This is a genomic window from Nitratireductor indicus C115 (genome assembly GCF_000300515.1).
GTDB lineage: Bacteria > Pseudomonadota > Alphaproteobacteria > Rhizobiales > Rhizobiaceae > Nitratireductor > Nitratireductor indicus.
Map to the genome: position 1 here is coordinate 56,520 of NZ_AMSI01000009.1, position 111,001 is coordinate 167,520.

The window sequence follows — 111,001 nt, forward strand, 5'->3', positions numbered from 1 at the left end:
AGAACCTGTATCGGCACGCGCAACGGCATCGACGATATCGCGCCGGCGCTGCTCCATATCGTCTTCCGCGCCGATCGAGACCGTTTCCATGTTCTCCTGATGGCCAACAACGTGTTCGACCGCATGTCGGAATTCTTCGGCCAGCTGACCATGCGTGACGAGAACGAGCCCGATCATCGGCACATCATCCAGCCGATGAACCTGGTTTCGACAACTGCGCTCGAGGCTGTCACAATTTCACTCCATCCGATTGGCTCGCGTGCGGGCCGATTATCAGGTCATTTATTGTCCAGGCCCGGCTTTGCAAGCGTCTCCGCACGATACGCCATCGACCCGAATTGGTTCTTCGGGCCGAAAAGCCTTGCCCATGACTGCCTCACGACAAGAGCGCTATCTTGTCAACGCCCGAGCCGTTGACAAGTCCAAACTGCGGCGATTCGCCTAAAATGTGTTCAGTGAGAGGCTTCTTCCGCACGAAAAGGCGGCAAATGAAGCCGGGCCGCCACTGCATGAACGGCATGACGCGCCTGACGCCGCGGAAGAGAAACCAGGGGCAGCGTCACCCCTTCGACTGCAGCCATGGCATCTTCGGCGACACGTGGCGCTTCGTTTTCCGGTACCAGCCGAATCACCAGATCGATGAGGGTGGCCGGCAGGAACGGGATTGGTGCAGGGCCATGGCCGCGCGCTTCCACAAGGCCGGCGATGGGGCGCGGAGCATGGGCAATCAAACGATCGTTGAGCACGGCGAGCATGACCTGATCATCCGACACAAGCCGCGCAAAGATGCCGCGGGCATTGGCGGCGGCGATCAACTCGAGGGCCAGCATGGTCTTTCCGCTGCCCGAGGGGCCCTCGATCAGAAGGCCGCGATCCCCCACCACGAGAGCGGTTGCGTGGCGGTTCCGCATTGGTTCAACCTTCCGCAGGGAGCGCGACGATGAAACGCGCGCCCTTTATATCGCCGGGCTTGGTGCCCGTGATGTTTTCTGCTGTCAAAGTGCCGCCATGTGCCTCGACAATCTGGCGGCTGATCGACAGGCCGAGACCGGAATTCTGGCCGAAAGCCTCGCCGGCGGGACGGTCCGTATAAAAACGCTCGAAGATGCGGTCGATATTCTCCGCGCGGATGCCCGGCCCGTTGTCTTCCACCGTGACGATGACGCGACCGCTTGCGCGCGACAGGTTCACCGCAATGTGCCCGGTCTTCTCCGGAACGAACGAGCGCGCATTCTCGATGAGATTGGTGATCACCTGACCGAGCCGCAGATCATGCCCGACGATGACATAGCCGCGATTGCCGCCCGCGGTCTTCTGGACATTGAAGGTGATCTCGACCGGTTTCTTGCGCGAGGCCCCCGCCTCCCGCGTGGCACTGACAAGATCGCCCGCGAATTTTTCCAGGTCGATGCGTTCAGAATCCTCGCGCGAAAGCTCGGCATCGAGACGCGACGCGTCGGAAATGTCGCTGATCAGGCGGTCCAGGCGGCGCACATCGTGCTGAATGATCTCCAGCAGCCTGTCACGCGACCGCTGATCCTTGGCCAGCGGCAGCGTCTCGACAGCGCTGCCGAGTGAGGTCAGCGGGTTTTTCAACTCATGCGCCACATCGGCGGCGAAGCTTTCGATGGCGTCGATACGCGCATAAAGCGCATTCGTCATGTCGCGCAGCGCCGCCGACAGATTGCCGATTTCATCCTGGCGGTGCGAGAAATCGGGTATCTCCTCGCGGCTGCGGGCCCCGCGCCGCACACGCACGGCGGCTGCCGCAAGACGGCGCAACGGGTTGGCGATGGTCGAAGCCAGAAGCAGCGAGAGACTTGCCGTGACAAGAGCCGCCACCGCAAAGACGCGAAGGATCGCCTTGCGCTCGGCGGCGACGATCTTGTCGATATCGCCACCCTGCGTGGAAAGCTGAAGCACGCCCAATACCGCACGGAAACGCTGGACGGGAACCGCGACGGAAACGATCTGTTCGCCCTGCTCGCTGATCCGCACAACCTTTGCGGTGGTGCCTGTCAGGGCCGACATCACTTCCGGATAGGCAACGCCGTTGCCGCCCGGCTGTTCGCGATAAACCGGCAGGTCGCGCCTGCGGAAAAACTGACGCACCCACTGCCAGCCCCGCTCGAAGACATTTTCCTCGCTCTGGTCCACCGGGGGCAGATCGTAACGCAGGACCTGGCCGAGATATTGGGAATCGAGCAGCAGGTTGCCATCCGGGTCGTAGATACGTGCGCGGGTGCGGGTCTGCGGGATCAAACGCCTCAGAAGCGGGGCGACCCGTTCCGGGTTGATCGGGAATTCCAGGCTTTCAAGCTGATCGGAACGCGGCGGCAGGCTCTGGCCCGCCTGAAGCTCCAGCAGCTTGTCGGGATCGACAAGGATCGAATCCGTTTCCACCTCGGCGGAGCTCGCGATTGCGCCCGCGATGATTTCGCCCTGCGTGGTCAGGCTTTCCACGCGCGCGCTGATCAACTCCTCGCGGAACTCGTTCAGATAAAGAACGCCGACAACCAGAACGCCAAGACCGGCAAGGTTGAGAAACAGGATGCGTCGGGTGAGGCTCGAAAAGACATAGTGGCCGAAAAGACGGCGCAACGGCACGGCAAGGCGACCGAGGAACGCCTGCCCCGCCGGGCGCGCGGACCGCTGGGGCCGCGCCGCCATCTTTTCCGTTTCTGAGTTCATCGCCACTGTCTTGCTTCGCCCGCCTGCCGCACCGGCCCGGCGGCATCAGATCTCGCGGAAGCGATAGCCAACGCCGTAGAGCGTTTCAATCATGTCGAAGTCCGTATCGACCGCTTTGAACTTCTTGCGCAGGCGCTTGATATGGCTATCGATGGTGCGATCGTCCACATAGACCTGCTCGTCATAGGCAGAATCCATCAATGCATCGCGGCTCTTGACCACGCCGGGGCGCTGCGCCAGCGAGTGCAGAATGAGAAACTCGGTAACCGTGAGCGTGACCGGCTGTCCCTTCCAGGTGCAGGTGTGACGCTCCTGGTCCATGACCAGCTGACCGCGCTCGAGCGATTGCGACTGCTTGCCCGGCACCTTGGCACCCGGCTCCCGCGTGCTGGCGCGGCGCAGCACGGCACGCACGCGTTCAACGAGAAGGCGTTGCGAGAACGGTTTGCGCACGAAATCGTCAGCGCCCATCTTGAGACCGAAAAGCTCGTCGATCTCATCGTCCTTGGAAGTGAGGAAGATGACGGGAATATCGCTCTTCTGCCGCAGCCGGCGCAGAAGCTCCATGCCGTCCATGCGAGGCATCTTGATGTCGAGGATAGCAAGGTTGGGCGGCCTGGCGCCAAGCCCCTCCAGCGCGGAAGCACCGTCGGTATAGGTCTCGACCCGATATCCCTCGGCTTCCAGTGCTATCGAGACGGAAGTCAGAATGTTGCGGTCGTCATCGACAAGCGCGATCGTTGCCATGTCTAGCGGCTCCCTCATGGGCAATATCGTCCCTCTTTGCATCAGGTGGGCGTGCAGATGCAGGACAAATTAGGTACAAAATGTGGCACAGAACGCGATCCATGTCACACCGTGCCAGCACTGTCGCGTTTAGGTTGCCGATCAAACATCGCGTTTCCCCAGATTTCACGTCAGAATTTAAACGATTTAAACGATTTTAAAATCTTTAAATCGATTAATGGTTTGAATTCTCAGACCTTTTTATGCTTTCAGCTCTGACCGCCTGCGAAGACGGGCATCTCAGGGAAATTTGGTGGTCAGGATGAACGAAACCGGCATGCGAAATCCGGATTGCGGGATCGAGAGCATTGGTCTGAAAACGACGGGCCTCGTCCATTACAATCTGCAGTCAGCCGCCCTGTCTGAAGAGGCGATCCGCCGCGGCGAAGCAAAGCTTTCCGCCCATGGTGCGCTTGTCGCGCGCACCGGACAGCACACCGGCCGTTCGGCCAAGGACAAGTTCGTCGTGCGCGACACCAACACCGAAGACGTGGTGTGGTGGGACAACAACAAGCCGATGTCGCCAGAGCATTTCGATGTGCTCCACGCCGATTTCCTCAAGCATGCCGCAGACCGCGATCTTTTCGTGCAGGACCTGGTCGGTGGCGCCGACGCCGAAAACTGCCTGCCGGTGCGCGTCGTTACAGAATATGCCTGGCATTCCCAGTTCATCCGCAACCTTCTGCTGCGCCCTGAGACTGCCGATCTGGCGTCGTTCCTGCCGCAGATGACGATCATCGATCTGCCGTCCTTCCGCGCCGATCCGCAGCGCCATGGCTGCCGCACGGAAACGGTGATCGCGGTCGATCTCACGCGCAACATCGTTCTGATCGGCGGCACTTCCTACGCTGGCGAGATGAAGAAATCCGTGTTCACGGCGCTGAACTACATTCTGCCTGCCAAGGGCGTGATGCCGATGCACTGCTCGGCGAATTTCGGCCCCGACGGCGATGCCGCCGTGTTCTTCGGCCTTTCGGGCACGGGCAAGACCACCCTTTCGGCGGACCCGGCACGCACGCTCATCGGCGACGACGAGCACGGCTGGGGCGAGACCGGGCTCTTCAACTTCGAAGGCGGCTGCTATGCCAAGACGATTCGCCTTTCGGAAGAAGCCGAGCCTGAAATCTTCTCGACCACGCGCCGCTTTGGTACGGTTCTGGAAAATGTCGTGCTCGATGAGCATGGCCATCCGGATTTCGACGATGGCAGCCTGACTGAGAACACACGCTGCGCCTACCCGCTGCATTTCATTCCCAATGCCAGCGAAACCGGGCAAAGCGGCCATCCCAAGAACATCATCATGCTGACGGCCGATGCCTTCGGCGTGCTGCCGCCCATTGCCAAGCTGACGCCGGCGCAGGCGATGTATCACTTCCTTTCCGGCTATACCGCCAAGGTGGCCGGTACCGAAAAGGGCGTGACCGAGCCGGAGGCAACCTTCTCCACCTGTTTCGGCGCTCCGTTCATGCCGCGCCACCCTTCCGAATATGGCAATCTCCTGCGTGACCTGATCGCGCGCCACGGCGTTGATTGCTGGCTCGTCAACACCGGCTGGACGGGCGGCGCCTACGGCACGGGCAACCGCATGCCGATCAAGGTGACGCGCGGGCTGCTCAATGCGGCACTGAGGGGCGAACTCAATGAGGTCGAGTTCCGCACCGATCCGCATTTCGGTTTTGCTGTTCCGGTTGCGGTTCCGGGCATCGATTCGAGCCTGCTCGACCCGCGCTCGACCTGGGCTGACAAGGCTGCCTATGACGCACAGGCCCGTCGCCTGGTCGGCATGTTCATCGACAATTTCGAGAAGTTCGAAACCCATGTCGATGCATCCGTTCGCGATGCTGCTCCTCGCACTGCGGAAGCAGCCGAGTAGGAAGCCGATAAACAGACGATTGGGGCGACTTGCATCGTACCGCGTCTATGCGCATTTTCAGGGCCCGGCAGCAATGCCGGGCCTTTTCATTGAGCGGATGACGAAAGAACGGTTTTGGCCGAGGGCGATCTTCATATTCGAAACGGCGTGGTCGTTCATGCGGATGAGCTGCAAGAGCAGTTCATCCGCGCCTCGGGTCCCGGCGGCCAGAACGTCAATAAGGTGGCGACCGCGGTGCAGTTGCGCTTCAACGCCGCGCTGGCGCGCGGTTTGCCCGAACGGGTGCGCGAACAAGCGCTGAAGCTGGCCGGAAGCCGCGCGACGAAGGACGGAGAGATCGTCATCGAGGCAGGCCGTTTCCGCACACAGGAACAGAACCGCGCGGATGCCCGCGACCGTCTGGCGGAACTCCTGACGCGCGCCTCAGAACCGCCACCCAAACCACGCAAGAAAACCAGGCCGACGCGTTCTTCGATCGAACGGCGCCTCAAGGCGAAGGCCGGGCGCTCGACCGTCAAGAAGATGCGCGGCAAGGTCGATTCGGACTGACTTGCGCCATAGCCGCTTGCTTCCCTGGATGGGAATGTATCCACGCGGAACTGTTTTACAGTTGAAATCATCGTGGGTTACACGTCAAATGACGCGGATTTTAAAACTGGAGATGTTTCGATGGGTATTTTCGATTTTGTCAAATCGGTCGGTAAGAAGCTTGGTGTCGTCGATGATGAGACACCACCGGAGGCGGAGAACCTGAAGAAGGAGCTCGATTCCCACAAGCTCGGCACTGACAAGGTCGATGTGGTGGTGGACGGCGACAAGGTCATCCTGAAAGGTGAAGTGGCCGATCAGTCCGCATTCGAAAAAGCAGTCATTGCAGTGGGCAATACACTCGGCGTTTCCAAAGTCGAGGCGGGCGAGCTGAAAGTCGCGGAGACCGACGCCAAGGACCCCGTGTTCTACACGGTCAAGAAGGGCGACAATCTCTGGAAGATCGCCGAAGCTCATTACGGCAAAGGCAAGGGCGCCAAGCACACCGTGATCTTCGAGGCCAACAAGCCGATGCTGACGCATCCGGACAAGATTTATCCCGGCCAGGTGCTGCGCATTCCCGAGCTCGACGCGTAACGAAGGCGCAGACCTTCGAAGTGACAAACGGCGGCTTTCGGGTCGCCGTTTTCGTTTCCGCCGCTATATGCTGCGGCAAAGAAGCTTCATGGAATCTGCCAAATGCCGAGCTTGAGCGAGGGCGTTCGTTATCTGCCGGGCTTTCTGGACCGCACCGCACAGGAAGCGCTGGTCGAGGAAATTCGCGCCATCGTGCGCGAAGCGCCACTCTTTGTGCCCGCCATGCCGCGCACCGGCAAGGAAATGAGCGTACGCATGACCAATTGCGGTACGCTTGGCTGGGTGACTGACAAGGAGAACGGCTATCGCTATCAATCCCGACACCCTGCAACGGGAAATGCCTGGCCACCAATCCCCGACCGGCTGCTCGATCTCTGGGAACAGGTTGCAGGCAGCGCGCTTCAGCCGGAAGCGTGTCTCGTCAACTTCTACTCCGAAAATGCAAAGATGGGTCTGCATCAGGACCGCGACGAGCAGGAATTTTCCGCTCCCGTGGTTTCGATCTCACTGGGCGACACCTGTCTTTTCCGGGTCGGCGGGACAACAAGGAGCGCGCGTACGGCATCCGTGAAACTGCAAAGCGGCGATGTGGTGGTGCTGGGCGGAGCTGGACGGCTCGCCTTTCACGGCGTGGACCGCATCTATCCCGGCACTTCGACACTTCTGAAGAATCCCGGACGCATCAACCTTACGCTGCGACGAGTAACGAAGCCTGTCTGAGCGTTCTATAACTTGCGCAGCGCCACTTCCCGGGTGAGGTGATCGGCGCCCTTCCGCAAAATCAGATCGGCACGGGGCCGCGTCGGCAGGATGTTGTTGCGCAGGTTTATCAGGTTCGTGTTCGCCCACAATCCCTCGGCAATGGCCAGTGCTTCATCCGGCGCCAGTGCGGCATAGCGGTGGAAGAAGGATTCGGGATTCTGGAAGGCCGTTTCACGCAGCCGCATGAAGCGATCAACGTACCATTTATGGATCATCTCTTCGTCGGCATCGATATAGATCGAGAAATCGAAGAAGTCGGACACGACGGGAACCGCTGCGCCGTCCTGTGGCAGGTCCCCAGTCTGTAAAACGTTGATGCCTTCGAAAATGAGAATGTCGGGCCTGTCGATGGTCGCGAATTCACCGGGCAGAATATCGTAGGTCAGGTGCGAATAGAGCGGTGCGCGAACATTGGGCATGCCGGCCTTGATGCTCGACAGGAAACGCAGGATGGCGCCGATATCGTAGCTTTCGGGAAAGCCCTTGCGCTCCATCATATTCTCGCGCAGCAGCACCTCGTTTGGAAACAGGAAACCATCGGTGGTGATGAGATCCACCTTCGGGCTGGAAGGCCAACGGGCCAGGAGCTCCTTCAGGACGCGCGCCGTGGTGGATTTGCCCACCGCCACGGAACCCGCAATGCCGATAATGAAGGGCGACTTCACCATATCGTCGGAATCGAAGAAAACCTGCCTCTGCCTAAACAGCAGCTGGCTTGCCTCCACATGCGCCGACAAAAGCCGCGACATGGACAGATAGATGCGGCGAACTTCCTCCAGATCGACCGGGTCGTTCAAGGAACGCAAACGGCGAACCTCGTCCTCGGTGAGGGTCATGGGCGTATCGGCGCGAAACTGCGCCCATTTCTCCGCCGAAAAGATGCGATAGGGAGAATATTTCTCGCCCGAAACAAGCTGGTCCATGCCTTTTGCGGCCCCCTTCCTTGCCGCCACGGTCCTATTCCTTCCGCGCAGCCTTCTCCGCGATACCGGAGCGGCCCGTGCGGCTTTCAAGTTCCGCCATGACCTCATCGAGTGAAACGCCCTCCAGCGCCAGCACGACAAGCCAGTGATAAAGAAGATCCGCACTTTCGGAGATGAGTTCCTGTCGGTCGTGCGAAACCGCGGCGATCACCGTTTCGACCGCCTCTTCCCCCAGCTTCTGGGCCGCCTTGCCGGTGCCCCTGGAAAAGAGTTTCGCCGTCCAGGAATTGGCGTCGCCCGAGCGGGCGCGCTCGGCGACGATTTTTTCCAGCGTGGCGAGATCGAATTGACTCATGCCTGCTCCGTGAGATCGTTCACCCTTCTTATAGAAAAGGCGACACGCTCCATCTATTTGTTTTTGCCGTTCGCAAACCGCAAAACGCTCACAAATCCGCCGGGTCCAGACGCATCGGGATGCCGGCTGCCGCCATATAGCGCTTGGCCTCGGCAATCGTATAGGTGCCGAAATGGAAAATCGAGGCAGCAAGCACGGCCGTTGCATGCCCCTCACGAATGCCGGCAACCATATGATCGAGCGTGCCGACCCCGCCCGAGGCAATGACCGGCGCCCGCACCGCATCGGCAACCGCGCGTGTGAGCGCGATGTCATAGCCAGCCTTGGTGCCGTCACGGTCCATCGAGGTGAGCAGGATTTCGCCGGCGCCCAGACCGACCACCTTGCGGGCAAAATCCACCGCATCGATGCCGGTCGGCTTGCGGCCGCCATGGGTAAAGATTTCCCAGCGATCCGCCTCGCCCTCGCCCGACACCTTCTTGGCGTCAATCGCAACGACAATGCACTGGTTGCCGAATTTGTCGGCGGCGCGCGCCACGAAATCAGGATCGTTCACGGCGGCGGTGTTGATCGACACCTTGTCGGCGCCCGACAGGAGAAGCTTGCGGATATCAGCAACCTCACGCACGCCACCGCCGACGGTCAGCGGCATGAAGCATTGCTCGGCGGTGCGGGCCACGACATCGAAGATCGTTTCGCGATTGTCGCTTGAGGCGGTGATATCGAGGAAACACAGTTCGTCCGCACCGGCCGCATCATAGGCCTTGGCGGCTTCCACAGGATCGCCGGCATCGATCAGGTCGACGAAATTGACGCCCTTGACGACACGGCCGTCCTTCACGTCCAGGCAGGGGATGACGCGGGCTTTCAGGGTCATGCTTTATGGCCTTCTCGGTTCAGGCAGCGTCGCGCAGAATCGCCAGCGCCTCGTCCGGGTCAACCCGGCCATCATAAAGGGCGCGGCCGGAGATAGCGCCTTCCAGCTTCCTCGCGTCCGGCATGGTCATGCGCACGATATCCGCGATGGAGGCCAGTCCGCCCGATGCAATGACAGGAATGGAAACGGCTTCGGCCATGTCGATGGTTGCATCCCAGTTGATGCCGGTCAGCACGCCGTCGCGGTCGATATCCGTATAGATGATCGCCGAAACGCCCGCTCCCTCGAAACGGCGCGCCAGTTCGACCGCCGCGAGATCGGAGGTTTCAGCCCAGCCCTCAACGGCCACCTTGCCGCCGCGCGCATCGATGCCGACGGCGATCTTGCCGGGGAACGCCTTGCAGGCCTGCCTGACCAGGTCAGGATCGCGCACGGCGATGGTGCCGAGAATCACGCGGGCAAGACCCTTTTCCAGCCAGCTTTCGATATGAGCCAGCGTGCGAATGCCGCCACCCAGCTGCACCGGATTCTTCGTTGCCTTGAGGATCGCCTCGACGGCAGCACCGTTGACGCTCTCACCCGCGAATGCGCCATTCAGGTCCACCACATGCAGCCAATCGAATCCCTGATTCTCGAACGCCTTTGCCTGGGCTGCGGGATCGGGATTATAGACCGTGGCCTCCCCCATATCGCCCAGCTTAAGCCGCACGCACTGGCCGTCTTTCAAGTCGATGGCGGGAAAAAGGATCATGCGTCAGACGCCCTCGATAATTGTGAACTTGGCGGTTGAATTGGCGAGCCGGAACTTGAGCGCTTCCTGATATTCCGGTGAGTGGTAACAGGCGAGCGCCTGCTCATAGGAGCTGAATTCGACAATCACCTGCCGGTCGCCCGCAGGCCCTTCCGGATCGGTGTGCTGCCCGCCCCGTGCGAGGAACCTCGCCCCATATTTCTCGAATGCTTTCGCATTCGTCTCGATATATTGCCTGTATCCTTCGGGATCGGCGATATCGACCATCGCGATCCAATAGCCCTTCCTGTCCGCCATGTCCTTTAGGGCCTCCATTTAAGAAAGTTTGCGATCAGAGCCAGGCCAAGGGTCTGGCTCTTTTCGGGATGGAACTGGGTGCCGGCGAGATTATCGCGCGCAACCGCAGCGGTGATCTCGCCGCCATAGTCGGCGGTCGCCAGGATTTCGTCCGGATTCTGCGCGGCGAGATGGTAGGAATGTACAAAATAGGCGTGCAGCCCGTCCGCACCGGTGGGGATTCCGGCGAAGAGCGGGTGCGAATGTTTCACGTGAATCGTGTTCCACCCGATCTGCGGAATCTTTAAATCCGGGTCGGTCGGGGTCATTTCCACCACATCGCCGGCGATCCAGCCGAGCCCCTTGGTGACGGTCTTTTCAAGACCGCGCCCGCTCATCAGCTGCATGCCGACACAGATGCCGAGAAAGGGCCTGCCTTTTTCAATCGCGACTTCTGTGATCGCCTCGGTCATGCCCGGAACGGCGTCGAGCCCCTGCCGGCAATCCGCATAGGCACCGACACCGGGCAGCACAATGCGGTCCGCAGCGCGCACGGCATCGGCATCCGCCGTCACCGAGATTTCAGCGCCCGTTCCCGATTCCCGCGCAGCGCGCTCGAAAGCCTTGGCTGCCGAGCGCAGATTGCCCGAGCCGTAATCGATAATGGCCACTTTCATGTTCGCTGGCATGTCAGCGGGCTCCCGGATAGGTGAAAAGACCAAGGGCGGGACCGGTATCCCCCCGCACGGAGGATGCGCCTGACATCGCCCTGCGATCGGGGGCTATCGGCATTTCATCAATAGGCGCAGCATTTCCTGCCGAGAAGTCCGACAGAAAACGCAGTTCAGCGTCGGCCATGTTGTCGGCCTCAACGACGCCCCTCTCCCGCCAGCCGCGCCGGCGCAACATGGCAACGCGCAGATTGCGCGCCTCCAGTCCGATCAAAACGGACAGGCAGAGCGACATCACGCTGGAGGCCGTCTGCCAACCTTCGAGCGTACCGAGCGCGCCCAGAAGCAGCGCAGCTGCAAAAGCCAGTGCGGCCTCAATCCACATCCGGTGCCAGAGGAACCAGAGAAAAGGGATCACGAATGCCAGAAAAGCGAAACCGTCGCGCACCAGAGCCGCGTTTTCCGGTCCCTCGCGCGGTGGCTCCATCACCACATAACTGGCCATGGCCTATCCTTTCAGACTGCCCTTGGTGGACGGCACCGCATCGCGCTGGCGCGGATCCGGCTCGCAGGCCGCGCGCAGAACCCGGGCAACGGCCTTGAAGCAGGTTTCGGCGATATGGTGGCTGTTGGCGCCATAGTGATTGGTCACATGCAGGGTGACACCCGCATTCTGGGCAAATGCCTGGAAGAATTCGCGCACCAGTTCCGTATCGAACGTGCCGATCTTCTGGGTGGGAAACACCACGTCCCAGACGAGAAAAGGCCGGCCGGAAACATCGATCGCGGCGCGTGTCAGGCATTCGTCCATGGCAAGGTCGAGCGAGGCGTAGCGCATGATGCCGCGGCGTTCGCCCAGTGCCTCGGAAATGGCCTTGCCGATGGCGATGCCCGTATCTTCCACCGTGTGGTGATCGTCGATATGCAGATCGCCCTTGGCCTTTGCCGTGATGTCGACCAGGGAATGGCGCGAAAGCTGCTCCAGCATATGGTCGAAGAAGCCCACTCCGGTCGCTACGTCATAGCGGCCCGCCCCATCGAGATCGACGCTTACGGAAATCGCGGTCTCGTTGGTCTTGCGGCTGATCTCGGCCGTGCGCGTCTTGCTGGAAGCCATGCCAGTTTCCCTCATATTCCAGAAGGCCAGCCTTCTAGCAGGATGTTATGGCGAATGCCAGAACCGAGAGAGGCTGCGCGGGGCGGCGGTTTGCATTCCTTCGATGCCAACTTACATAATCGCTCTGACGGCGTCGTGCCTCAATCGGGCGGCGCGAAAAGGAGTGTGCGATGAGTGAAGACAAATCCATGCACGCCACCACAATCGTCACCGTGCGCAAGAACGGCAAGGTGGTGATTGCGGGAGACGGGCAGGTTAGCCTCGGAAATACCGTCATGAAGGGCAATGCGCGCAAGGTGCGGCGCATCGGCAAGGGCAATGTGATTGCCGGTTTCGCCGGAGCGACGGCTGATGCTTTCACCCTTCTGGAGCGGCTCGAGGCCAAGCTGGAGCAATATCCCGATCAGCTCATGCGGGCCTGCGTCGAACTGGCCAAGGACTGGCGCACCGACCGCTATCTGCGGCGGCTTGAAGCCATGATGCTGGTGGCCGACAAGAACATCACGCTGGCACTGACTGGTAATGGCGACGTGCTGGAACCCGAACAGGGCATCATGGCCATCGGCTCCGGCGGCAATTATGCGCTGGCCGCCGCCCGCGCCTTGTCCGACACCGACAAGGATGCCGAGGAAATCGCCCGCAAGGCGATGGAAATCGCCGCCTCCATCTGCATCTACACCAATGACAATGTCGTGGTGGAAACGCTCGATGCCGAATGAGGCGGGCCAGATAGGATTTACCCCGGTCACGGCCGGGCATTATCCGCTTCTCCTCGACTGGCTGCACCGCCCGCATGTGCGCGACTGGTGGGGCGAGCCGGAAACGGAGCTTGGCCATATCCGCGCCATGGTCGAGGGTCGCGACACAACGCGTCCCTTCATCATTGAACTGGACGGACGTCCCATCGGCTACATCCAGTACTGGTTCCTCGCCGACAACAAGGACCCGGAACTGGTCGAAGCCAGCCCGTGGCTTGCCGAGCTTCCCGACGATGCCGTGGGCGTGGACCTGACCATCGGCGAGGCAGGGCTGCTTTCCAGGGGTATCGGCAGCCGGGCGGTAAGCCAGATGGTGCGCCGCCTTCTCGAACAAGGCCACGCAACCATCCTGATAGACCCGGATATCGAAAACCACCGCGCCGTGCAGGCCTACCGGAAAGCCGGATTCCAGCCCGTTCCCCATCTGGAGGGGCGCACGAAAGGCGTTCTCATCATGCAATACGACAAGAAAAACGAGACGAACACATGACCACTTTTTCCCCCCGCGAGATCGTCTCCGAACTCGACCGCTACATCATCGGCCAGAAGGACGCCAAGCGCGCCGTGGCCATCGCCCTGCGCAACCGCTGGCGGCGCCAGCAGCTTGAGCCCAAGCTGCGCGAGGAGGTGATGCCCAAGAACATTTTGATGATCGGCCCGACCGGCGTCGGCAAGACGGAGATTTCCCGCCGCCTCGCCCGGCTCGCCGGTGCCCCCTTCATCAAGGTGGAGGCCACCAAGTTCACCGAGGTTGGCTATGTCGGTCGCGATGTAGAGCAGATCGTGCGCGATCTGGTGGAAGTCGCGATCGCGCTGACCCGCGAAAAGATGCGCGAAAACGTCAAGGCGCGCGCCCATCTCAACGCCGAAGAACGCGTGCTTGAAGCGCTTGTCGGCAAGACCGCGAGCCCGGCCACTCGCGACAGCTTCCGCCAGAAGCTGCGCAATGGCGAGCTCGACGACAAGGAGATCGAGGTGGAGGTGAGCGATTCGGGCGGTGGCGGCATGCCCGGTTTCGAGCTTCCCGGGATGCCGGGCGCCAATATCGGCGTGCTCAACATTAACGATATGCTGCAAAAAGCCATGGGCGGACGGCAGACCAAGAAGCGCAAGACCACGGTCAAGGAATCCTACGAGCTGCTCATCGCCGATGAATCCGACAAGCTGCTCGACCAGGACGAGGTTGTGCAACGGGCCCTGGATTCGGCGCAGAATGACGGCATCGTCTTCCTCGATGAGATCGACAAGATCGCAGCGCGTGAAGGCGGCGTTGGCGCCGGCGTATCGCGCGAGGGCGTACAGCGCGACCTGCTGCCGCTCGTCGAAGGCACCACCGTGGCCACAAAATACGGGCCGGTGAAGACGGACCACATCCTCTTCATCGCTTCGGGCGCGTTCCACGTCTCCAAGCCCTCCGACCTTCTGCCGGAGCTTCAGGGCCGCCTGCCGATCCGCGTGGAGCTACGCGCTCTTGAAAAGGACGATTTCCGCCGCATCCTGACGGAAACCGAAGCAAGCCTGATCAAGCAGTATGTGGCGCTGATGGAAACCGAAGGCGTAGAACTGGAATTCACCGACGACGCCATCGACCGGCTTGCCGCCATCGCCGTTGATCTGAACTCCACCGTCGAGAACATCGGTGCGCGCCGCCTGCAGACGGTGATGGAGCGCGTGCTCGACGACATTTCCTTCGACGCGCCGGACCGCTCCGGTTCGACGCTCAAGATCGACGCCGCCTATGTCGACAAGAATGTGGGTGACCTGGCCAAGAACGCCGATCTCTCGCGTTTCATCCTGTAGGCCAAAGCCGCCGTTTCCGCCCAGACTGACCGGGGCGGAAGCGGTTCGCCAGTGTGGCATCATTGCCGCGCTGCAAAACCACTGCGACGGCAGGTCATAAAATCTCTCGACTTGGTTGTGCGGTTTGCCTACCTTGCGCTCCATTCAGAACAGTCATATTCGGGGGCGCAAGCTGCGGCGCGACATGGCATCACGTGCATTTCTTGTCATTGGGGTTTGCCTGGGACTTCTCGGCACGGCGGGAGCGCCTGCTCTGGCGGCGAAGCTCGTTCCGGCTGGAAACCGCAATGCCGAGCAACCAGCCGTGCCAGGCGTTTCCGCCAAGCGAACCAAATCGGCCAAGACCACGTTCGATGCCAAATATGTGAAGGTCTACCAGCTCTTCAAAACCGACGATGTGCTGGTCTCCAAAATCCGAAGCATTGCCGCCCGCTACCAGATCGAGCCTATTCACATGGTGGGCGCCATTGTGGGCGAACACACCTATAATGTGGATGCCTATGACCGGCTGCAGACCTATTACGTCAAGGCCGTGTCCTATCTGAAAAGCGAGTTCTCGTTCCGCCATAATGGCGAAGTCGTCTCGGAATTCATCAAGCGGCCGGAATTCGAGAAGTGCAACGCCGAGGATGGAAGCTACGACCAGTGGACCTGCCGGGAAACGGTCTGGGACAAGAGTTTCCGTGGCAAGACGGTTGGCGGCAAATCATGGCCGAACGACCGTTTCGGCGCAGTCTTCTTCCAGCCCTTCTATGCAGGGCAGACATTCGGCATCGGCCAGCTCAACCCGCTGACGGCGCTCAAGCTCTCCGACATGGTGCACAAGGTTTCCGGGTTCCGCGAACTGGAGGCAGACGACCCGCAGGAGGTCTATCGGACGATCATGGATCCGGACAAGTCGCTTGCCTATGTCGCGGCGACCATCAAGACCTCGATCTCGGCCTATCGCCGAATTGCCGATTTCGACATCTCCAAGAATCCGGGTATCACCGCCACGCTCTACAATCTGGGCAACCCGGAAGAGCGCGCGGCGCGATTGGCTGCTGAAAACCGCATTCGCCGCACCAAGGGCCAGGCGCCAAAATGGCCGGAAGAGAATTATTACGGCTGGCTGGTGAACGACAAGCTCGACGAGCTGGAAGCGCTTTTCTGAAAACCGCAGACCGCATATTTCGCGGATCAGGAGCCTTCATTGTCAGTCATGCTCCGCAACCGGCCGAGCAGATCGCCGATTTCGTCCTCTGTCAGGCTTGCAATGTGAACCGCAACGAGATTCGCAAACTCTGTCGCACGCGGTGAAAGCCGTGCGGTGTCGACGGTGATGCGCGGATGGGAGAGCTCGGCGATGCGCTGGAACTCATCCGCCTCGTCCCAGATAACGTTAAAATAGCCGATGATCTTCTGAACCATTGCCCAATTGGGCGGGCTGGCCGTGCCATGCTCAAGGGAGGACAGATACGCAGCGCTGACGCCGATGGCAGCGGCCATCTCCTTCTGGCTCACGCCACGGTCGCGCCTGAGCTGGCGGATCTTTTCCCCGAGCGGCGTCACGCAAGGCTCCTGTGGCGGCGAATGCGAATATAAAATGCGCCACCGCCGCCATGCTTGCGGCTCGCTTCATCTATGCCGCTGACAAAGCCCGACATGGGCGGTGTCGCCAGCCATTGCGGCAGCACCTTGCGCAAAACGCCCTCGCTGCCGAGCGAGGCGCCCTTGCCTGTGATGACGAGCACGTGGCGCAGGCCCTCCGCATGGGCCCGGCTCAGAAACGACATCAACAGTCCGTGCGCTTCGGATTGCGTAAGGCCGTGCAGATCGACCCGGCCCTCGATGGCAAGTCGCCCGCGCGCAAGCTTGGAGTGGGTCGGCTTGTCGATCCGCCGCGTCGGGTGCGCCTTGGGAGCAACCGCAGGCTTTTGTCCGGGAAGCGTTGGAGCCGTTTCCGGGGAGCGCGGCGCGACAAGCCGTTTCAACTCGTCCATCGTGTCATCATCGGGAAGCGCAAGGTCATCGAGCGACTTACCCTTCAGGGGTTCGGCCGTGCGGGCCACCTTGTTCCAGAGGATGCGATCCTCAAGACTGAGCGGCTTGGACGCAGAGCGGCTCATGGCGCTTCCACCAAACCGCACGGCACGAGAGCGTAGAAATCGGCATGGTTTCGAATAACCCCGGCGATTTCGCCGGCCTCGAAACCCGTGCCGATGAAAAGATCGCCGCGTGCGGGACCGGTGATGGCGGATCCCGTGTCCTGAGCGATCATCAATCTTCGAAAAGGCGCATCTCCGACCGCCCGAAGCGTGGGCGCATCGATGAAAAACGGCGTGCCGAAAGTGTGCAGGAGCCGGTCCACGGCAATCGAACGGCCCGGTTCGAGCTGGACCTTGGCGGCTGCAACCGGCCCCAGGGCCGGATTGCCGATCTCGGTTTCGCGGAAAAAGATATAGGAGCGATTGTGCCAGAGGATTTCCTCGACACGTTGCGGATTATCGCGAAACCAAGCGCGGATGGTCTGCATTGTCACTGTTTCAGGCGCAAGCTCGCCCATGTCGATCAACACACGCCCCGCTCCGGTGAAGCGGTGGCCGCTCTTGGCGGCATAGGTGATCCGCATATGTGTGCCATCGGTGAGCCGAAGGCGCGCCGCACCCTGCACATGGATGAAATAGGCATCCATCTTGTTCTCGAGCCACACAAGTTCGAGCCCCTGCCCTTCCAGCGCGCCTCGATCGATCGCTCCCCGGTCGGGATGTTCGACAAGACCGGTGGCCGTGTTGCGAGCGAAGGCGAAATAAGGATCGAAGCCTGCGGGGCGATTGGCGTCGTCCACATCGGCGAGATCGGCCGGTCGCCGATATAGCGGCACGCAAAACCGTTTCGTGCGCTCGCGCGACGCTTCCGCTTCCGGTTCGTAATAACCAGTCACGAATCCGTGCCCGTCATCAGCCGGCCTTATGCGGCATGGCGTGAAATGTGTCTCGAAAAACGCACGGGCCGAGGCTTCGTCAGGTGCTGCCATTGACCGGGCAGCCTCATGTGCATCGGCAAACGCCGACAGGGCTATGCCGAGACTTCCTGAACGGTAGGGCTTTTCCAGAACCTGAAAGGCCGACCTGCGAAAAGCGAGGAAAGCGCATAGAAGCGAATCCTCCCGCCAGCCTGGCATATGCCCGAAGGACACCGGCGTGAAAAAAGGCGCGAGCGCCGCAGCGATGTGCGGAGCCCCGCCCTGCAAGGATCAATCCTCGGCTTCGGTGGCGACCAGCTTCCAGTTTGGGTCGCGCGCGCGCGTGTCGCGAGCGAAGGTCCAGACGTCCTTGACCTCGGCAACCGTCTCGGGATCGCCGTCGATCACCTGACCGGCGCTATCGCGCGTTGCCGAAATCAGTTCGGAGACAATGCGCAGCGTGACATGCGCTTCACTGCCCTTCATTTCCGCACCGATGATTTCCATACGGTCGATGCCGACAAAGGAGGATTCGATCTTTTCGTTGCGCTTCTCGCGCTCATCTATCGCGGCCACGAAACCTTCATAGACTTCGCGCGACAGAAGATTCTTCAAGGTGCGGCGATCGCCATCAGCAAAGGCCATCACGATCATCTCGTAGGCCATCTTCGCGCCTTCGGTGAAGCTTTTCGGCTCGAAGGATGCATCGGCATCGCGGATGGCGCGCATGCCCTTGTTCAGCTCGGAGCCAGGTTTGGCGGCCTTGTCGATCTCCGCATAGTTGTTTTCCGCCTCGCCTGCGGACTTGCGGCGCGGCAGCGACACGACATTCTCACGGTCGCCAGCATCTTCCTTGCGTGACGCCTTGCGGTTCGCCGTATAGGGATCGAAGGGTGGACGCTCATTGCCCGTGCGGCGACCCAGCACATTACGCAGCTGAAAAAAGATCACTGCAGCGGCGATCAGAAAGAAAATTGTGCCGAAATCGAAAAATTCCATGACATCCAGCCAAACGAGCCACTTTGTTGAGGAACGCCTGCCGGCTCAAGACAGACGTCTGGGCGATGGCAACCTGTTCCTACCGGAAATCATATAGAACGCAGGCACCCGTCATTCAAACTTCCAGCCAGAATACCTATGTTTTTGCTACAAACCAGCATGCCGCAGTCGGAATTCCGCTCATAAGAGTACAAGAGGACTAACAATTTCGTGCGATTCTCAATAATCCCCTTCCTCCTTCTCGCCATTCCGCTCGCAGAAATCGCCACTTTCGTGGCGGTGGGAAGCCAGATTGGTGTTTTTCCGACACTTGCCCTCGTATTGATTACGGCGGTGACCGGCTCGATTCTGCTGCGTGTACAGGGGTTTGGCGTGGTTCGGCGCATTCAGGAAACGATGAATACGGGCGGTGTTCCAGGCCGCGATCTGGTTCACGGCGTGATGATCCTCGTTGCCGGCCTTCTGTTGCTGACGCCGGGTTTCATAACGGATACTCTGGGTTTCCTGCTCTTCATTCCCGCACTTCGGGAGGCAGGATGGCAATTTCTGCGCAAGCGTGTGGTCGTCGTCGGTGGCATGCCCGGTGCGGCGAATCCTCATCATGAGGCCTATCGGCGCGACACCGGGCCGCAGACAATCGACCTCTCGGAAGATGACTATAAGGATACCGGAAACGAAGATTCACCCTGGCGCGACCCGGATCGCCAGTGACCGTAACGGCAACCCGCATACCCGCCTTTGCCTTGTCATGCGGCAATGCCCATGCTAGCGAGCAGGCAATTACAAGGGGAGCCGCGCGGCTGCCAAACCACGCTTGAGGACGAATACGAATGGCCAAGAAACCGGAAGAAAAGACCGAAGCTGCGAATGAAGCGGCAAATGGCGGCAACGGCGCCCAGCCTTCCCTGAACGTGCTTACCCAGTACATCAAGGATCTTTCCTTCGAAAATCCGGGCGCGCCCCAATCCCTGCGCGGCCGTTCGCAGCCCCCGGCAATCAACATCAACGTCAACGTCAACGCCAATCCGCTCGGTGAGAGCGATTATGATGTCGTGCTGACGCTGAACGCTAAGGCGGAAGCCGACAATCAGGTGCTTTTCAATGTGGAACTGGTTTACGGTGGCGTGTTCCGCGTGGCCGGCTTCCCCCAGGAGCACATGCTGCCGATCCTCTTCATCGAGTGCCCGCGGCTTCTCTTCCCGTTTGCCCGCCAGGTCATCGCCGATGCGACGCGGGGCGGCGGCTTCCCGCCGCTGATGATCGACCCCATAGATTTCACGCGCATGTTCCAGCAGCGCATTGCCGAGGAACAGGCAAAGGCGCAGGTTCAGGTTTCCTGAAAGCATTGATTTCTTCGGGCGCGGAATGGGTCGGTTGACCCGCTTCGCGCCCGAATTGCATTTGGCGAACGTCAAACCGCCGGCGAAACAAAAGCCTGTGCGTCGGTCAGGCGCGCAGATTATGCCAAAGGGCTTTTTCGCCCAGCTTTTCAACCAGAGCATCATGGGCAGCACGCTCGGCCTCACTCAACCGCGAGGGAAGCGGAGAGGGGCGCTGTGCGATGGCGACCACGGTATCGGTGTTGGTGTCCGACACTTCATTTGCCGAACCTGAAATCTCCAGACCGAGCGCGGCCTGCTTGCCGCCGATCAGCTCGATATAAACTTCCGCCAGAAGCTCGGAATCGAGAAGGGCCCCGTGCTTCGTGCGGCGGCTGTTGTCGATGCCGTAACGACGGCAAAGCGCATCAAGCGAATTGGGACCCATCGGGTGCTTGCGGCGCGCGATTGCAAGCGTATCGATCACAAGGCCCGGGTCGACCGGGGGATGGTTCAGGCGCGCAAACTCGGCATTGATGAAGTTCATGTCGAAATTTGCGTTGTGGGCGACAAGCTTCGCGCCGTCGATGAACTCCAGAAATTCCTGGAAGATGTCGCCGAAAACCGGCTTTCCCTCGAGATCGGCATCGCTGATGCCATGAACGGCAAGCGCTTCGGGATGAACGGAGCGTCCCTGCGCATTGATGTATTTGTGGAAGGTGCGGCCGGTGGGAAAGCGATTGTCGAGCTCGACGCCGCCGATTTCGATCACCCGGTCATCGGCAAAGTCGAGGCCTGTGGTTTCCGTGTCGAAGACGATCTCGCGCATCAAATATCCTCAATTCCTGTAGGGCCACAGCCTGTACGGCACCATGCGCGCCATGGCCATGCGAGGCAAGGCGCGGCTTAGCCCAACTGTGCTTCGCCTGGGGAAAGCGCCTTGATGATGTTCCGCACGGCCTCGCGCGCCGGTTCCATGCCATTGCCGGTATCGATGATAAAATCGGCGCGGCGGCGTTTTTCCGCATCGGGAACCTGCCGGGCGAGGATCGCCTCGAACTTTTCCTCGGTCATGCCGGGCCGCGACAAGACACGGCGACGCTGCTCTTCAGCTGAAGCCGTGACAACGGCTATGCGGTCGACGCGATCCATGCCTCCGGTCTCGAAAAGGAGCGGAATATCGAGAACGACGAGGGGTCGGCCCTCGGCACGATTTCTTTCCACGAAATCATCCGCATCCTTGCGCACCAGCGGGTGCACGATGGCTTCGAGCGCCTTCATGGCCTGAGGATTGCTCAAAACGGCAGCCGCGAGGCGTGTTCGATCCACCACGCCATCGGAAACCGTTCCGGGAAATCGCGCCTCGATAAGCGGCGCAGCAGCCCCCGCATAGAGCCGATGAACCGCGGCATCGGAATCATGTACCGGCACGCCCTCATCGACAAACATGCCGGCGGTCGTGGATTTGCCCATGCCTATGGAGCCGGTGAGGCCGAGAACGATCATGATTTGTGCCCCAGATCCGCCAGAACAGCGGCGCGCAGGTCCGGGGTGACCTCAGGGCGAACACCGAACCAGCGTTCGAAACCCGGTACTGCCTGATGCAGAAGCATGCCCAGCCCGTCGACACCGATCAGTCCGCGTGCTTCCGCGGATGCCAGAAGATCGGTCTTTAGCGGTGCATAGACGATATCGCTGACGATGGCGTGATCGGGCAGCGGGTCGAGAGAGATTTCCAGCGGGGGCTTGCCCGTCATGCCAAGCGCGCTGCTGTTGACGAGGAAATCGGCATCCGAAAGCAGAACGGGAAGTTCGTCCCATCCATGGGCGCTGGCACCGCCTGCAAAGATATCCACCAGCTCGTGCGCGCGCTCAACGGTGCGATTGACGATGCGGACATTCTTATAGCCGGCTTTTTGAAGCGCATGAATGATGGCCCGCGCCGCGCCTCCGGCTCCCAGAACCACCGCCGTCTCACCCTCGCGCCAACGCGGTGCAAGCGCATCATGATGGGCCGCATAGCCATAAGCATCCGTATTGCCGCCGCAGAGCTCGCCATCCTCGAACCACAGGGTGTTGACGGCGCCGATCATCTGCGCAGCCTCATCACGTCGCGAGACCAGGCGGAAAGCCGTCTCCTTGTGCGGCAGGGTGACATTGCCGCCGGCAAATCCGCGCGCGGCCAGGTTTTCGAGGAAAGCCGGGAAATCCGCCGGCGCCACATCGATGCGCTCATAGAAGCCTTCGATGCCATGTTTTGCCAACCAATAACCGTGGATGATCGGCGACCGGGAATGCGCGATGGGGTGTCCGCAGACAAAGGCGTGAATTTCAGCCATCGATCACTCCCAATACGCGCAGTTCCTGAAGAAGCGGCAACAGAGGCAAGCCGACAATAGTGAAGGTGTCGCCCTCGATCTTCTCGAAAAGCTGGATCCCCTCGCCCTCGATCTGGTAGGCGCCGACGCTGGAGAGTGCCTTTTCTCCCACACTGGCGAGGTGACGGCCGATGAAAGCCGGATCCAGTGCACGCATGCTGAGACGCGCGACCCCGACATGCCTCCAGATGACCTCGCCGGCGCGTGCAAGGACCACCGCGCTGTTCAATTGATGGGTTCTGCCGGACAGTTTCAGAAGATGATGCCGCGCGCCCTCCATATCGGCAGGTTTGTGGAAGACCTCGTCTCCCAGAGACAGCGTCTGATCCGCACCGATGACGAGCGCATCGGGAAAGCGCTCGGACACTTCCACCGCCTTTGCCTCCGCCAGAACCTCGGCAACGGTTTCAGGATCGGCATTGCTGCCTTCCAGCGTTTTTTCCACCGCGCGTTCGTCGATGGTGGAACGCTCGACGCGGAAACTCAGTCCGGCGTTTTCGAGCAATTGCCGCCGAAAGGGACTTCCCGAGGCGAGCAGGAGTTCGGGTTTTTGCGTCATGTCAGCCTTCCCTGCTTTCACGAGATTTCGCATAGAGAGCGAGCACGGCCGCAGCAGTCTCTTCAATCGAGCGTCGCGACACATCGATCACCGGCCAGCCATGACGTGCACAGATCTGACGGGCATAGGCAATTTCCCGGGCAATGGTGGCGCGGTCGGTATAGGGGTTGAAACTGTCCTCGCTCAATGCGCCGAGTATGCGGTTCTGACGAATCTGCGAGATGCGCTCCGCCGAAGCGACCAGACCGACGATCAGAGGGCGTTTGGCGCGCGACAGTTCCTCCGGCAATGGAATGTCGAGCACGATGGGGACATTGCAGGCCTTAACGCCGCGATTCGCCAGATAAATGCTCGTCGGTGTCTTGGACGTGCGCGAGATACCCACAAGGATGACGTCGGCCTCCTCGACGTCGAGCGGAAGCTGGCCGTCGTCGTGATCCATGGTGAAGTTGAGCGCTTCGATGCGACGGAAATAATGCGCGTCGAGAACATGCTGGGCGCCCATGCGCCGCCCGGCGGGGGTGCCAAGAAACGACTGGAAAACCATCAGGACAGGCTCCAGCACGGAAACACAAGGCAAGCCGAGAGCCGCGCAGCTTTCATCGATGCCACGCGCCAGTTTCTGGTCGACCACCGTATAGAGAACGATGCCCGGCTCGCTTTCGATCTCGTCGAGAACGCGGGCAAGCTGTTTCTCATTTCGAATCAGCGGATAGATGTGCTCGATCGCCCGCGCATCCTTGTATTGCGCGGCTGCGGCGCGCCCCGCGGCCAGCAGCGTCTCGCCGGTCGCATCAGAAATCATGTGAAGATGGAAGAAGCGCTGCGGTTGTTGCACGATTTTTTGCCCCGCCATGTGGATGCATGTTGATAACGTCAGAGGTCAGGAATGGCGAGAGTCCCGCCTTTGAAAAACTCGCCGTTTCTTCCACAGGCAGAGGGATTGTGTACTCGATCCGGCAAATGTGGAGAACAAGCGACAATTCAATGTCTGTTCGCGATACTCCACACAAACGGTTCCAGTACGATTTATTCAGCCAATTGAATCTATTAAATGAATCCGGATGATCCCCAATCTTCCCCAGAGTGGACAAGGGACGGGGCGCGTCAATTCGACCGGCTGGTTGAAGAGGGTTTCCGTGGACAGGATTGAATCCACATTACAAACAGAGTCATAGAATCAAAAGAATCCTCAAATCAGCCTTATCTTTTGAATCCAGACTGTGGAGCGAGGCGAATGAGCCATCGAAAAACACTCGACGTGCTGAAAGGCGAAACGGTCTTTCCGCCTCCCATATGGATGATGCGCCAGGCAGGCCGTTATCTGCCGGAATACAAGGCAACGAGAAAAGAGGCCGGAAGTTTCCTCGACCTTTGCTACAATCCCGATCTGGCCGTGGAAGTGACGCTTCAGCCAATTCGCCGTTTCGGGTTTGACGCCTCGATCCTGTTTTCCGATATTCTGGTCGTGCCCCATGCGCTTGGCCGCGACCTGCGCTTTGAAGAAGGACGCGGTCCGCTCCTGACACCAATCGATGCCAGCGGTATTGCCAAGCTGGACGATGGCGGATTTCACGATCATCTGGCGGCGGTCTATGAAACCGTGAAACGGCTGCGCAAGGAACTTCCCGACGAAACGACGTTGCTCGGTTTTTGCGGAGCGCCCTGGACCGTGGCGACATATATGATCGCGGGGCATGGAACCCCGGATCAGGCACCAGCACGACTTTTCGCGCTCAGAGAGCCGGAGGCGTTTGCGGCGCTGATCGATATGCTTGCCGATGTTTCGGCAGATTATCTTGTCAGGCAGATCGACGCGGGTGCCGATGCGGTGCAGATTTTCGATTCATGGGCCGGCGTGCTGGACGAGCTCTCCTTCGACCGCTGGTGCGTCAAACCCGTGGCGCGGATGGTGGAGCGCGTGCGCGCGGTACACCCTGAAACACCCATTATCGGCTTTCCGAAGGGGGCCGGCGCGCATTATGCGGGCTACAGACGCCTCACGGGGGTCACCGCGCTTGGCCTCGACTGGACGGTACCATTGGGAACCGCCCGGCGATTGCAGGCAGAGGGTGCGGTGCAGGGAAATCTCGATCCGCTGCGGCTTATTGCCGGTGGGGATGCGCTCGATGAAGGCGTCGATGCCATCGTGGAGGCCTTGAGGCACGGCCCATTTGTCTTCAATCTCGGCCATGGCATCACGCCGGACACACCGATAGAACATGTGGAAGCGATGCTGAAACGGGTCAGGGAGACGGTCTGATGGGCACGGAGCAGGATATGGGCGGCAAAAAGGCTGCCGTGCGGGCAATGGTGGCGATCATCATCTTTATCGCTCTCACGGCCCTGCTTTTTCTGGCAAACCCTGAAGGTTTCTATCCCTGGGCCAAGGCCATCCACGTCATCGCGGTGATCTCCTGGATGGCAGGCATGCTCTATCTGCCGCGCCTTTTCGTCTATCACTCGCAGGCAAAGCCGGGATCGGCCGAATCCGAAACCTTCAAGGTAATGGAGCAGCGTCTTTTACGGCTCATCATCAATCCCGCGATGATCGTGACCTGGGTTTTCGGCCTCTGGCTCGCCTGGGACGGGTTCGGCTTCCATGGGGGGTGGCTGCATGCAAAGATCGCGCTGGTGGTGCTCATGTCTGGCGCTCATGGTTATCTTTCAGCTGCGGTGCGCAGGTTCGCCGCCGATGCGAACACAAAGCCGGCGCGTCATTGGCGTATAATGAATGAAGTGCCAACCTTGCTGATGATAGCAATTGTCATCCTTGTTATCGTCAAACCCTTCTGATACGGATTTAAATAGCCTTCGCATTCGGAGCCGCAGAAGCCATCTTGCCCTTTTGATAGGACAGCGATAAGAGTCGGCTCCTTCCCTTTTGTCCGGTTGCACGAATCTCTTCCCTTTCGAGTGGAACCGGCCGGCATCGAATTCCGCCATTTTTCCATCGTTCGTCTGCCTATCCAGAGTCCGCCACATGCAGGAAATGAAACTCCAAGAGCTGAAAAGCAAATCGCCGACCGATCTCATTGCGTTCGCTGAATCGCTCGAGGTCGAGAACGCCAGCATCATGCGTAAGCAAGAGCTGATGTTCGCGATCCTGAAGAAGCTCTCCACACAGGATATCGAGATCATCGGCGAGGGTGTCGTCGAAGTTCTCCAGGACGGTTTCGGCTTCCTGCGCTCGGCAACGGCGAACTATCTGCCAGGTCCGGACGATATCTACATCTCTCCTTCGCAGATTCGCCGTTTCTCTCTGAAAACCGGAGATACCGTCGAAGGGCCGATTCGCAGTCCGAAGGAAGGCGAGCGCTATTTTGCGCTGCTGAAGGTCAACACGATCAACTTCGAGGACCCGGAGAAGATCCGGCACAAGATCCATTTCGACAATCTGACGCCTCTCTATCCGGATGAGCGTCTGAACATGGAGCTCGAAAATCCGACGACCAAGGATCTTTCGGCCCGTGTGATCGATCTGGTGGCGCCGTTGGGCAAGGGACAGCGCGGTCTGATCGTCGCGCCGCCGCGGACGGGTAAGACGGTTCTTCTGCAGAATATCGCGCATTCCATCACCTCGAATCACCCGGAATGCTTTCTGATCGTTCTCCTGATCGATGAACGTCCCGAAGAAGTGACCGATATGCAGCGTTCGGTGAAGGGTGAGGTTATTTCCTCGACCTTCGACGAGCCGGCTTCGCGCCACGTGCAGGTGGCCGAGATGGTGATCGAAAAGGCAAAACGCCTGGTGGAGCATGGCCGCGACGTGGTGATCCTGCTCGATTCGATCACGCGCCTCGGCCGCGCCTACAACACGGTCGTTCCCTCCTCCGGCAAGGTTCTCACCGGTGGTGTCGATGCAAATGCTCTACAGCGGCCCAAACGCTTTTTCGGCGCAGCCCGCAACATCGAGGAAGGCGGTTCGCTGACCATCATCGCGACGGCGCTGATCGACACCGGCAGCCGCATGGATGAAGTCATCTTCGAAGAGTTCAAGGGCACGGGCAATTCGGAAATCGTGCTGGACCGCAAGGTCGCAGACAAGCGCATTTTCCCGGCCATCGACATTCTCAAGTCGGGTACCCGCAAGGAAGACCTCCTCATTCCGCGGCAGGATCTGCAGAAGATTTTCGTTCTCCGCCGCATTCTGGCGCCGATGGGCACCACGGACGCCATCGAGTTCCTGAACGACAAGCTGAAGCAGACCAAGTCGAATGGCGAGTTCTTCGATTCCATGAACACCTGAGTTCGTCAGGTGCTCATCGTTTGTGGTGAGACATTCTTAACCATAAATCATCAGACACCATGTTCCTTCAGAACCCGCTGCAACACAGCGGGTTCTTTTATGGCAGGCAGGCAAGTCCGACCCATGCACAGATAGGCGGCGGGTGCCTCTGTCGGGACACTGACCCCACCGGGCAAATGAATGGGGGGTTCTCCAACATGGAAGGCCTCGTCCCAACGGCGGGGATCCAATATTCGATTCGCTACCGGAACGAATAGGTCTTCCTCCTCGGCTTCAACCATCGCGAGTTTCATCGGTGAAGCAGCCAGGACGGCGGAGAAAATGATGCCGGCTTGTCCATAAGCCTGGCTGCGGGTACGGCCGAGCGCGCGTTCCGTAATGATCGACAGATATTCTTCCACCTTGTCATCGCCGCTTAGCGCTGCAAGACCGCACATCGCTTCGATGATCAGTGCAGTCGCAGAAGGCATGGCCTCATCCACGTCCCCGCGAATACGCAAAGGGACATCGGATGCGTCGGATGAGGTCAGATAAAAACCTGCATTCTCCTCGTCGGCGTTCCAGCTTTTCAGGGTTTCAAACCATTCACTGGCCTGATCGAGGAAACCCCTCTTCCTTGTGGCTTGATAGAGTGCAGTGGCTGCAGAGATCATCGCGGCATAATCGCTCGACAGGGCAGGAAACAACCGCTTTCCGAGCCGGATGCTGTGCGGAAGACGTCTACTCTCCATCGATTCGCATACGAAATGAAAAGCCGCTTTGGCTGCATCGAGCCAATCCTGGCGCTGAAACTGCCGTGCGCAATTGGCAATCGCGGCAATGGCGAGGCCGTTCCAGTCCACCAGAACCTTGTCGTCGCGGCCAGGTTGAATGCGCCCCGCACGGGTTGAGAGAAGCGCGTTCAAGTCGTTTCGCAGCGCATTCTCAGTATCTGTGCCTTGGAATTCTGGATGTGCCAGACGGTGAAGAACCGGGTCGCCGTGCCAATCATCCGGCTTTGTCAGCTCGAACGTGGAAAGAAATGCTTCCGTTCGGCTACCAAGGACGGCCTCTATCTGAAGTCTGGACCACAGATAGGCTTTCCCCTCCGCGCCCTCGCTGTCTGCATCAAGACTGGATGCAAATGCACCGCCGTTGACCCGCATGTCACGCAAGAGGAAATTGATCACCTCTTCGATTCGGATACGGAATAATTCATCTTCCGTTTCCCCAAAAACCCAACTGAGCAACCGCAAGAGCTGGGCATTATCGTAGAGCATCTTTTCGAAATGCGGCACCAACCAGTTGGCGTCGGTTGAATAGCGCGCCAGCCCACCACCCACATGGTCATAAATACCACCGGACAACATCCTCTTCAGGCTGGTGATTACCGAATCGCGGTGCGATTGGTTGCCCGTCTGCAGCCAGCTCAGCCAGAGAATTTGTATGAAAGGCATATTGGGAAATTTGGGTGCGCCGCGTAGACCGCCCATATCCTGATCGATCATGCCATGGATACGTTCCGCCAGATCCGTCACTGCGGATTGGGGGTCGAAACCTTCGGCGGAAGGTGGTGAGAGACGTGCTTTAACGTGATCGTGAAGGCGTTCAGCGCTGCCGGAGAGGTCCCTATTCTTCTCAAGCCAGGCGGTATGAACTGCGTTGAGAACTTCGATAAAACCGGGGCGACCGTAGCGCTGCTGCGGTGGAAAATAGGTTCCGCCCCAGAACGGTTTTCCGTCGGGGCTGAGAAACATGGTTAGTGGCCAACCACCCTGCTCGCCCGTTGCGGACAAAGCGGCCATGTAGATCTGATCGATCTCAGGTCTCTCTTCCCGATCAACCTTGATATTCACAAAAAGTCGGTTCATGACATCAGCGACCTGATCGTTCTCGAACGATTCATGTGCCATGACGTGGCACCAGTGACAGGCGGCATAGCCAACGGAAAGTAGTATCGGTCGATTCAGCTCTCGAGCCTCATCGAGCGCTGCCTTTGACCAGGGTCGCCAATGGACGGGATTGTCCTTGTGCTGGAGAAGATAGGGGCTTGTCTCTTCGCCAAGCAGGTTTTTCTCAGGTAGCACGGGCAAACTCTCTTTCAATGCGGTCGCAATCGGTCGTTACGGTAGGACGCATTTCAAGGCAGGGCAAACGAATGCGAGAGACCATATTCGCTCTTTCCAGTGGTGGGCTTCCCTCCGGCGTCGCGGTGATCAGGCTCTCCGGGCCAGATGTGCGCACGGCATTGAATGATCTGGTTGGGTTTGTACCGGAGCCTCGCAAAGCCGTTCTTAGGACGATGAAGGCTGAAGACGGCACTGTGCTGGACCGCGGGCTGATCCTGTTTTTCGAAGGGCCTTACAGTTTCACTGGTGAAGATTGCGCCGAACTCCAGCTTCATGGGGGCGTTGCAGTGGTGAAATCCGTTCTGGAAGCTCTTGGAGGGCGTGAGAATTTCCGGGCTGCCGATGCGGGAGAGTTTACAAAGCGTGGCTTTCTTAACGGGAAGTTCGATCTTACAGGCGCTGAAGCTCTTGCCGACCTGATATCTGCAGAGACCGAGGCGCAAAGACGCTTTGCCCTGGCAAATGGGGACGAGAGGCACCGCCAGCTTTATGCCGGATGGAGGCGGTCGCTGATCCATGCCCAGGCAATGATCGCCGCAGAGCTCGACTTTTCGGACGAAGAGGATGTTCCGGGATCGGTTGCCGATGCAATCTGGCAGGAATTGAGTGCTCTTCAAAGCGAGATTGAGGAGCATGCCGGCGGGTATCGCGATGCAGAGATTGTCCGGGATGGATTCCGGGTTGTCATCCTTGGGGCACCGAACGCCGGAAAGTCCAGTCTGATGAACGCCCTCGCGAAGCGTGATATCGCGATCGTCACGGAAGAGGCGGGAACAACCCGCGATATCCTCGAAACGGCGCTTGATATCGGTGGAGTTAAAGTCATCCTGACGGACACGGCAGGCATTCGAGAGAACCCCGGGCGCATTGAGGCTATAGGCATTGATCGTGCCATCGCTCGCGCCGGCGATGCCGATCTTATTTTGCTCCTGGAGGACGTGACAGAACCCCGTTCTGTACCGCACCCTCAAGGTGTTCGCTTGCTGAGGATTGCCAACAAGATCGATCTCCTTGATGAGCGCCTTGTTGCAGAAGCGTATGATCTGGCGATATCTACTGTATCCGGCGAGGGAATAAATGAGCTGTTGGTGCGCATCGGTGATCTAACAGAGGGAAGCAAAAAGCGTGCGCTGGACATCCTTCCGTTCAGGGAGCGGCATGTGGGCCTGCTGATGGAAGCATCCAGACATATCGATCGCGCTTTTGGACAAGGTGCCGTTGGGCTCGAACTTCAGGCGGAGGAGTTGCGGCTCGCAGCTATTGCTCTGGGACGTATCGCCGGGGAAATTGATGTTGAGGACTTGCTCGACACGATTTTCTCGCAGTTCTGTATCGGCAAGTGACTCACGTGAAACATTGAGCAGCAATACCGCGCGACTCACGTGAAACATTTGACGACCCGGCAAGGATGACTCACGTGAAACACGACATCCCTGGCGCAATATTGTTTCACGTGAAACGACGCAGACTCGCCCCCGCTTCATGCTCATCATAGCAATTGACTTCGATGCCTTGACGTAGCCTTCAGAACAAGACATTTGATGCCACATCCCATATTCACGTGAAGAAGGCACTTCCGCCCGTGGCGGTAGTAGCTTTCGGGCAGGATCGCATGAGCGAAGATTTCGACGTTGTTGTTATTGGTGGCGGACACGCCGGCTGCGAAGCTGCATCCGCATCCGCGCGCTCCGGTGCAAAGACGGCGCTGGTGACGCTTAAGTTCGATACGATCGGGACCATGTCATGCAATCCGGCAATCGGCGGGCTTGGCAAGGGACATCTGGTTCGCGAAGTCGATGCCCTTGACGGTATCATGGCGCGCGCCGCGGATGCTGCGGGCATTCAGTTTCGCCTTCTGAACCGAAGAAAAGGCCCTGCGGTTCGCGGTCCGCGGACGCAGGCCGACCGCAAGCTTTATCGCGTAGCCGTTCAGGCGATGATATCCGAGCAGCCGAATCTGAGTGTTATTGAAGGTGAAGCGCTCGCGCTGCAGATCGAAGATGGGCAAGTCACCGGTTTGACCATTTCCGGTGAACGTGTCTTGAATTGCAGAGCGATTGTGCTGACGACAGGTACATTCCTGCGCGGGCTTATTCATATCGGTGAAACGCGGTTTCCGGCGGGCCGGATGAATGAGCAGGCCGCCGAGCGCCTCTCTACTTCCATGGAGGCTGCAGGATTTAAGCTCGGACGGTTGAAAACCGGGACACCGCCGAGGCTTGATGGGAAAACCATCGACTGGTCAGGTCTGGACATGCAGCCTGCCGATGACCAGCCAACACCCTTTTCGCTGCTCACCGAGAAAATCAGAAATCCACAAATCGAATGCGGCATTACCCGCACAACTCCTGAAACTCACAGGGTAATCCGCGAGAATTTGCACCGTTCGGCTATGTATTCCGGGGCTATTGACGGTATTGGACCCCGCTATTGCCCCTCGATCGAGGACAAGATCGTCAAATTTGGGGATCGGGACGGACATCAGATATTTCTCGAGCCTGAGGGATTGGACGATGACACGGTTTATCCGAACGGTATCTCCACCTCGCTTCCCCGCGATGCGCAGGAAGCGCTTTTGAAAACCATCCCCGGCCTTGAGCACGTTCGGGTTTTGCAACCTGGTTATGCAATTGAGTATGATCACGTGGATCCGCGCGAGCTGGAGCCAACCCTTGAATCGCGCCGCGTTTCCGGCCTTTTTCTTGCTGGCCAGATCAACGGAACGACGGGCTATGAGGAAGCTGCTGCGCAAGGCGTCATGGCGGGTATCAACGCCGCGCGGCGCGCCTCCGGAGCCGATGGCTTCGTGTTGGGCCGGGCAGATGCCTATATCGGAGTTCTCATCGATGACCTGATCACGAGGGGCGTGAGTGAGCCCTATCGCATGTTCACTTCACGTGCGGAGTATCGTTTGTCTCTACGTGCAGACAATGCGGATGTTCGGTTGACACCGGCCGCTATCCGACTGGGGATCGCTTCATTCGAGCGGCGGGAGCGATTCGAGACGATGGAGCAGACACTGGCATCTGCACGCGAATTGATACAAACGCGCTCCCTCAGCCCGAACGAGGCAGTGCGTTTCGGGATATCGTTGAATCGCGACGGGGTTCGGCGCAGCGGATATGACCTTCTCTCCTATCCAGACGTCGGGTTTGAACATTTGCAGCAGATATGGCCTGAACTGACGGATATTCCGGCGGACCTTGCGGAGAAGCTCGAGACGGAGGCGCGCTACGCCGTTTACCTCGAGCGCCAATCGAGCGACGCCGAGGCATTGCGCCGGGAGGAAGCGCGAGCCATACCGGAAACCCTTGATTTTCAAAGCGTTCCTGGGCTCTCCAATGAGTTGAAGCAAAAGCTGGCGCTTCGCCGGCCTCGAAGCATCGCCGAGGCACAGAAGATCGATGGAATGACACCTGCTGCCCTTGCGCTCGTGATTGCCATGATCCGTCAGGGCGATGCGCAATTGGGTGCAGCGTGAACATGCCCCGCTATGCAGAGTTGCAATCCTTGGCGGGGCCAGTTTCACGTGAAACATTTGAGCGCCTGAAAGCTTTCGAGCGGGTTTTCCTACGCTGGTCGAAAAGTATCAACCTGGCGGCTCCATCGACCCTGAATACGCTTTGGGAGCGGCATATTCTGGATAGTGCGCAGCTCTTGCGGCTGGCACCCGATGCGCGACAGTGGCTCGATCTTGGATCCGGCGGCGGCTTTCCGGGGGCTGTTATCGCTATCCTGATGTCTGAGCACGCGGATGCCGAAGTCAATCTCGTCGAAAGCAATCGAAAAAAAGCGGCGTTCCTTGTCGCTGCATTGAATGAAGTCGGAGTTGCCCCACGTGTGCATGCCCGGCGAATCGAGGATTGCTACGGGCTGATTCCGGCTCCGGACGTGGTGACGGCCAGGGCGCTGGCGGGACTTTCGCTGTTGTTGGAGCTGTCCCATCCATGGTTGCAAGCAGGTGCGCGCGCATTCTTCCATAAAGGCCGGGATTACCGGAGGGAACTGGAAGAAAGCGGTAACGCGTGGCGCTTCGATCTGGTAGAACATAAAGATAAGGTTGATGCGGAGGCAGTTATCCTCGAAATCAGCAACCCTATGAGGATTTCTTCAGCCGGGGCCGCATAATATCTTCAACGACTTACGGGTTATCAGGGTAGCAGCAGCGATGAAAAGCGGCACGCGTATCATCACAGTCGCAAACCAGAAGGGCGGTGTCGGGAAAACGACGACGGCCATCAATCTGGCCACGGCACTTGCCGCGATTGGCGAGAATGTCCTGGTTGTCGACCTGGATCCGCAGGGCAATGCCAGTACTGGCCTGGGCATCGACCGGCAGGCGCGGCATATCTCTTCCTATGATGTTCTCACGGGCCGGGCCAGCCTCTGTGAGGCAGCGATGGAAACAGCTGTTCCTGGGCTTTCCGTCGTTGCTTCCACGCTTGATCTGCTCGGTATCGAGATGGAAATCTCTAATGCGCCGGATCGTGTGTTGAAATTGCGCAATTCTTTGCGTGATGAGTCGGTACCTTATTCCTACGTTTTGGTGGATTGCCCGCCCTCGCTCAATCTTCTCACGCTGAACGCGATGGCAGCTGCCGATTCGATCCTCGTTCCGTTGCAGTGCGAGTTCTTTGCGCTCGAGGGTCTGAGCCAGCTCTTGCAGACGGTCGAGCAAGTGCGCGGTTCCATCAATCCCGACCTGGGAATTCAGGGGATTGTTCTGACGATGTTCGATCGTCGAAACAACCTCGCAAACCAGGTGGTGGAAGATGTGCGTGCCCATATGGGCGAGACGGTCTATGAAACGATCATTCCGCGTAATGTGCGCGTGTCGGAGGCCCCCTCTTATGGGAAACCGGCAATCCTGTATGATCTGAAGTGTTCCGGCAGCCAGGCTTATCTTCAGCTGGCATCGGAGGTAATTCGCCGTGAAAGGCGTCTGCGCGCCGCCTGATGTGGTTGCGCGCGGTGATGTTTGTCAGTTTCGTGCTTGATGGTGTTTTGAGATGAACGAAGATCCTTCGCGCAAGCGTCTTGGCCGCGGTCTTGCCGCTTTGATCGGTGAGATGGACAAGCCGGAAACGGCTCGGCACGAATCCGTTCGTGCGGATCGTTCGGTGCCCATCGAGTTCATTTCTCCCAATCCGCGCAACCCACGCCGGCAGTTCGCCGAAGCCGAGCTGGGCGATCTTGCGCAGTCGATCCGCGAACATGGCATTGTGCAGCCCGTAGTCGTGCGTTCGGGCGAGGCGCCGGGCCGGTTCGAGATCATTGCCGGCGAACGTCGTTGGCGCGCGGCGCAGCGCGCGGGGCTGACCGATATTCCAGTTATTCTGCGCGAAGTGGATGACAAGGCGGCTCTGGAACTCGCGATTATCGAGAACGTGCAGCGGGCGGATCTCAATCCGCTTGAGGAGGCGCGCGGCTATCAGCAGCTTATCGATGAGCACAACTATACGCAGGCCGATCTGGGGCAGGTGATCGGCAAGAGCCGCAGCCATGTCGCCAACACGCTTCGCCTCTTGAAGTTGCCGGATGCGATCTGCGATTTGATCATCGACGGGTCGCTTTCTGCCGGACATGCGCGAACGCTCGTGACGGCTGCGGACCCTATCGGGCTTGCCCGGCGTATCATCGAGGACGGGCTCTCCGTTCGACAGGCAGAAGCTCTCGCTGCGGCGCCGGCGAAGGAAGAGGGCGAGGCAAACGCTGCTCCGCGCAAGGAAAAAGATGCCGATACGCTGGCGTTGGAAAAGTTGTTGAGCGATCAGATCGGCTTGAAAGTGGCTATCAACCACAAGCAGCGCGGTGGAGAGTTGCGGATTGCCTACCGCTCCCTCGAGCAGTTGGACGAGCTTTGCCGCTTGCTCAAGCAGTAGATAACGGAACGAGCGTTATGGCCGGGATTTGAAGAAATCCAAATTCGCGTGCGTTTCCTCGCACGCTTATCTCTTTGCTTTTTAAAAGATATTCGCTGCAATGCCGCAACGGCTTCAGAAACAGATTTATCGTTAGCCAAAGGTAAATCTTTGCGAACCGGCTTTGTCCCGGAGCACAGCGACGGCTGAGAGACCGTTTCCAAAAATGAGGGCGTTCAGCGCCTTCCTCGCGAACCTTCCACCGCAAGGGCGATCAATGCCTGGCGCGCTATTGGCTCGGCCAATGCGGGCTTTTGGCGTGTGCGCAGGATTGCAGCCTGCAACCGGTCGGCCGCATTTTGCAGAGATGTGGCGTTCCACCGGGTCAATGCCGTTTCGACGATTTTCCGGCGCGAAAAAAAGACGGGTGGCCTTGCTGAGGCAACCGCAGAACTGGCGGGCTGGCCATTGGCATCCATTGCCCGCCGCATGATCTGGAGCGCGTGGATCTGGCGCAGTGTTGCCGACAGGATCAGGAAAGGAGGGTTTCCGGCGGAAAGGAAACGCTTGAATGTGCTATCGAAATCGCGGAATTGCCCGGTAATGACTGCGTCCACGGCCTCGTCCGTGCTGAGACCGGCGACGTCGCCGATCAGGAGCCGGACATCCTCTGCTGAAATTTCGGACTGACCGGTGCAATAGAGGGCGAGCTTTTCCAGTTCACCGCGTGTGGCGAGCCGGTCGCCGCCCAGATTAGCCTTGAGAGCCTGTCGCGCATCGAGGGCGATCCGCAACCCGGCCTTTTCCAGCGCTTCATCAATCATCGCGTCGATACCGCGTCCGTCATCCGCATAGCAGGGCAACGCCATGGCGTTCTTGCCGCCTTCCACGGTAGAGCGCAAACCCGCTCCTTTGCGCAGGTCGCCACCCTCGATCAGCACAATACAGTCCGTAGGTGGCTCCTTGATGAGTGCTGCGACGTCCGCAACCAATGCCTTTTGATTGGCCGCGCTCTTCACCCAGATAAGGCGGCGGTCGGAGAACATGGGAACGGTGCGAACTTCGTCGGAGAGCCTCCCGGGCTGCTGCTCAACCTCTCCTGCCTCCAGGCGTACGACGGTGAAGGGATCGTCCAGGGGCAGGCCGGTGCCCTGCGCGAAGCGCCGCGAACGCTCGCTCACAAGTCCCCTGTCGGGTCCGTAAATCAGAACGATGGGATATTCCGGTTCCGGTCGGGCAAGCCAACGGTCGACTTCATGTGCTTTCTTTTGCGCCATGTTCGCTCAATAGCATATGGCAAGCGTGCTGGCATCCGTTTGTCCGTGAAGTTCCCCGCCTAAGGTGCGGTGAGAGCAGCTCGACCTAGTATATAATTATCCAATTGAAATAAAAGGCTTTTATTCGGAAGGCCAGGGACTTTTGGAAGGTGCTGCCATGGCGATGCTCGAGGGGCGATTAAAAGGAGGCACTCTGCCCATGCAACCGCAGCAAATCGCTCTTTCTAATTAGAACTCATGGCCTTGCCCAAGCGGCCATACCTGATATTAGTCAGCCGAATTCAGGGACCCTGGGCAGTTCGGGGTTCTTCCGGGCGGGTTTTTGCAACCCGCCGGCTTTTCGAAGACCGGACGGGATCATGACTAAACATAAAGACGTCAAGAAAGTGGTGCTCGCCTATTCGGGCGGCCTCGATACTTCGATCATCCTCAAATGGCTGCAGACGGAACTGGGCGCCGAGGTGGTGACCTTCACCGCAGATCTCGGTCAAGGCGATGAACTTGAGCCCGCACGCCGCAAGGCCGAAATGCTTGGCATCAAGGAAATCTATATCGAAGACCTGCGCGAGGAGTTCGTGCGCGACTTCGTATTTCCCATGTTCCGCGCAAATGCGCTTTATGAAGGGACCTATCTTCTGGGCACCTCCATTGCGCGCCCGCTCATTTCCAAGCGCCTTGTGGAAATCGCCCGCGAGACGGGAGCCGATGCGGTGGCGCATGGCGCGACGGGCAAGGGCAACGATCAGGTGCGGTTCGAGCTTTCCGCTTATGCACTGAACCCGGATATCAAGGTCATCGCACCCTGGCGCGATTGGACGTTCAAATCGCGTACCGATCTCTTGAAATTCGCCGAGGAACACCAGATCCCGGTGCCGAAGGACAAGCAGGGCGAAGCGCCCTTCTCCGTCGACGCCAATCTTCTGCATTCGTCCTCCGAGGGGAAAGTGCTGGAAGATCCATGGATCGAGCCACCGGAATATGTGCATCAGCGTTCAGTTTCTCCGATGGACGCGCCGGACGAGCCCACTGAGATCACCATTTCCTTCAAGGCGGGCGATGCGGTCGCTCTGAATGGCAAGCCCATGTCGCCGGCGACGCTGTTGCAGGCGCTGAACGATCTCGGCCGCGACAATGGCATCGGTCGGATCGATCTGGTTGAAAACCGGTTCGTGGGCATGAAATCGCGTGGCGTATACGAAACCCCGGGCGGCACTATCCTGTTGGCCGCGCACCGCGCCATGGAATCGATCACGCTCGACCGGGGCGCCGGACACCTGAAAGACGAGCTGATGCCGCGCTATGCGGAGCTCATCTACAATGGCTTCTGGTTCTCGCCCGAGCGGGAGATGCTGCAGGCAGCCATCGACAAGAGCCAGGAAGATGTGGAAGGCGATGTGCGCCTGAAGCTCTACAAGGGCAATGTCATCGTCACTGGTCGCCGTTCCGACAAGTCGCTTTATTCCGATACGCTTGTCACTTTCGAGGACGATCAGGGCGCTTATGACCAGAAGGATGCCGCTGGCTTCATCAAGCTGAATGCGCTCCGGTTGCGCACGCTTGCGGCAAGGAAGCGCGGTCGTTAGCGCATTTTGCAGTCGGGTGAGATCCCTGACGTCTGCATAAATGCGGGAAAACACTGAACCGATCTGGCCTCGCGAAAATAAAAAAGCCGGCAATTTTGCCGGCTTTTTCTTGTCGAAGATAAGAAACTCTATTCGTCGATCTGCTTGCCCATGATTGCAATGGCCTGCTGATAGACGCTTGCGGCGTTCCAGCCCTGGATGGCCCGGAAATTGGGCTGGCCGGGCTGATAGCCCGCACCGGCGCGCCAACCGTGCGCCCGCAGGAAATTCGCGGTGGAGGCAAGAGCGTCGGCCGATGAGCGGATCATGTCGACGCTGCCATTGCCGTCGCCGTCTACAGCATATTTCAGCGCATTGCCGGGCAGGAACTGGGTCTGGCCGATTTCACCATGGGCGGCACCCTTGGCCGAGGTGCTCAGCATGCCGCGATCGACCATCTGCAATGCGGCATAGAGGTGGCCAGTAAAGAACTCCGAACGCCGGCAGTCATAGGCGAGCGTGGTCACGGCTGACAGGATGTTCTGGTTTCCCGTGAAGCCGCCGAAGCCGGTTTCCATGCCCCAGATGGCGATCAGCGGGCCCGCCGGAACGCCATACCGACGCTCCAGATTGTCGAACAAGCGCGCGTATTTCTTCTTCATGCCCTTGCCACGCGATACGATGGCATTGGCGCCGCGCTTCTGCATGAAGGCGTTGAGAGACAGTTTGAAGCTCTTCTGGCCACGGTCGGCGGCTATGGTCTTGGTGGCGTAGCTCGTTCCCGCCAATGCGCTCAGGCCGCGCTTGCCGATGCCTCGAGAGGCAGCCTGTCGGGAAAAATCGGCCTTCCAGGCTTCGAACCCGGCCGCAGTCTTTCCGCATTGGGCGGCGGACGCGGTGCCAGCCGCAAGAAGTGATGCACAAACAGTTGCGGCCAAAAGAACCGCCCTGCCCCCGAAAGCCATGTTGCTCTCCTTAAGATAAGAATGGCTAAGAAACGTGATACTGTCAGCGATTGCATGCCCTGTCATTGGCCGCAACCCCTTTCGGGCCTTAGCATAGCGGTCATTACCGATCCCTTTCAGCGTTTATTTTCCGTTTCCCCACGCAACCGTGCCGGGAAACATCCCGGGAACCTTTTCGCGTGCTCCTCCGTTTGCTGCTCCAGTCTAAGAGAGACGGGAGAAGAAAATGAAAAACATCATCCTCAAGACGACAGCAGCTGCGGCTGCCCTCATGGCACTCACCGGCATTGCAGCAGCGGATGTCACGGCGGTTGCCGTGACCGATCTGAACATCCGTTCCGGTCCCGGACCGCAATATCCCATCGTTGGCGCGATTGGCGCAAATCAGGAAGCTGTTATCGGCGGTTGTCAGGAAGGCAGCAAATGGTGCGTCGTTTCCTACAATGGCGTCGACGGCTGGGCGTATTCGGATTATCTGACGGCTCCTTTCGGCGGCGAGCGTGTGGTTCTCACCGAGCGCCCTTCCGAGGCTTTGCCGCCGGTTTCCTATGAAGCAACGTCAAGTGTGCGTACCGAGGTTGTTCATGGCGAACTCATCGGTCGCAAGACCGCACTTGGAACGATCGAGCCGATCCCGGCTCCGCCCGCTGAAATCCGCACCTATGTGGAAGCCCATTCGGCTGAGCCTGTCTATCTTGACGGTGAAGTTGTGGTCGGCGCAGCTTTGCCGGACACGGTCGAAGTGCGTGAGATCCCCGATTACCAGTACCGTTATGTTTATGTGAACCAGCAGCCGGTATTGGTGGAACCGGAGACGCGTCGCATCGTGTACGTGTTGCGCTGACCAGGAATTGGGCCATCCCTGCCCCCGATTGGAACGCCGCCCGGCCTTGTGCCTGGGCGGCGTTCTCTTGACTCTTGCGCTGTTTTCCTGTCTACAGGCCCCGAATTTCCGCGAAGAGTGTCAACTCCGAGCAGCCGACCAGGGCGATTTGCATCAAAAGCAGGGATCCTGGAGGTCAACATCCGGCAGCGCGAGGCGCCCCCGGGTGCATTTTGGCTTTGCGCGCTGTTTGAAGCCTGCTCGCGGATGCATTACGTCTCGGATCATCATGATGCGAGAAATGAGGAACGCGGATGTTTGAATCGCTTCAGGAACGCCTTGGTTCCATCCTGAACGGCCTGACCGGTCGCGGTTCGCTGTCGGAGGCGGATGTCGCGGCGGCACTGCGCGAGGTGCGCAGGGCGCTCATCGAGGCTGACGTCGCGCTGGATGTGGTGCGTTCCTTCACCGACCGTGTGCGCGAGAAGGCGGTTGGCGCCGAAGTCCTGAAGTCGATCAAGCCCGGCCAGATGGTCGTCAAGATCGTTCATGACGAACTGGTCGAGATGCTCGGCGCGGAAGGCGCGACCATCGATCTCAACGCGCCGGCGCCGGTCGTGGTGATGATGGTCGGCCTGCAGGGTTCGGGCAAGACCACGACCACGGGCAAGATCGCCAAGCGCATGACTGAGCGTCAGGGCAAGAAGGTCCTGATGGCTTCGCTCGACACGCGCCGTCCCGCCGCCCAGGAACAGCTCAAGCAGATCGGCGAGCAGACGGGGGTTGCAACGCTGCCTGTCGTTCCGGACCAGTCGCCGGTCGATATTGCCAAGCGCTCGGTGCAGGCCGCGAAGCTCGGCGGCTATGATGTGGTGATCCTCGATACCGCCGGTCGCACACATATCGACGAGCCGCTCATGGTCGAGATGGCCGACATCAAACGTGTCGCCAATCCGCATGAAATCCTGCTGGTCGCCGATTCTCTGACCGGTCAGGATGCCGTCAATCTCGCCAATAATTTCAACGATCGCGTCGGCATAACCGGCCTGGTGCTTACCCGCATGGATGGCGACGGGCGCGGCGGTGCCGCCCTTTCCATGCGTGCGGTCACCGGCAAACCGATCAAGCTGATCGGCGTTGGCGAAAAGATGGATGCGCTGGAGGAATTCCATCCCAAGCGCATCGCCGACCGTATTCTCGGCATGGGCGATATCGTTTCGCTGGTCGAGAAGGCTGCCGAAACCATCGACGCGGAAAAGGCCGCAGCGATGGCGAAGAAGATGCAGGAAGGCAAGTTCGACCTGAACGATCTCGCCGACCAGCTTCGCCAGATGCAGAAGATGGGTGGTATGGGCGGCATCATGGGCCTCATGCCGGGCATGGGCAAGATGAAGGACCAGATGGCTGCCGCCGGCCTCGATGACAAGATGTTTGGCCGCCAGATCGCCATCATCCAGTCGATGACGGCCAAGGAACGTTCCAATCCCGATCTTTTGAAGCACAGCCGCAAGAAGCGCATCGCAGCCGGTTCGGGTACCGATGCCGCGCAGATCAACAAGCTTTTGAAGATGCACCGCCAGATGGCCGACATGATGAAGGCCATGGGCGGCAAGGGAAAGAAGGGCGGCATGATGCGGGGCCTGATGGGCGGAATGGCCCAGAAGATGGGCCTTGGAGGCCTGGGGGGAGGCATGGGGGGAGGCATGCCGGACCTGTCGAATATGGATCCGAAGCAGCTCGAAGCGCTCCAGAAACAGGCGGAAGCCGCCGGTCTCGGTGGCGGGTTGCCCAAGGGGGGGCTTCCCGGCCTTGCCGGCGGTGGATTGCCAGGGCTTCCCGGTTTGCCGGGTGGTCTCCCGGGGCTTCCGAAGAAGAAATGAGGAACACTGTATGAGCGGTGACATCAACGCAGCGAAGGAAAAGCTGCTCGAGCTGCGCGCCTCGATCGACAATATCGATGCGGCGCTCGTGCATATGCTGGCAGAGCGTTTTCGCTGCACGAAGGCAGTGGGACATCTGAAGGCGACCAACGATCTTCCCCCGGCCGATCTTGAGCGCGAGGCGCGGCAGATCGCCCGCTTGCGGCGCCTGGCCGAAGAAGCGCATCTCGATCCCGATTTCGCGGAGAAGTTCCTGAATTTCATCATTCGCGAGGTCATTCGTCATCACGAGGCCATCGCGGTGGAACACGGCACGAGTGCGGAAGGACCGTCTGCCTGATGGTTCCCGTTCTCGAAAGCGAGCGCCTGATCCTGCGCGGCTGGAAGCGGGAAGATTTTCCCGCTTATGCAGCCTTTTGCGCTGATCCGGAGCGCACCCGCCACATCGGCGGGCCGAAGAGCGCTTTCGAGGCATGGACGCAGTTTGCCGCCATGCCGGGCGCCTGGGCGCTGAACGGCTACGGCATGTTCGCCGTGGTGCCGAAAGGGGGCGATGCGGTTGCGGGATATGCCGGTTTGTGGCACCCGCCACTGATCGACGAGCCGGAACTGGCCTGGAGCCTCTATGCGGGCTTCGAGGGCAGGGGCTATGCGGTGGAGGCTGCGCGGCGTGTCCAGACCTGGGCCGCTGAGGAACTGCGGTTGCCACCGCTGATGAGTTTCGTCCATCCGGACAATCTGGCCTCACAGGCCGTTGCAAGAAGGCTGGGTGCCGAGCCCATGCCGCCTACTGAACTGCGCGGCGAGCCGCGCTTGAGATTCCGGCACAGCGTGCCGGCCTGAATGCCATTATCGAAAGGAATACATCATGGCACTGAAGATCCGTCTGGCCCGCGCGGGCTCCAAGAAGCGTCCTTACTATCATGTCGTCGTCGCCGACGTGCGTTCGCCGCGTGACGGCCGCTTCATCGAGAAGATCGGTTCCTGGAATCCGATGCTTCCGAAGGACGGCGACCGCATCGTTCTGAACGAAGAGCGCATCAAGCATTGGCTGGCCAATGGCGCCCTGCCGACCGACCGCGTTCTGCGTTTCCTCGACCAGGCTGGCCTCGCCAAGCGCCCGGCGCGCAACAACCCGGCCAAGGCTCTCCCAGGCAAGAAGGCCCAGGAGCGTCTCGATGCTGCCAAGCAGGCTGAGGAAGAAGCGAAGGCTGCCGCCGCAGAGGCCGCCGCTGCTGCTGCCGAGCCGGCTGAAGCTCCGGCCGAGGAAGCTGCAGGCGAATAAGCTGCAGGCAGATGCGAATGAAAGAGGCGGGCTTCTGGCCCGCCTTTTTGTTTGGTGCGAGGAGCAGGCGCCAACCCGATAAGAGCACTGCAATAAAAAACGGGCCCGAAGGCCCGTCTTTCCTAGTTCAATCGTGGGCCCTGAAAAATCTTCAGGCAGCCTGCTTCTTCGGCTGTATGAGGCCGCGGGCGATAAGCAGTTCGGCGATCTGGATCGTGTTCAAAGCTGCGCCCTTGCGCAGATTGTCGGAGACGACCCACATGGCCAGGCCATTGTCGATGGTCGGGTCCTCACGCAGACGGCTGATATAGGTGGCGTCTTCGCCGGCGCTTTCGTAAGGCGTGACGTAGCCGCCGTCCTCGCGCTTGTCGATCACCTGGCAACCGGGCGCTTCGCGCAGAATCTCACGCGCTTCGTCAGCCGTGATCGGCTTTTCGAATTCCATGTTCACGGCCTCGGAATGGCCGATGAAGACGGGGACGCGAACGCAAGTGGCCGTCAGCTTGATCTTGGGATCGAGCATCTTCTTCGTTTCCGCGACCATCTTCCACTCTTCCTTCGTGAAGCCGTCTTCCATGAAGACGTCGATGTGCGGAATGACGTTGAAGGCGATGCGCTTGGTGAACTTCTTGGTCGAAATCGGATCGGCGACGAAGACGGCGCGGGTCTGTTCGAAGAGTTCGTCCATCCCTTCCTTGCCGGCGCCGGAAACCGACTGGTAGGTGGAGACCACCACGCGCTTGAGGGTTGCCGCATCGTGCAGCGGCTTCAGCGCGACAACCAGCTGCGCCGTGGAGCAATTCGGATTGGCGATGATGTTCTTCTTTGTGAAGCCGTCGACATCGTCGGGGTTCACTTCGGGAACGATCAGCGGAACGTCCGGATCGTAACGCCAGGCCGAAGAGTTGTCGATGACAACACAGCCCTGCTTTCCGATCTTGGGGGAATATTCCTTGGAGACCGAACCGCCGGCAGACATCAGGCAGATGTCGGTGTCGGAGAAATCGTAGGATTCGAGCGCCTTCACCTTCAGCGTCTTGTCGCCGTAGGAAACTTCCGTACCGACGGAGCGGCGCGAGGCAAGCGGCACGATCTCATCTGCCGGGAAGCCGCGCTCCTCGAGGATGTTCAGCATTTCGCGGCCCACATTACCGGTGGCGCCCGCAACAGCTACCTTGAAACCCATATGGCTAAAACTCCTGTTCCTCTCCGCTTGGCTTTTTTGAAGTCCCGCCGGCCATGAGCGGGCTCTTCCTCCCCGACATGCCCGGGGAGAGAACGAGCAGCCAGGAGGGTCAGACCGTTTTCGTGGTCGTTTTGGCCGTCGTTTTGGTAAAGCGGACACCGTCGCTTTCGTTCCCGAAAGCGCTCAAAAGGCTTTGAGCATGATGCGCAGGCATAAAGGCGCGCATGGCGAGGTGGTCTCCGTTTCCGCGCGCTGTTTTACGCTTTATCGGCGTGAAGTCAACGTGGCTGTGGCCACGCAAGTCAACATGGCTGCGCGCTTTTCTTTCAGGGGATGGGCTGCGGCCGGCAGGGCCGGCCGCAAATCGGTTATGCGAGCACCTTGTATTTGGCGACGACGGCGTCGCCCATCTGGCTGGTGCTGACCTCGGTGCCGCCGTCGGACAGGATGTCCTTCGTGCGCAAGCCGTCGTCGAGCACGCCGGCAATTGCCTTCTCGAGCCGGTCGGCTTCCTCGACCATGTTGAAGGAATAGCGCAGACACATGGCGAAGGAGGCAATCATGGCGATCGGGTTCGCAATGCCCTTGCCGGCGATGTCCGGGGCGGAGCCGTGAACCGGTTCGTAGAGCGCCTTGCGGCTGCCGGTCTTCGGGTCGGGCGCGCCGAGCGAGGCCGAAGGCAGCATCCCGAGTGAGCCGGTCAACATGGCGGCGACGTCCGAAAGCATGTCGCCGAACAGATTGTCGGTGACGATCACGTCGAATTGCTTGGGCCAGCGCACCAGTTGCATGCCGCCGGCATCGGCCAGCATGTGGGTGAGTTCGACGTCGGAATATTTCGCCTTGTGGGTCTGGGCGACCACTTCCTTCCACAGAACGCCGGACTTCATGACGTTGTGCTTTTCCATGGAGCAGACCTTGTTGCTCCGTGTGCGCGCCAGCTCGAAGGCGACGCCCGAAATGCGCTCGATCTCGAAAGTGTCGTAGACCTGCGTGTCGATGCCGCGCTTCTGGCCGTTGCCGAGATCGATGATCTCCTTGGGTTCGCCGAAATAGACGCCGCCGGTCAGTTCGCGAACGATCAGGATATCGAGGCCTTCGACCACGTCAGGCTTCAGCGAGGAAGACGCGGCGAGCGCCGGGTAGCAGATTGCCGGGCGCAGATTGGCGAAGAGTTCCATGTCCTTGCGCAGACGCAGGAGGCCGGCTTCCGGACGAACCTCATAGGGCACGCCGTCCCATTTGGGGCCGCCGACGGCACCGAAAAGAACGGCGTCGGCTGCCATGGCCTTTTCCATATCCGCATCGGAAATGGCCTGGCCATGCGCATCATAGGCACTGCCGCCCACGAGACCTTCCTCTGTCTGGAAGCCGGTATTGAAGTCGGCATTCATCATCTCGATGAGTTTCTTGACCTCAGCCATGGCTTCGGGGCCGATACCGTCACCGGGGAGCAGAAGAAGTTTGCGCGTTGCCATTTGTGCCTCTTGGGGGTGCTTCTCGAATGGAATTCGAGGCACTTGCTAATCCGCTATGCGGTTTTGCGCAAGGCTGCCGGTATATGAACCGGTACGGTTACGCCGGAGCGCGGTCACCTCGATCTCGATTTTCATCTCCGGCTCGTTCAGCTGGCAGACAATCATCGTAGCGGCGGGGCGGATGTCGCCGAAAGCTTCGCCGAGGATGGGAAAAACACGCGAAACGTAAGACTGGCTGGTCACGTAGTAATGCGCGCGGACCACATCGGCGAGTTCGAAGCTGCCTTCCAGCAGAGCGGCTCGAATGGTGGAGAGGCAGTTTCGCGTCTGCTCTTCCACGCTTTCGGGCATGGTCATGGTTGCATAGTCATAGCCTGTGGTGCCCGAAACGAAGCACCAGTCACCATCGATCACGGCACGGCTATAACCGGCGGTCTTCTCGAAGGGAGAGCCGGTGGAAATGAGGCGGCGCTTGCCGCCTCCGTTGCCGGAGCCTAGGCCCACGGATGGCTTTCGGTGTATTTATGCTCGAACGTGTCGATTGCCGGCGCCTTCTCCATGGTCAGGCCGATATCGTCGAGGCCGTTCAGAAGGCAATGGCGCTTGAAGGCGTCGATCTCGAACTTGACGACACCGCCATCGGGGCCACGGATTTCCTGCTCTTCAAGATCGACCGAGAGCGTGGCGTTGGAGCCGCGCTGCGCATCGTCCATCAGCATGTCCAGTTCTTCCTGGCTCACCTTGATGGGCAGGATGCCGTTCTTGAAGCAGTTGTTGTAGAAGATGTCGGCAAAGCTGGTGGAGATCACGCAGCGGATGCCGAAATCGAGAAGCGCCCAAGGCGCGTGCTCGCGGCTCGAACCGCAGCCGAAATTGTCGCCGGCCACGAGAATGTTGGCCTTGCGATAGGCGGGTTTGTTGAGAACGAAATCCGGGTTCTCCGTGCCATCCTCGTTATAACGCATCTCTGCGAAAAGGCCGGTGCCGAGGCCGGTGCGCTTGATCGTCTTCAGATAGTCCTTCGGGATGATCATGTCGGTATCGACATTGACGATCGGCAAAGGGGCGGCGACGCCCGTCAGCTTGGTGAACTTATCCATGAAACCGGTCCGTTTTCTGTGCGGCCGTCGTCTGCCCGGCCATTCAATCTGTCGCTTCTCCTTACACAAGGAGGGCGGCAAAGCAAAGTCTCTTGAAACCGTCTCTTGCGCCCGGGGCGCGGCTGCGCCATGAAACACGCATGCAGGAAAAGCCCCACCTTCGCCGCTCTGTCCTCTATGTGCCCGCCAGCAATGAGAAGGCGATGCGCAAATGTGCCTCGCTTGCCTGTGATGCGGTGATCTTCGATCTGGAGGATGCGGTCGCGCCCGAGGAGAAGCCCGCTGCACGCGAGCGGCTGCGCGCTTTTCTTGCGAGCGAGGAGCGTCCGCGCATGGAGGTGGCGGTGCGCATCAACGCGCTTTCCAGCGAATGGGGAACGGAAGATCTGCTGGCGGCGCGCGCCATGCGACCCGATGCGATCCTGTTGCCGAAAGTGGATGGACCCAAGGACGTGTTGGAAGCAGATGCCGCTCTCGACGAGACGGATGCGCCGCGTTCGCTGGCACTTTGGGCGATGATCGAAACGCCGCGCTCCATTCTCAATCTCGGAGCCATCGCCGAACTCGGGCGCGATCCGGCAGCGCGCTTGTCCTGTCTCGTGGCGGGCACCAACGACCTTGCAAAGGATACGGGCATCGCTTTGACGCCTGACCGGCGCTATCTGGCCCCCTTTCTCCTGCAGATGGTGATGGCGGCGCGAGCGGGAGACCTTTGCGCCATCGACGGCGTTTCGAACGATTTTCGCGACCTGGAGGCCTTCGAGCGTTCATGTGCGGAAGCGCGTGCCATGGGGTTCGACGGCAAGACGCTCATTCATCCTGCGCAGATCGGTCCCGCCAATGCGGTCTTTGCTCCTTCCGCGGAAGCGCTGGCTCAGGCCGAGGCGGTTGTCGAGGCCTTCGACCGACCCGAAAACCGGGGGCGCGGAGTGATTTCGCTCGATGGGCGCATGGTCGAACGCCTGCATCTGGAAATGGCTAGGCGCATCATCGCGCGCGCTCACACTATCAGGGAGAAAGACCAGTGAAGCTTTACAGATTTCTGACGGGCCCGGACGATTCCAGCTTCTGCCACAAGGTCACGACCGCCCTCAACAAGGGATGGCACCTGCATGGTTCCCCGACTTATGCCTATGACGCGGAGGCCAAGACCATGCGCTGCGGACAGGCGGTCTGCAAGGAAGTCGACGGGCTGGACTACACGCCTGACATGAAATTGGGCGAATATTAGAAAGATTGCAATTATAGGTTGATGTCGGTGTGAAACTTCTGCTTGAATGCCTTAGGCATCAGGGGGAGTGCGTTCGATGAACACCGTTCATGTCATCAACAATGTCGGCTCGGCTACCGCATCCGACAATGCAGTCAGGCTTCGTTGCGAATATTCGATCATGGAAGCCATCGGTTACCTCGTCATATGGGCGATCATATCGGTCCTGACGCTCGGTATCGGTGCATTCTTTGCGATCTACTATTTTTACAAGGCGATCATCAACAAGACTTACCTGATCAACCGGGAAGGTCATCAGATCGCGAAACTGGAATGCGATCTCAACCTCGCGGAAGTGATCGGGCATGTGATCTTGTGGATCATCATCACGATCGTCACCTTTGGCATCGGCCTGCTGTTTTATCTGTTCCGCACGCTAAGGCTTTGCATGAACAAGACGCGGATGGTTCGTCTCTAAAGCGTGTCGCGATCTTTCAGGTTCGCTCCTTACGCCTTAAGACCCTGATCTTACGCATGTCTTTATCCAGGAACTGGCTCCCACTTCCGGGAGACATGCGTAAGAGCGCCTTGCCGCGGCAGGTTTCAGACGACGGTGTCCTCGATGCGGGCCATATCGTCGTCGGACAGGCCGAAATGATGGCCTACCTCGTGGATGAGCACGTGGGTGATGATATCGCCCAGTGTTTCCTCGTTTTCGGCCCAGTAGTCGAGGATCGCGCGGCGATAGAGCGTGATCCGATTGGGGCCTTCGCCGGTCGCGGGATTCCAGCGTTCGGCGATCCCCCTGCCCTCGAAAAGACCGAGCAGATCGAACGGGGTCTCCAAAGCCAGGTCATCCATGATCTCCTCGGTGGGAAATTCCGAAATCTGGATGATGATCTCGCCCGTGAGCTCGCGAAAATCCTGGGGCAGCCGTGCATAGGCTTCGAGCGCCAGCAACTCCATTTCCGTGAGTGCGGGCGATAACTGGTCTTCCCAGGAACGTGTCTGATAAATCCGTGCCATTCGAAATCCTTTGAGGCGCCATATAGCGGGTTAAGCGCCTGCTTTCGAGGGGCAAAGGCATTGTAGCCCGAAGCTTGCGGGCAAAAAAATCAAAATTTGGCCGAAGTCTCCGGCCCTGATAAAGAGCAAATCGGGGTAAAAGCACCCTGTCATGATATTTGCGAAAGCGAGATTGCAATGTTTTTGCGAACGGTTCTGGGCAGCGTTCTGGCGTTGCCTCTTCTTATGGCCGGTCCGGCAATGGCCTTCGATTTCGGAGGGTCGCTCGGATCGGTGGCGGTAAAGGCGCAACCCGCCTTGCTGCAACAAAAGGGCGGAGAACGGATCATTCTCGCCCAGTCGGGCGATCCGCGCGTTTCTGGCCTCGAAGAACAGCTTCGCCAGCTCAATGGGCGTGTCGAGGAACTGAATTTCCAGATCCTGCAAATGCAGGACCAGCTGCGCCGCATGCAGGAAGACAATGAGTTCCGCTTCCAGGAGCTTGAAAAGAAGGGCGGAGCGGCAGGTGGAGCCTCTGCGCCGAAACAGCGCTCGGAGGCAATGCCGCCTCCGGCCGGAAACGATATCGCAGGTGCCGGAACCATCGGCACCGGCACCACTCCAGGCGGAACGGGCGCAGCGCCAACGCTTGGAGAGCCGCCCCGCACGCTCGGCAGCATCCGCTTCGATGCCAATGGCAATGTGATTGGCGGCGAGGCTGGCGCGCCGGTGGATCTCGTTCAGCCCGGTCAGGGTGATGCGGGCCAGGGCGATGTGGGACAGGGCGGCGGCAGCGACGTTGCGGCGCTCCCCACGGCCGACAATCCGGAAGAACTTTACCGCAATTCCTATGAGTTCATTCTTTCCGGCGACTACAAGACCGCTGAAGCCGGTTTTCGCCAGCATATCGAGCGTTTTCCAAGCGATGCGCGGGCACCGGATGCGCATTTCTGGCTTGGCGAGGCCCTTTTGGGGCAGGACCGCTATCGTGACGCTGCCGAGGTTTTCCTGCGCGCCAGCCGCGATTACCCGGATGCCAAGAAGGCTCCCGACATGCTCCTCAAGCTCGGCATTTCCCTTGCCGCGATGAACCAGCGCGACGTGGCCTGCGCGACGTACAAGGAAATCGGCCAGAAATATCCCGGCACCTCGGGCGCGCTGACCGAGCGCATCAAGCAGGAACAGGCGCTCGCGGGTTGCTGACCCGGCGATGCCATCCCCTCTTTCGCAAAATTTTGCGCAGTTTTTTCCCGCTTTTCGCCCCGGAGCTGGCTTAGGTGACCGTCGTCATGTGATCGCTGCCGTTTCGGGCGGGGGCGATTCCCTTGCGCTTCTCCTTCTTCTTCACGAATTCCTTGCCGCCAGCGCCGATGCTCCGGCATTAACCGCTGTGACAGTCGACCATGGCCTGCGCCCTGAGGCAGCGGCCGAGGCCCAGGTGGTGGCCGAGCTCTGCCTGAAAAACGGCATTTCCCATCGAACGCTCGTCTGGTCCACGCCGCGCACGGGCTCCGGTGTGCAGGCAGCGGCACGCGATGCCCGTCTCGCCATGATCGCCGAGATGGCGCGCGAGTTGGGCGCAGATATGGTTTTCACCGGTCATACGCAGGATGATCTGGCTGAGACGGTTTGCATGCGCAATGCGCGCGGCGAAGGTCGCGGCAGCGCCGGAATTGCGCCAGCGGCGCTTTACGAGGGCGATATCTGGTTTGTCCGTCCTCTGCTTGGTGTGCGGCGCGCGGCTTTGCGAGCGTTCCTTCGGGAAAAGCGCGTCGGATGGGTCGACGATCCCAGCAACGAGAACATGGCATTCGAGCGCGTAAGGACGCGGTATGATCTCACGGATGAGGCAGTTACGCATCTGGCTGGCGAGGCGGAGAAGGCAGCGAAAGCCCGTGTCGATCTCGGGCGAAGGGCCGCCATCCTGATCGCCGAGAACCTCTCCATCGTGGCGCCCGGCCTTTATCGCCTGAAAGCCGGGCTCATGGGAAGTGAGGACGAAAAAGCCGCGCTCTACGCCTTTCGCATCATCGCAGCGATGGTGGGCGGAGGAGCGCATCTCGCCGGCGCTGCCGTGAGCGAAAAAGCCTTCAATGCCGTAGGTTCAGGGCTTTGCGCCACATTGTCGCGGGCCGTAGTGGATGTGCGCCGTGCGGGAATTCATCTGTATCGCGAGCGACGAAATCTTCCGGTCGTACAGGCAACGGGCCTGGTCCTTTGGGACGGGCGCTACTGGCTGGGCGCCAACTTGCAGCAGGAAATAGCGCCCTTTGGCGACGGAGCTCGCGCTGCCATGCGCGAAGGTGCGGCCGGTTGCCCGCAGGACCTTCTTTTTGCTGCACAATCCGGCGAACCGGCGCTTCGGCAGGAGAACATGCTGCCAAGCCCTGCCCGAGCGACCGCCGCGAACGCTGGCATCCGTGTCCCGGCGCCCTGGGCTCGGCTCCTGCCCTCCTTCGACCTGGCACCCGCCAATGCGCTTGCCGAAGTGTTCGGGGCAAAAACGATTATCTCTTGCCATGACGACACCACATTCGACGCAGAGGCTTAACCTAACGTCGAGTTCGGGCGCCCCGTCGGCTTGGCAAGAATGCGGCGGCTCCCTATGTTAATCTCGACTTCGAAAAACGGACGATCGCCGGGTTCGGCGAGTATGCGGGACTTACATGAATCCGAATTATAGAAACTTTGCGCTTTGGGCGATCATCGCCGTCCTGCTGATAGCGCTCTTCAATCTGTTCCAGGCGCCTCAGCAGCGTGGAGCGACGCGAGAGATCGCCTATTCGCAGTTCCTGCAGGAGGTCTCCTCCGGCGGCATCGAATCCGTCACCATTACCGGCAATCGCATTACCGGCACCTATACCGGCAACCGTACGCCGTTCCAGACCTATTCGCCGGGCGATCCTTCGCTTGTGCAGCGTCTTGAGGAACGTGGCGTCACGATTAATGCCCGGCCGGAAACCGATGGTTCCAACTCCTTCTTCGGCTATCTGATCTCATGGCTGCCGATGATCCTGATCCTCGGCGTGTGGATTTTCTTCATGCGTCAGATGCAGTCGGGTTCGGGGCGGGCCATGGGTTTTGGCAAGTCCAAGGCGAAGCTCCTGACCGAGGCGCATGGCCGCGTGACCTTCCAGGATGTGGCAGGTGTCGACGAGGCCAAGGAAGATCTTGAGGAGATCGTCGAGTTCCTGCGCGATCCGCAGAAATTCCAGCGGCTTGGCGGCAAGATTCCGCGTGGTGTGCTGCTCGTCGGCCCTCCCGGAACCGGCAAGACGCTCCTCGCGCGCTCGGTTGCGGGTGAGGCGAATGTGCCCTTCTTCACCATATCCGGTTCGGACTTCGTCGAAATGTTCGTCGGTGTTGGCGCATCCCGCGTGCGCGACATGTTCGAGCAGGCGAAGAAGAATGCACCCTGCATCATCTTCATCGACGAGATCGACGCCGTCGGTCGCCATCGCGGCGCCGGGCTTGGCGGCGGCAATGACGAGCGCGAGCAGACGCTGAACCAGCTTCTGGTCGAGATGGATGGCTTCGAGGCCAATGAAGGCATCATCCTGATTGCGGCGACCAACCGTCCCGATGTGCTCGATCCCGCGCTTCTGCGTCCGGGCCGCTTCGACCGGCAGGTCGTGGTCCCGAATCCGGACGTGGCCGGCCGTGAGAAGATCCTCAAGGTGCATGTGCGCAATGTGCCGCTGGCGCCGAACGTCGATCTCAAGGTCATGGCGCGCGGAACGCCGGGCTTCTCGGGTGCCGATCTTGCAAACCTGGTCAACGAAGCAGCCCTGATGGCGGCGCGGCGCAATAAGCGGCTCGTCACCATGCAGGAATTCGAGGACGCCAAAGACAAGGTCATGATGGGTGCTGAGCGCCGCTCGAACGCCATGACGCAGGAAGAAAAGGAGCTGACCGCCTATCACGAGGCTGGTCACGCCATTGTTGCCCTGCAGGTGCCGAAGGCCGATCCGGTTCACAAGGCGACGATCATCCCGCGCGGCCGCGCATTGGGCATGGTCATGCAGCTGCCCGAGGGCGACCGCTATTCCATGAGCTACAAGTGGATGATTTCGCGGCTTGCTATCATGATGGGCGGACGTGTCGCCGAGGAACTGAAGTTCGGCAAGGAGAACATTACCTCCGGCGCTTCCTCCGATATCGAACAGGCAACCAAGCTTGCCCGCGCCATGGTCACGCAATGGGGCTTTTCCGACGAACTCGGGCAGGTCGCCTATGGTGAGAACCAGGAAGAGGTTTTCCTGGGCCATTCCGTGGCGCGCCAGCAGAACATGTCGCAGGAGACTCAGCAGAAGATCGACAGCGAAGTGCGCCGTCTGATCGATGAGGCCTATTCGACCGCGCGGTCCATCCTGACAAAGCACAAGAAGGGCTGGATCGCCATCGCCGAAGGACTTCTGGAATATGAAACGCTTTCGGGCGATGAAATCCAGGCGCTGCTGCGTGGCGACAAGCCTTCGCGCGACATGGGCGATGATACGCCGCCTTCGCGTGGCTCCGCCGTGCCGAAGGCCGGCGCTCGCAAGCAGGGCAAGAAAAAGGACGGCGAAGAGCCGGAAGGCGGAATGGAGCCTCAACCGCAGGGGTGATGCGTCTTCCATCTCCATCTCAGAAAAACAAATCGCCGTGACATCAGTTCACGGCGATTTTCTTTTGATCACTATCGTTTTTGTTGGAAACCAGTTCCATTCGTGTGTCATCAGCTGTCTGTTAGTTGATTATTAACTATAATTGGCAATTACCGATTCATATCGAGAGCGTTACACTGTCTCACAGAATTTGATGCGCTTCGTCACTGCTCCTGTGGCAGATAGTGGGTTGAGGGAAAGCCGCTTTGACACGTAAGGCAGACAAAGTGCGCCCCAGGGGCAGGACTAAGGATAAAATGGCAAAGAAGTATTTTGGTACGGACGGTATCCGCGGCCGCGCGAACCGTTTTCCCATGACGGCCGAGATCGCCATGAAAGTCGGAATGGCGGCTGGCCTGTCGTTCCAGAATGGCAGCCACCGTCACCGTGTCGTTCTCGGCAAGGACACGCGCCTGTCCGGATACATGATCGAAAACGCGCTGGTTTCCGGTTTTTGCGCCGCCGGCATGGACGTTTTCTTACTGGGGCCCATTCCGACGCCGGCGGTCGCCATGCTGGTGCGCTCGCTGCGCGCCGATATCGGCGTGATGATTTCCGCGTCGCACAACCCCTATTACGATAATGGCATCAAGCTGTTCGGACCCGACGGCTACAAGCTTTCCGACAAGATCGAAGGTCGCATCGAAGCGATGCTCGACAAGGAAGTCGAGCTGGCGCTCGCCGACAATGGTGCGCTCGGCCGGGCCAAGCGCGTCGACGGTGTGCATGATCGCTATATCGAATTTGCGAAGCGCACCCTGCCCCGCTCCATGTCGCTTTCAGGGCTTCGTATCGTAGTCGATTGCGCCAATGGCGCTGCCTATAAGGTCGCGCCCGCGGTTCTCTGGGAACTCGGCGCCGAAGTGGTTGCCATCCATGACGAGCCGAACGGCGTCAACATCAATGAGGATTGCGGGTCCACGCATCCGTTGAGCCTTGCCCGCAAGGTGCATGAGGTTCGCGCTGATGTGGGCATTGCACTCGACGGAGATGCCGATCGTGTCGTGATGGTGGACGAAAAGGGCACGGTGATCGATGGCGACCAGATCATGGCGCTGATTGCCGAGTCCTGGCATCAGACCGGTCGCCTGTCGGGCGGCGGTGTCGTGGCCACGATCATGTCCAATCTCGGCCTCGAGCGCTTTCTCAACGATCTCAAGCTCGATCTGCACCGGGTGAAGGTAGGTGACCGCTACGTGGTGGAACGCATGCGTGCCAATGGCCTGAATGTCGGCGGCGAGCAGTCCGGTCACGTGGTGCTTTCCGATTTCTCCACCACCGGAGACGGGTTGGTTGCTGCGCTTCAGGTTCTTGCCTGCATCAAGCGGCAGAACAAGCCGGCGAGCGAGGTCTGCAAGAAATTCGAGCCGGTTCCCCAGCTTCTCAAGAATGTTCGGGTGAGCGGAGGCGCGCCCCTGGAAACGGCGCCCGTCAAGGCGGCAATCGCCGAAGGTGAGGCGCGTCTGGGTACCGGTGGGCGCCTTGTCATCAGGCCTTCAGGCACCGAGCCGCTGATCCGCGTCATGGCGGAAGCGGATGATTCCGCGCTGGTCGAAAGCGTGGTGGATGATATCGTGATGGCCATTTCGAATTCGAAAAACGCCGCTTGATCATGACATCCCTTGTGCATCCGAAGTGGTGCACGAGGAATTTTCTATTCTCTTGTATTCGCATAATGCGCTGAAGCGGTTCGGTGAGTGGGAATTCACCGGGCCGTTTTGCATTGCAGCTCCACTCATTTCGCGCAGAGCGTGCATTGTGAACGTGGTTAAGTCTTAAGGTTAAGCCGTACTTAACTTTTTTATTCAAATATCCCGTCAACCAGCAATCAGCCATGTGCCCAAGGGGGGCCGCGGCGACGCCAAGGATGGGAAGTCATGTTGAAACACCTGAAGGTTTTCGGGGCGGCCTTTATGCTTTTCGCCCCGACTCTCGGCAATGCGGCCGATCTTTACGAGCCGCCGATCGTCGAGGCCCCGCCGCCGCCTCCATTCATCGAGCCTGCGCCTGCCTCCTTTGGCGGCTGGTATCTGCGCGGCGACCTGGATTACCACTGGTCGAGCCTGCGCGGGACCGAATACATCACCTATGGCGGCAGCGGCGGTACGGATCGTTTCGACACCACCAAGCTCAAGGGCGCCTTCTCGCTCGGTGCTGGCGTGGGTTATCAGATCAACCGTCATCTGCGTGCGGATCTGACTGGCGATTACTGGTTCAAGTCTGATTTCGAGGGCAGCACTTCGGGCACCTGCGGTGGCGGTTCTCCGTGCGTGTCCACGGACAAGTCGGCTTACAGCGCTCTGCTTCTGCTCGCCAATGCGTATGTGGACCTGGGTACCTATCATGGCATCACGCCTTATGTCGGTGCGGGTATCGGTGGCGCCTACGTGATGTGGGACGATCTGGAAAATGCCATCTCCGGCGGCTCCACGGTCGTGCACAAGGGGTCGAAGAACTGGCGTTTTGCCTATGCGCTGATGGCCGGTGCTTCCTACTGCCTCACGCAGAACCTCAATCTCGATGTCGGTTACCGCTTCACGCACATCAATGGCGGCCGCATGTTCGAATACGCCTCGGGCGTTGCACCGGGCTTCGACAAGGGCATCAACGTTCACGAGGCGCGTGCCGGTCTGCGTTATCAGTTCGGCCCGGGCAATCCCAATTGCGCCCCCGCGCCGCAGGTGGTCAGCTATGAGCCGCCGGCTTTCGAGCCTCCGGTCTACAAATAAATACGGCACTCCAGCTTAGTTCGAACCGCCCGGTCCCTGCCCGGGCGGTTTTGTTTTGCGCGCAGTTTCCCAAGGCGCGGGCTTCACGAATAAAAGCGCTAACCCTCCGTTAGCCTTAACCGCCGCTTAACCGCCATGGTTAACAATGGCGAGAACAGCGGCGGGGGCAACGTTAATCCGTCGCATCTTGCGGAGTTCGGATTATGTTCAAAGTTACCCGTCTGCTTGTCTCGTCGGCCATCCTGGCCGCAGCACCTGTCGGCTTTGCCAAGGCTGCCGATTACGACCCCCCAATCGTCATCGAAGAAGCGCCGGACCTTGTGCCGGTCGAAATCGGTTCGGGTTGGTATCTGCGCGGCGATATCGGTTATTCGCTCAAGACGGAAGGCAAGGATCCCTTCGTCTACCGCACCTTCGACGGTGCGTCCTATGGTTCCAGCCAGTTCAATTCGGCGTCGCTCTCCAAGGATTTCAGCTTCGGCGTAGGCTTCGGCTATTCCTTCACGGACTGGTTGCGCGCCGACGTCACGGTGGATCGCTTTAGCGGCAGCTTCAGCGGAACTACATCGAGCGCAAGTCCCTGCCCCACTGCCCCTGCGGGCACAACCTGCCGCTCGGAGGATTCGTCTGAGTTCACCGCCTACTCGGCAATGATCAACGGCTATGTCGATCTCGGTACATTTGTCGGTTTCACGCCCTATGTGGGCGCCGGCGTGGGCTACACCTATGTGAAGTGGGACGACCTCAACAACAGCTCCTACTGTGTGGGTGCGACCTGCCCGAGCCCGGCACTCGTGGGAACCACGGCCCATGGCGGCGCATCCGACTGGCGCTTCACCTATGCCCTCATGGCGGGCGTTGCCTATGATGTGACCGACAACATGAAGATCGATGTCGGATATCGGTATCGCAGCATCGCAGGCGGTGACATGTTCAACTGGGATGCGGCCACCGCGACCGCCGGTGCCACCGGAATCCAGGCGAATGACCCCGGCTTCAACAGCCATGAGGTCCGTGTCGGTCTGCGCTACGAACTCTGGTGAGTTTCGTTCTCAATCATGAGAAAGCCCCGCCTCGATGGCGGGGTTTTTTGTTGAGTTGAGTTCAGGGATACGGCGTTAGAATGTTTTGGTGGACTTCAGATTCTGTCGTTCGATACGCCTTCAGCCCCTGCTTTCCGCCGTCACGCGAAGTTCGGGCGCCGCAAAATGCCCTAGATCGGTTGGCTGTTTCAGGGAAACCCTGGACCGACCTATCTCTTTGTTTTTCCGCATTTATGCAGACGTCAGGTGGTTCCACCTGACTGTAAAACGCCCTAATGCGCCTCGTCCCAATTGTCAGCGGCGCGGGCTTCCACCTGTAGGGGAACGGAGAGCGCGCGAGCCGGCAATGCCGCGTTTTCCATGATGTCGCAAATCACGGGAATGACCTTTTCGACGGCTTCTTCGGGTGCTTCGAAAACCAGTTCGTCATGCACCTGAAGGAGCATCTGCACTTCGCCCAGCCCGGCATTCTCAAGCGCGGCGTCCATGCGGGCCATGGCGCGGCGAATGATATCGGCTGCCGAACCCTGGATCGGAGCGTTGATGGCGGCACGCTCGTTGAAAGCGCGCAGCTGAGGGTTGGACGAGCGGATTTCAGGGTAATGGGCCCTACGTCCGAAGATCGTCTCGACATATCCCGTGGCGCGGGCCTGCGCCTTGGTGTTGTCCATATAGTCCTTGATGCCGGGGAAACGCTCGAAATAGCGCTTGATGTATGCGCCTGCTTCCTCGCGCGGAATGCCGAGCTGATTGGCCAGACCAAAAGCCGAAATGCCGTAGATGATGCCGAAATTGATCGCCTTGGCGCGGCGGCGCACCTCGGGGGGCATGCCTTCGACCGGTACGTCGAACATCTCCGATGCCGTCATAGCATGAATGTCCAGCCCGTCGGCGAAGGCCTTCTTGAGCTCGGGAATGTCGGCGACATGGGCCAGAACCCGCAATTCGATCTGGCTGTAATCGGCGGAGATGAGCTTGCGGCCCCTGGGCGCGATGAACGCCGCGCGAATCTTGCGGCCCTCCGCCGTGCGGACGGGGATGTTCTGCAAATTCGGTTCGGAGGAGGAAAGCCGCCCCGTCGTGGTGGATGCAAGCGCGTAGGAGGTGTGGACGCGGCCAGTCTCTGCGTTAATATAGCCGGGCAGGGCATCCGTATAAGTGGATTTGAGCTTGGTCACCTGGCGCCAGTCGACGATCTTGCGCGGCAGCGGGTGGCCCGCCGTCGCCAGGTCCTCGAGAACCTGCGCGGATGTCGACCACTGGCCGGTTTTCGTCTTGCTGCCGCCGGGAAGCCCCATCTTTCCGAAGAGAATGTCGCCGAGCTGCTTGGGGGAGCCGATGGTGAAGCGCTCGCCTGCCAGTTCGTAGATTTCGTCTTCCATGGCCGCCGCAGTCTGGGCGAAGTCGCCGGACAGGCGCGACAGTATTTGTCGATCCACTTCGATGCCGCGGTGTTCCATGCGGCCTATCACCGGAATCATGGGGCGCTCGAGCCGTTCATAGACGGAAACGAGACCACGAGCGGCGAGACGCGGTTTCAGCACCTGCCAGAGGCGCAGCGTGATGTCGGCATCCTCCGCCGCGTAGGCGGTGGCGCGCTCGATATCGACCATGTCGAAGGTGATCTGGTTGCGGCCGCTGCCCGTCAGCTCCTTGTATGGAATGGGCACATGCCCGAGCCAGCGCTCGGAAAGAGCGTCCATGCCGTGACCCACGGTGCCGTGGCTGCCGGTGCCGGCATCGAGCACATAGGAAATCAGCATCGTATCATCGCAATTCACGATCTCGACGCCGAGCCGATACATCAAAAGCCAGTCATATTTCAGGTTCTGGCCGATCTTGAGCACCGCCGGATCGGCCATCAGGCCGCGAATGGCATCAAGCGCTTCCTTTTCGGGTATCTGCCCCTCGATCAGACCGCCGCCCAGAAGATCGCCTGTGCCGTTCTTGTGGGACAGAGGCACGTAGGCAGCCTTGCCGGGTCGGCTCGCCAGCGAAAAGCCGCACAGCTCTGCCTGCATGGGGTCGAGGGAGGTGGTTTCGGTGTCGAAGGCCACCAGACCTGCCTCGTAGGCATCGGCGATCCATTCCCGCAGCGTGTCGAGATCGCGGATACAGACATAGGCAGTCCGGTCTATCGTCTGCGCGGGCGCTGCTTCAGCCAGGGCGTCGGCCAGTTTCTGCGGGGTATCGACACCGTCTGCGACGCTGGATGCAGCACTTGCTGTTCCCGTGGCGTCCTTTCCGGAAGCCGCATCGGAGCCCATATCGGGGCCATGTGCCTCATCGCCGGCTTCCACTTCCACATGCGTGGCATCGATCTCGCCCGCATCGGCGCCCGTTGCCTCGGCTACACGGCGGGTAAGCGTGGAGAATTCCATCGCCTTCAGGAAGCCGATCAGCTTTGGCCCGTCAGGGGGGCTAAGCTCGAATGTGTCCACGCCCTCTTCCACGGGGGCATCGATGCGCAGGCGCACCAGTTCACGTGAAACACGGGCCTTCTCGGCATGCTCGATCAGATTTTCACGGCGCTTGTTCTGCTTGATTTCGCCGGCCCGCTCCAGAAGCGTGTCGAGGTCGCCATATTCCTCCAGAAGCTGGGCGGCGGTCTTAGGCCCGATGCCGGGCACGCCTGGCACATTGTCGACCGAATCGCCGGTCAGCGCCTGCAGATCGATCATCTTTTCAGGCGGCACGCCCCATTTCTCGATCACTTCCGGAATGCGGATTTCGCGATCCTTCATGGGGTCGTACATGGACACCTGGTCAGTGACGAGCTGCATCAAATCCTTGTCGGAGGAAATAATGGTCGTCTCAGCCCCGGCTTCCGAAGCCAGGCGGGCATAGGTGGCTATAAGATCGTCGGCCTCGAAACCCTGCAATTCGACGCAGGGAAGGTCGAAAGCGCGGGTCGCCTCGCGGATCAAGCCGAATTGCGGCACCAGATCCTCCGGCGGCTCGGAGCGATTGGCCTTGTATTCGGGATAGAGGTCATTTCGGAAAGTTTTCGAAGAGTGGTCGAAAATAACCGCGAAATGCGTGGGGGTGACACCCACTTCCGTATCGCGCGCATTCTGCAACAGCTTCCAGAGCATGTTGCAGAAGCCGGCGACGGCGCCCACCGGCAGGCCGTCGGATTTGCGGGTCAGCGGGGGCAGCGCGTGGTAGGCGCGAAAAATATAGCCCGAGCCGTCAACGAGGAAGAGGTGATCGCCTTTTTTCATGGCTGTAACGGGTAGCGCGGCGGTCGGCACGTGTCCATGGCAAAGGGGGCATCGGGGCCGCGTAATGCCCATCGTACTGACATGCGCGAACACGTGTTTTGGCCGGGGCGGAGCTCGTATCACGTGTTTGTTACGAATATGTAATGCTCGTGCCCTTGAATAGCCACGTTCAAACACAAAATAAACGACAGCGGCATTTTTCGCCGTGGTCCGGTCAAGGCCCGTCCCCCGCCTTTCCCGGGCAATATAGCGGCAGCCTCATCCCCCCTCTCCGGGCTGCCGCGGTGTTTCAAGCATGGCCGCCGTGGTTACCCCCTCCACCACGGCGGCACTTGCTTTTTAAGGGGCTTTTTAAGGGCGGAAAATCATCCGGCAAAACAGCATTGCGAGACCGGTTCAGCCTTTCCGGCGCTTGCGGCAATACAATTCGAGCCGATGGTGCATGATGTCGTATCCCAGCTCGCGCGCAATTTCTTCCTGCAAGGCTTCGATCTTGGTCGAGTGGAATTCGATCACGTCGCCCGTGTCGATGTCGATCAGGTGATCGTGGTGCTCGCCGCTTGCCTGCTCGAAGCGTGCGCGCCCACCATCAAAGGCATGCCGGTGGATTGCACCCATGCCTTCCAGAAGTTTCATCGTGCGGTAGACGGTAGAGAGCGAAATGCTTGAATCGATTGCCGAGGCGCGTTGGAAAATCTCCATTGCGTCGGGGTGATCGTCCGTGTCGCCCAGAATCTGCAGGATGATCTTGCGCGGCCGGGTAATTCTCACCCCTGCCCGGCGCATTTCCCTTTCATAATCCGGCTTTTGGTTCGCATGCTGATTCATGGGGCAATTATGCGCCAGATGACAATCAGTTGCAAAGATTTGCGGCGGGTCGCTCGTGCAAAACCACCTTCGGCTCCTCTTCCACTGACGGGATCATGTCCATTTCAACCTGGTGTGAGATGACCTGGTGAGAAAAATATTTTCTTAATGCAAACGATTTGCAATTGCATTGACGAGGAAAGCTATTGCGGCTAGTTTCCAAAAAATCGAAGGTCTTTCAGGTTTCAGGAGATAATCATGGGTTTTTCCGGAACGGGCATGTCCGGACGGGTCGCCATCGTTCTTGCAGCGGTTCTTTTCTCTTCCTCTGCCATTGCCGCAGAGACGCGCTTCAAGGCGATCACCACCTTTACCGTTATCGCCGATATGGCGCGAAACGTGGCGGGCGATACGGCAATCGTGGAATCCATCACCAAGCCCAATGCGGAGATCCATAATTACCAGCCGACACCGGGAGATATATTACGGGCGCAGGATGCCGATCTGATCCTCTGGAACGGGCTCAACCTCGAACTCTGGTTCGAGCGCTTCTTCCGCAATCTCAAGGATGTTCCCAGCGTGATCGTTTCGAAGGGCGTTGAGCCTCTGGGGATTGCCGAGGGGCCTTACACGGGCAAACCCAACCCGCATGCCTGGATGTCACCAACCGACGCTCTCACCTATATCGACAATATCCGCGATGCCTTTTCCCAATACGATCCGGAAAACGCCGCAGCCTATGCCGCCAATGCGCAAGCCTATAAGGCAAAGATCGAGGCAACGGTGGAGCCGTTGCGGGAGCGGCTTGCCAAAATTCCCGAAGCGCATCGCGTTCTGGTGACGAGCGAAGGCGCCTTCAGCTATCTCGCCCGCGATTTTGGGCTCAAGGAACTTTATATCTGGCCGATCAATGCCGATCAGCAGGGAACGCCGCAGCAGGTGCGCCATGTAATCGACCGAATTCGGGAGATGAACGCCCGCGCCGTCTTTTCCGAAAGCACGGTTTCACCCCGGCCTGCGCAGCAGGTGGCCCGGGAGACGGGTACCGCCTATGGTGGCGTGCTTTATGTCGATTCACTAAGCGATGCGGATGGCGCCGTGCCGACCTATCTCGATCTTCTGCGTGTGACCACCGAGACCATCGCCAAGGGGCTCGATACTCAATGAACGCACCCGTTCTGCCTGTCGCCACAGGAATTGACGTCCGCGACGTCACGGTGACCTATCGCAACGGCCATACCGCATTGCGCGATGCCAGCTTCTCCATCCCGACCGGTTCCATAACCGCCCTGGTCGGGGTGAATGGCAGCGGCAAGTCCACGCTTTTCAAGGCGATCATGGGTTTCGTTCCCCTGGCCAAGGGCAGTGTTTCCATTCTCGGTGAACCGGCGGGCCGCGCGCTCAAGCGCAATGTCGTTTCCTATGTTCCGCAGGCCGAGGAAGTGGACTGGAACTTTCCGGTGCTGGTGGAGGATGTGGTGATGATGGGCCGTTACGGCCACATGAACTTCCTGCGCTGGCCCCGCCGGGTGGACCACGACAAGGTGGCGGCGGCGCTTGCGCGCGTCGGCATGGCCGACTACCGCAAGCGCCAGATCGGCGAACTTTCCGGCGGGCAGAAAAAGCGGGTTTTTCTCGCGCGCGCTTTGGCGCAGGAAGGCCGTGTCATCCTGCTGGATGAGCCGTTTACGGGCGTGGATGTGCGCACGGAGGAATCCATCATCGCGTTGCTTGGGGCTTTGCGGGAAGAGGGGCATGTGATGCTCGTTTCCACGCACAATCTGGGCAGCGTTCCTCGTTTTTGCGACCGAACGGTTCTCATCAATCGCACGGTGCTCGCCTCCGGGCCGACGGAGGAGGTCTTTACCCGCTCCAATCTGGAACAGGCTTTTGGCGGCGTGCTGCGGCAATTCACGCTCGGTGGCGAGGAGCTGCATGAGGATGCGGAGAAGGATACGCGGCAGGTGACCGTGCTTACCGACGACGAGCGGCCTTTCGTGATCTATGGCGACGAGGCGACCCCGGACGACGGGGAGACGCGGAAATGAGCGCGTTGCTTCTGGAGCCTTTCTCCTATGGCTATATGGTCAACGCCATGTGGGTCAGTGCGCTGGTGGGTGGGGTCTGCGCCTTCCTGTCGGCCTATCTCATGCTCAAGGGCTGGTCTCTGATCGGCGACGCGCTCTCGCATTCCATCGTGCCCGGCGTGGCCGGTGCCTATATGCTCGGACTTCCCTTCTCGATCGGGGCGTTCTTCGCGGGCGGGCTGGCGGCGGGGGCGATGTTCTTCCTCAATCAGCGCACGAGATTGCGCGAAGACGCCATTATCGGCCTGATCTTCACCTCCTTCTTCGCGCTTGGCCTGTTCATGATCTCGCTGTCACCAGCCTCGGTAAACATCCAGACCATCGTGCTCGGCAACATTCTCGCCATAACGCCGGAAGATACGCTGCAACTGGTGATCATCGCCGCGGTGACGCTCGCCGTTCTCGCAGTGAAGTGGAAAGACCTGATGGTCGCCTTCTTCGATGAAAACCATGCGCGCTCCATCGGTCTCAATCCCGGATTTCTGCGCCTAGTCTTCTTCACGCTTCTGAGCGCCTGCACGGTAGCCGCCATGCAAACGGTCGGCGCCTTCCTCGTCATCGCCATGGTGGTGACGCCGGGTGCTACAGCTTATCTTCTGACCGACCGCTTTCCGCGCCTTGTCCTCCTGGCCGTTCTGATCGGCAGCGTGTCGAGTTTCGCCGGCGCCTATTTCAGCTATTTTCTCGACGGCGCGACGGGCGGCATCATCGTGGTGCTGCAGACGCTCGCATTTCTCACCGCCTTCGTCTTTGCCCCGAAGCATGGCCTTTTGGCAGCGCGACGCAGGGCCAGGCTCGCCTTGCAGGAAGGGGCATGACAATGGCCGATACGCTTTTGTTGCCCTTCGCCTTCCCCTTCATGCAGCAGGCTTTTGTGATCTCACTGCTGATCGCGGCGCCGATGGCTTTGCTTTCCTGTTTCCTCATCCTGAAAGGCTGGTCGCTGATGGGCGATGCGGTCAGCCATGCGGTTCTGCCCGGTGTGGTGATCGCCTATATGGCGGGCCTGCCCTTTGCCATCGGAGCCTTTGTGGCGGGCATGGTGTGCGTGACGGGGATCGGGTTCCTGAAGGAGAACAGCCGGGTCAAGGAAGACACCGTGATGGGCGTGGTGTTTTCCGGAATGTTCGGCCTTGGCCTGCTGCTCTACACCCGCATCCAGACGGATGTGCATCTCGATCACATCCTGTTCGGCGACATGCTCGGCGTTACCTGGAACGACATTGCGCAGACTGGTGGCATTGGGCTCGCAATCTGCGTCTGCATCCTGCTCTTTCGCCGCGATCTCCTGCTCGCCGCATTCGATGCGCAGCATGCGCGGGCCATCGGCTTGCCCGTGCGCGTTTTGCACTATGGGCTTCTGTCGCTGTTGTCGCTCGCAATCGTGGCCGCGCTATCATCCGTGGGCATCATCCTGTCCATCGCCATGCTTATCGGGCCCGGTGCGGTAGCGTTCCTGATCGTGCGGCGTTTCGAACACATGTTGCTGGTCAGCCTTGCAGTGGCACTGTTCTCGTCCTTTTTCGGGGTTTATCTCAGCTTCTTCATCGATAGCGCGCCGGCGCCGACCATCGTGCTTTTGATGACCGGGGTTTTCATCATCGCCTTCGTTGCAACCTTGTTTCGCGATGCCGGCAAGCCGTCGGCACCGCCGGCGTAATCGCTTCAAACCCCGAGGAAGCGTTCCTGGGTCGCTGTGTCCAATGCGGCAGGGGTGCCGGTCCACACGGTTTTGCCCTTCTCCAGAATGACACAGTGATCGGCCACCGGCAGAAGTTCGCTCAAGGTCTTGTCGACCATCAGGATCGATTGTCCGTCGGCACGGATCGTGCGGATGGCGTGCCAGATGTCCTGCCGGATGACAGGGGCGAGGCCCTCGGTGGCCTCGTCGAGGATCAGAAGGCGCGGGTTGGTCATCAGCGCCCGGCCGATGGCCAGCATCTGCTGCTCGCCACCCGACAGGGTGCGGGCAGGCTGGGTGCGCCGCTCAGCAAGGCGGGGGAACAGGGCATTGATGCCCTGTAGTGTCCATTTGCCGGGGCGCGCTGCGGCAAGGAGGTTTTCCTCAACCGTCAGATTGGGAAAGCAGCGCCGGCCCTCGGGAACGAGGCCGATGCCGAGCCGGGCCACCTTGTGGGGCGCGAGGTCGGATATTTCTTTGCCGGCAAAATTTATCCTGCCCCGCCTCGCGGGTGTCAGGTGGCAGATGGAGCGGATCGTTGTGGTCTTGCCCATGCCGTTGCGGCCCATCAGCGCCACGGCTTCGCCCTCGGCGACGGTGAATTCGACCCCGAAGAGCGCCTGCGACTTTCCGTAGAAGGTTTCGAGCCCATCGACTGCAAGAAGCGTCATGCGCCTTCTCCCAGATAGGCTTCGCGCACGGCGGGATCGTTTCGGATTTCCTCCACCGTTCCGGTTGCCACAATGCGCCCATAGACGAGGACGGATATGCGGTCAGCGAGGGCGAAGACAGCATCCATATCGTGCTCGATGAGGAGAACCGGGGCTTGCGCGCGCAGCGTGTCGAGAAAGCGCGTCAGGGCCTGTGAGCCCTCGGGGCCCATGCCGGCCATGGGTTCGTCGAGCAGGAAGGCGCGGGCTCCCTGGGCGAGTGCTATGGCGATTTCAAGCTGGCGGCGCTCGCCATGGGACAGTTCGGCGGCGGGAACGCTTGCTCGATCCGACAGGCCCACTCGGGAAAGAGCCTCGCGCGCCGGTTCGATCAGGCTCGCGTCGCGCATCACCGGGCGGAAGAAGCGGAAACTCGAGCCTGCGCTAGCCTGAACGGCCAGCATAACGTTGCGCAGCGCCGAGAATTCGCCTGCCAGGGATGAGATCTGGAAGGTTCTGCCCATGCCCAGACGGGCGCGTGCCGCCATGTCGAGCCCGCTCACGTCGCGACCTTGGAACAGGATCGTTCCGCTGTCGGGCTTCAGCGAGCCGGCGATCTGTTGCACAAGGGTTGATTTGCCGGCTCCATTGGGGCCGATCAGGGCATGTATCTCACCGGATCGCAGATCGAGGCTCACATCGTCGGTTGCTTTGAGAGCGCCGAAGCTCTTCTCCAGATTTCGGATTTCGAGGACCGGTTCAGCCATGGCGGGCCCTTCCGGCAAGAAGCCCGACAACACCGCCCCGCGCAAAAAGCACGACGCAAAGCAGAACAAGGCCGAGGAAGAGCTGCCAATGCTCGGTCACGCCACCCAGCGCGAATTCGAAGAGAACGTAGACAATGGCACCGGCAAGTGGCCCCGCCAGTCGCCCCACGCCGCCGAGAATGATGAGCACGATCAGTTCGCCGGACATGTGCCAGGAAAGCATGGACGGGCTCACGAAGCGGTTGAGATCGGCAAAGAGCGCACCCGCGACGCCCGTCATCATCGCGGAAAGGACGAAGGCGACAAGGCGAATGCGGAAGGGGGCGATGCCGACGGCCGCCAGGCGGATCTCGTTCTGCCGGCCTGCTTGAAGGGCCGCTCCGAAACGCGAATTGCGCAACAGGGCGAAAAAGGCGAGGCCCGCCAGAAGAAGTCCGGCAGCGATGAGGAAGAAGCTCATTGGCCGCATCGTGTTGGTGCCGGGGAAAGCATTGCGCACATAGATTGAAAGCCCGTCCTCGCCGCCATAGGCGGGCCAGGAGATGGCGAAGTAATAGATCATCTGCGCGAAGGCGAGGGTGATCATGATGAAATAGACGCCGGAGGTGCGCAGCGATATCAGGCCGATCAGGAGCGCTGCCATGCCGGCGGCAGCAACTGCTGCGAGCCAGATCGACACCATCTGGTTGGTGCCCGGCAGACCGAAAAGCAGGGGCTCCGCATTGAAGGCATGCGTTGCGAGAATGCCCGCCGCATACCCGCCGATACCGAAGAAGGCGGCGTGGCCGAAGGAGACGAGCCCGCCAAGCCCGAGCGCGATGTTGAGCCCGGTCGCAGCCAGGGCAAGGATGGCGATGCGGGTCGCCAGGGTCACATAGAACGGCTCGCCCATCGCATCGGCGGCGAAGGGAGCGGCCAGAAGCCCGAGGATCAGAAGGGCGTTGACGAGGGTCTCACGGTTCATCGCGTCGCCTCACGTGCTCGCGGCAAAGAGGCCGCGCGGCCTGAAGGCGAGGATCAGGGCCATGAGAATATAGATCAGCATCGAGGCAAGCGCCGCCCCCATGCCCGCGGCTTCGGAGGCGGGAAGGATCAGGGCGAAGAGATGCGGCAGGAGAAAGCGGCCGAGCGTCTCCGTCAGACCCACGAGGATAGAACCCAGAAGCGCACCCTTGATGGAGCCGATGCCGCCGATCACGATGACCACGAAGGCAAGGATGAGCACGGGTTCACCCATGCCCACCTGCACGGATTGCAATGCACCTACCATGGCACCGGCAAGCCCTGCCAATGCTGCACCAAGTGCAAAGACGAGCGTGTAGAGCGTGCCGATATCGACGCCGAGCGCGCCGATCATCTCGCGATCGGATTCACCGGCGCGGATGCGCATGCCGAGCCTCGTTCGGCCTATCAGCACATAAAGGCCGAGCGCCACGGCGATGCCGACCGCGATGACGGCGAGGCGATAGACCGGATATTGCCCGCCGCCCGGCAATGACGCGGCCCCCGTCAGAAGAGGCGGAATATCGAGATAGAGCGGAAAGGAACCGAACACCCAGCGCGTTCCCTCGGAAAAGATCAGGATCAGCGCGAAGGTCGCCAGCACCTGGTCGAGATGATCGCGCTCATAAAGCCTTCGAATGACGAGGATTTCGATTACTGCGCCGGCCATCGCCGCCGCCGCGAGGCTTGCCGCAAGACCAAGCCAGAAGGAACCGGTTGCCGCTGCCACCGCCGCACAGGCAAACGCGCCCACCATGAACAACGAGCCATGCGCCAGATTGATCAGTCCCATCACGCCGAAGATCAGGGTTAACCCCGCAGCCATCAGGAACAGCATCACGCCGAACTGCAGACCGTTCAGGATTTGCTCGATGAAGAGGGGAAGGGACACGGGCCGGCTGTTGGTTTGGTTGAACTGGAAATCTTCACGAGCGCCTCACCTTCGCGGTTCGACATGCTCGGCATTAAGGGAGAGGCAAGCCCAGAATAAGGGCTGGTTCGGCGACCTCCGTCGCATCTGGCTTGCCGCAATCTCGTTCTGATCGCACGGAGTCCCGCCCTCATGGTGAGCATGTCGAGCCATGAGGGCGAGGTCGTGTCGTCGCCGGCTACATCTTGCAGTCGGCCGCGTAGGCATCCTTGTGGTCGGTGAAGGCGGTGCCGACGATCTTGTTGGTCAGCGTGTCGCCGTCCTTCACCACCTCGCGGACATAGAAGTCCTGGATGGGATGGTTGTTGGTATTGAAGGAGAACTTGCCGCGCACCGACTTGAAGTCGGCAGCCTTGAGGGCGGCGCGGAAGGCGTCCTTGTCCTTCACGCTTGCCTTGGCGGATGCCGCCAGGATCAGGTTGGCGGTGTCGAAAGCCTGTGCCGCGTAGACGGAGGGCAGGCGACCATATTCGGCCTTGAAGCTCTCCACGAAGGCCTTGCTGGTCTCATTGTCGAGGTCCGGCGACCAGGATGCCGTGTTCTTGACGCCGAGCGCGGCATCACCGATTGCCGGCAGCACGTCCTGGCTAAAGGAGAAGGCAGGGCCGAGCAGGGGCAGGTCCACGCCCGACTGGGCATATTGCTTGGTGAAGGCGATGCCCATGCCGCCTGGCAGGAAGAAGAACACGGAATCGGCACCGGAAGCGCGAATCTGCGCAATCTCGGCTGCGTAATCGGTCTGGCCGAGCTTGGTATAGACCTCGCCGGCCAGCTCGCCCTTGTAGTAGCGCTTGAAGCCGGTCAGCGAATCCTTGCCCGCCGGATAGTTGGGCGCCATGACGAAGGTCTTCTTGTAGTCCTTGTTGGCGGCCTCGCCCATGGCTTCGTGGAAATTGTCGTTCTGGTAGGCAACGTTGAAGTAGTTCGGGCTGCAGCCAGCCCCCGCAAGCGCGGAGGGACCCGCATTGACCGACAGGTAGATGATGTCCTGGGCCGTCACGGAGGGAACCACGGCCATGGCCAGGTTCGACCAGATGATACCGGTCAGCAGATCGACCTTGTCGCTCTGCACCATCTTATCGGCGATCTGCACGGCGAGTTCGGGCTTCTGGGCGTCGTCCTCGGTGACGACTTCCACATCCTTGTTGCCCGATTGCTTGATCGCCAGCATGAAGCCGTCGCGGGCGTCAATGCCCAGGCCAGCGCCACCGCCGGAAAGGGTGGTGATCATGCCGATCTTGACCGGCTCGGCAAAAGCCTGGCCGGCAAGGCCGGCCGAAAGCGCCAGAATGCTGGCGGCAAGCAGATTTTTCATGAAATCAAGTCTCCCCTGGTGTTCCCATATGCTGTGCCGCTAAGGGCGATAATCCCTGCCGAGCAATCAGATGCGGTTCTCACGCGTCTGCCCAAACCCGAATAGTTTCATATCCAGCATCTGACGCAAATAGGAAACACCCCAATTGGCCGAAACGGTATGATTGGAAGAACAAATCTGCGGCGCGGGGCTCTTTCGGAGAGGATGGAGCGGCTCAGGCGTGGCCTTCCCAACTGTTTTCGAATGCATTGAGCGTGGAAACGAGCCCTCTGACATCTTCATCCGGAAGGTCGCCCAGAAGCTCGTCGATCCAGTTTCTGTGAGCTTCCACCATTCTGGCGACGAGGGATTGCCCCGTCTCGGTCAGGCGTATCACGGAGGTTCGCCGGTCGCCTTCGCGCCTTGTCCTGTCGGCAAGTCCCTCGCCGACAAGGCGCTCAACAATTCCGGTGATGTTGCCGTTGGAGACGAGAAGAGCACGGGAGATGTCACTCATCGTCATGCCGTCAGAGGTTCGCGCGAGAGCCGCCAGAACCTCGAAGCGAGGAAGCGTGGTGTCGAAACGGGTCTTCAGTCTTTCACGCAGCACGGCTTCAATCAGCCGGGAAGCACGCATGAGCCTGATCCACATCCGTAATCGTTCATGCGCGGCAGAGCCATGATCACCGGAAATAAGCGAAGCGCTTCCCATATTCGTCTCCTCACAAAAGAGATGCCAGCTGTCCGTGAAGTTCCTTTCAAATTGAAAACCCGTGTGATCAAGGATGACACCAGCCGCTTCCGGTTTCAAGCTTGCGCGGCGCGACAGGTTTTTATGAAATGCCAATATATGCGGAAGCGGTCTTTTTGCTTCAGTTTGGAAGGCAGGTTATGCGGGCGCAAAAGAATCGCCTGGCGCTTTCGTTGTTCTTATCGTTCCCGCATGACGAGGGTCGATTCCACTCGCTCGGAAAATGCTCTATGCCAAAATCTTGCAGGGCTTCGATCGAGGAGGGGAAATGCTCTACCGCACCATAACGGACTGGGACGATGCTTACGCCAACGGACCCAATATTCCAGGTGGCGAGACATGGCCGCACAGCTGGGTGGAGCCGGCGCGCGCCTATCGCGATGCGATGAGCGGGGCGGGGCGCGCGGAGCTCGATCTTGTCTATGGCGAGGGGGAGCGCAACCGTTTCGACCTTTTCCTGCCGGATGAAGCACCTGCGGGACTCGTGGTGTTCATCCATGGCGGCTATTGGTTGCGCTTCGACAAAAGCCTGTGGTCGCACCTGGCGGCAGGCGCGGTCGACAGCGGATATGCGGTGGCTATGCCATCCTACACGCTGTGTCCGCAAAGCTCGATTTCCGGCATTACTTCTGAAATCGGCCAGGCGGTCGCGGCGGCGGCATCGCGCATCGAGGGACCGCTTTATCTGACCGGCCATTCGGCAGGCGGTCATCTTGCCTCACGCATGGCCTGCGTCGGCGGGCCGCTTTCTGAACCGTTGCGCGCGCGGCTGCGCCATGTGCTCTCGATTTCGGGCGTTCACGACCTTCGTCCATTGCTCAGGATCGGTCTCAATCAGACGATCAAGCTTTCGCCGGAAGAGGCTGTTGCGGAGAGCCCGGCGCTGCTTTCGCCCTTGCCGGGGACCAGGCTGACCTGCTGGGTGGGAGCAGGAGAGCGGGCGGAGTTCATTCGCCAGAATGCGCTGTTGGCAAATCTGTGGACAGGGCTTGGCGCGACGACGGCAACGGTCGAGGAAGAAGACCGTCATCACTTCAATGTCATTGACGGGCTCGCCGACAAGGACCATCAGATGGTGCGCTGTCTGTTGACACCCTGATACGAACCGCCAAATCTGGTATTACCTTCATTGCAATTCCGCTCCATGGAGCCGTCATGAGACCTGTTTTCGTTCAATTGCGCTGCGAGCCCGGCAAGACCTATGAGGTTGCCGAAGAACTTTATCGCCGCGAGATCGCCTCCGAGCTTTATTCAACAAGCGGTGATTACGATCTCCTGATGAAGGTCTATGTGGACGACGGGATCGATATCGGAAAATTCGTCAACGAGAACATCGCCAATGTGGCCGGCATCCGCCGTTCTCTGACGACGCTCACCTTCAAGGCATTCTGAGATAAAGCGGCAAGACAAGGCGTTTTTTACGCTTCCACCGGTGTGCCGAGCATGACGATTGCCAGCCCTAACAGGGCGAGCGCGGCGAAAGCGGCTGCCTTGAGGGGAGATTTTTCCTTTCGCCAGGCGATGCTGGCGGCCAGCATCGCCTGAAGAGCGTAGTAGAATGCGAAGGCACGCGAAGCGTAGCTGATGATCTGGAACACATTTGCAGACCATGTCAGCGTGATGCCGACAGCAGCCAGAAGCGCATAGGCCTTCCTGGGGGTAAGGCGGTTTCGTGTGAGTTCGGCAAACAGACCGCCGGAACCGCTGGTATCTGCTACGGCTGCGCTGAACTGCGCGGCCAGGGCGGCCCCAACCAGAAGCACCGAAAGTATTGGGGCGACAATCGCCATCATATCGACAATCGCCGTTTCGGTGAGCTTCATGCCGTGGAGATCGAACACGTAGGCGATCAAGAGGATGTAGGCCATGTAGATGGCGCTGGACACCCATTGGGCAAGCCGCATGGAGCGGATCAGTGTGGGCGTGTCGTAATCCCGGCCAAGATAGCGGGAGGTCTCGAAGCCTTGCACGGTTACGATGAGGCCGAAGGCCAGGGTGACGGCCGACCAGCCCCTCTGCTCCGGCGGATTGAAGATCAGCCCGCCGTCAGCCACGCGTCCGTAGAAATAGACGCCAAGCCCCAGGAGAAGACCCGCGATGATGGCGAGCTTGGCGGTGACGGAAGCATATTCCATGGCCTCCAACGCCTTGAAGCCGCGTGTCCAGCCAACGAAGACGATGATCATGTAGACGGCCGTAGTCACGAGGCGGGCGTGATCTGTGTCGTTCACCGCGGTGAGGCTGACGCCGAAGGCGCCGAACAGGTTCAGATAATAGGCGACTGAAATGATGTAGGCGAAGCCGAGACTGGCGGCGGCGGCGTGTTCGACCAGCCTGTCAAAGCGGGTCTCGTGCTCGCCATCGGCATTTTCCAGCGCGCGCATGTTATAGCGGATCGCGGCACCAAACAGATACGCGCCGGCGCACAGCGCAAGCATTACCAGCGGTGCGTGGATGCCATAGGAAAAATCCAGTACCGGGCCGAGAACGAGAAAGCCGCTGCCGATGATCGAGGCAAGGGGTGTCGTCATTGCCCGCCACACCTTCGTGGCGTAAAGCCGGGGTGACCAAAGCACCAGGGCAACAACCAAAACCACAACAAGAATTGCGACGTTCAGAAACATCTGTTGCTCCGGCGGAAGACGAGAGGCGGGCGGGGTTTGGGAGCGAAAGTACTCGGTTTGCCGGTGATGCATGCGCGCTGCAAGCAGCATGCGCAAGAGCGAAGCGCTGAAAACGCCTTGGCGACGGCCTGCGCTTGGGCTACGAACCGACGATCCAGAGGGTGATAACGACCAGGGAGGCAGGATGAAGCGCTCAAGGGTCAACGAGATCTTGCGGGAGGGCGAGGCCTTTATCCGTTCGTTCGGATATGCCTTGCCGCCCTTTGCGGACTGGACACCGGATGAGATGAAGCGCCGTCGCGGCGACATTGACGGTATTGTCGATGCGCGCCTAGGCTGGGACATTACGGATTATGGCGCAGGTGATTTTGTCAGGCGCGGCCTCTTTCTCTTCACCGTGCGCAATGGCGATCCCGCTGATCTCGCAAGCGGCCGGGGCATGCTCTACGCAGAAAAGATCATGATATCCCGCCGGGAGCAGGTGGCCCCGATGCACAAGCATGCTGTCAAGGCGGAAGACATCATCAATCGCGGCGGAGGCACGCTCTGCATCGAACTGTTCGCCTCCGCGCCCGACGGCGGCATTGATCGTGAAGCGCCCCTCGTCGTTCCGACGGACGGGGTGATGAGGCGTGTCGATGCGGGAGGCATTCTTCGTCTTGCACCCGGGGAGAGCGTCACGCTTCTGCCGGGCGTCTGGCATGCCTTCTGGGGAGAAGGGAAAGATGTGCTGATCGGCGAAGTCTCTACCGTGAACGATGATCTGAGCGATAATATATTCGCAGATCCTATCGCGCGTTTTTCGCAGATCGAGGAAGATGAAATGCCCCATCGCCTGCTGGTGTCCGATTATCCGGCTTGGCTTTGAGGGAACCGTGCGGCCCGGCGGCCGTTCTCGGGTGGGAATGCATATTCGCACGAATGCACAGGATGGACTTATGATTTTTTCTCCCGGACGCCGGTTTTTGCGGCCGGAACTCGATTTCCAATGGGTTTCGGCGCTTGCGCTTGCCTCGGCACTCGCCCTGCAGACACCGCTGCTTGCACAGGGGCTCAAGCGGGAAGAGGCCATTGAGGCGATCATCGGTTCGGACGTGGAAACGGAAGAGGCCGATGCGCAGGCCGCTACCGACCGCATTGTGGCGGCCATAGGAAATGCGGCTGCCAATGCTGAATCCGTGCGCAAGACGTTTTCGCTCGACAAGCTCGACATCACTTTCGTGCCTGATCTGGATGAGAGCCAAGGGCCGGTTGCAGAAGCAATCGCGCAGCACAAGCGCGACATCGTGCTTCTTCGTGAGGCGATCGAAGGCAGCGCGCTTTTCTACCACGCGGTCGATTCCCGATCGATCCTGTTGCGCGATGTCGTGGCTTTGGAATATGCCGACAATGGCGCCGTTACGATTTTCGTGAAGGGCAAGCCGAACGGGACCGGATCGGCCGGGCAATAAGCGTTGCGGCAGAGGCGATTATCCTCTCTACGCACTTGCCGCCAGAGCTGGTTTGGTTTCTTATGTTCGGCGATTTTATATGGCTGAGTGCGGGTCTCCGGCCTTGTGGCATCCTGCCAGCGCGTTGTGGACCGAGGAGAGACTTTGATGAATGCTGAGAGCCACGTGGCAGACGACGTCGGACAGAAGATCTTGGAGAAGATCAAGACCCACGCCCCTGAAGATGCGTCGAACATCACGTTGGACACGCCTCTGGCGGATCTCGGCATTCACTCGCTTGAGCTGACAGAGATCATCTTTGATGTCGAGGACGAGTTCGACATCGAGGTGGAGATGAACACCGCCGAAGCGTGGGAAAACCTCTCGACGGTCAATGACATCGTTGCCGCCGTACGTGAACTGGTGGAAGCCAAAAGCTAAATGACGGCACCACGGATCGTTATAACCGGGCTCGGCGGCATCTGTGCCCTCGGCACGAACACGCCGGCCATCTGGGAGGGTATGCGCGAGGGCCGTTCGGCTATCGGCCCCATCGACAATCCCGATCTGCACGATGTGAAAGTGCGTGTCGGCGCTCAGATCGATCAGCTTCCCGATCATGGAATAGACCATCGCCGTCTTGTGACGATGGATCGCTTCAGCCTGCTTGCCGTGATCGCGGCAAAGGAAGCGCTGGCCCAGTCGGGCTATGCGGTCTCTCAGGAGAATACCGGACGCATCGGTGCGGTGGTCGGCGTAGGCGTGTGCGGATGGGAAGCCATCGAGCACAGCTACCGTTCCATCCTGCTGGAAGGCAAGCCGCGCGCGAACATCTTCTCCGTGCCGCGCGCCATGCCGGGTGCGGCGGCGGGGCAGGTCAGCATGAATCTTGGCCTGCGCGGCCCCGTTTTCGGTGCGACCTCAGCCTGCTCCTCCTCGAATCACGCCATTCTGGCGGCTGCGGACCAGATTCGGCTCGGCCGGGCCGACATGATGCTGGCGGGCGGAACAGACGCGCCGCTGATTTACGGCATTCTCAAGGGGTGGGAAGCATTGCGCGTTCTCGCCTCGGAAACCTGCCGGCCCTTCTCTGCGGATCGCCAGGGCCTTGTGCTCGGCGAAGGGGCGGGGATGGTGGTGCTCGAAACGTTCGAACATGCGCAGGCCCGGGGCGCGACCATTCTGGCGGAGCTCGCAGGCGGCGGCATGACGGCGGATGCCTCGGATATTGTTGCGCCGACCGTCGAGGGGCCGACCGCCGCCATGCAGGCCTGTCTGGCCGAAGCGGGTCTTTCGCCCGAGGACGTGGATTACATCAACGCCCACGGCACAGGCACCAAGGCAAATGACAAGATCGAGACGGAGGCGATCCGCCGGGTCTTCGGCAAGGCCGCCGACAAGCTTTCGGTGTCCTCCACCAAATCGGTGCACGCTCATTGTCTCGGCGCGTCCGGTGCGCTGGAAATGATCGCGTGCGTGATGGCGATCCGGGAGGGGATCGTGCCCCCCACCGCCGGATATCGGCAGGCCGATCCCGATTGCGATCTGGACATCACGCCCAATGTGGCGCGCAGGCGGCCGGTTCGTGTGGCGCTCAGCAACGGCTTTGCGTTCGGCGGAACCAATGCTGTCCTCGCGGTGAAGGCTGTCGAAAAAGGTTGAGGCGGCGCAGGCCGCCTTACCCTTGCCTTATTAAACCTGATCTTTTAAATCCACTATTTAGCGGCACGGCAGCTTGCGTGCCGGATAGACCGGGTTTGATCCCAGGATGCATCTGTATCGGGGATTGCAGGAGAGGGGATTTCTCATGAAACGCATTTTATTTGTCACTGCCGCACTAATGGCGGGAACGGCGATGCCGGCTTTCGCTGCTGCTGCGCCTGAGGCCATCGTCTCCAATTATGCGGACATCGCGCTGGCGACCTATGAGGACAGCCTGACGACCGCGCAGGCGTTGCGCGAGGCCATTGACAAGCTCGTGGCCGAACCTTCCGAGCAAACGCTCGTTGCCGCGCGTACAGCCTGGCTGGCGGCGCGCGTGCCCTATCAGCAAAGTGAGGCTTTCCGGTTCGGCAATCCGATTGTCGATGATTGGGAGGGCCGCGTGAATGCCTGGCCGCTGGATGAGGGCCTGATCGATTATGTGGATGCAGGCTACGGCACGGAATCGGACACCAACCAGTTCTACGTGGCCAATATCATCGCCAATGACAAGGTCAGCGCCGGCGGAACCGAGATCGACGCCGCGACGATCACTCCGGAAGTGCTGGAATCGCTTCACGAGGTGGGCGGTATCGAGGCGAATGTCGCCACGGGTTATCATGCCATCGAGTTTCTTCTCTGGGGTCAGGACCTGAACGGAACCGATGCGGGTGCGGGCAACCGTCCCTATACGGATTTCGATCCGGCGAACTGCACTGGCGGCCATTGCGATCGCCGTATCCAGTATCTGACCGCGGCGGCCGATCTTCTGATTTCCGACCTTGAGGAAATGGTCGCCAACTGGCAGACGGATGGCGAGGCGCGCGCCGAGGTCTCGAATGACCCGACGGCCGGGCTGACGGCTATCCTCACGGGGCTCGGCTCTCTGTCCTATGGCGAGCTTGCGGGCGAGCGCATGAAGCTCGGCCTGCTTCTCAACGATCCCGAGGAGGAGCATGATTGCTTCTCCGACAACACGCATAACAGCCATTATTACGATCTGGTGGGCATTCGGAACGTCTATTTCGGTGCGTATGAGCGTGTCGACGGTTCCAAGGTCGAGGGCGCGAGCCTTGCAGAACTGGTCTCCGAAAAGGACCCGGCCCTTGCCGAGGAAATGAAGGCGAAGCTCGATGCGACGCTCGCTGCCATGACGGCGCTGAAGGAACGTGCCGAGGGCGGCGAGGCCTATGATCAGATGATCGGGCAGGGCAATGAAGAGGGCAATGCGGTGGTGCAGGCAGCCATCGACGGCCTCGTCGACCAGACCCGCTCGCTGGAACGCGTCATTACCGCTCTCGACCTTGGTGGGATCGAGCTCGAAGGATCCGACAGCCTCGACAATCCGAACGCCGTTTTCGAGTAAGGCAAAGTTTTGCCGGGCCGCTTGCCGGCCCGGCCCTTGCAAGTGTAAATCCCCACCATGAAAAGACCTGTCCTGGCCGCGACGGCCGTCGGCCTCTTTGCCTGCCTGTTCCTGCCAGCTTCGTATGCGGATGACGCGACGGCGCGCGACGATCTTACGGCGGAGCAGCGGACAAGGGTGGAAGAGGTGACGCGGCCGACCGCCGCCTTTGACAAGCCGGAGCGCTTCGAGCGCATGTCGGCGGGGTCGGCCACCTTCACCAAGCGCATCAACGCCAATGTCTTTTCGCATGCCTCCAGCAATCTGGAATTCGCGGAATTGCAGCGGTTTCTTCTGGGCAACGGATTGTTCCGCAAGGACTGGGTGTCGTCACCCTCTTCCACGCTGGCTTCCGATGGGCTGGGGCCGCTCTTCAATGCCCGCGCTTGCCAGTCCTGCCATATCAAGGACGGACGGGGGCATGCGCCTGCCCGGATAGGCGATCCGGCGATCTCGCTTCTGGTGAGGCTCTCGGTGCCGCCGAGCGAAGAACAGGCAAAGGCCATCGCTGACGGTCGGCTGGCTGCGGCGCCGGATCCCGTCTACGGGCTTCAGCTTCAGGATGCTGCCGTTGCGGGCCTTAGTCCGGAAGGGCGGGTCGAGATCGCCTATGAAGATGTACCGGTCGCCCTATCCGGCGGCGAAACGGTGACATTGCGCAAGCCGACGCTCGCGATCCGGGACCCCGGCTTCGGTCCGCTCGATCCGGACGTCATGATGTCTGCCCGGGTTGCGCCGCCGATGATCGGGCTCGGACTGCTCGAAAGCGTGGCGGAAAGCGATATCCTCGCCTGGGCCGATCCCGAAGACAGGAATGGCGACGGCATTTCGGGGCGCCCCGCGCGGGTTCGCGACGCCAGCGGCGCCTGGAAGCTGGGGCGCTTCGGCTGGAAGGGCATCGCTCCGTCGATCATCGAGCAATCCGCAGGTGCCTTTTCCGGAGATATGGGACTTTCCACCCCCATTGCGCCGGATCATTGGGGCGATTGCACCGTTGCGCAGGAAGCCTGCCGTGCGCTGCCGCATGGCGCGCAGGAACGCTTCGGTGCCGAGGAGGTGCCGGGCGACCTGCTCGATCTGGTTTCCTTCTACTCGCATCATCTGGCTGTTCCGGCGCGCCGCAAGGTCAACGACAAGGCGGTCCTGGCGGGAAAGAAGGTCTTCTACGAGGCGGGTTGCGCCTCATGCCATCGGCCCAAATATGTTACGCGCAACGATGTGGCGGACCCCGCGCTGCGCTTCCAGCTGATCTGGCCCTATACGGATATGCTTCTGCACGACATGGGCGAGGATCTGGCCGACCATCGCAGCGAGGGCAGCGCGGATGGCTATGAATGGCGAACCCCGCCATTGTGGGGCATCGGCCTCAGCAAGGTGGTGAACGATGAAGCCGCTTTCCTCCATGACGGGCGGGCGCGGACCCTCCTGGAGGCGGTGCTGTGGCATGGTGGCGAGGCGCAGGCCGCACGCGACCGCGTCGTCGAAATGGACAAGCAGGACCGGGATAATCTGATCCGTTTCCTGGAATCGCTTTGAAGCGGTTATCGAGTCCCAAAATATAATACCAATCTCAACCGGACTTTAGGCGCGCGGTCAGGCTGTGATGCAGCCTGATAGAGATTTCTTGCCTCCATGACACAGAAATGCGATGAATCCGGTGCATTCTACAGCAGTGCCTCGTGATTTCGGGACGATAGCGCCGGAAATTTGAAGAGACTACATAGGAATTTTGGTATTTAATTGGTCTCTTATATGGACCCTGAACGCCGCCAGAAGCCGGCCTCGGAAGATCATGATGACCGAAGCGCCCTCGCTTATGTTTCAGGAAACCGCTGAAGCGGCCGATGCCGTGGAACGGTTGTTCGAGCGTGAGGCAGAAACCTTTGCCGAGCTTGGACGGGTGATTGCTGACCGCCAGCCGGCGGTCGTCAGCACCTCGGCGCGGGGGTCCTCCGATCACGCGGCGAGCTTCTTCAAATATCTGTTCGAGATTCATGCCGGTATTCCGGTTGCATCCATCGGACCTTCGGTGGCCTCCGTCTACGATGCATCGCTCAAGCTCGAGCGGGCGTTGCACATCACCATTTCGCAGTCGGGGGCAAGTCCGGATATCGTTGCCGCGCAAAGTTCCGCCAAAAAGGGTGGGGCGGTGACCGTGGCGGTTGTCAATGTGCCCGACAGCCCGCTCGGGCGTGCCGCCGATATCGTTCTGCCGATCCATGCCGGCCCGGAGCGCAGTGTCGCGGCGACCAAGAGTTTCGTGGCCTCGGCGTCGGCGCTGGCCGGGATCGCTCAGGCCGCATCCGGTGACGCAGCGCTTGGCGATGCGCTTAAACGCCTGCCGCAAGCCTTGCGGCAGGCCTGTTCGGTGGATTGGGAGCCGCTTTTGCCGCTGCTGCGCGATGCGGCGTCGCTCTATACCGCGGGCAGGGGCCCCGCTTTCGCCATTTCGCTGGAGGCGGCGCTCAAGGCCAAGGAGACAGCGCAGCTGCATGCGGAAGCCTTTTCACTGGCCGAGCTGATGCACGGGCCGATGCAACTGGTCGATAAAGGCTTTCCCGTGATCGCCTTCGTGCCGGAGGATGCGGCACTCGAATCCAGTTCGCAGGCTCTTGTGAAATTGCGCGGTCTCGGGGCTGAAGTCGCTGCTTTCTCCTCGCGCGATCTTGGGCCTCTCACCGTGGAAACGCCGTCCACGGGGCATGGCCATCTCGATCCGCTGGTGGCGCTGGTCGGCTATTACCGGCTGATCGAGCGCGTCGCACGGGCGCGGGGGCTCAATCCCGATACGCCGGACAAACTGAAGAAAGTCACCGAAACGATCTGATGGCGAGAGCCAAGCGGATGTTGCGACCGCGCAGGCGGATAGCAGAGGATGAGAGGCCAATCTCTTTTCCGCATTTATACGGGCGTCAGGTAATTCCACCCGACAGCGAAATGCGTTAGCTTCCGCCGTCGCACTCCTTTTCCGGGCACAGCCATGGATTTCATTCCGGACACTGCCATCATCCTTCAGTTCGCGATTGCCACCTTCGTGCTGGCGATCACGCCGGGGCCCGACATGACGCTTTTCGTCGGGAGGGCGCTCAGCGAAGGCCGCGCGGCAGGCTTTGCCTGCATGTTCGGCGCCATGACCGGCATTCTCATTCACACCGCGCTGGTGGCGCTCGGATTGTCGGCGCTGATAGTCGCCTCTCCCGAAGCGTTTCTCGTGCTCAAGGTGTTCGGTGCGGGCTACCTGATCTGGCTTGCCGTGCAGGCGATTCGCAAAGGCTCGGCCTTTTCGCCAGAGAAGCGTGCCGTGCGCAGCCGCTCCCTGTTCCGCAACTGGGCGACCGGGCTTGGCATCAACCTGCTCAACCCGAAGATCATCCTGTTCTTCATGACCTTCCTGCCGCAGTTCGTTTCAACGAGCGATCCTCACGCGCCGGGGAAGCTGTTCTTTCTCGGGTTGATGTTCATTCCGCTGTCGTTTCCAGTGACGGCGCCGATGGTGATCGCGGCTGACGGGTTTTCAAAGCTCCTGAACAAGAGCCCGCGCGTGACACGGATGATCGATTATCTGTTTGCAGGCGTGTTCTCAGCCTTCGCGCTCAAGATCATCACCGCGCAGGCCCGCTGAGGGGCCGACAGCAGCCCCTCCCCCGAAGAAAACGCTCTTACTCGCCGTGGCCGGCGATCATCATGGCCTCAAGCGCCAGCCGCTCGGTTTTCTTCATGCGCTCGGATGCGGATTTGAGCTGGCCGCAGGCGGCCAGGATATCGCGGCCGCGCGGGGTACGGATAGGTGAAGCATAGCCGGCACGGTTGACCACGTCGGCGAACTCCTCGATCTGTTCCCAATCCGAGCATTCATAAGCGCTGCCCGGCCAGGGATTGAACGGGATCAGGTTGATCTTGGCGGGAATGCCTTTCAGAAGCCGCACGAGCTCGCGGGCATCTTCCAGCGAATCGTTGACGCCCTTCAGCATCACATATTCGAAGGTGATACGGCGGGCGTTGGAAAGGCCGGGATAGGCGCGGCAGGCGTCGAGAAGCTCCTTCAGCGGATACTTCTTGTTGATCGGAACGAGCTCATTGCGCAGGTCGTCGCGCACTGCATGCAGAGAAATCGCCAGCATGACGCCGATTTCCTCGCCGGTGCGGTAGATCTCCGGAACGACGCCGGACGTGGAAAGGGTGATGCGGCGCTTGGAGAGCGACAAACCATCGCCATCTGAGGCGACGAGCAGCGCCTTCTTCACATTCTCGAAATTATAGAGGGGCTCGCCCATGCCCATCATCACGATGTTGGTGACCTTGCGGCCTTCCGCGGGCACGATTGCGCCGTCCGGCGTGTCGGCATCGGGAAAATCGCCGAGCCGGTCGCGGGCCACGAGAAGCTGGTCGAGGATTTCTCCCGAAGTCAGGTTGCGCACCATCTTCTGCGTGCCAGTGTGGCAGAAGGAGCAGGTGAGCGTGCAGCCGACCTGGCTTGAAATGCACAGCGTGCCGCGCCCCTCCTCGGGGATGTAGACGGTTTCCACCTCGACGGGACGGCCAGCGCCGCGCGGAGGAAAGCGCATCAGCCATTTGCGGGTGCCGTCCTCGGAAATCTGCTCCTCGACAATCTCGGGCCGTGCGATGGTGAAAGTCTCATCGAGAGCGGCGCGCAAATCCTTCGAGATATTGAACATCTGCGTGAAGTCCGAAACGCCGCGCACATAAAGCCAGTGCCACAGCTGGCGCACGCGCATGCGGGCCTGCCGTTCCGGCACGCCGACGGTGAGCAGCGCCTCGGCGAGCTCTTCGCGGGTCAGGCCGATAAGCGGCTTCTTTTCCGGTACGGCCGCAGGGCTCAATGCTGCGCGGCTCTCGGGCGTCGATAGGTCGAGTGTCAGTGCCATGGCGTTCTTGAAACAGCTACGGGCGGATCATGCCGCAAAGTGCGGGGCCACCCTTCATTTGGCGCGCTCATAGCACGCTCCGCCGCCCGCGTCACCTGCGGCGTCGGAGGCTGACGGCGTGGCTGTCAGCCTGTTGTCCCATCGGGCATGCTTGCGAAGGCCGGGTGTCCGGCCTTCGATCGTTCGGACGAAGCGTCCTATTTGCAGTTACGTGTCGCGTCGATTGCGGCGCTGACGCCGCTCAGCGAGAAAACGTAGCCTGTATCGTTGCCACGACCGGATTTGGCCGCGATCTTCATGTCGGAGCCTCCGCGCATGGCAGCGATCAGCTGGGGTTCCTGAGCCGCGTTCTCTAACCAGGCCGATTTGCCCTGGGTGAACATGGTGAAGCTCTTGTCGCCCACCGTCACGATGACCTTGGAACCCTGCTGGAAATTGTAGGCAGCAATGAACTGCGGCTCGGAAGCCACGTTCTGTCCGGGTTTCTGACTCACGAAGAAGAAGATATCCCCGTGGTCAAGGCTTGCCGGCTGCTTCTGCTTCGGCACGCTCATGGCGTAGCAAACCTTGCTGTTTCCTGATTGGTAGCTGTAAACGCCCCAGTCCTTGTGCTGGCCGACCGCAGTGGCCTGCGCCATGGCTGGCCCAGCTACCGCCAGCCCGCAAATGAACATGAGTGTCGAAATCAGTACGCGCATCGTCATGACCGTCTTTTTTTGCCAGTGTTTTGAAGCCGATCAGCCACAGCCTCGATCACTTCATTTTTACTTAATCTGGGTTACCAAAGCGTGAAGCGAATCAAGAGATCTTCATGCGCTGAACCCCGAATTTCGCCTTGGCCGAAAGCGGGCCAATAACGAATACCCCTTCATATCTGTTTGAAACGAACGAAAAAGGCGAGATTTTGACTGTTCAGAGGTCGATTTCGGCTTCTGCAAGCGCCCTGCGCGCGGCCAGACGGTGAGCCGGAGTGATGTTGTTGCGTACTGCATTGAGCGCCGCAGCGATTACGGCCATGTCGTCGGTGAAGCCGAATCCGAGCAGGAAATCCGGAACGAGATCGATAGGCAAAACGAAATAAGCAAGCGCGGCCAACAGGATACCACGCACGCGGGACGGCGTGTTGCTGTCGAGAGCGCAGTAATATCCTGCGACGAGTTCTTCGATGAACGGGACCTGTCGCGCGGCCTTTTTCAGGGTGCGCCAGAACTTTTCGCGCACGCGCTCCTCGCGTCGCCTGTTTTCTCCGGCTCCAACCGGTTCGAGGATTTCGCCGATTTTCACGTCGTCCATCGCAATCTCCAGTTCAGCGAAAATGTGGGAGGTGGATGGACCGAATGCAAGAATTCGCGGCGGAATCGTTATTCCAGAAATCCATTCATCGCTTCCGCCAGCTTGAAATCGAGCTCGGTCAGGCCGTCGGCATCGTGGGTGGAAAGGGTGACGTCGACGGTCTTGTAGACATTCGACCAGTCGGGATGATGGTTCAGTTTCTCGGCGGCCAGTGCCGAGCGGGTCATGAAGGCGAAAGCTTCGGAGAAATCGCGGAACACGAAACGGCGGCGAATGGAGCCGCCATCATCGGATAGTTTCCAGCCTTCAAGACCGGAGAGTGCCTTCATCGCAGTTTCGGGGTCGAGCTTTTGTCTTGCCATCGTGCCTCTCCATGATACGCCTCAAGGGCCGGAGCAAAAATCCAGCTTTACCGTGAAAGATAACGCCCTGATCATGAACGCAAAGCCCGAAACTGCCATTCTTTTCGTCTGTCTCGGCAATATCTGCCGGTCCCCGCTGGCTGAGGGTGTGTTTCGCAGCGTTGTCGCCGACCATGGGCACGCAGCGTCATTTCAGGTGGATTCAGCCGGTACGGGGGCCTGGCATGTGGGTGAGGCCCCCGATCCCCGCTCAGTTTCCATTGCAAAGCGCCACGGCGTGGACATTTCGGCCCAGCGGGCACGGCAGGTGGCGGCTGGCGATTTCGGCCGCTTCGACCTGATCCTCGGTATGGATCGGAACAATGTGGAGACCTTGCGCATGCGTGCGCCGGAAGCCGCACAGGGCAAGATCCACCTTTTTCTCGATTATGCGGGTGGCGGGGCGCTCGACATACCGGATCCTTACTATGGTGGAGAGGACGGTTTCGCTTCAGTCTACCACATGATCCGTGAGGCTTCGGAAGCGCTATTGGCAAAGCTCGACTGACGGTCGCTTTCGCCGCCGACCAGCGGCCAGGCCTCCTCGACGATATAGGGACCGCCGCCCACCGAGGCACGGGACGACAGAAGTACGAAACGGCCGACGGTGAAGGGCACGGAGGCGAAATTGCCGCGTGCGGACAGATAGGTCGCTACATCGTGCGGATTGGCGTTCTTCAAGCGCGCCAGCGTTACATGCGGGGTGAACTTGCGGGGATCGGGGGGCAGCCGCAAGCGTCTGCAAATGCTCTCGATCTCGCCCTGAAGGGCATAGAGATCGGGCGAGGCGGAGACGCCGGCCCAGATACTGTGCGGCTTTTTCTGCCCGAAAGCCCCGACGCCGGAAAGCTTGAGGGTGAAAGACGGACGCCGCACCCGATCTAACGCATTGGCGATCTCGTCAGCCGTGTGGCCTTCGATATCTCCGAAGAAACGCAAGGTCAGGTGATAATTCTCGACGTCGATCCAACGAGCTCCTTGGAGGCCCCCGCGTAGAAGTGACAACGACAAAGCGGCGTCACGCGGGATCTCGAGGGCGGTGAAAAGTCGCGGCATGGCAACCTCCTCGAATCGCACTGTCAAGGACAGCGAATCATCGATTGCCCCGGCGGGCAAGCGGTTTCTTATGAAAGATTTAAGTGTCCTTCTGCGTGTGCCCGGCGAGCACTTTCTCGAAGACCGGCAGTATGCGCTCGACCATAAGGTCCACGCCACCGGCATTGGGATGCATCCCGTCTTCCAGGAGAAGATCGGGCTCGGCTGCCACGCCGTCCAGGAAGAATGGGATGAGCGTCAATCCATATTTCTGTGCGAGGCGCGGATAGATCGGGTTGAAGGCTGCGGCATAATCGGCGCCGAGATTGGGGGCGGCCATCATGCCTGCCAGAACCACGGTTTGCCCGCGCTCGGTGAGCTTGCCGATCATGGCATCCAGATTTTCCTCACTCGAAGCCGGTGCGATGCCGCGCAACATGTCGTTGGCGCCGAGCTCCAGGAGAACGATGTCGGCATCTTCGGGGACCGACCATTCGAGCCGCGCCAGACCGCCGCTCGTCGTATCGCCCGAGACCCCTGCATTGGTTATCGTGACGTCGAGGCCCTTATCCTTCAGCGCCGCTTCCAGCTTGTCGGGAAAGCTTTCGCCGGGACCCAGGCCATATCCGGCCATGAGGCTGTCGCCGAAACCGACAATGGTGACCGGCTGGGCCTGAACCGCACCGGCTGCGGCAAACAGCATCAGGCCAAGAAGAAACGATGAAATCTTTGTGAAGTGGGCGAAACGCGGAAGGGATTTGAATGCCATTCGGGATAACCCATATTTGCCGAAGCCTCCGGTTGTCCGGTCTCAGCGTTGTTTTCTTTCAATATAGGATGTCTTTTCCGTGACAGAACCCGTGATCGAGCTGGACAACGTTTCCCTGACCCTTGGCGAAGGGGCATCGTCGGTCCATGTTCTCAAGGGTGTCAGCCTTGCGGTCGAGCGCGGGCAATCGACTGCCATCGTGGGACCTTCGGGTTCTGGCAAGTCAACGCTGCTGATGGTCGTGGCAGGGCTTGAGCGGGTCGATAGCGGGACGGTCAGCATAAACGGCAAGACGTTGACCGGGCTCAGCGAAGACGCGATTGCGGCCTTTCGCGGCCGCACGATCGGCATTGTCTTCCAATCCTTTCACCTCATTCCGAACATGACCGCGCTGGAAAATGTCGCGGTGCCGCTCGAGCTCGCCGGCCATGCGGATCCGTTCGGCGTTGCCGAGCAGGAACTGACGGCGGTCGGGCTTCGCGAGCGGCTGACCCATTATCCCGGTGAGCTTTCAGGCGGCGAGCAGCAGCGCGTGGCGATTGCCCGAGCGCTTGCGCCAGGACCGGCAATCCTGATTGCCGACGAGCCGACGGGCAATCTCGACCAGGCGACTGGCCGGCAGATCGCCGACATGCTGTTCGCCAAGGCCGGGGAGCGCGGTACATCGCTCGTGCTCGTTACGCATGATCCTGCGCTGGCGGATCGCTGCGCGCGGCAGGTCGCCATGCGCTCCGGGCGCATCGAGGCCGCGGCTCAGGAACACGAGGCAGTGCGCGCATGAGCCTCTCGCGAACGCTGCGCCTTGCCGTCCGGTTTTCGTTGCGCGAGATGCGCGGCGGTCTTGCGGGGTTTTTCGTCTTCATTGCCTGTATCGCACTTGGCGTCGGGGCAATCGGCGGAGTCAATTCCGTTGCGCGCGCCATCGGCGATGCGGTGGAAACGCAGGGACAGTCGCTGCTTGCAGGAGATCTGCGGTTCTCGCTGACACAGCGACGCGTGAGCGATGACGAGCGCGCCTTCCTTTCGAGCCTTGGCGATGTTTCGGAAAGTGCCGCCATGCGATCCATGGCCCGTCTGCCCGATGGTTCGGACCAGACGCTGGTGGAGGTAAAGGCCGTTGACGGGCTCTATCCGCTGTATGGGGCACTGGAGACCGTGCCGCAGCTTTCCCATGACGATCTCTTTGCGGCGCAGAACGGTGTGTTTGGCGCGGCGGCGCCCGACCTGCTTTTCGAGCGGCTTGGCATCAAGCCCGGAGACCGCATCATGCTTGGCACGCAGGAGATCGAACTGCGCGCCGTTCTTGCGAGCGAGCCCGATGCGGTTTCGGACGGCTTCGGCTTTGCGCCGCGTCTTCTCATCTCATTACCGGCACTGGAGGCCTCGGGTCTCGTGCAGCCGGGCAGCCTGATCCGCAATATCTACAAGGTGCGGCTTGCGGGGAGAGCGGATGAGGCGGCTCTGGAGGCAGCGCGCGAACGTGCCGGAACGGCATTTCCCGATGCGGGCTGGAGCATACGCAGCCGCAGCAATGCGGCGCCCTCGCTATCGAGCAATGTCGAGCGGTTCTCGCAGTTCCTTACGCTGGTCGGCCTCACGGCGCTGGTGGTCGGCGGCGTCGGCGTGGCGAACGCGGTCCGCGCCTATCTCGACAGCAAACGATCGGTGATTGCCACCTTCAAGAGCCTTGGGGCATCGGGCGGCTTCGTCTTCACCGTCTATCTCGTGCAAATCCTTCTGATTTCCGGCATCGGCATTGCAGCCGGCCTAGTGCTCGCCGCCCTGATGCCCTTTGCGGCTTCGGCCATGCTTTCGACCGTGCTGCCCGTGCCGGCGAATGGGGGTTTCTACCCCTCCGCCCTGGCGATCGCGACGCTGTTCGGCCTGATGATCACGCTGATCTTTGCCCTGATGCCTCTGGGGCGGGCGCGGGATGTGCCGGCCACCGCGCTCTTCCGGGAAATGGGCATCGAAGGGCGGGGCTGGCCGCGGCCGGTCTATGTGGTGCTTTCGGTGGCAATCGCCGGAGGACTTGCCGGGCTCGCGGTATGGTTTTCCGACGACCGCCGCATGGCGGCCATCTTCGTGGGCGCGACGGTTTTAGCCTTCGTGATCCTGCGCGCGGTGGCGCTGGCGGTGGAATGGCTGGCGCGACGCAGCCCGCGCGTTTCCTCCACGCCGCTCCGACTGGCGCTCGGCAACATCCATCGACCCGGTGCGCTCACCCCTTCCGTGGTGTTGTCGCTCGGGCTCGGCCTGACGCTGCTGGCCACGCTGGCGCTGATCGATGGCAATCTGCGTCGGCAGATCACGGGCAATTTGCCGGAGGTGGCGCCGAACTTCTTCTTCGTCGATATCCAGAGCAATTCGGTCGACGATTTTACCGCGCTGATCGGGAAAGAGGCGCCGGATGGCAAGCTGATGAAGGTGCCGATGCTGCGCGGGCGTATCACGGCACTCAATGGCGTGAATGTGCGCGATCTGAATATCCCGCCGGAAGGCGGTTGGGTGTTGCGGGGAGACCGGGGCATTACCTATGCTGCCGATGTCCCCGAAAACGCGACCTTGACCGAGGGAGAGTGGTGGCCCGCCGATTATAAGGGCGAGCCGCTCGTTTCCTTTTCGGCTGAGGAAGCCGCCGAACTTGGCCTGAAGATCGGCGACACCATCACCGTCAATGTGCTCGGCCGCAGCATTTCTGCGAAAATCGCCAGTTTCAGGCGGGTGGAGTGGGAAACGCTGGCAATCAATTTCGTGATGGTGTTTTCGCCGAACACGTTTGCCGGTGCACCGCATGCGTGGCTGGCAACGCTGACGGACGCAAACGCTGCTCCGGCTGACGAATCCAGGATTCTCAACGCTGTCACGCGCAGTTTTCCGACCGTCACGACGGTGAGGGTGAAGGATGCGCTCGATGTGGTGAACGGATTGCTCGGCCAACTCGCCACGGCCATCCGTGCCGCTGCCGCCGTTGCGCTGATCGCGTCCGTTCTGGTGCTTTCGGGGGCGCTTGCAGCCGGCAACAGGGCTCGCATTCACGATGCGGTGGTGCTGAAGACGCTGGGTGCCACGCGGCGGACCCTGATCGCGGCCTTCTCGCTCGAATATATGCTTATCGGCCTTGCAACGGCAGTGTTCGCGCTTCTGGCGGGGGGAATTGCGGCTTGGTTCGTAGTTTCGCAGGTGATGAACCTGCCGTCGAGCTTCCTGCCCGAGGTGGCGCTTTCGACGGTGGTTCTGGCGCTGGTTCTGACCGTGGGATTCGGGCTGATCGGCACCTGGCGGGTGCTTGGACATAAAGCCGCGCCGGTGTTGCGGAACCTGTGAGCACGGGCCGTGGGGACGAAATTCGTTTACCACGATGCGTAACCGCAGGGTCCGGAGGGGCGCGAAGTGTTGCCGCACCTGCGATTCCGGGCGTTTCGGGCCTTGTCGCGAACACAAACTGACATCATATTTGGAAGACGCATGCTGGACTCCCGCCAGCGGCGCACGGCCTGACGGCCGTCACCGGACGGGAATTGAGCCAGAAAGGGGTAATTATGGCTGACCTTCGTAACTATCAGGCCCGCGTAACGCCCGGCGTCCGCGCCGACGCGGCTATCGACGAGGGCCTGCGCGCCTACATGATCCGCGTCTACAACCTCATGGCGCTCGGCCTGGCCATCACCGGCCTTGCAGCCTTTGGGGCCTTCAATCTTGCCGTTGCCGACGGACAGCTCACAGGTTTCGGCCAGCTGATCTATGCGAGTGCCTTCCGCTGGGTGGTGATCTTTGCACCGCTGGCGCTGGTGTTCTTCCTCAGCTTCCGCATCCAGTCGATGAGCGTTGCTGCCGCGCAGACGACCTTCTGGGTCTATGCCGGCCTTGTCGGTCTCTCCCTGTCGACGATCTTCCTCGTCTATACGGGACAGAGCATCGTGCGCACCTTCTTCATCACGGCTGCCTCGTTCGGGGCGCTGTCGCTGTGGGGCTACACGACCAAGCGTGACCTGTCAGGCATGGGTTCGTTCCTGTTCATGGGCTTGATCGGTATCATCATCGCTTCGCTCGTGAACCTGTTCCTTGGCTCCACTGCCCTGCAGTTCGCGATCTCCGTGATCGGTGTGCTCGTGTTTGCCGGCCTCACCGCCTATGACACGCAGCAGATCAAGGAAATGTACTATGAGGGTGACGATGACGCCGTGTCCGGCCGCAAGGCCATCATGGGCGCGCTGCGCCTGTATCTCGACTTCATCAACCTTTTCATGTTCCTGCTGCAGTTCCTCGGCAATCGCGAGTAACAACGGCGACGGATATGTGTAAGATCGAGGCGGCTTTCGAGCCGCCTCTTTTTTTGCCGAAATCATTCCCAGCGAGAGTTTTTACATTGACCACCGCGCTCGTTTTTCGAACTGCCACGCCGGACGATTTACCCAGCATCACGCGCATCTATGCCCATGCGGTTGACCATGGAACGGCAACCTACGAACTCGAGGCCCCCGACGAAAAGGAAATGCTGGCGCGAATGCAGAGCCTTGTCGGCCAGGGTTATCCCTATCTGGTGGCTCTACAGGGAGAGGATGTTCTAGGCTACGCCTATGCCGGCCCGTTTCGTGCCCGGCCAGCCTATCGGTTCATGGTGGAAGATTCCGTCTATCTGGCGCCCGAGGCGCAAGGCAAAGGGGTCGGTCGCCGCCTTCTGGGCGCGCTGGTCGAGGCCTGCCGCGCAAGTGGTTTTCGCCAGATCGTGGCCGTGATCGGCGATGGAACCAACCATCGCGCATCGGTTGGCGTGCATGCCGCGCTCGGCTTCGAACATGCGGGCGTTTTGAAGGGCAGTGGCTACAAGTTCGAGCGCTGGCTGGACACCGTGTTCATGCAGCTGGAACTGAACGGAGGAGCTGGGACGCCGCCCGATCCTGCGTCTGTGCCGGAAAAAATGTATCGCAAGAGTGCATCTTGAGGCTTCTGGGGTTGGGCGTTTTTGCCCTATGCCAGGAGGAAGTAATCCTCTTTGCTGATGTATGCGGACCTCAGGTGACGCCGGTTGGCTGCAAAATGCTCTAACCGGAAACCAGGCGAAGCTTCTTGTCGAAGACCGTAAGAACGCGAGGCAGTTCATGTCCGCGCTTCAATATGGCACCGGTGGCGGCGATCACGCTGTAGGCACCCTGTTTGCGTGTCAGTTTCGGATCCTTGACAATCTGGAAGAGCGGAACTTCGCTGGTGCGGCGGAAAACGGAGAAAACAGCGCGGTCCTTCAGGTGATCGATGGCGTAGTCGCGCCATTCCCCCGCAGCGACCATGCGGCCGTAAAGGCGCAATATGTGGTCGAGTTCCCGCCGCTCGAAAGTGACAGGCATATCCGCTCGCGCGCTGCGCGCCTCGTGCAGCGGGATCAATATCCCGGACCCGTCCTTCCCCTCCGCGTTGCTGCCATCCTCGCTCATTCATTTCACCTCAATGACGGTTTGGTGACAGAGAAGGTTCGCCCGCCCGTATCCATTTTGCAAGCCTGGAAACAGTTTCCTTAAGAAACAATGGGTTGGAGAAAGATAGCCGGCATTCAAAAAAAGCGATTCGCAACCCACGAAATGGCCGGTAACGGTAACAATTGGGCACCAATTGAATGAATTGGTGATGCCGCACCACATTCTCGCCGCATTTTGTCCAAGCTCACGCCCCATTGTGCCGCGAGCATCCACCTGTTGCCTGAGACGGTTCGGTCCGGACAGAAATCCCGAAAACCCCAAGCCCCCCCGCCCTCGGGATCATGGCCGGATCGAACCAACTCGGCAACGAACAGCTGGTGTAGCCAGCTCAGTCTTCCCGACAGCAATCATGGGCATCCGCCGCACTCGAAAGAGCGGTGGATGCTTTGCGTGTCGGGAAGCGGCACTGTTCCGCTTCCTGGCTCTCATATCTTGCTGAAAATCGGCAGCTGGCTTGCCTGGTTCTACTGTGCCTCAGGGCCTGGTCATGGCTGCACCGAGGATCGGTCCAAGACGTCCCTTCTTGTCGACGGCTTGCAACAGGACGGCGCAACCGTCCCCTTTCTTCATCATCTCGCTTTTGGGCAGCTCAATGCTCTTGGCCTGGCCGTTCCACATGCCGACGGTCTGAATGCGCTTCACGGCATTGCGGTATTCAAACGTCTTGCCGCCGTTCTCGCCGGAGCGGATCGCTACGGACTGGCGTGCGGTAAAATCGATCAGCAGCACATGAGCGTTGAGGGAGGCCGTGCCGTTCGCAGCGGGCATGTCCCCGGCATCGATCACGATGCTGTCGCCGGTATCGTGCAGGGCCATCGTTACGGGAAGGCCGCCCGTTCCGCCCGACAATCCATCCAGCGTCGACAGAACGGTGTCGCGGCGCGCGCCGTTCACGTCGCGCTGGCCGTTGATGATCGCCTGCGGTGTGTAGACGGAGGCCCTTTCAAGAGAGTGGGCGTAGGTCTGCTGGCGCTCGGTGTTGTCCGGGCTTGCCATGCCGTCCTTCCAGCCAAGATAGTCCCAATAGTCGACGTGATAGGACAGGGCGATGACATCATCACGATCGGCAAGTTCGCTCAGCACCTTGTCGGCCGGAGGGCAGGAATTGCAGCCCTGGCTCGTGAACAATTCGACAACGCCAAGCGGCCTTGCGGTTTCTTGCGCGTGACCGAAGCCGGCCATGCCGAAGGCAAGGCCAAATCCCAATAATGCGGCAGCCGGAAGGCGCCGTTTGCCCGTCATGATCATTTTCCGTTCCGTCCGAAGTCGGTCGAAGGTGCGTTTTGTGGCAGCAATATAGGGGCTTGAGAAGCTCAAGCTGAAGTCACGTTCCGGTGAGAGCGCCGAGCACTTTCGCATTTATGCGAGCGTCAGGCGATTGCGCCCGACTGCAAAAGGGCTTCAAGGGGCGGACCTCCAACCCAATGGCACAAAAAAGGCCGCCGGATCGCTCCGGCGGCCTTTCAATGAAGATGTCAGTCGGCTTATGCGGCGAGGTCGCGCAGGACGTACTGGAGGATGCCGCCGTTCTTGAAATACTCAAGCTCGTCCAGCGTATCGATACGGCAAAGGAGCGGAACCTCCTTCACGCTGCCGTCCGCATAGGCGATTTTGGCGTTCATGGTTGCGCGCGGCTTGATGTCGTCGAGACCGTCGATCGTGACCGTCTCGTCGCCCTTCAGGCCCAGTTCCTGCCAGCTCGTCTTTTCGGCGAAGACGAAGGGAATGACGCCCATGCCGACCAGATTCGAGCGGTGAATGCGCTCGTAGCTCTGGGCGATCACGGCGCGCACGCCGAGCAGGTTGGTGCCCTTGGCAGCCCAGTCGCGCGAGGAGCCGTTGCCATACTCGACGCCGGCAAAGACGACCAGCGGCACACCTTCCTTGCGGTATTCCATGGCAGCGTCATAGATCGACATCTCTTCCTTGGAAGGATAGTGGATCGTAAAGCCGCCCTCGGTGCCGTTTTCGCCCAGCATGAAGTTGCGGATGCGGATGTTGGCGAAGGTGCCCCGCATCATCACTTCATGGTTGCCGCGGCGCGTGCCGTACTGGTTGAAGTCGGCAACGCCCACGCCATGGTCCATCAGATATTTGCCGGCGGGGGAAGCCGCCTTGATGGAGCCGGCCGGAGAGATGTGGTCGGTGGTGATCTTGTCGCCGAACAGGCCGAGGATGCGTGCACCCTTGATGTCGCTGACATCGCCAGCCGTCTTCTTCATGCCCGTGAAATAGGGCGGGTTCTGCACATAGGTCGACTGGTCGTCCCAGGCATAGGTCTCGCCTTCCGGCACCTGCACGGCCTGCCAGTTCTCGTCGCCCTTGAAGACCTCGGCGTATTTCTTCTCGAAGAGGTCGCGGGTGACGTTCTTCTGGATGAACTCCTGGATCTCCTGGTTGGAAGGCCAGATATCCTTCAGGAAGACGTCGTTGCCGTCCTTGTCCTGGCCGATGGGCTCCTTGGTCAGGTCCTTCGTCACCGAGCCGGCAAGCGCATAGGCGACAACCAGCGGCGGGGAGGCCAGGTAGTTGGCCTGCACGTCGGGCGAAATACGGCCCTCGAAGTTGCGGTTTCCGGAGAGCACGCCGGCGGCGATCAGGCCCTTGTCGTTGATCGTCTTGGAGACGGGACCGGGAAGCGGGCCGGAGTTACCGATGCAGGTCGTGCAGCCGAAGCCGACGAGGTTGAAGCCGATCTGGTCGAGTTCCTTCTGCAGGCCGGATTTCTCCAGATATTCGGCCACCACCTGGCTGCCGGGGGCGAGAGAGGTCTTCACCCACGGCTTCTGCTTGAGGCCGAGCCGGTTGGCGTTGCGGGCCAGAAGGCCGGCGCCGATCAGCACGCTCGGGTTGGAGGTGTTGGTGCAGGAGGTGATGGCGGCAATCGCCACATCGCCGTGACCGAGGTCATATTCCTCGCCCTCGACCTGCCAGCGCTTGCCAAGGCTGGCACCGTCCTTCTTGTACTCCTTCTCGAGCGATTCGGCGAAGCCGGAGGCAATGCCATCGAGCGGAATACGGCCCTCGGGGCGCTTCGGGCCGGCCATGGACGGTACGACGTCGCCGAGATCGAGCTCGAGCGTATCGGTGAACACCGGATGCTCGCTGCCCGTCTCACGGAACATGCCCTGTGCGCGGGAATAGGCTTCAACCAGAGCGATACGCTCCTTGGAACGGCCCGAAACATTGAGGTAGTTGAGCGTCTCCGAATCGACCGGGAAGAAGCCGCAGGTCGCGCCGTATTCCGGACCCATATTGCCGATGGTGGCGGCGTCGGCCAGCGTCAGATGATCCAGGCCATCGCCGAAGAACTCGACGAACTTGCCGACCACACCCTTCTTGCGCAGCATCTGGACGACGGTCAGCACCAGATCGGTTGCGGTTACGCCTTCCTTAAGCTTGCCGGTCAGCTTGAAGCCGATGACTTCCGGCAGGAGCATGGAGACCGGCTGGCCGAGCATGGCGGCTTCAGCCTCGATGCCACCCACGCCCCAACCCAGAACGCCCAGGCCGTTGATCATGGTGGTGTGCGAATCGGTGCCCACGCAGGTGTCAGGGTAGGCAACGGTTTCGCCGTTCTCTTCCTTCGTCCAGACGGTCTGGCCGAGATATTCCAGGTTCACCTGGTGGCAGATACCGGTACCGGGCGGCACGACGCGGAAATTCTTGAACGCCTTCTGGCCCCATTTCAGGAAGCGGTAGCGCTCGCCGTTGCGCTGGTATTCCAGCTCCACATTGCGGGCGAAGGCCTTCGGCGTGCCGAACTCGTCGACGATGACCGAGTGGTCGATGACCAGATCGACGGGAACCAGCGGGTTGATCTTCTGCGGGTCACCACCCAGCGACACCATGGCGTCGCGCATGGCTGCGAGGTCGACCACGGCGGGAACGCCGGTGAAATCCTGCATGAGGACGCGGGCCGGGCGGTAGGCGATTTCATGACCGGCCGTGCCGCGGTCTTCGAGCCAGGCGGCAACCGCTTCGATATCGGACTTGGTGACCGAGCGTCCGTCTTCGTTGCGCAGGAGGTTTTCCAGAAGCACCTTCATGGAGAAGGGCAGGCGCGAGATGCCGGCGAGGCCGTTCTTTTCGGCCTCTTTCAAGTCAAAATAGACATACTCGGCATCGCCCACTTTGAGGGTGCGGCGGCAATTGAAACTGTCGAGTGATTTGGTCACGAGCGATCCTATCCTGGTCTGTTCATCCGAAACGGGAACGGACTCCTCTAGGCATCACGCGCAAAAGGTGCGGGTACGGTCATTTCCGCTGTCCGCCCCCAAGCGTCCCGGGCCGTTAAAGGCGGCGCGCGCGCGGGTATCGGCACAAAGAATTACACGCCGACCGCTGGCGTGGTTGTCCGGCATATAGAGAATTTCTAAAAAGAGTTCCATACCGATATTGAGCAAAACTGCCTCATCGAGCAGATTCAGGATCATAGCCTTGCCGGAACCACAGGACGAAATGCGGCTGATCGCCGAGGAATTGAGCGGTGAGCGGGGGGGAGAAACCGTGTTTTCGGGGGTTTCCTTCGCGCTCGGCAGCGGCGAGGCACTGATGGTGACGGGGCCGAACGGCGCCGGAAAATCCACGCTTCTGCGGGTGCTCTGCGGCCTTTTGCCTCCGGCGGAGGGGCAGGTATCGTTCAGTGGAGGGGGGGAAGACTGGCCCGACTCCGCCGCTGCCTGCCATTATCTGGGCCATCGCAACGCCATGAAGGCGGCGCTCAGCGTGATGGAGAATCTCGCCTTCTGGCAGCGGTTCCTCGGCAATCCCCATCTCGACCCGCATGAAGCGCTGGAGATGGTCGGGCTCGACGGGATCGGTCATTTGCCGTTCGGCTATCTGTCCACCGGCCAGAGACGACGCGCGGCGATTGCCCGGTTGCTGGTGAGTTACCGGCCCGTATGGCTGCTCGATGAGCCGACATCCGGGCTTGACAGGGCCTCGGAGAAGCAGTTCGCCGAACTCATGGGCGTGCATCTCGAGGACGGAGGCCTGATCGTCGCCGCCACGCATCTGCCATTGGGCCTGAATGGCGCTCGCGAACTTGCCATGCGGGGGGCGGAACTATGACTTCGGAGTTTTTTCGCCGGGCGGTGGGGACATCGAGCCAGTACTTTTTTCGTGAATGCGCTGCCACGGATGCTGGAGAATTCGCATGCTAGCCCTGTTCCTGCGTGAAACGCGCCTTGGCGTGCGGGCGGGCAGCGGGGCCTTGACCGGCGTGCTCTTCTTCCTTGCCGTGGTGGCGGTTATTCCGTTCGGCGTCGGGCCGGACCTCAACCTTCTCGCACGCATCGGGCCAGCCATATTGTGGATCGGCGCGCTTCTGGCGAGCCTGCTCGGGCTGGAGCGCCTGTTTCAGGCGGACCGCGAGGATGGATCGCTCGATCTCCTGCTTCTGACCGGCCATCGTCACATGACCGCGTTGACCGTTTTCGTGAAATGTCTCGCGCATTGGACAGTGAATGTGCTGCCCCTCGTGGTCGTCACGCCGCTTCTGGGGCTCTTCATGAATTTGGAGCCATTGGGCATTGCCGCCGCAACCGCAACGCTGGCGGTGGGAACGCCGGCAATTACCTTCATCGGCGCGGTGGGGGCGGCGCTGGCGGTTGCCCTGCCGCGCGGCGGGCTGCTGGTTTCCGTCCTGATCCTGCCGCTCACCATTCCCGTGCTCATTTTCGGGGTGGCGGCGGCGCGGGGGGCGGTGGCCGATCCCGACCCGTTCCTGCCGCCCTTCCTCATTCTTGCCGCCCTTATGCTGTTCTTTGCGGTGATTGGGCCGCTGGCCGCCGCGCTGGCCTTGCGCTGGAGCGGCGATTGATGTGCGGCAATCGAGTCGATTGCGGAACAGGGCAGGCAACGCTATGGGTGCAGGCATGACAGACGCCAACCCGCAAGCCACAACGCTTTCCGGCCGCCTCACGGCGCTTGCCAATCCGACGCGTTTCATCGCGCTGGCGGATCGGCTTGTGCCATGGCTTGGCCTGCTTGCGCTGGCGATCCTGGCTGCCGGGCTATATCTGGCTTTCGCGGCACCGGAGGATTACCAGCAGGGCAGCACGGTGCGGATCATGTATATCCACGTGCCCTTCGCCTGGCTTGCCATGTTCTGCTATTCGCTCATGGCGGCGGCTGCGCTCGGAACGCTGGTGTGGAAACATCCGCTCGCCGATGTGGCGCTGAAATCGGCAGCCCCCATCGGAGCGGCTTTCACCGCGCTCGCTCTTCTGACCGGTTCCATCTGGGGCAAGCCCATGTGGGGCACCTGGTGGGTGTGGGATGCGCGGCTGACGTCCGTGTTCGTGCTGTTCCTCATGTATCTCGGCATCATCGCGCTCACACGAGCAATGGACGATCCCGGCCGCTCTGCGCGGGCGGCGGCGATCCTAACGCTGGTCGGCTTCATCAACATTCCGATCATCAAGTTTTCGGTCGACTGGTGGAACACGCTGCACCAGCCGGCTTCCGTGTTTCGCCTCGACGGGCCTACGATCCATCCCTCGTTGTTATGGCCGCTGCTCATCTGTGCAGTGGGCTTCACCTTCCTGTTCCTGACGCTGCATCTCATGGCCATGCGGGCGGAAATCTGGCGGCGGCGGGTGATTGCCATGCGCCGGTTGTCGGCGCGTGCGGCGGAAAGGGCGGCGCGATGACCCATGCGGCTTATGTCTTCGCAGCCTACGGCGTTTCAGCGCTGGTAATCGCGGCCCTGGGCATCTGGATCCTCCTGGATCAGGCAGCCCGCCGGCGCGAGCTGAAGGAGCTGGAACAACGCGGCATCCGTCGCCGGTCCGATCGCCAAGGGGCGGGCAAGGAAGCGAACAAGTGAGCGCTGCCGGCGAAAAATCCACCGAAAAATCCCCAGACAGACCGGCGCGGTCACGACGGATACTTTTCCTTCTCCCGCTTGCGGTGTTCCTGGCGCTGTCGGCGGTCTTTCTGATGCAACTCGTCTCTGGGCGCGACACGTCGCTCGTGCCTTCGGCGCTGATCGGCAAACCTGCTCCCCAGACTGAGCTCGCGGCTCTGGAGGGCAGCGGCCTGCCGGGTCTTTCAACGGCGGATTTCACCGGCAAGGTGACGTTGGTGAATGTGTGGGGATCGTGGTGCGTGCCGTGCCGGCAGGAACACCCGCTTCTGATGCAGCTCGCACAGGATGGACGTTTTGAACTCGCCGGGCTCAATTACAAGGACAAGCCGGAGAATGCGCGGCGCTTCCTCGGCGATCTCGGCAACCCTTTCGACCGGATCGGGGTCGATGCGAGTGGACGTACCGCTATCGATTGGGGCGTTTATGGCGTCCCCGAGACTTTCCTCGTCGGACCGGACGGCACGATCCGCTACAAGCATGTGGGGCCGTTCACGCCGGAAAGTATCCGCGACGATCTGATGCCTGCAGTGGAAAAGGCGCTGTACGGGGTGCCGGCGGGCTGAGGCTCAGGCGAAAAATCTTCCTGTCGCAAAATCACGATTTTGCCTGTGCTAGACATAAGCTCACACGGAAGGAGAGATCTTGCCATGGCTGTGAGCATTGTTGAGCATTTCGAAAAACAGGCTGAGTCGTGCGACCGTATGGGGTCGCCATTCACGGCGGAACTATGCCGCCTGCTGCCCTCGCTGATCGACGAGACAACGCAAACGGGCAGGCGAATCGCGAACTGGCCGGGCGACTTCCACGACGATGCCTTGGCTTTGCGGCTCTGCGGCGGGCTGCATGCGCTGGTTCTGGCTGGGCGCGACGAGATGCTTGCGGCTGCCTATCCTCCGAACGCGTTATCTGTATCCAAGCTTGCGGATGCCGTCAGGGGGGCTCTCGCGCGCCACGATGCGGCTCTGGCCGCCACGCTCGACAGCGCCCCGCAAACAAACGAGATTGCCCGTTCGGCAATGCTTCTGCCCGGGTTTTTGACGATTGCACGGGAAACTGGCCTGCCGCTCGATCTTCATGAGATCGGGTCGAGCGCGGGTTTGAACCTGCTCTTCGACCATTTCCATTATCGTTATGGAGATGCCGAATGGGGTGATGCCGCTTGCCCCGTGCGGCTTTCACCTGAAGTGCGGGGCGATGCGCCGCCGCTTGACGGAGCGCTTTCGGTCGTCGCGCGCCGGGGGAGCGACATTGCACCCATCGATGTTGCCCAGACCGATGAGCGGTTACGGCTCACCTCCTATGTTTGGGCCGATCAAACGGCCCGCCTTGAGCGGCTCGCTGCCGCCATCGAGCTTGCGGGACGCTATCCCTTCCAGCTGGAAAAGGCAGATGCGGCGCCTTTTGTGGAAGCGGCAATCGCCAAACGCAGGCCTGACAGCGTGTTCGTGCTCTTCCATTCGGTCATGTGGCAATATTTGCCGCTGGTCACGCGGGCGCGCATCGAGAGGGCGCTGGCTGCGGCAGGCCAGAACAACAAGGCGCCGCTCGCATGGTTGCGCATGGAGCAGGCGAGCGCCAGGGAGCCCTATGCGCAGGTCCAGCTTACCATGTGGCCCGGCGGAGAGACGCGGCAGATCGCGCGCTGCGATTTTCACGGTCGCTGGATCGAATGGGTGGGCGAATAGCGCACCTCACTCCGCATCAGGGTTTGGAAAACAGAAGGAGAGGGCGTCTTTTGTGCGTCCAAAAGGACGCACGGGACCCGAGAGTCAGCGTGTGGCGATCGCTGCCGCCGCGCCTGCCATCATGGAGGCGCTGGTGCGGTTGGCGATGCGCATGGCCCGGCTGCTTTTCAGGAGGCGGCGAGCCTGTGTGGCAGCGACCATCCAGGCAGCGTCGACCGCGATCAGAACCAGCACCATTGTGACGGTGAGTTCGGCCCAGCCAAGCAGGGTGACGGACGTCAAGTCAATGAGGGTGGGCAGAAGCGCCAGATAGAACATCATGATCTTGGGGTTGCCAAGGGTGACGGCCATGCCGGCGAGAAACAGGCGCAGGCGTGAATCCGCTGCGGGCATTTCTCCGGTTCCGGTTTCCACAGGTGCTGTCCACATTCTCCAGGCGAGATAGAGCAGATAAGCGACGCCCGCATATTTGATGGCGACGAAAAGGTGATGGAAGGTCTCGGCCACATAGGCCAGCCCGAAGATCGCGAAGGACAGCCAGATTGCCTCGCCGATCCACATTGCCAGCAGGAATGGCAGAACATCCCGCCAGCCGCGGGTGATCACACGGGCAACGAGTGCTGCAATGCTGGGTCCGGGGGAACCGGCCGCGACCAGCAGCGTGACCCCGAAAATGAGAAGGGCGGAAAAATCCATCGGTCTGCGTCTATCGTGCCGAGAAGGCGAGCTTCAGGCCGAGCGCGGCGAAAGCGGCGGCAAAGGAACGGCGCAGCCACTTCATGATGACCGGGCTCGAAAGCACCTTGCCCCGCACGAGCGCGGCCATTTGGCCGTAAATCACGAAGACGACGAATGTCATCGCCATGAAGATGAAGCCGAGCCAGGCCATATGAACGGCAGGCACGGTCGCATCCACCGGCACGAATTGCGGCAGGAAAGCGAGAAAGAAGATGGAAAGCTTCGGGTTGAGGATGTTGAGCAGGAGACCGCGAAGCACAATGCGCCAATGGGGCTGTTCGGCACGATCCGGCTCCGCCTCGATGAGGCCCTTGTCTCCGAGGGCGCTCCAGGCCATCCACAGGAGATAGACCACGCCGACGATCTTCACGACCTGGAAGAGCAGCGCGCTGGCATGCAGCAGGGCCGCCAGACCGAGGATCGCTGCCATGATGTGCGGAAGGATGCCGAGGGTGCAGCCGAAGGCGGCCGAGACCGAGGCCATTCCGCCGCGCCCGAGCGCTACGGCGAGCGTGTAGATCACGCCCGTGCCCGGTATGAGCACCACCACGAGGGCTGTCAGTAGAAATGCCGGATCCATGATGACCTGCCTTCAGCCTGGGAAAGCCGGGAGTTTGCATTGGCCCCACTGCTTGTCAAGCAAACGAAGATGCATGGCGGGTTCAAAGCGGGCCGGGTGGATTGGGCCGCATGGCGGTGGCCAGGTCCGGTTCGGGCAGGCGATGCCAGATCACCCATGACACGATCGCTATCAGGCCGAAGCAGGGAACGACGATGGTCATGCCACGCACGGGGTCGCCGATGGCTGCTGTCAGCGCTCCACCGATCATGCCGGCGCTCATCTGCAGGAAGCCCATCATGGAGGAAGCGGAGCCGGCCATGCGGGGGAAGGGAGCGAGCGATGCGGTCATCATCGCCGGCATGACGAAGGCGACGCCGAAGGCATAGAGGCCGACCGGACCCATGACGCTGATGAAGCCGGGCTCCACGAAATGGAGCGACACGGCCACCGCCACGCTTCCAATGCCGATGAACACGAGGCCGAAGGGAACCAGCGCGGCTGCATTGAAACGCTGCATCAGGAACCGTGCCGCGACCGAGCCCGAAAAATACATGCCGCTCTGGGCGAGCATGCCGAGGCCGAATTGCGAGGGCGTCAATCCAGCGCGGTTCATCAGGATGAAGGGGAGGACGGTCGCCAGCGTGTAGAGCGTACCGACCGATCCCGCCACCACGAGGCTCGACAGCATGAAATAGGCGCTGCGGGTAAGCGTGACGTAGGAGTGGATCAACGCTGCCGGCTTGATGCGGGAAATGTCGCGTTCCACGGTTTCACGCATGCAGAAATGCACGACGATGATGATCGCTATGCCCGCAATCAGCATCAGCATGAAGATCGCATGCCATCCGGCGACCTCCATCGTGAGGCCGCCCAGCGTTGGGGCTATCGCCGGTCCGAGCGCCAGAATGATGCCCATCAGATTCATGATGCGCGCGGACCGTTCATGGGTGAAAAGGTCACGCACGATGGCGCGTGAAACAGCAACGCCCACGGCTGCGCCGACACCCTGGAGGAAACGGGCGAAGATCAGGATCTCGATGTTCGGCGACAGAAGCGCGATCAGGCTCGCCAGAACATAGATGCTCATGAACACGAAGGTGACCGGTTTGCGCCCCAACCCGTCGGACAGGGGGCCGCAGACAAGCTGCGTGAATGCAAATCCCGCGAAATAAAAGGAGAGCGTCATCTTCACCGCCGCTTCCGTGGTGCCGAAAGCATCCACGATTTGCGGCATGGCAGGGGTGAAGGAGGCGAGCGAGACGGGACCGATGGCTACGAGCATGGCGCCGATAATGCTCGTGCGCCTTTCGCTCATTAAGGGGGCGTCGGGAGCAGGCGATTTGGGCTCGACGTTCATGTGCGCGCCTCCGGTTCCGGCGCTGCGGAAAGATTGTCGCGTACGAGCTTGAGCTTTTCCAGGAAGCGTTCCCATTCAGGCAGGGGCATGTCGCCGGCTGCCTTGCGCCGCACCCGGGCGGCGACTTCCGCAACGGTGTTCAGAACCTCATCGGCCGCATCGGTCAGCTCCACCAGCTTGGCGCGGCGATCCGTCGGGTCGTTCAGGCGGGCAACGAGGCCGCGGGCTTCCAGCCTGTCGAGATAGCCGCTCAGCGTCATCGCTTCCACGCCCATGCGTTCTGCAAGCACGTTCTGGCGCACGGTTCCGGCGCGGGCGGCGTGGGAAAGCGTTCGCGCCTCGCCTGCTGTCACGCCAATGCCCGCTTCTGCGATGGCACGGTCCATTTCAGCGCGGATCAGGCGGTAGAGATCGGTAAGCAGGAACCCGAAAGATTCGGGATTGACGTTGCGGGGCATGGTTGCACGCTGGTACTAAGGGATACTTATTATAAGCTATACATATATTTTCATGCCGCTTCCGTCAATGCGCTCCCGGCGGTGGCTTCGTTCGGGAAAGCGGCGAGGTGTAGCCATTGCGCGCTTCGGTTCGCGCGCCTACATCGACAGGGAACCTCTTTCTCCGATCCGGAACCCGTCATGCAGAACATAAAAGTCGACCTTTCCACCCATCCGCTCGTGAACTGGAACGGACCGCTCGGGCTGCCCGATTTCCGCGCCTTCGGCGATGCGGATTTCGCCCCGGTCTTCGATGCCGCGCTCGCCGCGCATGAGGCAGAGGTGGAGGCGATAGCGGAAAGCCTGGAACCGGCGACGGTGGAGAACACACTGGCGGCGCTGGAACTTGCCGGGGATGCGCTCTCGAAAGTATCCGCCATCTTCTGGTGCCGTGCAGGCGCTCATACCAACGACACGATCCGGGCGCTGGAGCGGGATATTTCGCCGCGCATGGCCCGCCATGTTTCGGCGATCTTCATGAATGCGGAGCTGTTTGCACGGATCGACGCGCTCTATGAGAAGCGTGCTTCTCTGGGTCTCGATGCCGAGAGTGACAGGGTTCTGGAGAAGACCTGGAAGCGCTTCGTGCGCGGCGGTGCGAAACTCGGCCCCGATGCCAAGGAAAGGCTGGCGAAGATCAACGAGGAACTGGCAGGTCTTGGCGCGACGTTCGGCCAGAATGTGCTGGCTGATGAAAGCAGCTGGGCGCTCTTCCTTGACGAGGCAGACCTTGCGGGCCTTTCCGACGCCCTCAAAAGCGCCATGGCGGAGGCCGCGGAAGGGCGCGGCGAGGCAGGGCGTTATGCCGCCACGCTTTCGCGTTCCATCGTTGAACCGTTCCTTTCGTCATCGGAGCGGCGTGATCTCCGTGAGAAGGTGTTCGAAGCCTTCACGCGCCGGGGCGAGAATGGCGGCGAGACAGACAATGGAGATGTGGTGCGCCGCACGCTCGAACTGCGCACCGAGAAGGCCAGACTTCTGGGCTATGACACCTTCGCCGCGCTCAAGCTCGACGATACCATGGCCAAGACCCCGCAGGCCGTGCAGGAACTTCTCCAGCCGGTCTGGCGCAAGGCGCGCGAGAAAGCCGCCGAGGACGAGAAGGAGCTTGCCCGTCTTGCTGCCGCAGAGGGCCATAACCATGCCATCGCGCCATGGGATTGGCGTTATTATGCCGAAAAGCGCCGCGCCGAGCGCTTTGCCTTCGATGAAAGTGCGCTGAAACCTTATCTGGCGCTCGAGAACGTCGTTGCTGCCTGCTTCGATGTGGCGAACCGCCTGTTCGGCCTCACCTTCGAGGAACAGGTGGGTATTGCGGCCTGGCATGAGGATGTTCGCACCTTTCTGGTGCGCAATGCCGAGGGGTCGTCGCGGGGTGTTTTCCTGGCCGATTATTTCAACCGTCCTTCCAAACGGTCGGGCGCCTGGATGAGCGCCCTGCAGTCGGGCTACAAGCTTGGCGCCGGCAAGTCGCCGATCATCTACAATGTGATGAACTTCGCCAAGCCGCCGAAGGGTCGACCGGCGCTTCTGTCCATGGACGAGGCGCGTACGCTGTTTCATGAATTCGGCCATGCGCTGCATGGGCTTCTGAGCGATGTGACATGGCCTTCCATCGCCGGAACGGCGGTGTCGCGCGATTTCGTTGAGTTGCCATCGCAGCTTTATGAGCATTGGTTCACCGTGCCGCAGGTTCTGGAGAAATTCGCGGTGCATGTGGATACCGGAGAACCGATGCCGAAGGAGCTGCTGGAGAAGATGCTCGCCGCTCGCACCTTCGATGCCGGTTTCGCAACGGTCGAGTTCACGGCTTCCGCCCTTGTGGACATGGCGTTTCACAGCCAGAGCGAAGCCCCCGAGGATCCGCTCGGCTTCGAGGCCCAGACACTTGCCGAACTGGAGATGCCGGACGCTATCGCGATGCGTCACCGCACACCGCAATTCCTGCATGTCTTTGCGGGAGACGGATATTCAGCCGGCTACTATTCATACATGTGGTCGGAGGTGCTCGACGCGGATGCCTTCCGCGCTTTCGAGGAAGCGGGCGATCCGTTCGATCCCGAGACTGCGGAAAAGCTGCGCCGGCACATCTATTCGGCGGGCGGGTCGGCCGATCCGGAAGAACTCTACACGGCTTTTCGCGGCAGGCTGCCCACGCCGGAAGCGATGATGGAGAAGAAGGGCCTGGCTTGATGCTCGAAACATCGGGCATGAAGCTGCGGCTCCAGTGTTTGCTCCTGTGTTTGCAGGGGACAGCAAGGTCTTCAGCCGGCTGTCTTCGAAACTTCAGATAGCTGTCATCCAGCCGATAAGCGGCTGCAACATTCGGCGACGAGAGTGCCTCCCACGAATCAACCGTTTCGAGGGAGACTGGCATGACGTCCTTTACAGTGAGTACCCGCCGCAAATTTCTGATCGGCACCGGGGTGACGGCTCTGGCATCGGCCTTTGGCGGGCTTGCGATGCCCGCCATTTCGCGTGCCGGGGCGCGCCCGCTCTTTACGCATGGCGTGCAGTCGGGCGATGTTGACACCACCACCGGCATGATCTGGACGCGCACCGACCGTCCGGCACGGGTCCAGTTCGAGATTTCGAACACCGAAAGCTTCAAGGACGCGACGCGCCTCACCAGCATGGACGTGCTGCCGGACAGCGATTTCACGGTGAAGCGTCTTCTGGAAAACCTCACACCTGATCAGGACATCTTCTACCGCATGACGGCGGTGGACCTCGACGATGTTTCGGCCTCTTCCGAGCCGATCGTCGGCCGCTTCCGCACTGCGCCTTCCGCGCGCCGGAACATCCGTTTCGCCTGGTCCGGCGATACGGCCGGCCAGGGCTGGGGTATCGACGAGGTCGGCATGAAGACCTATGCCACCATGGGTCGCCACGAGCCTGACTTCTTCCTGCACTCGGGCGATACGATCTATGCGGACGGCGCGATCCAGAAGGAAGTCGACCTGAAGGACGGTACCAAATGGGTCAACAAGGTCGTTACGGAAGAAAAGAGCAAGGTCGCGGAGACGCTCGATGAGTTCCGCGGTCAGTGGAAGTACAACATGATGGACGAGCATGTGCGCGCGCTGAACGCGGTTTGCCCGACCTTCTTCCAGTGGGACGATCACGAGGTCATCAACAACTGGTCGGCCTCCAAGGACCTGACCGCCGACGATCGCTACAAGGTGAAGTCCGTGCCGCTTCTCCAAGCGCGTGCTGCCCGCGCTTTCCATGAGATGACGCCTATCCGCTATACGCCGGCCGAGCCCGGTCGGGTCTATCGCAAGATCGCCTATGGACCGATGCTCGATGTGTTCTTCCTCGACATGCGTTCCTACCGCGGCCCCAACAGCGATTCCATGCAGGAAACGCTGACGGATGAGGCCCGCATCCTGGGCGATCAGCAGGTGCAGTGGCTGAAGCGCGAGCTTGCCAATTCCCGCGCTACCTGGAAGGTGATTGCCGCCGACATGCCGATCGGACTCGTCGTGCCCGATGGCGAGAAAATCGAGGCGGTTGCCAATGGCGACAATGGCGCTGCGCGTGGCCGCGAACTGGAAATCGCCGATCTCCTGCGCTTCATCAAGAATGCAGGCATCGAAAACACCGTGTGGCTGACGGCGGACGTTCATTACACTGCCGCGCACTACTACAATCCCGACAAGGCGCAGTTTCAGGACTTCAAGCCCTTCTGGGAATTCGTTTCCGGCCCATTGCACGCCGGCACGTTCGGTCCGAACGATCTCGACCAGACCTTCGGGCCGGAGCTGAAATATGTGAAGGCCCCGAGTGCGGAGCAGGGCGCCAACCTGCCGCCTTCGGCCGGGTTCCAGTTCTTCGGTCTCGTGGATATCGATGCGGCTACCGAGCAGATGACGGTGCGCCTCATGGATCGCGACGACGTGGAACTCTACAAGGTGACGCTCGACCCGGTTCGCTCGGCTTGAGACCGGAAACAGGAGGCGGATGCATTCGCATCTGCCTCCCTTTACGCCGGAATGTCGGCTTCAAAAACGCTGCGCTCTTTCGCATTTGCAAAAAAAGCTGTATGAGCGCGGCGATAGAAACTGGCTGCGCCTGCCTTCTGCGCGCCCGCCGACCCCAAAAAGAGCACACATGAAACTGCGCAACATTGCGATCATCGCCCATGTCGACCATGGGAAAACGACTCTTGTCGATCAGCTTCTGAAGCAGTCCGGCGCTTTCCGTGAAAACCAGCGCATTGCCGAACGCGCCATGGATTCGAACGACATCGAAAAGGAACGCGGCATCACGATCCTTGCCAAGGCCACCTCGGTGGAATGGAAGGACACCCGCATCAACATCGTCGACACACCCGGCCACGCCGATTTCGGCGGCGAGGTGGAGCGTATCCTGTCGATGGTGGATGGCGCCGTGCTTCTCGTGGATGCAGCCGAAGGCCCGATGCCCCAGACGAAGTTCGTCGTCGGCAAGGCGCTGAAGGTCGGCCTGAAGCCGATCGTCGCCATCAACAAGATCGATCGCCCGGACGCCCGCGCCGATGAGGTCATCAATGAGGTGTTCGATCTGTTTGCGGCTCTCGATGCGACGGACGAGCAGCTCGACTTCCCGATCCTTTACGGCTCGGGCCGCGATGGCTGGATGAACCATAACCCCGAGGGGCCGAAGGATCAGGAGCTCGCTCCGCTTTTCGATCTGGTTCTGGAACACGTGCCGGAGCCGGCCACGGAAGCCGGCCCGTTCCGCATGATCGGGACGATCCTTGAGGCAAACCCCTTCCTGGGCCGCATCATCACTGGCCGCGTCGCGGCCGGTTCGGTGAAGCCGAACCAGGCGGTGAAGGTGTTGCATCACGACGGTTCGCTTCTGGAAAGCGGCCGTGTGTCGAAGATTCTCGCTTTCCGCGGTCTTGAGCGCCAGCCCATCGAGGAAGCGCAGGCGGGCGATATCGTCGCCATTGCGGGCCTTTCCAAGGGTACTGTCGCCGATACGTTCTGCGATCCGTCCATCGACGCACCGATGGCTGCACAGCCCATCGATCCGCCGACCGTGACCATGAGCTTCATCGTCAACGATTCCCCGCTTGCCGGTACCGAGGGTGACAAGGTGACGAGCCGTGTCATCCGCGACCGCCTCCTGAAGGAGGCCGAGGGCAATGTGGCGCTGAAGATCGAGGAAGCGGAGGACAAGGATTCCTTCTACGTCTCCGGTCGTGGCGAACTGCAGCTCGCAGTGCTTATCGAGACCATGCGCCGCGAAGGCTTCGAACTTGCCGTGTCGCGTCCACGCGTCGTCATGCAGAAGGACGAGAGCGGCCAGCTTCTGGAGCCCATCGAAGAGGTGGTCATCGACGTGGACGAGGAGCACTCGGGCATCGTCGTGCAGAAGATGTCGGAGCGCAAGGCCGAGATGGTCGAGCTGCGCCCCTCGGGCGGCGACCGTCAGCGCCTCGTCTTCCACGCGCCGACGCGCGGCCTGATCGGCTATCAGTCGGAGCTGCTTACGGACACGCGCGGCACGGCCATCATGAACCGGCTGTTCCACGAATATCAGCCTTATAAGGGTGAGATCGCCGGCCGTATCAACGGCGTGCTTATCTCGAACGACAATGGCGAGGCGGCAGCCTACGCCCTGTTCAACCTGGAAGATCGCGGCCCGATGGTCATCGACGCGGGCACCAAGGTCTATCAGGGCATGATCATCGGCATTCACAGCCGCGACAACGACCTCGAAGTCAATGTGCTGAAGGGCAAGAAGCTCACCAACATCCGCGCCGCCGGCAAGGATGAGGCGGTGAAGCTTACACCGCCGATCCGCATGACGCTGGAGCGTGCTCTGTCGTGGATCCAGGACGATGAGCTGGTCGAGGTGACGCCGAAGTCGATACGCCTGCGCAAGCTCTATCTCGATCCGCATGAGCGCAAGCGGTTCGAAAAGCAGAAGGCCGGCGCGGCCTGACGGCAGAACCGTTCAAATCAGACAGCCGGATCTTTTGATCCGGCTGTTTTTTTGTGCGAAAGGATGAGGATGGGGCAGCGTGGATGCCTTTGCTGGAGCATCCAGTCTTGCGCATTTCCGCCTGACGCGAAACGCTGCTCGCCAGCACTGCCTCAGTCGAGGATGGGGCGCTCGAAATCGCCGGTCTTGGGGTCCATGACCCACAATTCTCCGCTGGAGATGTCGAACCAGGCGCCATGCAGGGTCAGGCGGCCTTTCTCCTCGAGAATCTTGACGCAGGGAAAGCTGCGCAGATTGTTGACCTGGTAACGGATGGAGATGCGCTCCAGCGCCGTCTGGCGTTCCGCGGGCGTCATCATCGCGTTGCCGGAAATCGCCTCGGCGGCGGGCGCCACAAGGTTCATCCACTTGCCGATGAAATCGCCCGGCGACAGCGGTTCTGCCGATGGGTTCAGTGCCGCGCCGATGCCGCCGCAACGGCCATGGCCCATCACGATGATATGCTGCACCTTGAGGCTCTGCACGGCGAATTCCAGAGCGGCGGATGTGCCGTGATGCTGGTCATCGGGTGCATAAGGCGGCACGAGATTGGCAACATTGCGCACGACAAAAAGCTCGCCGGGGCCACAATCGAAGATCGTCTCCGGTGCGGCGCGGGAATCGCAGCAGGCAATGACCATTGTTTTCGGGGATTGGCCTTGCTTGGCCAATGAACGGTAACGATCGCTTTCGGCGGCATAGCGCCCGGCCATGAAGTTGCGATAGCCGGCGAGCAGCCTTTCTGGCAGATGGGTCATGGGAAGCCGAATAGCCGGAAACGCGTCGTCAGGCAATGCGATTTTGCATGCCGGTCACGCCGCATGCGAGGCGCCGTCATCAACCGCGCTTGCATTTATCGGGACAAGCGGCTGGGTCAGGCTCGAACGATCCGTTTCAAGCATTAGTTCGTCTGCGCCCCGGGCGGCCGCCTTGCCGAGAAGCTCGATCACAGACCCGGTGGCAAGAGCCAGCGCCTCGGCCGGTTTTTCCCCAGAGAGAAGGCGGGCCAGATAAAGCGCCGCGGTAAGATCGCCGGTGCCGTTCGGCGCATTGGCGACCGTTTCATGCTCCGCGCGCAACGCGTCTTTTCCGGTAACGAGCAGGTTGGCCTGCCTCGCTTCGTTCTCGGTGGGCGCGGAGGTGACCAGCACGCAATCGGGACCCGCCACGCGTGCTGCCGCGATTGCCGCCTGCGTCGTGCCTGCGTTCCTTCCCGTCAGCCACTCGAGCTCGAAACGATTGGGGGTGGCGATATCGGCGAGCGGCATCAGCCGGTCGCGCATGGCGGCGGCCGTTGCCTCCGGCACGTAGAGGCCCTGCCTGTCGCCCAGTACCGGATCGCAGACATACAAAGCATCGGGATTGCGCTGGCGCAGCTCGTTCACGAGGCTTGCCACCGCATCGGCCTGGCTCGCATGGCCGAGATAGCCGCTCAGAACAGCCTGGACCTCACCCAGCCATGGCGCGTTTTCCAGATCGTGCATGAAGCTGGCAAATGTTTCCGCTTCCGGAACGATGCGGGTGGCAGGTCCGTGACCGGGGTGCCATGGAAGCAGGATCGTGGGGACGGCCCATACGGGAAACCCAAGCGATTCCAATGCAAAAACGGCGGCGCGATTGCCTACGGTGCCGCGCGCCACATGGCTTGAAACAACGATCACGGCGCGCTTGGCGCCCTTCAATTCCTGATCCTGCATATGCTGCTATCCGCCCAGAACGTAGAACAAAA

Annotated in this window: 116 protein-coding genes (2 of these 116 only partly in view); 61 read left to right on the forward strand and 55 right to left on the reverse strand. The window is 60.4% G+C overall.

All coding sequences use genetic code 11. From position 1 onward, the window contains the following. The 4 genes from NA8A_RS13920 to NA8A_RS13935 form a co-directional block, all read right to left on the reverse strand. Nucleotides 1–177 carry the beginning of a PTS sugar transporter subunit IIA gene (locus NA8A_RS13920; protein ID WP_009450957.1) on the reverse strand. 225 nt of this gene lie to the left of the window's left edge, so the window shows 177 of its 402 coding nt (coding positions 1–177); the start codon lies at nt 175–177; the stop codon falls past the left edge of the window. Between the two features lie 275 nt (nt 178–452). Further along, nucleotides 453–911, reverse strand: a complete 459-nt coding sequence (locus NA8A_RS13925) for an HPr kinase/phosphorylase (protein ID WP_009450958.1) — start codon at nt 909–911, stop codon at nt 453–455. A 4-nt stretch (nt 912–915) separates the two neighbouring features. Then, the gene (locus NA8A_RS13930; RefSeq protein WP_009450959.1) at nt 916–2,691 is read right to left on the reverse strand and encodes a sensor histidine kinase; all 1,776 of its coding nucleotides are present in this window, start codon (nt 2,689–2,691) and stop codon (nt 916–918) included. A gap of 45 nt (nt 2,692–2,736) precedes the next feature. Then, on the reverse strand, nt 2,737–3,438 hold the full coding sequence (locus NA8A_RS13935; protein ID WP_009450960.1) for a response regulator transcription factor: 702 nt from the start codon (nt 3,436–3,438) through the stop codon (nt 2,737–2,739). 301 nt (nt 3,439–3,739) lie between these two features. Between NA8A_RS13935 and NA8A_RS13940 the strand changes: the two genes are divergently transcribed. The 4 genes from NA8A_RS13940 to NA8A_RS13955 all read left to right on the forward strand — a co-directional run bounded on the left by NA8A_RS13940 (nt 3,740) and on the right by NA8A_RS13955 (nt 7,195). Next, nucleotides 3,740–5,350: a phosphoenolpyruvate carboxykinase gene (locus NA8A_RS13940; protein ID WP_009450961.1), complete on the forward strand. Its 1,611-nt coding sequence runs from the start codon at nt 3,740–3,742 to the stop codon at nt 5,348–5,350. Between the two features lie 114 nt (nt 5,351–5,464). Beyond that, on the forward strand, nt 5,465–5,899 hold the full coding sequence (arfB, locus tag NA8A_RS13945) for an alternative ribosome rescue aminoacyl-tRNA hydrolase ArfB (protein ID WP_009450962.1): 435 nt from the start codon (nt 5,465–5,467) through the stop codon (nt 5,897–5,899). A gap of 120 nt (nt 5,900–6,019) precedes the next feature. Continuing rightward, a complete protein-coding gene (gene lysM / locus NA8A_RS13950) occupies nt 6,020–6,475 on the forward strand; it encodes a peptidoglycan-binding protein LysM (protein ID WP_009450963.1) in 456 nt (151 codons plus the stop codon). A 102-nt stretch (nt 6,476–6,577) separates the two neighbouring features. Then, the gene (locus NA8A_RS13955) at nt 6,578–7,195 is read left to right on the forward strand and encodes an alpha-ketoglutarate-dependent dioxygenase AlkB family protein (RefSeq protein WP_009450964.1); all 618 of its coding nucleotides are present in this window, start codon (nt 6,578–6,580) and stop codon (nt 7,193–7,195) included. 5 nt (nt 7,196–7,200) lie between these two features. Here NA8A_RS13955 and coaA read toward each other — a convergent pair whose 3' ends face one another. The 8 genes from coaA to hisB all read right to left on the reverse strand — a co-directional run bounded on the left by coaA (nt 7,201) and on the right by hisB (nt 12,207). Continuing rightward, nucleotides 7,201–8,160: a type I pantothenate kinase gene (gene coaA / locus NA8A_RS13960; RefSeq protein WP_009450965.1), complete on the reverse strand. Its 960-nt coding sequence runs from the start codon at nt 8,158–8,160 to the stop codon at nt 7,201–7,203. 34 nt (nt 8,161–8,194) lie between these two features. After that, nucleotides 8,195–8,515, reverse strand: a complete 321-nt coding sequence (locus tag NA8A_RS13965; RefSeq protein ID WP_009450966.1) for a phosphoribosyl-ATP diphosphatase — start codon at nt 8,513–8,515, stop codon at nt 8,195–8,197. 88 nt (nt 8,516–8,603) lie between these two features. Next, a complete protein-coding gene (gene hisF, locus NA8A_RS13970; protein WP_009450967.1) occupies nt 8,604–9,392 on the reverse strand; it encodes an imidazole glycerol phosphate synthase subunit HisF in 789 nt (262 codons plus the stop codon). 19 nt (nt 9,393–9,411) lie between these two features. Beyond that, nucleotides 9,412–10,143 (reverse strand): 1-(5-phosphoribosyl)-5-[(5-phosphoribosylamino)methylideneamino]imidazole-4-carboxamide isomerase, encoded by a 732-nt coding sequence (gene hisA, locus NA8A_RS13975; RefSeq protein WP_009450968.1) that lies wholly within the window; start codon nt 10,141–10,143, stop codon nt 9,412–9,414. A 3-nt stretch (nt 10,144–10,146) separates the two neighbouring features. Further along, nucleotides 10,147–10,440, reverse strand: coding sequence for a DUF1330 domain-containing protein (locus NA8A_RS13980; RefSeq protein ID WP_009450969.1), 294 nt, complete (start codon nt 10,438–10,440; stop codon nt 10,147–10,149). A 5-nt stretch (nt 10,441–10,445) separates the two neighbouring features. Beyond that, a complete protein-coding gene (hisH, locus tag NA8A_RS13985; protein WP_009450970.1) occupies nt 10,446–11,096 on the reverse strand; it encodes an imidazole glycerol phosphate synthase subunit HisH in 651 nt (216 codons plus the stop codon). Between the two features lie 13 nt (nt 11,097–11,109). Then, nucleotides 11,110–11,595, reverse strand: coding sequence for a DUF2628 domain-containing protein (locus NA8A_RS13990; protein WP_009450971.1), 486 nt, complete (start codon nt 11,593–11,595; stop codon nt 11,110–11,112). A 3-nt stretch (nt 11,596–11,598) separates the two neighbouring features. Next, nucleotides 11,599–12,207, reverse strand: coding sequence for an imidazoleglycerol-phosphate dehydratase HisB (gene hisB / locus NA8A_RS13995; protein ID WP_009450972.1), 609 nt, complete (start codon nt 12,205–12,207; stop codon nt 11,599–11,601). Nucleotides 12,208–12,377: 170 nt separating this feature from the next. Here hisB and hslV point away from each other — a divergent pair, with 170 nt between their 5' ends. From hslV to NA8A_RS14015, 4 genes are all read left to right on the forward strand, one after another. Next, entirely contained in the window at nt 12,378–12,926 is a 549-nt protein-coding gene (gene hslV / locus NA8A_RS14000; RefSeq protein WP_009450973.1) for an ATP-dependent protease subunit HslV, read from the forward strand. Continuing rightward, on the forward strand, nt 12,916–13,455 hold the full coding sequence (locus tag NA8A_RS14005; RefSeq protein ID WP_009450974.1) for a GNAT family N-acetyltransferase: 540 nt from the start codon (nt 12,916–12,918) through the stop codon (nt 13,453–13,455). Before hslV ends, NA8A_RS14005 begins: the two co-directional genes overlap by 11 nt. Beyond that, on the forward strand, nt 13,452–14,765 hold the full coding sequence (gene hslU, locus NA8A_RS14010; RefSeq protein ID WP_009450975.1) for an ATP-dependent protease ATPase subunit HslU: 1,314 nt from the start codon (nt 13,452–13,454) through the stop codon (nt 14,763–14,765). The genes NA8A_RS14005 and hslU overlap by 4 nt, the downstream gene beginning before the upstream one ends. Nucleotides 14,766–14,949: 184 nt before the next feature. Then, on the forward strand, nt 14,950–15,918 hold the full coding sequence (locus NA8A_RS14015; protein WP_009450976.1) for a DUF1402 family protein: 969 nt from the start codon (nt 14,950–14,952) through the stop codon (nt 15,916–15,918). Nucleotides 15,919–15,944: 26 nt separating this feature from the next. Here the strand turns inward: NA8A_RS14015 and NA8A_RS14020 are convergent, their stop codons facing one another. The 4 genes from NA8A_RS14020 to NA8A_RS14035 are packed head-to-tail and all read right to left on the reverse strand — an operon-like array spanning nt 15,945 to nt 18,708. After that, nucleotides 15,945–16,316 (reverse strand): helix-turn-helix domain-containing protein, encoded by a 372-nt coding sequence (locus NA8A_RS14020; RefSeq protein WP_009450977.1) that lies wholly within the window; start codon nt 16,314–16,316, stop codon nt 15,945–15,947. Beyond that, complete coding sequence (locus tag NA8A_RS14025) at nt 16,313–16,873, reverse strand: Smr/MutS family protein (protein WP_009450978.1); 561 nt, start codon at nt 16,871–16,873, stop codon at nt 16,313–16,315. Before NA8A_RS14025 ends, NA8A_RS14020 begins: the two co-directional genes overlap by 4 nt. After that, a complete protein-coding gene (gene mltA, locus NA8A_RS14030; RefSeq protein ID WP_009450979.1) occupies nt 16,870–17,997 on the reverse strand; it encodes a murein transglycosylase A in 1,128 nt (375 codons plus the stop codon). The genes NA8A_RS14025 and mltA overlap by 4 nt, the downstream gene beginning before the upstream one ends. 3 nt (nt 17,998–18,000) lie before the next feature. Continuing rightward, on the reverse strand, nt 18,001–18,708 hold the full coding sequence (locus NA8A_RS14035; protein WP_009450980.1) for a Tim44/TimA family putative adaptor protein: 708 nt from the start codon (nt 18,706–18,708) through the stop codon (nt 18,001–18,003). 210 nt (nt 18,709–18,918) lie between these two features. On the opposite strand from NA8A_RS14035, the gene NA8A_RS14040 reads away from it, so the two are divergent. Both NA8A_RS14040 and secB read left to right on the forward strand, forming a co-directional pair. Beyond that, on the forward strand, nt 18,919–19,419 hold the full coding sequence (locus tag NA8A_RS14040; protein WP_009450981.1) for an FxsA family protein: 501 nt from the start codon (nt 18,919–18,921) through the stop codon (nt 19,417–19,419). A gap of 119 nt (nt 19,420–19,538) precedes the next feature. Further along, the gene (secB, locus tag NA8A_RS14045) at nt 19,539–20,048 is read left to right on the forward strand and encodes a protein-export chaperone SecB (protein WP_009450982.1); all 510 of its coding nucleotides are present in this window, start codon (nt 19,539–19,541) and stop codon (nt 20,046–20,048) included. Nucleotides 20,049–20,154: 106 nt separating this feature from the next. Here secB and dnaQ read toward each other — a convergent pair whose 3' ends face one another. The 5 genes from dnaQ to NA8A_RS14070 all read right to left on the reverse strand — a co-directional run bounded on the left by dnaQ (nt 20,155) and on the right by NA8A_RS14070 (nt 23,802). Continuing rightward, on the reverse strand, nt 20,155–20,856 hold the full coding sequence (gene dnaQ, locus NA8A_RS14050; RefSeq protein ID WP_009450983.1) for a DNA polymerase III subunit epsilon: 702 nt from the start codon (nt 20,854–20,856) through the stop codon (nt 20,155–20,157). A 77-nt stretch (nt 20,857–20,933) separates the two neighbouring features. Then, complete coding sequence (coaE, locus tag NA8A_RS14055; RefSeq protein ID WP_009450984.1) at nt 20,934–21,533, reverse strand: dephospho-CoA kinase; 600 nt, start codon at nt 21,531–21,533, stop codon at nt 20,934–20,936. Then, the gene (locus tag NA8A_RS14060) at nt 21,530–22,366 is read right to left on the reverse strand and encodes a shikimate dehydrogenase (protein WP_009450985.1); all 837 of its coding nucleotides are present in this window, start codon (nt 22,364–22,366) and stop codon (nt 21,530–21,532) included. The genes coaE and NA8A_RS14060 overlap by 4 nt, the downstream gene beginning before the upstream one ends. Continuing rightward, entirely contained in the window at nt 22,359–22,964 is a 606-nt protein-coding gene (locus tag NA8A_RS14065) for a Maf-like protein (RefSeq protein WP_009450986.1), read from the reverse strand. The genes NA8A_RS14060 and NA8A_RS14065 overlap by 8 nt, the downstream gene beginning before the upstream one ends. Before the next feature lies 1 nt (nt 22,965). Then, nucleotides 22,966–23,802, reverse strand: coding sequence for a pyruvate, water dikinase regulatory protein (locus NA8A_RS14070; protein ID WP_040672667.1), 837 nt, complete (start codon nt 23,800–23,802; stop codon nt 22,966–22,968). Between the two features lie 399 nt (nt 23,803–24,201). On the opposite strand from NA8A_RS14070, the gene hemE reads away from it, so the two are divergent. The 3 genes from hemE (at nt 24,202) to rho (ending at nt 27,213) form a co-directional block, all read left to right on the forward strand. Next, complete coding sequence (gene hemE / locus NA8A_RS14075; protein WP_009450988.1) at nt 24,202–25,227, forward strand: uroporphyrinogen decarboxylase; 1,026 nt, start codon at nt 24,202–24,204, stop codon at nt 25,225–25,227. Continuing rightward, entirely contained in the window at nt 25,227–25,760 is a 534-nt protein-coding gene (gene hemJ / locus NA8A_RS14080) for a protoporphyrinogen oxidase HemJ (RefSeq protein ID WP_009450989.1), read from the forward strand. Before hemE ends, hemJ begins: the two co-directional genes overlap by 1 nt. A gap of 187 nt (nt 25,761–25,947) precedes the next feature. After that, the gene (gene rho, locus NA8A_RS14085; protein WP_086006167.1) at nt 25,948–27,213 is read left to right on the forward strand and encodes a transcription termination factor Rho; all 1,266 of its coding nucleotides are present in this window, start codon (nt 25,948–25,950) and stop codon (nt 27,211–27,213) included. 50 nt (nt 27,214–27,263) lie between these two features. Here rho and NA8A_RS14090 read toward each other — a convergent pair whose 3' ends face one another. Beyond that, the gene (locus NA8A_RS14090) at nt 27,264–29,285 is read right to left on the reverse strand and encodes a thioredoxin domain-containing protein (RefSeq protein WP_009450991.1); all 2,022 of its coding nucleotides are present in this window, start codon (nt 29,283–29,285) and stop codon (nt 27,264–27,266) included. Nucleotides 29,286–29,350: 65 nt separating this feature from the next. On the opposite strand from NA8A_RS14090, the gene mnmE reads away from it, so the two are divergent. From mnmE to NA8A_RS14115, 5 genes are all read left to right on the forward strand, one after another. Further along, entirely contained in the window at nt 29,351–30,664 is a 1,314-nt protein-coding gene (gene mnmE / locus NA8A_RS14095; RefSeq protein WP_009450992.1) for a tRNA uridine-5-carboxymethylaminomethyl(34) synthesis GTPase MnmE, read from the forward strand. 269 nt (nt 30,665–30,933) lie between these two features. After that, nucleotides 30,934–32,802: a tRNA uridine-5-carboxymethylaminomethyl(34) synthesis enzyme MnmG gene (mnmG, locus tag NA8A_RS14100; RefSeq protein ID WP_009450993.1), complete on the forward strand. Its 1,869-nt coding sequence runs from the start codon at nt 30,934–30,936 to the stop codon at nt 32,800–32,802. Between the two features lie 2 nt (nt 32,803–32,804). Beyond that, a complete protein-coding gene (gene rsmG, locus NA8A_RS14105; protein WP_009450994.1) occupies nt 32,805–33,449 on the forward strand; it encodes a 16S rRNA (guanine(527)-N(7))-methyltransferase RsmG in 645 nt (214 codons plus the stop codon). A gap of 40 nt (nt 33,450–33,489) precedes the next feature. Further along, nucleotides 33,490–34,278, forward strand: a complete 789-nt coding sequence (locus NA8A_RS14110) for a ParA family protein (protein WP_009450995.1) — start codon at nt 33,490–33,492, stop codon at nt 34,276–34,278. Between the two features lie 52 nt (nt 34,279–34,330). Then, a complete protein-coding gene (locus NA8A_RS14115) occupies nt 34,331–35,203 on the forward strand; it encodes a ParB/RepB/Spo0J family partition protein (RefSeq protein WP_009450996.1) in 873 nt (290 codons plus the stop codon). 215 nt (nt 35,204–35,418) lie between these two features. On the opposite strand, the gene holA is transcribed toward NA8A_RS14115, so the two are convergent. Next, nucleotides 35,419–36,459 carry a DNA polymerase III subunit delta gene (gene holA / locus NA8A_RS14120; RefSeq protein WP_009450997.1) on the reverse strand — a complete coding sequence of 347 codons (1,041 nt, stop codon included), beginning with the start codon at nt 36,457–36,459 and terminating at the stop codon, nt 35,419–35,421. Nucleotides 36,460–36,818: 359 nt separating this feature from the next. Here holA and NA8A_RS14125 point away from each other — a divergent pair, with 359 nt between their 5' ends. After that, nucleotides 36,819–38,042: an argininosuccinate synthase gene (locus tag NA8A_RS14125; RefSeq protein WP_009450998.1), complete on the forward strand. Its 1,224-nt coding sequence runs from the start codon at nt 36,819–36,821 to the stop codon at nt 38,040–38,042. A 128-nt stretch (nt 38,043–38,170) separates the two neighbouring features. Here the strand turns inward: NA8A_RS14125 and NA8A_RS14130 are convergent, their stop codons facing one another. Beyond that, complete coding sequence (locus NA8A_RS14130) at nt 38,171–38,986, reverse strand: lytic murein transglycosylase (protein WP_009450999.1); 816 nt, start codon at nt 38,984–38,986, stop codon at nt 38,171–38,173. A gap of 226 nt (nt 38,987–39,212) precedes the next feature. Here NA8A_RS14130 and NA8A_RS14135 point away from each other — a divergent pair, with 226 nt between their 5' ends. The 5 genes from NA8A_RS14135 (at nt 39,213) to rpsP (ending at nt 42,974) form a co-directional block, all read left to right on the forward strand. After that, nucleotides 39,213–39,830 carry a DUF1236 domain-containing protein gene (locus tag NA8A_RS14135; RefSeq protein ID WP_009451000.1) on the forward strand — a complete coding sequence of 206 codons (618 nt, stop codon included), beginning with the start codon at nt 39,213–39,215 and terminating at the stop codon, nt 39,828–39,830. A gap of 293 nt (nt 39,831–40,123) precedes the next feature. Then, nucleotides 40,124–41,689 (forward strand): signal recognition particle protein, encoded by a 1,566-nt coding sequence (ffh, locus tag NA8A_RS14140; protein WP_009451001.1) that lies wholly within the window; start codon nt 40,124–40,126, stop codon nt 41,687–41,689. A gap of 10 nt (nt 41,690–41,699) precedes the next feature. Then, nucleotides 41,700–42,029 (forward strand): chorismate mutase, encoded by a 330-nt coding sequence (locus tag NA8A_RS14145; protein WP_009451002.1) that lies wholly within the window; start codon nt 41,700–41,702, stop codon nt 42,027–42,029. Next, nucleotides 42,029–42,532 carry a GNAT family N-acetyltransferase gene (locus tag NA8A_RS14150; protein ID WP_009451003.1) on the forward strand — a complete coding sequence of 168 codons (504 nt, stop codon included), beginning with the start codon at nt 42,029–42,031 and terminating at the stop codon, nt 42,530–42,532. Before NA8A_RS14145 ends, NA8A_RS14150 begins: the two co-directional genes overlap by 1 nt. Nucleotides 42,533–42,557: 25 nt before the next feature. After that, nucleotides 42,558–42,974 (forward strand): 30S ribosomal protein S16, encoded by a 417-nt coding sequence (rpsP, locus tag NA8A_RS14155; RefSeq protein ID WP_009451004.1) that lies wholly within the window; start codon nt 42,558–42,560, stop codon nt 42,972–42,974. A gap of 151 nt (nt 42,975–43,125) precedes the next feature. On the opposite strand, the gene NA8A_RS14160 is transcribed toward rpsP, so the two are convergent. The 4 genes from NA8A_RS14160 to leuD all read right to left on the reverse strand — a co-directional run bounded on the left by NA8A_RS14160 (nt 43,126) and on the right by leuD (nt 46,738). Then, the gene (locus NA8A_RS14160) at nt 43,126–44,160 is read right to left on the reverse strand and encodes an aspartate-semialdehyde dehydrogenase (protein WP_009451005.1); all 1,035 of its coding nucleotides are present in this window, start codon (nt 44,158–44,160) and stop codon (nt 43,126–43,128) included. Between the two features lie 368 nt (nt 44,161–44,528). Next, on the reverse strand, nt 44,529–45,638 hold the full coding sequence (gene leuB, locus NA8A_RS14165) for a 3-isopropylmalate dehydrogenase (protein ID WP_009451006.1): 1,110 nt from the start codon (nt 45,636–45,638) through the stop codon (nt 44,529–44,531). Nucleotides 45,639–45,683: 45 nt separating this feature from the next. Beyond that, nucleotides 45,684–46,142, reverse strand: coding sequence for a RidA family protein (locus NA8A_RS14170; RefSeq protein WP_009451007.1), 459 nt, complete (start codon nt 46,140–46,142; stop codon nt 45,684–45,686). Continuing rightward, the gene (gene leuD, locus NA8A_RS14175) at nt 46,133–46,738 is read right to left on the reverse strand and encodes a 3-isopropylmalate dehydratase small subunit (RefSeq protein ID WP_009451008.1); all 606 of its coding nucleotides are present in this window, start codon (nt 46,736–46,738) and stop codon (nt 46,133–46,135) included. Before leuD ends, NA8A_RS14170 begins: the two co-directional genes overlap by 10 nt. A gap of 140 nt (nt 46,739–46,878) precedes the next feature. On the opposite strand from leuD, the gene NA8A_RS14180 reads away from it, so the two are divergent. From NA8A_RS14180 to NA8A_RS14190, 3 genes are all read left to right on the forward strand, one after another. Next, a complete protein-coding gene (locus tag NA8A_RS14180) occupies nt 46,879–47,766 on the forward strand; it encodes an HpcH/HpaI aldolase/citrate lyase family protein (RefSeq protein WP_009451009.1) in 888 nt (295 codons plus the stop codon). After that, nucleotides 47,763–47,969, forward strand: coding sequence for a DUF1737 domain-containing protein (locus NA8A_RS14185; RefSeq protein WP_009451010.1), 207 nt, complete (start codon nt 47,763–47,765; stop codon nt 47,967–47,969). The genes NA8A_RS14180 and NA8A_RS14185 overlap by 4 nt, the downstream gene beginning before the upstream one ends. Before the next feature lie 76 nt (nt 47,970–48,045). Next, nucleotides 48,046–48,426: a DUF6693 family protein gene (locus NA8A_RS14190; protein WP_009451011.1), complete on the forward strand. Its 381-nt coding sequence runs from the start codon at nt 48,046–48,048 to the stop codon at nt 48,424–48,426. Between the two features lie 125 nt (nt 48,427–48,551). Here the strand turns inward: NA8A_RS14190 and NA8A_RS14195 are convergent, their stop codons facing one another. Beyond that, nucleotides 48,552–48,974, reverse strand: coding sequence for a metallopeptidase family protein (locus NA8A_RS14195; protein ID WP_009451012.1), 423 nt, complete (start codon nt 48,972–48,974; stop codon nt 48,552–48,554). A gap of 177 nt (nt 48,975–49,151) precedes the next feature. On the opposite strand from NA8A_RS14195, the gene ybgF reads away from it, so the two are divergent. The 6 genes from ybgF (at nt 49,152) to NA8A_RS14225 (ending at nt 57,371) form a co-directional block, all read left to right on the forward strand. Then, nucleotides 49,152–50,156: a tol-pal system protein YbgF gene (gene ybgF, locus NA8A_RS14200; RefSeq protein WP_009451013.1), complete on the forward strand. Its 1,005-nt coding sequence runs from the start codon at nt 49,152–49,154 to the stop codon at nt 50,154–50,156. Nucleotides 50,157–50,244: 88 nt separating this feature from the next. Beyond that, entirely contained in the window at nt 50,245–51,504 is a 1,260-nt protein-coding gene (gene tilS / locus NA8A_RS14205; protein WP_009451014.1) for a tRNA lysidine(34) synthetase TilS, read from the forward strand. 115 nt (nt 51,505–51,619) lie between these two features. Continuing rightward, nucleotides 51,620–53,560, forward strand: a complete 1,941-nt coding sequence (gene ftsH, locus NA8A_RS14210; RefSeq protein WP_009451015.1) for an ATP-dependent zinc metalloprotease FtsH — start codon at nt 51,620–51,622, stop codon at nt 53,558–53,560. A gap of 296 nt (nt 53,561–53,856) precedes the next feature. Then, nucleotides 53,857–55,209 (forward strand): phosphoglucosamine mutase, encoded by a 1,353-nt coding sequence (gene glmM, locus NA8A_RS14215; protein WP_009451016.1) that lies wholly within the window; start codon nt 53,857–53,859, stop codon nt 55,207–55,209. 267 nt (nt 55,210–55,476) lie between these two features. Continuing rightward, on the forward strand, nt 55,477–56,328 hold the full coding sequence (locus NA8A_RS14220) for an outer membrane protein (protein ID WP_009451017.1): 852 nt from the start codon (nt 55,477–55,479) through the stop codon (nt 56,326–56,328). A gap of 203 nt (nt 56,329–56,531) precedes the next feature. Then, nucleotides 56,532–57,371 (forward strand): outer membrane protein, encoded by an 840-nt coding sequence (locus tag NA8A_RS14225; protein ID WP_009451018.1) that lies wholly within the window; start codon nt 56,532–56,534, stop codon nt 57,369–57,371. A gap of 272 nt (nt 57,372–57,643) precedes the next feature. Here the strand turns inward: NA8A_RS14225 and polA are convergent, their stop codons facing one another. Beyond that, on the reverse strand, nt 57,644–60,595 hold the full coding sequence (gene polA, locus NA8A_RS14230; RefSeq protein ID WP_009451019.1) for a DNA polymerase I: 2,952 nt from the start codon (nt 60,593–60,595) through the stop codon (nt 57,644–57,646). Nucleotides 60,596–60,991: 396 nt separating this feature from the next. Further along, the gene (locus tag NA8A_RS14235; RefSeq protein ID WP_009451020.1) at nt 60,992–61,423 is read right to left on the reverse strand and encodes a Fur family transcriptional regulator; all 432 of its coding nucleotides are present in this window, start codon (nt 61,421–61,423) and stop codon (nt 60,992–60,994) included. Nucleotides 61,424–61,660: 237 nt separating this feature from the next. Between NA8A_RS14235 and NA8A_RS14240 the strand changes: the two genes are divergently transcribed. From NA8A_RS14240 to NA8A_RS14255, 4 genes are read left to right on the forward strand one after another with little or no spacing between them, the layout of a single operon-like run. Continuing rightward, entirely contained in the window at nt 61,661–62,569 is a 909-nt protein-coding gene (locus tag NA8A_RS14240; RefSeq protein ID WP_009451021.1) for a metal ABC transporter substrate-binding protein, read from the forward strand. After that, on the forward strand, nt 62,566–63,450 hold the full coding sequence (locus NA8A_RS14245; RefSeq protein WP_009451022.1) for a manganese/iron ABC transporter ATP-binding protein: 885 nt from the start codon (nt 62,566–62,568) through the stop codon (nt 63,448–63,450). The genes NA8A_RS14240 and NA8A_RS14245 overlap by 4 nt, the downstream gene beginning before the upstream one ends. Further along, on the forward strand, nt 63,447–64,307 hold the full coding sequence (locus tag NA8A_RS14250) for a metal ABC transporter permease (RefSeq protein ID WP_009451023.1): 861 nt from the start codon (nt 63,447–63,449) through the stop codon (nt 64,305–64,307). The genes NA8A_RS14245 and NA8A_RS14250 overlap by 4 nt, the downstream gene beginning before the upstream one ends. Before the next feature lie 2 nt (nt 64,308–64,309). Then, nucleotides 64,310–65,149, forward strand: coding sequence for a metal ABC transporter permease (locus NA8A_RS14255; RefSeq protein ID WP_040672638.1), 840 nt, complete (start codon nt 64,310–64,312; stop codon nt 65,147–65,149). Nucleotides 65,150–65,154: 5 nt separating this feature from the next. Here NA8A_RS14255 and NA8A_RS14260 read toward each other — a convergent pair whose 3' ends face one another. The 6 genes from NA8A_RS14260 to NA8A_RS14285 all read right to left on the reverse strand — a co-directional run bounded on the left by NA8A_RS14260 (nt 65,155) and on the right by NA8A_RS14285 (nt 70,526). Continuing rightward, nucleotides 65,155–65,841, reverse strand: a complete 687-nt coding sequence (locus NA8A_RS14260) for an ABC transporter ATP-binding protein (RefSeq protein WP_009451025.1) — start codon at nt 65,839–65,841, stop codon at nt 65,155–65,157. Continuing rightward, a complete protein-coding gene (locus tag NA8A_RS14265; RefSeq protein ID WP_009451026.1) occupies nt 65,838–66,587 on the reverse strand; it encodes an ABC transporter ATP-binding protein in 750 nt (249 codons plus the stop codon). The genes NA8A_RS14260 and NA8A_RS14265 overlap by 4 nt, the downstream gene beginning before the upstream one ends. Further along, nucleotides 66,580–67,551 carry a branched-chain amino acid ABC transporter permease gene (locus NA8A_RS14270; RefSeq protein WP_009451027.1) on the reverse strand — a complete coding sequence of 324 codons (972 nt, stop codon included), beginning with the start codon at nt 67,549–67,551 and terminating at the stop codon, nt 66,580–66,582. Before NA8A_RS14270 ends, NA8A_RS14265 begins: the two co-directional genes overlap by 8 nt. Nucleotides 67,552–67,560: 9 nt before the next feature. Next, nucleotides 67,561–68,481, reverse strand: coding sequence for a branched-chain amino acid ABC transporter permease (locus NA8A_RS14275; RefSeq protein ID WP_009451028.1), 921 nt, complete (start codon nt 68,479–68,481; stop codon nt 67,561–67,563). Nucleotides 68,482–68,698: 217 nt separating this feature from the next. Beyond that, nucleotides 68,699–69,835, reverse strand: coding sequence for an ABC transporter substrate-binding protein (locus tag NA8A_RS14280; RefSeq protein ID WP_009451029.1), 1,137 nt, complete (start codon nt 69,833–69,835; stop codon nt 68,699–68,701). A 214-nt stretch (nt 69,836–70,049) separates the two neighbouring features. Then, nucleotides 70,050–70,526 (reverse strand): MarR family winged helix-turn-helix transcriptional regulator, encoded by a 477-nt coding sequence (locus tag NA8A_RS14285; RefSeq protein ID WP_051018012.1) that lies wholly within the window; start codon nt 70,524–70,526, stop codon nt 70,050–70,052. Nucleotides 70,527–70,833: 307 nt separating this feature from the next. Here NA8A_RS14285 and NA8A_RS14290 point away from each other — a divergent pair, with 307 nt between their 5' ends. Then, nucleotides 70,834–71,664: an alpha/beta hydrolase gene (locus tag NA8A_RS14290; protein ID WP_040672672.1), complete on the forward strand. Its 831-nt coding sequence runs from the start codon at nt 70,834–70,836 to the stop codon at nt 71,662–71,664. 56 nt (nt 71,665–71,720) lie between these two features. Next, on the forward strand, nt 71,721–71,957 hold the full coding sequence (locus NA8A_RS14295) for an Lrp/AsnC ligand binding domain-containing protein (RefSeq protein ID WP_009451032.1): 237 nt from the start codon (nt 71,721–71,723) through the stop codon (nt 71,955–71,957). 26 nt (nt 71,958–71,983) lie between these two features. Here the strand turns inward: NA8A_RS14295 and NA8A_RS14300 are convergent, their stop codons facing one another. Then, on the reverse strand, nt 71,984–73,189 hold the full coding sequence (locus tag NA8A_RS14300) for an APC family permease (protein WP_009451033.1): 1,206 nt from the start codon (nt 73,187–73,189) through the stop codon (nt 71,984–71,986). 184 nt (nt 73,190–73,373) lie between these two features. On the opposite strand from NA8A_RS14300, the gene NA8A_RS14305 reads away from it, so the two are divergent. The 8 genes from NA8A_RS14305 to NA8A_RS14340 all read left to right on the forward strand — a co-directional run bounded on the left by NA8A_RS14305 (nt 73,374) and on the right by NA8A_RS14340 (nt 81,347). Next, a complete protein-coding gene (locus NA8A_RS14305; RefSeq protein WP_009451034.1) occupies nt 73,374–74,057 on the forward strand; it encodes a D-lyxose/D-mannose family sugar isomerase in 684 nt (227 codons plus the stop codon). 70 nt (nt 74,058–74,127) lie between these two features. Next, a complete protein-coding gene (locus tag NA8A_RS14310) occupies nt 74,128–74,640 on the forward strand; it encodes a hypothetical protein (RefSeq protein ID WP_009451035.1) in 513 nt (170 codons plus the stop codon). A 147-nt stretch (nt 74,641–74,787) separates the two neighbouring features. Further along, the gene (locus NA8A_RS14315; protein ID WP_009451036.1) at nt 74,788–75,060 is read left to right on the forward strand and encodes an acyl carrier protein; all 273 of its coding nucleotides are present in this window, start codon (nt 74,788–74,790) and stop codon (nt 75,058–75,060) included. Next, nucleotides 75,061–76,281, forward strand: coding sequence for a beta-ketoacyl-[acyl-carrier-protein] synthase family protein (locus tag NA8A_RS14320; RefSeq protein WP_009451037.1), 1,221 nt, complete (start codon nt 75,061–75,063; stop codon nt 76,279–76,281). It abuts the gene before it with no gap. Between the two features lie 145 nt (nt 76,282–76,426). Next, nucleotides 76,427–77,686: an imelysin family protein gene (locus NA8A_RS14325; protein ID WP_009451038.1), complete on the forward strand. Its 1,260-nt coding sequence runs from the start codon at nt 76,427–76,429 to the stop codon at nt 77,684–77,686. 57 nt (nt 77,687–77,743) lie between these two features. Further along, nucleotides 77,744–79,261: a di-heme oxidoreductase family protein gene (locus NA8A_RS14330; RefSeq protein ID WP_009451039.1), complete on the forward strand. Its 1,518-nt coding sequence runs from the start codon at nt 77,744–77,746 to the stop codon at nt 79,259–79,261. 259 nt (nt 79,262–79,520) lie between these two features. Continuing rightward, on the forward strand, nt 79,521–80,552 hold the full coding sequence (locus NA8A_RS14335; RefSeq protein WP_009451040.1) for an SIS domain-containing protein: 1,032 nt from the start codon (nt 79,521–79,523) through the stop codon (nt 80,550–80,552). Nucleotides 80,553–80,705: 153 nt separating this feature from the next. Further along, nucleotides 80,706–81,347: a LysE family translocator gene (locus tag NA8A_RS14340; protein ID WP_009451041.1), complete on the forward strand. Its 642-nt coding sequence runs from the start codon at nt 80,706–80,708 to the stop codon at nt 81,345–81,347. A 37-nt stretch (nt 81,348–81,384) separates the two neighbouring features. Here the strand turns inward: NA8A_RS14340 and rlmN are convergent, their stop codons facing one another. The 4 genes from rlmN to NA8A_RS14360 form a co-directional block, all read right to left on the reverse strand. Then, entirely contained in the window at nt 81,385–82,611 is a 1,227-nt protein-coding gene (rlmN, locus tag NA8A_RS14345) for a dual-specificity RNA methyltransferase RlmN (protein WP_009451042.1), read from the reverse strand. A 197-nt stretch (nt 82,612–82,808) separates the two neighbouring features. Continuing rightward, entirely contained in the window at nt 82,809–83,309 is a 501-nt protein-coding gene (locus NA8A_RS14350; protein ID WP_040672677.1) for an invasion associated locus B family protein, read from the reverse strand. A gap of 214 nt (nt 83,310–83,523) precedes the next feature. Beyond that, nucleotides 83,524–83,904: a YkvA family protein gene (locus NA8A_RS14355; protein ID WP_009451044.1), complete on the reverse strand. Its 381-nt coding sequence runs from the start codon at nt 83,902–83,904 to the stop codon at nt 83,524–83,526. Nucleotides 83,905–83,972: 68 nt separating this feature from the next. Further along, nucleotides 83,973–84,266 carry a 4a-hydroxytetrahydrobiopterin dehydratase gene (locus NA8A_RS14360; RefSeq protein WP_009451045.1) on the reverse strand — a complete coding sequence of 98 codons (294 nt, stop codon included), beginning with the start codon at nt 84,264–84,266 and terminating at the stop codon, nt 83,973–83,975. Between the two features lie 73 nt (nt 84,267–84,339). Between NA8A_RS14360 and NA8A_RS14365 the strand changes: the two genes are divergently transcribed. Beyond that, nucleotides 84,340–84,813: a low molecular weight protein-tyrosine-phosphatase gene (locus NA8A_RS14365; RefSeq protein ID WP_009451046.1), complete on the forward strand. Its 474-nt coding sequence runs from the start codon at nt 84,340–84,342 to the stop codon at nt 84,811–84,813. Here the strand turns inward: NA8A_RS14365 and thpR are convergent. Beyond that, complete coding sequence (thpR, locus tag NA8A_RS14370) at nt 84,762–85,361, reverse strand: RNA 2',3'-cyclic phosphodiesterase (protein ID WP_009451047.1); 600 nt, start codon at nt 85,359–85,361, stop codon at nt 84,762–84,764. The two genes, NA8A_RS14365 and thpR, sit on opposite strands and share 52 nt — an antisense overlap. Before the next feature lie 79 nt (nt 85,362–85,440). Continuing rightward, nucleotides 85,441–86,109 (reverse strand): arylesterase, encoded by a 669-nt coding sequence (locus NA8A_RS14375; protein ID WP_009451048.1) that lies wholly within the window; start codon nt 86,107–86,109, stop codon nt 85,441–85,443. A gap of 79 nt (nt 86,110–86,188) precedes the next feature. Here NA8A_RS14375 and NA8A_RS14380 point away from each other — a divergent pair, with 79 nt between their 5' ends. From NA8A_RS14380 to NA8A_RS14395, 4 genes are all read left to right on the forward strand, one after another. Beyond that, on the forward strand, nt 86,189–86,890 hold the full coding sequence (locus tag NA8A_RS14380; protein WP_009451049.1) for an ABC transporter ATP-binding protein: 702 nt from the start codon (nt 86,189–86,191) through the stop codon (nt 86,888–86,890). Then, a complete protein-coding gene (locus NA8A_RS14385) occupies nt 86,887–89,436 on the forward strand; it encodes an ABC transporter permease (protein WP_009451050.1) in 2,550 nt (849 codons plus the stop codon). Before NA8A_RS14380 ends, NA8A_RS14385 begins: the two co-directional genes overlap by 4 nt. A 215-nt stretch (nt 89,437–89,651) precedes the next feature. Further along, nucleotides 89,652–90,392, forward strand: coding sequence for a Bax inhibitor-1/YccA family protein (locus tag NA8A_RS14390; protein WP_009451051.1), 741 nt, complete (start codon nt 89,652–89,654; stop codon nt 90,390–90,392). 86 nt (nt 90,393–90,478) lie between these two features. Next, nucleotides 90,479–91,054 carry a GNAT family N-acetyltransferase gene (locus NA8A_RS14395; protein WP_009451052.1) on the forward strand — a complete coding sequence of 192 codons (576 nt, stop codon included), beginning with the start codon at nt 90,479–90,481 and terminating at the stop codon, nt 91,052–91,054. 100 nt (nt 91,055–91,154) lie between these two features. Here the strand turns inward: NA8A_RS14395 and NA8A_RS14400 are convergent, their stop codons facing one another. The 4 genes from NA8A_RS14400 to NA8A_RS14415 form a co-directional block, all read right to left on the reverse strand. Further along, nucleotides 91,155–91,541 carry a DUF2794 domain-containing protein gene (locus NA8A_RS14400; protein ID WP_009451053.1) on the reverse strand — a complete coding sequence of 129 codons (387 nt, stop codon included), beginning with the start codon at nt 91,539–91,541 and terminating at the stop codon, nt 91,155–91,157. A 516-nt stretch (nt 91,542–92,057) separates the two neighbouring features. After that, entirely contained in the window at nt 92,058–92,831 is a 774-nt protein-coding gene (locus tag NA8A_RS14405) for a DUF1223 domain-containing protein (protein WP_009451054.1), read from the reverse strand. Between the two features lie 236 nt (nt 92,832–93,067). Then, nucleotides 93,068–95,761 carry an aconitate hydratase AcnA gene (gene acnA, locus NA8A_RS14410; protein ID WP_009451055.1) on the reverse strand — a complete coding sequence of 898 codons (2,694 nt, stop codon included), beginning with the start codon at nt 95,759–95,761 and terminating at the stop codon, nt 93,068–93,070. Nucleotides 95,762–95,815: 54 nt separating this feature from the next. Beyond that, the gene (locus tag NA8A_RS14415; RefSeq protein WP_009451057.1) at nt 95,816–96,019 is read right to left on the reverse strand and encodes a hypothetical protein; all 204 of its coding nucleotides are present in this window, start codon (nt 96,017–96,019) and stop codon (nt 95,816–95,818) included. A gap of 25 nt (nt 96,020–96,044) precedes the next feature. Between NA8A_RS14415 and ccmA the strand changes: the two genes are divergently transcribed. The 6 genes from ccmA to NA8A_RS14445 all read left to right on the forward strand — a co-directional run bounded on the left by ccmA (nt 96,045) and on the right by NA8A_RS14445 (nt 100,142). Further along, entirely contained in the window at nt 96,045–96,656 is a 612-nt protein-coding gene (gene ccmA / locus NA8A_RS14420; protein ID WP_009451058.1) for a heme ABC exporter ATP-binding protein CcmA, read from the forward strand. 85 nt (nt 96,657–96,741) lie between these two features. Next, a complete protein-coding gene (gene ccmB, locus NA8A_RS14425; protein ID WP_009451059.1) occupies nt 96,742–97,407 on the forward strand; it encodes a heme exporter protein CcmB in 666 nt (221 codons plus the stop codon). 43 nt (nt 97,408–97,450) lie between these two features. Further along, nucleotides 97,451–98,239: a heme ABC transporter permease gene (locus NA8A_RS14430; protein ID WP_009451060.1), complete on the forward strand. Its 789-nt coding sequence runs from the start codon at nt 97,451–97,453 to the stop codon at nt 98,237–98,239. Beyond that, entirely contained in the window at nt 98,236–98,415 is a 180-nt protein-coding gene (ccmD, locus tag NA8A_RS14435) for a heme exporter protein CcmD (protein WP_009451061.1), read from the forward strand. Before NA8A_RS14430 ends, ccmD begins: the two co-directional genes overlap by 4 nt. Beyond that, nucleotides 98,412–99,020, forward strand: a complete 609-nt coding sequence (locus NA8A_RS14440; protein ID WP_009451062.1) for a DsbE family thiol:disulfide interchange protein — start codon at nt 98,412–98,414, stop codon at nt 99,018–99,020. The genes ccmD and NA8A_RS14440 overlap by 4 nt, the downstream gene beginning before the upstream one ends. Before the next feature lie 84 nt (nt 99,021–99,104). Further along, a complete protein-coding gene (locus NA8A_RS14445; protein ID WP_009451063.1) occupies nt 99,105–100,142 on the forward strand; it encodes a DUF2332 domain-containing protein in 1,038 nt (345 codons plus the stop codon). Nucleotides 100,143–100,226: 84 nt separating this feature from the next. Here NA8A_RS14445 and NA8A_RS14450 read toward each other — a convergent pair whose 3' ends face one another. The 4 genes from NA8A_RS14450 to NA8A_RS14465 all read right to left on the reverse strand — a co-directional run bounded on the left by NA8A_RS14450 (nt 100,227) and on the right by NA8A_RS14465 (nt 103,257). Beyond that, complete coding sequence (locus NA8A_RS14450; protein ID WP_009451064.1) at nt 100,227–100,838, reverse strand: LysE family translocator; 612 nt, start codon at nt 100,836–100,838, stop codon at nt 100,227–100,229. Nucleotides 100,839–100,848: 10 nt separating this feature from the next. After that, the gene (locus NA8A_RS14455; protein ID WP_009451065.1) at nt 100,849–101,460 is read right to left on the reverse strand and encodes a LysE family translocator; all 612 of its coding nucleotides are present in this window, start codon (nt 101,458–101,460) and stop codon (nt 100,849–100,851) included. Nucleotides 101,461–101,542: 82 nt separating this feature from the next. Then, the gene (locus NA8A_RS14460; protein WP_009451066.1) at nt 101,543–102,799 is read right to left on the reverse strand and encodes a multidrug effflux MFS transporter; all 1,257 of its coding nucleotides are present in this window, start codon (nt 102,797–102,799) and stop codon (nt 101,543–101,545) included. Then, complete coding sequence (locus NA8A_RS14465) at nt 102,796–103,257, reverse strand: MarR family winged helix-turn-helix transcriptional regulator (protein WP_009451067.1); 462 nt, start codon at nt 103,255–103,257, stop codon at nt 102,796–102,798. The genes NA8A_RS14460 and NA8A_RS14465 overlap by 4 nt, the downstream gene beginning before the upstream one ends. Nucleotides 103,258–103,437: 180 nt before the next feature. On the opposite strand from NA8A_RS14465, the gene NA8A_RS14470 reads away from it, so the two are divergent. From NA8A_RS14470 to typA, 3 genes are all read left to right on the forward strand, one after another. Beyond that, on the forward strand, nt 103,438–105,489 hold the full coding sequence (locus NA8A_RS14470; RefSeq protein ID WP_009451068.1) for a M3 family metallopeptidase: 2,052 nt from the start codon (nt 103,438–103,440) through the stop codon (nt 105,487–105,489). A 182-nt stretch (nt 105,490–105,671) separates the two neighbouring features. Beyond that, nucleotides 105,672–107,240, forward strand: a complete 1,569-nt coding sequence (locus tag NA8A_RS14475; protein WP_009451069.1) for an alkaline phosphatase D family protein — start codon at nt 105,672–105,674, stop codon at nt 107,238–107,240. A 169-nt stretch (nt 107,241–107,409) separates the two neighbouring features. Beyond that, nucleotides 107,410–109,233 (forward strand): translational GTPase TypA, encoded by a 1,824-nt coding sequence (typA, locus tag NA8A_RS14480; protein ID WP_009451070.1) that lies wholly within the window; start codon nt 107,410–107,412, stop codon nt 109,231–109,233. 152 nt (nt 109,234–109,385) lie between these two features. Here the strand turns inward: typA and NA8A_RS14485 are convergent, their stop codons facing one another. The 3 genes in view from NA8A_RS14485 to NA8A_RS14495 are tightly spaced (at most 54 nt apart) and all read right to left on the reverse strand, a layout consistent with a single transcriptional unit that may run on beyond the window. Beyond that, nucleotides 109,386–110,030 (reverse strand): carbonic anhydrase, encoded by a 645-nt coding sequence (locus NA8A_RS14485; protein WP_009451071.1) that lies wholly within the window; start codon nt 110,028–110,030, stop codon nt 109,386–109,388. Nucleotides 110,031–110,084: 54 nt separating this feature from the next. Next, on the reverse strand, nt 110,085–110,969 hold the full coding sequence (pdxY, locus tag NA8A_RS14490) for a pyridoxal kinase PdxY (protein ID WP_009451072.1): 885 nt from the start codon (nt 110,967–110,969) through the stop codon (nt 110,085–110,087). Nucleotides 110,970–110,975: 6 nt separating this feature from the next. Then, nucleotides 110,976–111,001, reverse strand: partial view of a hypothetical protein gene (locus NA8A_RS14495; protein WP_040672679.1) — the 3' end only. 181 nt of this gene lie beyond the right edge of the window; only the last 26 of its 207 coding nucleotides appear in the window; the start codon falls outside the window, past its right edge; its stop codon occupies nt 110,976–110,978.

Excerpts from the sequence above, each read along its gene's own strand:
- secB (WP_009450982.1), top strand. The coding sequence starts at position 19,539 with ATGGCCAAGAAACCGGAAGAAAAGACCGAAGCTGCGAATGAAGCGGCA.
- hisH (WP_009450970.1), bottom strand. The coding sequence starts at position 11,096 with ATGAAAGTGGCCATTATCGATTACGGCTCGGGCAATCTGCGCTCGGCA.
- NA8A_RS14365 (WP_009451046.1), top strand. The coding sequence starts at position 84,340 with ATGAACGCAAAGCCCGAAACTGCCATTCTTTTCGTCTGTCTCGGCAAT.
- NA8A_RS14190 (WP_009451011.1), top strand. The coding sequence starts at position 48,046 with ATGAACACCGTTCATGTCATCAACAATGTCGGCTCGGCTACCGCATCC.
- NA8A_RS14455 (WP_009451065.1), bottom strand. The coding sequence starts at position 101,460 with ATGGATCCGGCATTTCTACTGACAGCCCTCGTGGTGGTGCTCATACCG.
- NA8A_RS14255 (WP_040672638.1), top strand. The coding sequence starts at position 64,310 with ATGGCCGATACGCTTTTGTTGCCCTTCGCCTTCCCCTTCATGCAGCAG.
- NA8A_RS14325 (WP_009451038.1), top strand. The coding sequence starts at position 76,427 with ATGAAACGCATTTTATTTGTCACTGCCGCACTAATGGCGGGAACGGCG.
- NA8A_RS14400 (WP_009451053.1), bottom strand. The coding sequence starts at position 91,541 with ATGAGCGAGGATGGCAGCAACGCGGAGGGGAAGGACGGGTCCGGGATA.
- hemJ (WP_009450989.1), top strand. The coding sequence starts at position 25,227 with ATGGGCACGGAGCAGGATATGGGCGGCAAAAAGGCTGCCGTGCGGGCA.
- NA8A_RS14115 (WP_009450996.1), top strand. The coding sequence starts at position 34,331 with ATGAACGAAGATCCTTCGCGCAAGCGTCTTGGCCGCGGTCTTGCCGCT.
- dnaQ (WP_009450983.1), bottom strand. The coding sequence starts at position 20,856 with ATGCGCGAGATCGTCTTCGACACGGAAACCACAGGCCTCGACTTTGCC.
- NA8A_RS14330 (WP_009451039.1), top strand. The coding sequence starts at position 77,744 with ATGAAAAGACCTGTCCTGGCCGCGACGGCCGTCGGCCTCTTTGCCTGC.
- NA8A_RS14415 (WP_009451057.1), bottom strand. The coding sequence starts at position 96,019 with ATGATCCTGAATCTGCTCGATGAGGCAGTTTTGCTCAATATCGGTATG.
- polA (WP_009451019.1), bottom strand. The coding sequence starts at position 60,595 with ATGAAAAAAGGCGATCACCTCTTCCTCGTTGACGGCTCGGGCTATATT.
- NA8A_RS14335 (WP_009451040.1), top strand. The coding sequence starts at position 79,521 with ATGACCGAAGCGCCCTCGCTTATGTTTCAGGAAACCGCTGAAGCGGCC.
- NA8A_RS14475 (WP_009451069.1), top strand. The coding sequence starts at position 105,672 with ATGACGTCCTTTACAGTGAGTACCCGCCGCAAATTTCTGATCGGCACC.
- NA8A_RS14460 (WP_009451066.1), bottom strand. The coding sequence starts at position 102,799 with ATGAACGTCGAGCCCAAATCGCCTGCTCCCGACGCCCCCTTAATGAGC.
- NA8A_RS13990 (WP_009450971.1), bottom strand. The coding sequence starts at position 11,595 with ATGGCCAGTTATGTGGTGATGGAGCCACCGCGCGAGGGACCGGAAAAC.
- NA8A_RS14270 (WP_009451027.1), bottom strand. The coding sequence starts at position 67,551 with ATGAACCGTGAGACCCTCGTCAACGCCCTTCTGATCCTCGGGCTTCTG.
- NA8A_RS14145 (WP_009451002.1), top strand. The coding sequence starts at position 41,700 with ATGAGCGGTGACATCAACGCAGCGAAGGAAAAGCTGCTCGAGCTGCGC.
- NA8A_RS14180 (WP_009451009.1), top strand. The coding sequence starts at position 46,879 with ATGCAGGAAAAGCCCCACCTTCGCCGCTCTGTCCTCTATGTGCCCGCC.
- NA8A_RS14280 (WP_009451029.1), bottom strand. The coding sequence starts at position 69,835 with ATGAAAAATCTGCTTGCCGCCAGCATTCTGGCGCTTTCGGCCGGCCTT.
- NA8A_RS14065 (WP_009450986.1), bottom strand. The coding sequence starts at position 22,964 with ATGACGCAAAAACCCGAACTCCTGCTCGCCTCGGGAAGTCCCTTTCGG.
- NA8A_RS13935 (WP_009450960.1), bottom strand. The coding sequence starts at position 3,438 with ATGGCAACGATCGCGCTTGTCGATGACGACCGCAACATTCTGACTTCC.
- NA8A_RS14295 (WP_009451032.1), top strand. The coding sequence starts at position 71,721 with ATGAGACCTGTTTTCGTTCAATTGCGCTGCGAGCCCGGCAAGACCTAT.
- mnmG (WP_009450993.1), top strand. The coding sequence starts at position 30,934 with ATGAGCGAAGATTTCGACGTTGTTGTTATTGGTGGCGGACACGCCGGC.
- NA8A_RS14015 (WP_009450976.1), top strand. The coding sequence starts at position 14,950 with ATGGCATCACGTGCATTTCTTGTCATTGGGGTTTGCCTGGGACTTCTC.
- pdxY (WP_009451072.1), bottom strand. The coding sequence starts at position 110,969 with ATGCAGGATCAGGAATTGAAGGGCGCCAAGCGCGCCGTGATCGTTGTT.
- coaA (WP_009450965.1), bottom strand. The coding sequence starts at position 8,160 with ATGGACCAGCTTGTTTCGGGCGAGAAATATTCTCCCTATCGCATCTTT.
- ccmB (WP_009451059.1), top strand. The coding sequence starts at position 96,742 with ATGCTAGCCCTGTTCCTGCGTGAAACGCGCCTTGGCGTGCGGGCGGGC.
- NA8A_RS13955 (WP_009450964.1), top strand. The coding sequence starts at position 6,578 with ATGCCGAGCTTGAGCGAGGGCGTTCGTTATCTGCCGGGCTTTCTGGAC.
- mnmE (WP_009450992.1), top strand. The coding sequence starts at position 29,351 with ATGCGAGAGACCATATTCGCTCTTTCCAGTGGTGGGCTTCCCTCCGGC.
- hisB (WP_009450972.1), bottom strand. The coding sequence starts at position 12,207 with ATGGCTTCCAGCAAGACGCGCACGGCCGAGATCAGCCGCAAGACCAAC.
- NA8A_RS14235 (WP_009451020.1), bottom strand. The coding sequence starts at position 61,423 with ATGAATCAGCATGCGAACCAAAAGCCGGATTATGAAAGGGAAATGCGC.
- glmM (WP_009451016.1), top strand. The coding sequence starts at position 53,857 with ATGGCAAAGAAGTATTTTGGTACGGACGGTATCCGCGGCCGCGCGAAC.
- NA8A_RS14150 (WP_009451003.1), top strand. The coding sequence starts at position 42,029 with ATGGTTCCCGTTCTCGAAAGCGAGCGCCTGATCCTGCGCGGCTGGAAG.
- NA8A_RS14470 (WP_009451068.1), top strand. The coding sequence starts at position 103,438 with ATGCAGAACATAAAAGTCGACCTTTCCACCCATCCGCTCGTGAACTGG.
- NA8A_RS14060 (WP_009450985.1), bottom strand. The coding sequence starts at position 22,366 with ATGGCTGAAATTCACGCCTTTGTCTGCGGACACCCCATCGCGCATTCC.
- NA8A_RS14340 (WP_009451041.1), top strand. The coding sequence starts at position 80,706 with ATGGATTTCATTCCGGACACTGCCATCATCCTTCAGTTCGCGATTGCC.
- ccmD (WP_009451061.1), top strand. The coding sequence starts at position 98,236 with ATGACCCATGCGGCTTATGTCTTCGCAGCCTACGGCGTTTCAGCGCTG.
- NA8A_RS14385 (WP_009451050.1), top strand. The coding sequence starts at position 86,887 with ATGAGCCTCTCGCGAACGCTGCGCCTTGCCGTCCGGTTTTCGTTGCGC.
- NA8A_RS14300 (WP_009451033.1), bottom strand. The coding sequence starts at position 73,189 with ATGTTTCTGAACGTCGCAATTCTTGTTGTGGTTTTGGTTGTTGCCCTG.
- NA8A_RS13980 (WP_009450969.1), bottom strand. The coding sequence starts at position 10,440 with ATGGCGGACAGGAAGGGCTATTGGATCGCGATGGTCGATATCGCCGAT.
- rsmG (WP_009450994.1), top strand. The coding sequence starts at position 32,805 with ATGCCCCGCTATGCAGAGTTGCAATCCTTGGCGGGGCCAGTTTCACGT.
- NA8A_RS13940 (WP_009450961.1), top strand. The coding sequence starts at position 3,740 with ATGAACGAAACCGGCATGCGAAATCCGGATTGCGGGATCGAGAGCATT.
- ybgF (WP_009451013.1), top strand. The coding sequence starts at position 49,152 with ATGTTTTTGCGAACGGTTCTGGGCAGCGTTCTGGCGTTGCCTCTTCTT.
- NA8A_RS14390 (WP_009451051.1), top strand. The coding sequence starts at position 89,652 with ATGGCTGACCTTCGTAACTATCAGGCCCGCGTAACGCCCGGCGTCCGC.
- leuB (WP_009451006.1), bottom strand. The coding sequence starts at position 45,638 with ATGGCAACGCGCAAACTTCTTCTGCTCCCCGGTGACGGTATCGGCCCC.
- NA8A_RS14245 (WP_009451022.1), top strand. The coding sequence starts at position 62,566 with ATGAACGCACCCGTTCTGCCTGTCGCCACAGGAATTGACGTCCGCGAC.
- hisF (WP_009450967.1), bottom strand. The coding sequence starts at position 9,392 with ATGACCCTGAAAGCCCGCGTCATCCCCTGCCTGGACGTGAAGGACGGC.
- hisA (WP_009450968.1), bottom strand. The coding sequence starts at position 10,143 with ATGATCCTTTTTCCCGCCATCGACTTGAAAGACGGCCAGTGCGTGCGG.
- NA8A_RS14110 (WP_009450995.1), top strand. The coding sequence starts at position 33,490 with ATGAAAAGCGGCACGCGTATCATCACAGTCGCAAACCAGAAGGGCGGT.
- NA8A_RS14125 (WP_009450998.1), top strand. The coding sequence starts at position 36,819 with ATGACTAAACATAAAGACGTCAAGAAAGTGGTGCTCGCCTATTCGGGC.
- hemE (WP_009450988.1), top strand. The coding sequence starts at position 24,202 with ATGAGCCATCGAAAAACACTCGACGTGCTGAAAGGCGAAACGGTCTTT.
- NA8A_RS14355 (WP_009451044.1), bottom strand. The coding sequence starts at position 83,904 with ATGGACGACGTGAAAATCGGCGAAATCCTCGAACCGGTTGGAGCCGGA.
- NA8A_RS14450 (WP_009451064.1), bottom strand. The coding sequence starts at position 100,838 with ATGGATTTTTCCGCCCTTCTCATTTTCGGGGTCACGCTGCTGGTCGCG.
- lysM (WP_009450963.1), top strand. The coding sequence starts at position 6,020 with ATGGGTATTTTCGATTTTGTCAAATCGGTCGGTAAGAAGCTTGGTGTC.
- holA (WP_009450997.1), bottom strand. The coding sequence starts at position 36,459 with ATGGCGCAAAAGAAAGCACATGAAGTCGACCGTTGGCTTGCCCGACCG.
- NA8A_RS14135 (WP_009451000.1), top strand. The coding sequence starts at position 39,213 with ATGAAAAACATCATCCTCAAGACGACAGCAGCTGCGGCTGCCCTCATG.
- NA8A_RS14260 (WP_009451025.1), bottom strand. The coding sequence starts at position 65,841 with ATGACGCTTCTTGCAGTCGATGGGCTCGAAACCTTCTACGGAAAGTCG.
- ffh (WP_009451001.1), top strand. The coding sequence starts at position 40,124 with ATGTTTGAATCGCTTCAGGAACGCCTTGGTTCCATCCTGAACGGCCTG.
- NA8A_RS14130 (WP_009450999.1), bottom strand. The coding sequence starts at position 38,986 with ATGGCTTTCGGGGGCAGGGCGGTTCTTTTGGCCGCAACTGTTTGTGCA.
- NA8A_RS14445 (WP_009451063.1), top strand. The coding sequence starts at position 99,105 with ATGGCTGTGAGCATTGTTGAGCATTTCGAAAAACAGGCTGAGTCGTGC.
- NA8A_RS14250 (WP_009451023.1), top strand. The coding sequence starts at position 63,447 with ATGAGCGCGTTGCTTCTGGAGCCTTTCTCCTATGGCTATATGGTCAAC.
- NA8A_RS13925 (WP_009450958.1), bottom strand. The coding sequence starts at position 911 with ATGCGGAACCGCCACGCAACCGCTCTCGTGGTGGGGGATCGCGGCCTT.
- coaE (WP_009450984.1), bottom strand. The coding sequence starts at position 21,533 with ATGATCGTTCTCGGCCTCACCGGCTCCATAGGCATGGGCAAATCCACG.
- NA8A_RS13930 (WP_009450959.1), bottom strand. The coding sequence starts at position 2,691 with ATGAACTCAGAAACGGAAAAGATGGCGGCGCGGCCCCAGCGGTCCGCG.
- NA8A_RS14430 (WP_009451060.1), top strand. The coding sequence starts at position 97,451 with ATGGGTGCAGGCATGACAGACGCCAACCCGCAAGCCACAACGCTTTCC.
- rpsP (WP_009451004.1), top strand. The coding sequence starts at position 42,558 with ATGGCACTGAAGATCCGTCTGGCCCGCGCGGGCTCCAAGAAGCGTCCT.
- ccmA (WP_009451058.1), top strand. The coding sequence starts at position 96,045 with ATGCGGCTGATCGCCGAGGAATTGAGCGGTGAGCGGGGGGGAGAAACC.
- hslV (WP_009450973.1), top strand. The coding sequence starts at position 12,378 with ATGAGTGAAGACAAATCCATGCACGCCACCACAATCGTCACCGTGCGC.
- NA8A_RS14195 (WP_009451012.1), bottom strand. The coding sequence starts at position 48,974 with ATGGCACGGATTTATCAGACACGTTCCTGGGAAGACCAGTTATCGCCC.
- NA8A_RS14485 (WP_009451071.1), bottom strand. The coding sequence starts at position 110,030 with ATGACCCATCTGCCAGAAAGGCTGCTCGCCGGCTATCGCAACTTCATG.
- NA8A_RS14405 (WP_009451054.1), bottom strand. The coding sequence starts at position 92,831 with ATGATCATGACGGGCAAACGGCGCCTTCCGGCTGCCGCATTATTGGGA.
- NA8A_RS14375 (WP_009451048.1), bottom strand. The coding sequence starts at position 86,109 with ATGGCATTCAAATCCCTTCCGCGTTTCGCCCACTTCACAAAGATTTCA.
- rlmN (WP_009451042.1), bottom strand. The coding sequence starts at position 82,611 with ATGGCACTGACACTCGACCTATCGACGCCCGAGAGCCGCGCAGCATTG.
- NA8A_RS14465 (WP_009451067.1), bottom strand. The coding sequence starts at position 103,257 with ATGCCCCGCAACGTCAATCCCGAATCTTTCGGGTTCCTGCTTACCGAT.
- NA8A_RS14240 (WP_009451021.1), top strand. The coding sequence starts at position 61,661 with ATGGGTTTTTCCGGAACGGGCATGTCCGGACGGGTCGCCATCGTTCTT.
- NA8A_RS14005 (WP_009450974.1), top strand. The coding sequence starts at position 12,916 with ATGCCGAATGAGGCGGGCCAGATAGGATTTACCCCGGTCACGGCCGGG.
- typA (WP_009451070.1), top strand. The coding sequence starts at position 107,410 with ATGAAACTGCGCAACATTGCGATCATCGCCCATGTCGACCATGGGAAA.
- NA8A_RS14310 (WP_009451035.1), top strand. The coding sequence starts at position 74,128 with ATGATTTTTTCTCCCGGACGCCGGTTTTTGCGGCCGGAACTCGATTTC.
- NA8A_RS14225 (WP_009451018.1), top strand. The coding sequence starts at position 56,532 with ATGTTCAAAGTTACCCGTCTGCTTGTCTCGTCGGCCATCCTGGCCGCA.
- NA8A_RS14265 (WP_009451026.1), bottom strand. The coding sequence starts at position 66,587 with ATGGCTGAACCGGTCCTCGAAATCCGAAATCTGGAGAAGAGCTTCGGC.
- NA8A_RS14160 (WP_009451005.1), bottom strand. The coding sequence starts at position 44,160 with ATGGGTTTCAAGGTAGCTGTTGCGGGCGCCACCGGTAATGTGGGCCGC.
- NA8A_RS14220 (WP_009451017.1), top strand. The coding sequence starts at position 55,477 with ATGTTGAAACACCTGAAGGTTTTCGGGGCGGCCTTTATGCTTTTCGCC.
- NA8A_RS14035 (WP_009450980.1), bottom strand. The coding sequence starts at position 18,708 with ATGGAATTTTTCGATTTCGGCACAATTTTCTTTCTGATCGCCGCTGCA.
- hslU (WP_009450975.1), top strand. The coding sequence starts at position 13,452 with ATGACCACTTTTTCCCCCCGCGAGATCGTCTCCGAACTCGACCGCTAC.
- NA8A_RS14360 (WP_009451045.1), bottom strand. The coding sequence starts at position 84,266 with ATGGCAAGACAAAAGCTCGACCCCGAAACTGCGATGAAGGCACTCTCC.
- NA8A_RS14350 (WP_040672677.1), bottom strand. The coding sequence starts at position 83,309 with ATGCGCGTACTGATTTCGACACTCATGTTCATTTGCGGGCTGGCGGTA.
- NA8A_RS14315 (WP_009451036.1), top strand. The coding sequence starts at position 74,788 with ATGAATGCTGAGAGCCACGTGGCAGACGACGTCGGACAGAAGATCTTG.
- NA8A_RS14320 (WP_009451037.1), top strand. The coding sequence starts at position 75,061 with ATGACGGCACCACGGATCGTTATAACCGGGCTCGGCGGCATCTGTGCC.
- rho (WP_086006167.1), top strand. The coding sequence starts at position 25,948 with ATGCAGGAAATGAAACTCCAAGAGCTGAAAAGCAAATCGCCGACCGAT.
- leuD (WP_009451008.1), bottom strand. The coding sequence starts at position 46,738 with ATGGATAAGTTCACCAAGCTGACGGGCGTCGCCGCCCCTTTGCCGATC.
- NA8A_RS14305 (WP_009451034.1), top strand. The coding sequence starts at position 73,374 with ATGAAGCGCTCAAGGGTCAACGAGATCTTGCGGGAGGGCGAGGCCTTT.
- NA8A_RS14285 (WP_051018012.1), bottom strand. The coding sequence starts at position 70,526 with ATGGGAAGCGCTTCGCTTATTTCCGGTGATCATGGCTCTGCCGCGCAT.
- NA8A_RS14025 (WP_009450978.1), bottom strand. The coding sequence starts at position 16,873 with ATGAGCCGCTCTGCGTCCAAGCCGCTCAGTCTTGAGGATCGCATCCTC.
- NA8A_RS13965 (WP_009450966.1), bottom strand. The coding sequence starts at position 8,515 with ATGAGTCAATTCGATCTCGCCACGCTGGAAAAAATCGTCGCCGAGCGC.
- NA8A_RS14290 (WP_040672672.1), top strand. The coding sequence starts at position 70,834 with ATGCTCTACCGCACCATAACGGACTGGGACGATGCTTACGCCAACGGA.
- thpR (WP_009451047.1), bottom strand. The coding sequence starts at position 85,361 with ATGCCGCGACTTTTCACCGCCCTCGAGATCCCGCGTGACGCCGCTTTG.
- ftsH (WP_009451015.1), top strand. The coding sequence starts at position 51,620 with ATGAATCCGAATTATAGAAACTTTGCGCTTTGGGCGATCATCGCCGTC.